The organism is Paenibacillus sp. HW567, assembly GCF_000374185.1.
In the GTDB taxonomy this organism is placed as follows: domain Bacteria; phylum Bacillota; class Bacilli; order Paenibacillales; family Paenibacillaceae; genus Paenibacillus_AQ.
The window spans coordinates 3,122,602-3,237,944 of the sequence record NZ_KB910518.1 but is presented as its reverse complement, the minus strand read 5'-3'; the positions used below and the strand labels follow the sequence as shown (position 1 = coordinate 3,237,944).

Annotated in this window: 112 protein-coding genes and 1 tRNA gene (1 of these 113 running past the window's edge); 82 read left to right on the top strand and 31 right to left on the bottom strand. The window is 50.0% G+C overall.

All coding sequences use genetic code 11. The annotated features are described in order from the left end of the window. The 4 genes from B212_RS0114755 to B212_RS0114740 form a co-directional block, all read left to right on the top strand. Positions 1-476 carry the end of a 2-hydroxycarboxylate transporter family protein gene (locus tag B212_RS0114755; protein ID WP_028530842.1) on the top strand. The gene continues 874 nt to the left of window position 1, outside the view, so 476 of the gene's 1,350 nt are visible here — the last part of the coding sequence; its start codon lies off the left edge, out of view; the stop codon is at positions 474-476. 187 nt (positions 477-663) lie between these two features. Next, positions 664-1,848, top strand: coding sequence for a malic enzyme-like NAD(P)-binding protein (locus B212_RS0114750; protein WP_019911643.1), 1,185 nt, complete (start codon positions 664-666; stop codon positions 1,846-1,848). An 89-nt stretch (positions 1,849-1,937) separates the two neighbouring features. Continuing rightward, a complete protein-coding gene (ppdK, locus tag B212_RS0114745) occupies positions 1,938-4,601 on the top strand; it encodes a pyruvate, phosphate dikinase (RefSeq protein ID WP_019911642.1) in 2,664 nt (887 codons plus the stop codon). After that, the gene (locus B212_RS0114740; RefSeq protein WP_019911641.1) at positions 4,598-5,395 is read left to right on the top strand and encodes a pyruvate, water dikinase regulatory protein; all 798 of its coding nucleotides are present in this window, start codon (positions 4,598-4,600) and stop codon (positions 5,393-5,395) included. Before ppdK ends, B212_RS0114740 begins: the two co-directional genes overlap by 4 nt. Positions 5,396-5,581: 186 nt before the next feature. Here B212_RS0114740 and B212_RS0114735 read toward each other — a convergent pair whose 3' ends face one another. The 4 genes from B212_RS0114735 to B212_RS0114720 all read right to left on the bottom strand — a co-directional run bounded on the left by B212_RS0114735 (position 5,582) and on the right by B212_RS0114720 (position 10,065). Next, the gene (locus tag B212_RS0114735; protein ID WP_156830134.1) at positions 5,582-6,385 is read right to left on the bottom strand and encodes an ABC transporter permease; all 804 of its coding nucleotides are present in this window, start codon (positions 6,383-6,385) and stop codon (positions 5,582-5,584) included. Beyond that, complete coding sequence (locus B212_RS0114730) at positions 6,382-7,212, bottom strand: ABC transporter permease (RefSeq protein ID WP_019911639.1); 831 nt, start codon at positions 7,210-7,212, stop codon at positions 6,382-6,384. Before B212_RS0114730 ends, B212_RS0114735 begins: the two co-directional genes overlap by 4 nt. Positions 7,213-7,249: 37 nt before the next feature. After that, the gene (locus B212_RS31470) at positions 7,250-8,065 is read right to left on the bottom strand and encodes an ABC transporter ATP-binding protein (RefSeq protein ID WP_156830133.1); all 816 of its coding nucleotides are present in this window, start codon (positions 8,063-8,065) and stop codon (positions 7,250-7,252) included. Positions 8,066-8,391: 326 nt separating this feature from the next. Next, positions 8,392-10,065, bottom strand: coding sequence for an ABC transporter substrate-binding protein (locus B212_RS0114720; RefSeq protein WP_019911637.1), 1,674 nt, complete (start codon positions 10,063-10,065; stop codon positions 8,392-8,394). Positions 10,066-10,180: 115 nt separating this feature from the next. Between B212_RS0114720 and B212_RS0114715 the strand changes: the two genes are divergently transcribed. The 16 genes from B212_RS0114715 (at position 10,181) to B212_RS0114640 (ending at position 25,054) form a co-directional block, all read left to right on the top strand. Next, complete coding sequence (locus B212_RS0114715) at positions 10,181-11,710, top strand: DUF4153 domain-containing protein (RefSeq protein WP_019911636.1); 1,530 nt, start codon at positions 10,181-10,183, stop codon at positions 11,708-11,710. A gap of 171 nt (positions 11,711-11,881) precedes the next feature. Then, positions 11,882-13,576, top strand: coding sequence for a methyl-accepting chemotaxis protein (locus B212_RS31465; RefSeq protein ID WP_019911634.1), 1,695 nt, complete (start codon positions 11,882-11,884; stop codon positions 13,574-13,576). Positions 13,577-13,701: 125 nt separating this feature from the next. Continuing rightward, positions 13,702-14,286, top strand: a complete 585-nt coding sequence (locus B212_RS0114705) for a TetR/AcrR family transcriptional regulator (protein ID WP_019911633.1) — start codon at positions 13,702-13,704, stop codon at positions 14,284-14,286. 137 nt (positions 14,287-14,423) lie between these two features. Beyond that, complete coding sequence (locus tag B212_RS31460; RefSeq protein WP_019911632.1) at positions 14,424-14,915, top strand: flavodoxin domain-containing protein; 492 nt, start codon at positions 14,424-14,426, stop codon at positions 14,913-14,915. Positions 14,916-14,925: 10 nt separating this feature from the next. Next, positions 14,926-15,846, top strand: a complete 921-nt coding sequence (gene cysK, locus B212_RS0114695) for a cysteine synthase A (RefSeq protein WP_019911631.1) — start codon at positions 14,926-14,928, stop codon at positions 15,844-15,846. Between the two features lie 21 nt (positions 15,847-15,867). Further along, positions 15,868-16,830, top strand: a complete 963-nt coding sequence (locus tag B212_RS0114690) for a hypothetical protein (RefSeq protein WP_019911630.1) — start codon at positions 15,868-15,870, stop codon at positions 16,828-16,830. A 277-nt stretch (positions 16,831-17,107) separates the two neighbouring features. After that, a complete protein-coding gene (locus B212_RS0114685) occupies positions 17,108-17,542 on the top strand; it encodes a GNAT family N-acetyltransferase (RefSeq protein WP_019911629.1) in 435 nt (144 codons plus the stop codon). Positions 17,543-17,558: 16 nt separating this feature from the next. Continuing rightward, positions 17,559-18,536 carry a glutathione S-transferase family protein gene (locus B212_RS0114680; RefSeq protein WP_019911628.1) on the top strand — a complete coding sequence of 326 codons (978 nt, stop codon included), beginning with the start codon at positions 17,559-17,561 and terminating at the stop codon, positions 18,534-18,536. Between the two features lie 25 nt (positions 18,537-18,561). Further along, a complete protein-coding gene (locus tag B212_RS0114675; protein ID WP_019911627.1) occupies positions 18,562-19,572 on the top strand; it encodes a glutathione S-transferase C-terminal domain-containing protein in 1,011 nt (336 codons plus the stop codon). Between the two features lie 12 nt (positions 19,573-19,584). Continuing rightward, a complete protein-coding gene (locus tag B212_RS0114670; protein WP_019911624.1) occupies positions 19,585-20,442 on the top strand; it encodes a transporter substrate-binding domain-containing protein in 858 nt (285 codons plus the stop codon). A gap of 12 nt (positions 20,443-20,454) precedes the next feature. After that, positions 20,455-21,195, top strand: coding sequence for an amino acid ABC transporter permease (locus tag B212_RS0114665; RefSeq protein WP_019911623.1), 741 nt, complete (start codon positions 20,455-20,457; stop codon positions 21,193-21,195). Beyond that, positions 21,188-21,946, top strand: coding sequence for an amino acid ABC transporter ATP-binding protein (locus B212_RS0114660; protein WP_019911622.1), 759 nt, complete (start codon positions 21,188-21,190; stop codon positions 21,944-21,946). The genes B212_RS0114665 and B212_RS0114660 overlap by 8 nt, the downstream gene beginning before the upstream one ends. A gap of 188 nt (positions 21,947-22,134) precedes the next feature. Continuing rightward, the gene (locus B212_RS0114655) at positions 22,135-22,959 is read left to right on the top strand and encodes a sensor histidine kinase (RefSeq protein WP_019911621.1); all 825 of its coding nucleotides are present in this window, start codon (positions 22,135-22,137) and stop codon (positions 22,957-22,959) included. Next, positions 22,956-23,621: a response regulator gene (locus B212_RS0114650; RefSeq protein WP_019911620.1), complete on the top strand. Its 666-nt coding sequence runs from the start codon at positions 22,956-22,958 to the stop codon at positions 23,619-23,621. Before B212_RS0114655 ends, B212_RS0114650 begins: the two co-directional genes overlap by 4 nt. A gap of 29 nt (positions 23,622-23,650) precedes the next feature. Further along, the gene (locus B212_RS0114645) at positions 23,651-24,289 is read left to right on the top strand and encodes a YcnI family copper-binding membrane protein (RefSeq protein ID WP_019911619.1); all 639 of its coding nucleotides are present in this window, start codon (positions 23,651-23,653) and stop codon (positions 24,287-24,289) included. Between the two features lie 198 nt (positions 24,290-24,487). Beyond that, positions 24,488-25,054, top strand: a complete 567-nt coding sequence (locus B212_RS0114640; RefSeq protein ID WP_019911618.1) for a hypothetical protein — start codon at positions 24,488-24,490, stop codon at positions 25,052-25,054. A 454-nt stretch (positions 25,055-25,508) separates the two neighbouring features. Here B212_RS0114640 and B212_RS0114635 read toward each other — a convergent pair whose 3' ends face one another. The 4 genes from B212_RS0114635 to B212_RS0114620 form a co-directional block, all read right to left on the bottom strand. Next, positions 25,509-25,820, bottom strand: coding sequence for a hypothetical protein (locus B212_RS0114635; RefSeq protein ID WP_019911617.1), 312 nt, complete (start codon positions 25,818-25,820; stop codon positions 25,509-25,511). A 134-nt stretch (positions 25,821-25,954) separates the two neighbouring features. Then, on the bottom strand, positions 25,955-27,607 hold the full coding sequence (locus B212_RS0114630; RefSeq protein WP_028530839.1) for a CotH kinase family protein: 1,653 nt from the start codon (positions 27,605-27,607) through the stop codon (positions 25,955-25,957). A gap of 17 nt (positions 27,608-27,624) precedes the next feature. After that, a complete protein-coding gene (locus B212_RS0114625; protein WP_019911614.1) occupies positions 27,625-28,401 on the bottom strand; it encodes a DUF4956 domain-containing protein in 777 nt (258 codons plus the stop codon). 1 nt (position 28,402) lies between these two features. Beyond that, positions 28,403-29,116, bottom strand: coding sequence for a polyphosphate polymerase domain-containing protein (locus tag B212_RS0114620; protein ID WP_019911613.1), 714 nt, complete (start codon positions 29,114-29,116; stop codon positions 28,403-28,405). Positions 29,117-29,352: 236 nt separating this feature from the next. Here B212_RS0114620 and B212_RS0114615 point away from each other — a divergent pair, with 236 nt between their 5' ends. Next, positions 29,353-30,603 (top strand): purple acid phosphatase family protein, encoded by a 1,251-nt coding sequence (locus tag B212_RS0114615; RefSeq protein WP_019911612.1) that lies wholly within the window; start codon positions 29,353-29,355, stop codon positions 30,601-30,603. 202 nt (positions 30,604-30,805) lie between these two features. Then, positions 30,806-34,474 (top strand): X2-like carbohydrate binding domain-containing protein, encoded by a 3,669-nt coding sequence (locus B212_RS0114610; protein WP_019911611.1) that lies wholly within the window; start codon positions 30,806-30,808, stop codon positions 34,472-34,474. Between the two features lie 111 nt (positions 34,475-34,585). Here B212_RS0114610 and B212_RS0114605 read toward each other — a convergent pair whose 3' ends face one another. Further along, on the bottom strand, positions 34,586-35,326 hold the full coding sequence (locus tag B212_RS0114605; protein ID WP_019911610.1) for an SDR family NAD(P)-dependent oxidoreductase: 741 nt from the start codon (positions 35,324-35,326) through the stop codon (positions 34,586-34,588). Positions 35,327-35,885: 559 nt separating this feature from the next. Between B212_RS0114605 and B212_RS0114600 the strand changes: the two genes are divergently transcribed. The 4 genes from B212_RS0114600 to B212_RS0114585 all read left to right on the top strand — a co-directional run bounded on the left by B212_RS0114600 (position 35,886) and on the right by B212_RS0114585 (position 41,346). Then, complete coding sequence (locus B212_RS0114600) at positions 35,886-36,779, top strand: LysR family transcriptional regulator (RefSeq protein WP_028530837.1); 894 nt, start codon at positions 35,886-35,888, stop codon at positions 36,777-36,779. Positions 36,780-36,909: 130 nt separating this feature from the next. Beyond that, a complete protein-coding gene (locus B212_RS0114595) occupies positions 36,910-37,848 on the top strand; it encodes a bacteriophage abortive infection AbiH family protein (protein WP_019911606.1) in 939 nt (312 codons plus the stop codon). A gap of 566 nt (positions 37,849-38,414) precedes the next feature. Then, entirely contained in the window at positions 38,415-39,038 is a 624-nt protein-coding gene (locus B212_RS0114590; RefSeq protein WP_019911605.1) for a hypothetical protein, read from the top strand. Positions 39,039-39,156: 118 nt separating this feature from the next. Beyond that, entirely contained in the window at positions 39,157-41,346 is a 2,190-nt protein-coding gene (locus B212_RS0114585; protein WP_019911604.1) for an alpha-galactosidase, read from the top strand. A 106-nt stretch (positions 41,347-41,452) separates the two neighbouring features. Here the strand turns inward: B212_RS0114585 and B212_RS0114580 are convergent, their stop codons facing one another. Next, entirely contained in the window at positions 41,453-42,067 is a 615-nt protein-coding gene (locus B212_RS0114580; RefSeq protein WP_019911601.1) for a nitroreductase family protein, read from the bottom strand. 318 nt (positions 42,068-42,385) lie between these two features. Between B212_RS0114580 and B212_RS0114575 the strand changes: the two genes are divergently transcribed. The 13 genes from B212_RS0114575 (at position 42,386) to B212_RS0114515 (ending at position 52,583) form a co-directional block, all read left to right on the top strand. Further along, positions 42,386-42,799, top strand: coding sequence for a DUF1641 domain-containing protein (locus tag B212_RS0114575; RefSeq protein ID WP_019911600.1), 414 nt, complete (start codon positions 42,386-42,388; stop codon positions 42,797-42,799). A gap of 16 nt (positions 42,800-42,815) precedes the next feature. Next, a complete protein-coding gene (locus B212_RS0114570) occupies positions 42,816-43,994 on the top strand; it encodes an NAD(P)/FAD-dependent oxidoreductase (protein ID WP_019911599.1) in 1,179 nt (392 codons plus the stop codon). 185 nt (positions 43,995-44,179) lie between these two features. Continuing rightward, entirely contained in the window at positions 44,180-45,028 is an 849-nt protein-coding gene (locus B212_RS0114565) for a DUF2785 domain-containing protein (RefSeq protein ID WP_019911598.1), read from the top strand. Positions 45,029-45,102: 74 nt separating this feature from the next. Beyond that, a complete protein-coding gene (locus B212_RS0114560) occupies positions 45,103-45,732 on the top strand; it encodes an SGNH/GDSL hydrolase family protein (RefSeq protein ID WP_019911597.1) in 630 nt (209 codons plus the stop codon). 188 nt (positions 45,733-45,920) lie between these two features. Further along, a complete protein-coding gene (map, locus tag B212_RS0114555) occupies positions 45,921-46,667 on the top strand; it encodes a type I methionyl aminopeptidase (protein WP_019911596.1) in 747 nt (248 codons plus the stop codon). Between the two features lie 30 nt (positions 46,668-46,697). Further along, positions 46,698-47,018 carry a carboxymuconolactone decarboxylase family protein gene (locus tag B212_RS0114550; protein WP_019911595.1) on the top strand — a complete coding sequence of 107 codons (321 nt, stop codon included), beginning with the start codon at positions 46,698-46,700 and terminating at the stop codon, positions 47,016-47,018. Between the two features lie 31 nt (positions 47,019-47,049). Further along, positions 47,050-47,634 carry a DJ-1/PfpI family protein gene (locus tag B212_RS0114545; protein ID WP_019911594.1) on the top strand — a complete coding sequence of 195 codons (585 nt, stop codon included), beginning with the start codon at positions 47,050-47,052 and terminating at the stop codon, positions 47,632-47,634. A gap of 26 nt (positions 47,635-47,660) precedes the next feature. Further along, the gene (locus B212_RS0114540) at positions 47,661-48,476 is read left to right on the top strand and encodes a hypothetical protein (RefSeq protein WP_019911593.1); all 816 of its coding nucleotides are present in this window, start codon (positions 47,661-47,663) and stop codon (positions 48,474-48,476) included. Between the two features lie 63 nt (positions 48,477-48,539). Beyond that, positions 48,540-48,962 (top strand): Rrf2 family transcriptional regulator, encoded by a 423-nt coding sequence (locus B212_RS0114535; protein WP_019911592.1) that lies wholly within the window; start codon positions 48,540-48,542, stop codon positions 48,960-48,962. Between the two features lie 357 nt (positions 48,963-49,319). Then, the gene (locus tag B212_RS0114530; protein WP_019911591.1) at positions 49,320-49,757 is read left to right on the top strand and encodes a GNAT family N-acetyltransferase; all 438 of its coding nucleotides are present in this window, start codon (positions 49,320-49,322) and stop codon (positions 49,755-49,757) included. A gap of 92 nt (positions 49,758-49,849) precedes the next feature. Then, positions 49,850-50,581: a metallophosphoesterase family protein gene (locus B212_RS0114525; RefSeq protein ID WP_019911590.1), complete on the top strand. Its 732-nt coding sequence runs from the start codon at positions 49,850-49,852 to the stop codon at positions 50,579-50,581. A 227-nt stretch (positions 50,582-50,808) separates the two neighbouring features. Beyond that, positions 50,809-51,675, top strand: coding sequence for a VOC family protein (locus B212_RS0114520; protein ID WP_019911589.1), 867 nt, complete (start codon positions 50,809-50,811; stop codon positions 51,673-51,675). A gap of 272 nt (positions 51,676-51,947) precedes the next feature. Further along, the gene (locus B212_RS0114515) at positions 51,948-52,583 is read left to right on the top strand and encodes an NAD(P)-dependent oxidoreductase (RefSeq protein WP_019911588.1); all 636 of its coding nucleotides are present in this window, start codon (positions 51,948-51,950) and stop codon (positions 52,581-52,583) included. Between the two features lie 129 nt (positions 52,584-52,712). On the opposite strand, the gene B212_RS0114510 is transcribed toward B212_RS0114515, so the two are convergent. Beyond that, positions 52,713-53,468, bottom strand: a complete 756-nt coding sequence (locus tag B212_RS0114510) for an MBL fold metallo-hydrolase (RefSeq protein ID WP_019911587.1) — start codon at positions 53,466-53,468, stop codon at positions 52,713-52,715. A 233-nt stretch (positions 53,469-53,701) separates the two neighbouring features. Between B212_RS0114510 and B212_RS0114505 the strand changes: the two genes are divergently transcribed. The 3 genes from B212_RS0114505 to B212_RS0114495 all read left to right on the top strand — a co-directional run bounded on the left by B212_RS0114505 (position 53,702) and on the right by B212_RS0114495 (position 56,549). Then, positions 53,702-53,920, top strand: a complete 219-nt coding sequence (locus B212_RS0114505) for a helix-turn-helix transcriptional regulator (RefSeq protein WP_019911586.1) — start codon at positions 53,702-53,704, stop codon at positions 53,918-53,920. Between the two features lie 68 nt (positions 53,921-53,988). Further along, positions 53,989-56,010, top strand: coding sequence for a Na+/H+ antiporter (locus B212_RS0114500; RefSeq protein WP_019911585.1), 2,022 nt, complete (start codon positions 53,989-53,991; stop codon positions 56,008-56,010). Positions 56,011-56,012: 2 nt separating this feature from the next. Then, positions 56,013-56,549, top strand: a complete 537-nt coding sequence (locus B212_RS0114495) for a GNAT family N-acetyltransferase (RefSeq protein WP_019911584.1) — start codon at positions 56,013-56,015, stop codon at positions 56,547-56,549. Between the two features lie 148 nt (positions 56,550-56,697). Here B212_RS0114495 and B212_RS0114490 read toward each other — a convergent pair whose 3' ends face one another. Further along, complete coding sequence (locus B212_RS0114490; RefSeq protein ID WP_019911583.1) at positions 56,698-57,129, bottom strand: threonine/serine exporter family protein; 432 nt, start codon at positions 57,127-57,129, stop codon at positions 56,698-56,700. Positions 57,130-57,157: 28 nt separating this feature from the next. Then, positions 57,158-57,925 (bottom strand): threonine/serine exporter family protein, encoded by a 768-nt coding sequence (locus B212_RS0114485; RefSeq protein ID WP_019911581.1) that lies wholly within the window; start codon positions 57,923-57,925, stop codon positions 57,158-57,160. Between the two features lie 139 nt (positions 57,926-58,064). Between B212_RS0114485 and B212_RS0114480 the strand changes: the two genes are divergently transcribed. Beyond that, a complete protein-coding gene (locus B212_RS0114480; protein ID WP_019911580.1) occupies positions 58,065-59,732 on the top strand; it encodes an RNase J family beta-CASP ribonuclease in 1,668 nt (555 codons plus the stop codon). 80 nt (positions 59,733-59,812) lie between these two features. Here the strand turns inward: B212_RS0114480 and B212_RS0114475 are convergent, their stop codons facing one another. The 4 genes from B212_RS0114475 to B212_RS0114460 form a co-directional block, all read right to left on the bottom strand. Further along, a complete protein-coding gene (locus B212_RS0114475) occupies positions 59,813-61,189 on the bottom strand; it encodes an MATE family efflux transporter (protein WP_019911579.1) in 1,377 nt (458 codons plus the stop codon). 142 nt (positions 61,190-61,331) lie between these two features. Next, a complete protein-coding gene (locus B212_RS0114470) occupies positions 61,332-61,808 on the bottom strand; it encodes a hypothetical protein (RefSeq protein ID WP_019911578.1) in 477 nt (158 codons plus the stop codon). Next, the gene (locus tag B212_RS0114465) at positions 61,805-63,058 is read right to left on the bottom strand and encodes a DNA polymerase IV (RefSeq protein ID WP_028530833.1); all 1,254 of its coding nucleotides are present in this window, start codon (positions 63,056-63,058) and stop codon (positions 61,805-61,807) included. The genes B212_RS0114470 and B212_RS0114465 overlap by 4 nt, the downstream gene beginning before the upstream one ends. Positions 63,059-63,205: 147 nt before the next feature. After that, positions 63,206-63,787, bottom strand: a complete 582-nt coding sequence (locus B212_RS0114460) for a YitT family protein (RefSeq protein ID WP_019911576.1) — start codon at positions 63,785-63,787, stop codon at positions 63,206-63,208. A gap of 134 nt (positions 63,788-63,921) precedes the next feature. Here B212_RS0114460 and B212_RS0114455 point away from each other — a divergent pair, with 134 nt between their 5' ends. Beyond that, positions 63,922-64,134 (top strand): hypothetical protein, encoded by a 213-nt coding sequence (locus B212_RS0114455; protein ID WP_019911575.1) that lies wholly within the window; start codon positions 63,922-63,924, stop codon positions 64,132-64,134. Positions 64,135-64,174: 40 nt separating this feature from the next. Here B212_RS0114455 and B212_RS0114450 read toward each other — a convergent pair whose 3' ends face one another. Next, positions 64,175-65,047, bottom strand: a complete 873-nt coding sequence (locus B212_RS0114450) for a helix-turn-helix transcriptional regulator (RefSeq protein ID WP_019911574.1) — start codon at positions 65,045-65,047, stop codon at positions 64,175-64,177. A 129-nt stretch (positions 65,048-65,176) separates the two neighbouring features. Between B212_RS0114450 and B212_RS0114445 the strand changes: the two genes are divergently transcribed. Continuing rightward, positions 65,177-67,150, top strand: a complete 1,974-nt coding sequence (locus B212_RS0114445; protein ID WP_019911573.1) for a glycoside hydrolase family 127 protein — start codon at positions 65,177-65,179, stop codon at positions 67,148-67,150. Positions 67,151-67,367: 217 nt separating this feature from the next. On the opposite strand, the gene B212_RS0114440 is transcribed toward B212_RS0114445, so the two are convergent. After that, positions 67,368-69,803, bottom strand: a complete 2,436-nt coding sequence (locus tag B212_RS0114440) for a GH36-type glycosyl hydrolase domain-containing protein (protein ID WP_019911569.1) — start codon at positions 69,801-69,803, stop codon at positions 67,368-67,370. A gap of 178 nt (positions 69,804-69,981) precedes the next feature. Next, a complete protein-coding gene (locus tag B212_RS0114435) occupies positions 69,982-71,037 on the bottom strand; it encodes a LacI family DNA-binding transcriptional regulator (protein WP_019911568.1) in 1,056 nt (351 codons plus the stop codon). Between the two features lie 313 nt (positions 71,038-71,350). On the opposite strand from B212_RS0114435, the gene B212_RS31455 reads away from it, so the two are divergent. The 3 genes from B212_RS31455 to B212_RS0114420 all read left to right on the top strand — a co-directional run bounded on the left by B212_RS31455 (position 71,351) and on the right by B212_RS0114420 (position 74,659). Continuing rightward, complete coding sequence (locus tag B212_RS31455; RefSeq protein WP_019911567.1) at positions 71,351-71,584, top strand: DUF6199 family natural product biosynthesis protein; 234 nt, start codon at positions 71,351-71,353, stop codon at positions 71,582-71,584. Positions 71,585-71,923: 339 nt separating this feature from the next. Continuing rightward, complete coding sequence (locus tag B212_RS0114425; RefSeq protein ID WP_019911566.1) at positions 71,924-72,940, top strand: ABC transporter substrate-binding protein; 1,017 nt, start codon at positions 71,924-71,926, stop codon at positions 72,938-72,940. A 120-nt stretch (positions 72,941-73,060) separates the two neighbouring features. Continuing rightward, on the top strand, positions 73,061-74,659 hold the full coding sequence (locus tag B212_RS0114420) for a helix-turn-helix domain-containing protein (RefSeq protein ID WP_019911564.1): 1,599 nt from the start codon (positions 73,061-73,063) through the stop codon (positions 74,657-74,659). A gap of 59 nt (positions 74,660-74,718) precedes the next feature. On the opposite strand, the gene B212_RS0114415 is transcribed toward B212_RS0114420, so the two are convergent. The 4 genes from B212_RS0114415 to B212_RS31450 all read right to left on the bottom strand — a co-directional run bounded on the left by B212_RS0114415 (position 74,719) and on the right by B212_RS31450 (position 77,540). Then, positions 74,719-75,297: a TIGR00730 family Rossman fold protein gene (locus tag B212_RS0114415; protein WP_019911562.1), complete on the bottom strand. Its 579-nt coding sequence runs from the start codon at positions 75,295-75,297 to the stop codon at positions 74,719-74,721. An 8-nt stretch (positions 75,298-75,305) separates the two neighbouring features. Continuing rightward, the gene (locus B212_RS0114410) at positions 75,306-75,632 is read right to left on the bottom strand and encodes a MazG nucleotide pyrophosphohydrolase domain-containing protein (protein WP_019911561.1); all 327 of its coding nucleotides are present in this window, start codon (positions 75,630-75,632) and stop codon (positions 75,306-75,308) included. Positions 75,633-76,170: 538 nt separating this feature from the next. Continuing rightward, on the bottom strand, positions 76,171-76,401 hold the full coding sequence (locus B212_RS0114405; RefSeq protein ID WP_036669405.1) for a DUF2642 domain-containing protein: 231 nt from the start codon (positions 76,399-76,401) through the stop codon (positions 76,171-76,173). An 863-nt stretch (positions 76,402-77,264) separates the two neighbouring features. Next, positions 77,265-77,540: a DUF3888 domain-containing protein gene (locus B212_RS31450; protein WP_269637015.1), complete on the bottom strand. Its 276-nt coding sequence runs from the start codon at positions 77,538-77,540 to the stop codon at positions 77,265-77,267. A gap of 1,058 nt (positions 77,541-78,598) precedes the next feature. On the opposite strand from B212_RS31450, the gene B212_RS0114395 reads away from it, so the two are divergent. Next, the gene (locus tag B212_RS0114395; RefSeq protein WP_198015861.1) at positions 78,599-79,357 is read left to right on the top strand and encodes a hypothetical protein; all 759 of its coding nucleotides are present in this window, start codon (positions 78,599-78,601) and stop codon (positions 79,355-79,357) included. A gap of 67 nt (positions 79,358-79,424) precedes the next feature. Here B212_RS0114395 and B212_RS35800 read toward each other — a convergent pair whose 3' ends face one another. Next, positions 79,425-80,180: a hypothetical protein gene (locus tag B212_RS35800; protein WP_156830129.1), complete on the bottom strand. Its 756-nt coding sequence runs from the start codon at positions 80,178-80,180 to the stop codon at positions 79,425-79,427. A gap of 212 nt (positions 80,181-80,392) precedes the next feature. On the opposite strand from B212_RS35800, the gene B212_RS0114385 reads away from it, so the two are divergent. From B212_RS0114385 to radC, 4 genes are all read left to right on the top strand, one after another. Then, positions 80,393-80,590 (top strand): hypothetical protein, encoded by a 198-nt coding sequence (locus tag B212_RS0114385; RefSeq protein ID WP_019911556.1) that lies wholly within the window; start codon positions 80,393-80,395, stop codon positions 80,588-80,590. A 1,327-nt stretch (positions 80,591-81,917) separates the two neighbouring features. After that, a complete protein-coding gene (locus B212_RS0114375; protein WP_028530831.1) occupies positions 81,918-82,769 on the top strand; it encodes an Rpn family recombination-promoting nuclease/putative transposase in 852 nt (283 codons plus the stop codon). A 758-nt stretch (positions 82,770-83,527) separates the two neighbouring features. Beyond that, complete coding sequence (locus tag B212_RS0114370; protein WP_019911552.1) at positions 83,528-83,746, top strand: hypothetical protein; 219 nt, start codon at positions 83,528-83,530, stop codon at positions 83,744-83,746. Between the two features lie 294 nt (positions 83,747-84,040). Then, positions 84,041-84,649: a RadC family protein gene (gene radC / locus B212_RS0114365; RefSeq protein ID WP_019911551.1), complete on the top strand. Its 609-nt coding sequence runs from the start codon at positions 84,041-84,043 to the stop codon at positions 84,647-84,649. 147 nt (positions 84,650-84,796) lie between these two features. On the opposite strand, the gene B212_RS0114360 is transcribed toward radC, so the two are convergent. Continuing rightward, positions 84,797-85,156 (bottom strand): helix-turn-helix domain-containing protein, encoded by a 360-nt coding sequence (locus B212_RS0114360; RefSeq protein WP_019911550.1) that lies wholly within the window; start codon positions 85,154-85,156, stop codon positions 84,797-84,799. A gap of 238 nt (positions 85,157-85,394) precedes the next feature. On the opposite strand from B212_RS0114360, the gene B212_RS0114355 reads away from it, so the two are divergent. The 4 genes from B212_RS0114355 to B212_RS0114340 are packed head-to-tail and all read left to right on the top strand — an operon-like array spanning position 85,395 to position 87,417. After that, positions 85,395-86,504, top strand: a complete 1,110-nt coding sequence (locus B212_RS0114355; protein ID WP_019911549.1) for an ankyrin repeat domain-containing protein — start codon at positions 85,395-85,397, stop codon at positions 86,502-86,504. 33 nt (positions 86,505-86,537) lie between these two features. After that, entirely contained in the window at positions 86,538-86,858 is a 321-nt protein-coding gene (locus B212_RS0114350; protein WP_019911548.1) for a hypothetical protein, read from the top strand. Then, positions 86,845-87,120, top strand: a complete 276-nt coding sequence (locus tag B212_RS0114345) for a hypothetical protein (protein ID WP_019911546.1) — start codon at positions 86,845-86,847, stop codon at positions 87,118-87,120. Before B212_RS0114350 ends, B212_RS0114345 begins: the two co-directional genes overlap by 14 nt. A gap of 24 nt (positions 87,121-87,144) precedes the next feature. Continuing rightward, positions 87,145-87,417 carry a hypothetical protein gene (locus tag B212_RS0114340; protein WP_019911544.1) on the top strand — a complete coding sequence of 91 codons (273 nt, stop codon included), beginning with the start codon at positions 87,145-87,147 and terminating at the stop codon, positions 87,415-87,417. Positions 87,418-87,564: 147 nt separating this feature from the next. Here B212_RS0114340 and B212_RS0114335 read toward each other — a convergent pair whose 3' ends face one another. Then, positions 87,565-88,590 (bottom strand): hypothetical protein, encoded by a 1,026-nt coding sequence (locus tag B212_RS0114335; protein WP_019911542.1) that lies wholly within the window; start codon positions 88,588-88,590, stop codon positions 87,565-87,567. 460 nt (positions 88,591-89,050) lie between these two features. On the opposite strand from B212_RS0114335, the gene B212_RS33160 reads away from it, so the two are divergent. The 3 genes from B212_RS33160 (at position 89,051) to B212_RS0114320 (ending at position 90,967) form a co-directional block, all read left to right on the top strand. Then, positions 89,051-89,500 (top strand): helix-turn-helix domain-containing protein, encoded by a 450-nt coding sequence (locus tag B212_RS33160; RefSeq protein WP_019911541.1) that lies wholly within the window; start codon positions 89,051-89,053, stop codon positions 89,498-89,500. Positions 89,501-89,502: 2 nt separating this feature from the next. Continuing rightward, positions 89,503-89,694, top strand: a complete 192-nt coding sequence (locus tag B212_RS0114325) for a helix-turn-helix domain-containing protein (RefSeq protein ID WP_019911540.1) — start codon at positions 89,503-89,505, stop codon at positions 89,692-89,694. 121 nt (positions 89,695-89,815) lie between these two features. Further along, positions 89,816-90,967 (top strand): tyrosine-type recombinase/integrase, encoded by a 1,152-nt coding sequence (locus tag B212_RS0114320; RefSeq protein ID WP_019911539.1) that lies wholly within the window; start codon positions 89,816-89,818, stop codon positions 90,965-90,967. Between the two features lie 267 nt (positions 90,968-91,234). Here the strand turns inward: B212_RS0114320 and B212_RS0114315 are convergent. Continuing rightward, a tRNA-Val gene (locus tag B212_RS0114315) sits at positions 91,235-91,306 on the bottom strand. Between the two features lie 155 nt (positions 91,307-91,461). Between B212_RS0114315 and B212_RS0114310 the strand changes: the two genes are divergently transcribed. The 7 genes from B212_RS0114310 (at position 91,462) to B212_RS0114280 (ending at position 95,389) form a co-directional block, all read left to right on the top strand. Beyond that, positions 91,462-91,878 (top strand): NUDIX hydrolase, encoded by a 417-nt coding sequence (locus B212_RS0114310; RefSeq protein ID WP_019911538.1) that lies wholly within the window; start codon positions 91,462-91,464, stop codon positions 91,876-91,878. 102 nt (positions 91,879-91,980) lie between these two features. Beyond that, positions 91,981-93,060, top strand: coding sequence for a site-2 protease family protein (locus tag B212_RS0114305; RefSeq protein ID WP_019911537.1), 1,080 nt, complete (start codon positions 91,981-91,983; stop codon positions 93,058-93,060). A 68-nt stretch (positions 93,061-93,128) separates the two neighbouring features. Beyond that, complete coding sequence (locus B212_RS0114300) at positions 93,129-93,344, top strand: hypothetical protein (RefSeq protein WP_019911536.1); 216 nt, start codon at positions 93,129-93,131, stop codon at positions 93,342-93,344. 117 nt (positions 93,345-93,461) lie between these two features. Beyond that, positions 93,462-93,905: a GNAT family N-acetyltransferase gene (locus tag B212_RS0114295; RefSeq protein ID WP_019911535.1), complete on the top strand. Its 444-nt coding sequence runs from the start codon at positions 93,462-93,464 to the stop codon at positions 93,903-93,905. Between the two features lie 95 nt (positions 93,906-94,000). Then, positions 94,001-94,237 (top strand): DUF3892 domain-containing protein, encoded by a 237-nt coding sequence (locus B212_RS0114290; protein ID WP_019911534.1) that lies wholly within the window; start codon positions 94,001-94,003, stop codon positions 94,235-94,237. A gap of 185 nt (positions 94,238-94,422) precedes the next feature. After that, positions 94,423-94,974: a hypothetical protein gene (locus tag B212_RS0114285; RefSeq protein ID WP_019911533.1), complete on the top strand. Its 552-nt coding sequence runs from the start codon at positions 94,423-94,425 to the stop codon at positions 94,972-94,974. Between the two features lie 91 nt (positions 94,975-95,065). Further along, positions 95,066-95,389, top strand: a complete 324-nt coding sequence (locus tag B212_RS0114280) for a DUF1292 domain-containing protein (protein ID WP_019911532.1) — start codon at positions 95,066-95,068, stop codon at positions 95,387-95,389. Between the two features lie 125 nt (positions 95,390-95,514). Here the strand turns inward: B212_RS0114280 and B212_RS0114275 are convergent, their stop codons facing one another. After that, positions 95,515-96,990, bottom strand: a complete 1,476-nt coding sequence (locus tag B212_RS0114275; RefSeq protein ID WP_019911530.1) for an aminotransferase class I/II-fold pyridoxal phosphate-dependent enzyme — start codon at positions 96,988-96,990, stop codon at positions 95,515-95,517. A 91-nt stretch (positions 96,991-97,081) separates the two neighbouring features. On the opposite strand from B212_RS0114275, the gene B212_RS0114270 reads away from it, so the two are divergent. Then, positions 97,082-98,377: an MFS transporter gene (locus B212_RS0114270; RefSeq protein ID WP_019911529.1), complete on the top strand. Its 1,296-nt coding sequence runs from the start codon at positions 97,082-97,084 to the stop codon at positions 98,375-98,377. Positions 98,378-98,489: 112 nt separating this feature from the next. Here the strand turns inward: B212_RS0114270 and B212_RS0114265 are convergent, their stop codons facing one another. Then, a complete protein-coding gene (locus B212_RS0114265; RefSeq protein ID WP_019911527.1) occupies positions 98,490-99,113 on the bottom strand; it encodes a YktB family protein in 624 nt (207 codons plus the stop codon). A gap of 259 nt (positions 99,114-99,372) precedes the next feature. On the opposite strand from B212_RS0114265, the gene B212_RS0114260 reads away from it, so the two are divergent. From B212_RS0114260 to B212_RS0114250, 3 genes are all read left to right on the top strand, one after another. After that, positions 99,373-99,969 (top strand): hypothetical protein, encoded by a 597-nt coding sequence (locus B212_RS0114260; protein WP_019911526.1) that lies wholly within the window; start codon positions 99,373-99,375, stop codon positions 99,967-99,969. A 265-nt stretch (positions 99,970-100,234) separates the two neighbouring features. Beyond that, positions 100,235-101,647 (top strand): NADP-dependent phosphogluconate dehydrogenase, encoded by a 1,413-nt coding sequence (gene gndA / locus B212_RS0114255; protein WP_019911525.1) that lies wholly within the window; start codon positions 100,235-100,237, stop codon positions 101,645-101,647. 151 nt (positions 101,648-101,798) lie between these two features. Further along, positions 101,799-102,311 (top strand): shikimate kinase, encoded by a 513-nt coding sequence (locus B212_RS0114250; RefSeq protein ID WP_019911524.1) that lies wholly within the window; start codon positions 101,799-101,801, stop codon positions 102,309-102,311. Between the two features lie 25 nt (positions 102,312-102,336). Here the strand turns inward: B212_RS0114250 and B212_RS0114245 are convergent, their stop codons facing one another. Further along, complete coding sequence (locus B212_RS0114245) at positions 102,337-102,651, bottom strand: rhodanese-like domain-containing protein (protein ID WP_019911523.1); 315 nt, start codon at positions 102,649-102,651, stop codon at positions 102,337-102,339. Between the two features lie 114 nt (positions 102,652-102,765). Between B212_RS0114245 and aroA the strand changes: the two genes are divergently transcribed. From aroA to ptsP, 11 genes are all read left to right on the top strand, one after another. Beyond that, positions 102,766-104,058, top strand: a complete 1,293-nt coding sequence (aroA, locus tag B212_RS0114240) for a 3-phosphoshikimate 1-carboxyvinyltransferase (protein WP_019911522.1) — start codon at positions 102,766-102,768, stop codon at positions 104,056-104,058. Positions 104,059-104,181: 123 nt separating this feature from the next. Beyond that, positions 104,182-104,736, top strand: coding sequence for a GNAT family N-acetyltransferase (locus B212_RS0114235; RefSeq protein ID WP_019911520.1), 555 nt, complete (start codon positions 104,182-104,184; stop codon positions 104,734-104,736). 91 nt (positions 104,737-104,827) lie between these two features. Further along, on the top strand, positions 104,828-106,075 hold the full coding sequence (locus tag B212_RS0114230; protein ID WP_198015860.1) for a sensor histidine kinase: 1,248 nt from the start codon (positions 104,828-104,830) through the stop codon (positions 106,073-106,075). Then, positions 106,072-106,815 (top strand): response regulator transcription factor, encoded by a 744-nt coding sequence (locus tag B212_RS0114225; RefSeq protein WP_019911517.1) that lies wholly within the window; start codon positions 106,072-106,074, stop codon positions 106,813-106,815. Before B212_RS0114230 ends, B212_RS0114225 begins: the two co-directional genes overlap by 4 nt. A 401-nt stretch (positions 106,816-107,216) precedes the next feature. Continuing rightward, the gene (locus B212_RS0114220) at positions 107,217-108,131 is read left to right on the top strand and encodes an ABC transporter ATP-binding protein (RefSeq protein WP_019911516.1); all 915 of its coding nucleotides are present in this window, start codon (positions 107,217-107,219) and stop codon (positions 108,129-108,131) included. 1 nt (position 108,132) lies between these two features. Then, on the top strand, positions 108,133-108,837 hold the full coding sequence (locus B212_RS0114215; RefSeq protein WP_019911515.1) for an ABC transporter permease: 705 nt from the start codon (positions 108,133-108,135) through the stop codon (positions 108,835-108,837). A gap of 3 nt (positions 108,838-108,840) precedes the next feature. Beyond that, on the top strand, positions 108,841-109,713 hold the full coding sequence (locus B212_RS0114210; RefSeq protein ID WP_084673289.1) for a DUF4097 family beta strand repeat-containing protein: 873 nt from the start codon (positions 108,841-108,843) through the stop codon (positions 109,711-109,713). A gap of 111 nt (positions 109,714-109,824) precedes the next feature. Then, a complete protein-coding gene (locus tag B212_RS0114205) occupies positions 109,825-110,259 on the top strand; it encodes a CoA-binding protein (RefSeq protein ID WP_019911513.1) in 435 nt (144 codons plus the stop codon). A 291-nt stretch (positions 110,260-110,550) separates the two neighbouring features. Then, entirely contained in the window at positions 110,551-111,219 is a 669-nt protein-coding gene (locus B212_RS0114200; protein WP_019911509.1) for a hypothetical protein, read from the top strand. A 405-nt stretch (positions 111,220-111,624) separates the two neighbouring features. Continuing rightward, positions 111,625-113,511 (top strand): glucose PTS transporter subunit IIA, encoded by a 1,887-nt coding sequence (locus B212_RS0114195; RefSeq protein WP_019911507.1) that lies wholly within the window; start codon positions 111,625-111,627, stop codon positions 113,509-113,511. Beyond that, positions 113,508-115,271 carry a phosphoenolpyruvate--protein phosphotransferase gene (ptsP, locus tag B212_RS0114190; RefSeq protein WP_019911505.1) on the top strand — a complete coding sequence of 588 codons (1,764 nt, stop codon included), beginning with the start codon at positions 113,508-113,510 and terminating at the stop codon, positions 115,269-115,271. The genes B212_RS0114195 and ptsP overlap by 4 nt, the downstream gene beginning before the upstream one ends. Positions 115,272-115,343 lie beyond the last annotated feature (72 nt).

Here is a 115,343-nt window from a genome sequence, read left to right as displayed (position 1 = left end):
TTGGCAGCCTTGCCTCGAAGGTAGTAGGCATTCCCGGACCGATCCTGATGATCTTCACGGCGGCGTTGATCAAATGCTTCAAGGCGATGCCGGAAAAAATTGAACAAGGCGCGTTCCAAATGTACAAATTCGTCTCCACCAGTCTGACCTGGCCGCTTATGGTGGGACTAGGCATGCTGTACGTACCGCTTAACGATGTAGCTGCCATCATCTCCATTCCATATATTCTGACCTGTGCGGCAGTTATTGTGGCGATGATTATCTCCGGCTTCTATGTCGGCAGGCTCATTCGAATGTATCCGGTTGAAGCTGCCATTGTGACAGGCTGCCGGGGTGGACTGGGCGGAACCGGTGATGTAGCGATCCTGTCTGCGGCCGGACGAATGGAATTGATGCCTTTCGCCCAGATCTCCACACGCATTGGAGGCGCAGTTACGGTTATACTCGCAACGCTTCTGCTGTCGGTATGGCATTAACATTACTAGGAGGAAAAATGCTTTTTGCGGAGGATAAGAGGAGATGTTGTGTCGATTAATGATCTGAAGCACATCAGCATCCTGATTAGGATTTTATATCCTTGCTAGAGTACTTTTTTCAGTGATATGATTCATGTTATTGAAACGGATTGAAAGAAACGCATTTCAGCTAGCAGGAGGAAAAATGATGACAATTATGGATGAAGTTATGGGTCTGCATCTCGGAGGCAAACTTTCAACCGGGCTAAAAAACCCGATTCAGTCGATGGAGGATCTCTCCAAAGTGTATACGCCTGGTGTCGCCAGAGTATGCCAAGCCATCGCCGGAAATGAAGATTTGGCCTATCAATATACAATTAAGAAGAACATGGTTGCTGTTGTCAGCGACGGCACTGCCGTGCTTGGTCTCGGCGACATTGGTCCAAAGGCTGCGATGCCGGTTATGGAGGGCAAAGCTGCGCTGTTCAAACAGTTCGCTGGTGTGGATGCTTTTCCAATCTGCCTGGACTCGAAGGACACGGAAGAGATCATTACCATTGTCAAAGCGCTCGCGCCAACCTTCGGCGGCATTAATCTGGAGGATATCTCCTCCCCGCGCTGCTTCGAAATCGAAGCAAGACTGAAGAAGGAGCTGGATATCCCGGTCTTCCATGATGATCAGCACGGGACGGCAATCGTGGTGCTGGCGGGGATTCTGAATGCGCTCAAGGTCTGCAACAAAGACATCAAGACTGCGAAGATCGTAGTGAACGGTATTGGAGCAGCCGGCATTGCCGTATCCAAGATGCTGCTGCATGCCGGGGCCGTGAACCTGATCGGTGTGGACCGTCAGGGGGCGATCAGCCGGACGGTCGAATATGACAAGCCGCATTGGAGTGAATTTGCGCAGATTACGAATCCGAATCTGGAAACGGGCCTGCTGTCTGAAGTTATAAAAGGCGCCGATATCTTTATCGGAGTTTCTGCGCCGGGAATCCTGAAGCTCAGCGATGTGCAAAGTATGGCCGCTGACCCGATTGTGTTCGCGATGGCGAATCCTACACCTGAGATTGATCCTGAAATTGCTGCGCCTTACGTCAAGGTGATGGCGACCGGACGCTCCGATTATCCGAACCAGATTAATAATGTCCTTTGCTTCCCGGGAATATTCCGCGGAGCGCTCGACTGCGGTGCCACGGACATTAATGAAGATATGAAGCTGGCGGCTGCCCAAGCGATCTCTTCAGTAATTCCTGCAAGCGAGCTTAGAACAGACTATATTATGCCTGATGCATTCAACCCTCGGGTAGTGGAGCTTATCCGTGAAGCTGTGATCCGGGCTGCGGTCAAGAGCGGTGTGGCGAGAACAGGTTTGGTAACCGAGAACAGCTAATTGTAAATAGAGATTCCAATTCGGCTTAGATAAATAGAGAGAATACAGAAAATATACAATGATGTCGGTGAATTAATAGGGGGCAAAGGATGAAGTCAGCGAAGGGTGTATACCGTTTTGATGAAGGTTCTTTATCAATGAAGGCTTTGCTCGGAGGCAAGGGGGCCAATTTGGCAGAGATGACCAGACTTGGCCTTCCCATCCCTGCCGGATTTACGGTAACTACGGAAGTATGCGCAAAGTATCAGGCCAGTGGCAGCTTGTCCGATGAGACATTTGAGGAGATTTGCGCAACACTCAGTGATTTGGAGAATAAGCAGTCGGCATGGTTTGGACACTCCGATTGCCCGCTGCTGGTCTCTGTCCGTTCAGGCTCGGTAACGTCGATGCCGGGAATGATGGATACGATTCTGAATTTGGGTTTGAACGACTTCACGGTGCAAGGACTTGCGAAACAGACGGGCAATGAACGATTTGCTTACGATTGCTACCGCAGGTTCATCCAAATGTTCGGGGAAGTGGTACTGGGCATACCAGCCCTTCATTTCGACCATGCCCTGGAGCAAATGAAGAAAGATGAGGACTGTATAAGTGATCAGGAGGTAAACGCGGAGCAATGGAAAAAGCTTGTTCTGCGTTACCACTGGCTGGTTGAAGCACAGACGGGCAAGGCGTTTCCACAGGATGTATATGTGCAGCTCAGAATGGCGGTTGGCGCAGTATTCAAAAGCTGGAACAATGTACGCGCCAAGGTATACCGGAAATTGTACAGCATCCCTAATGAGCAAGGAACGGCTGTCACGGTGCAGACTATGGTGTTCGGTAACCGGGGCGATGACTCTGGGACAGGCGTGCTCTTCACAAGAAACCCCTCCACTGGCGACAAAGAAATATACGGTGAATATCTGATGAATGCCCAGGGAGAGGACGTAGTGGCCGGAGTCCGCACACCGCGCAGTATCATTGAACTGAAGGATGATTTACCGGAGATTTATGCCCAGCTAACTGCTGTTGCAGAACAATTGGAAGCGCATTATCTGGATATGCAGGATATTGAATTTACCGTTGAGAACAGGCAGTTGTATGTGCTGCAGACCCGCAGCGGCAAACGCACAGCGCAAGCTGCGGTTAAAATCGCTGTCGCTTTGGTTGATGAGGGGCTTCTGCCGAAGGAAGAGGCGGTTAGCCGGATTGAAGCGGGACATCTGGATCAACTGCTGCACCGCTCTATTGACCGGCAAGCACAACTACAGGTTATTGCCACAGGTCTGCCGGCTTCGCCTGGAGCGGCCTCCGGTGTCATTGCACTGGATGCGCAAACTGCAGAGGGCTTGGCGCGTGAAGGGAAGAAGGCACTTCTCGTCAGTCTGGAAACCTCACCCGAGGATATTCAAGGCATTCTTGCTGCCCAGGGAATATTGACCGGAAGAGGAGGAATGACCAGCCATGCGGCGGTTGTCGCCAGAGGTATGGGCAAGCCTTGCGTCTGTGGCTGCGATGGTTTGTCCATTGATCTGGAGCAGCGCTCAGTGACTATAGGCGGTAGAACCTTCAATGAAGGAGAGAGCCTTTCCATTGATGGTGCGACGGGTCAGGTTTTCTCAGGGATTGTATCCCTTACGGAGCCGGAGATTACTCCTGAGCTGCTGACGCTGCTGGAGTACGCCGACGAGATCCGCGAGCTGAAAATCTACAGCAATGCAGACACACCCGCAGACGCCGCTAAAGCGCGCGAATGGGGCGCGGAAGGCATCGGGCTGTGCCGGACGGAGCATATGTTTTTCTCGGACAGCCGGCTGCCGGTTGTGCAAGCGATGATCCTTGCGGGCAGCAAGGAGGAAAGAATTCAAGAGCTAAGCAAAATCATGCCTATGCAGCAGGCGGACTTCGAGGCGATCTTCGAAGCGATGGATGGGCTGCCGGTCACGATCCGTTTGCTGGACCCTCCACTGCATGAGTTCCTGCCGAATCAGGAGCATCTGGTGAAGCAGATCCGCGAATTGGAGACTGTAGGAGCAGAGGGAGAAGACGAGCGAGAGCGTCTTAAGGCTACTCTAGCCAAAGTCCGTACCCTTCAGGAGCGCAATCCAATGCTGGGACTTCGCGGCTGCCGCCTTGGTATTCTTTTTCCGGAAATATACGATATGCAGATTGAAGCGATCTTCAAAGCGGCCAAAGCAGTTCTTGGGAGAAGGATTGAGGTACGCCCGGACATTATGATTCCTCTGGTCGGGCATGCCAATGAGCTGCAGACCCTTAGAAAACTGGTGGATGATGTGGCAAGGCAAGTGCTTTTCGGAGAGCATAAGGACCTTCAGTACAAGGTGGGAACCATGATTGAGGTGCCGAGAGCGGCTATCGTTGCCGATAAAATTGCTGAACATGCGGATTTCTTCTCCTTCGGCACTAACGACCTGACCCAAATGACCTTCGGCTACAGCCGGGACGATGCGGAAGAGAAATTCCTGAACAGCTATCTGGAGCAGCAGATTTTGCCGGCCAATCCTTTTCAAAGCCTGGATGAAGAAGGCGTAGGCGAGCTTATACAATGGGCTGTAGCCAAGGGCAAGTCGAAGAAATCTTTTCTCAAAACCGGAATTTGCGGTGAGCACGGCGGGGATATGCAGTCTATCGTCTTTTGCCAGCAGGCCGGGCTGGATTATATCAGTTGCTCCCCGTATAGAGTACCTTATGCCCGGATTGCGGCGGCGCAGGCAGTGCTTGCTTCCCAGATAGCGGAACCGCAACGATGATTGTGCCGGAGATATATATCTGCTCTGATTCTGTTGGGGAAACGGGGGATACGGTTGTTAAAGCGGCTTTGCGGCAGTTTGACATTCGGGCAGCAGGGATTAAGCATTTCCGGCGTATCTCAAGCGAGCGGGAAATCCGGGAAATTGTGGAGCTTGCCGCACAGTCGCAATCCGTCATTGTATACACCCTTGTGGAAATGTCACTGCGGGAGGCCATTCAGAGGCAGAGTACGTATCACCAAGTTCAAGCTGTAGACATTATGGGACCTGTCATTGAAGCGATAAGCGGCGCTTTTCATAATCCTCCGCTTCTCAGACCTGGCCGCCGGCATGAACTGGATGCCGCATATTACAGCAGAATTGAGGCGATAGAGTTCGCTGTGAAATATGATGATGGCCGGGACGCGCGCGGAATAGCACTGGCAGATATCGTGCTTATCGGCGTGTCGAGAACCTCCAAAACACCGCTGAGCATGTATCTGGCATATAAAGGCTACAAGGTGGCTAACTGGCCGTTAACTCTGCATGGGCCGACACCCCCGGAAATAATGAAAATCCCGCGGAATCGCATATTCGGGCTGACGATGGATATGGAAGCACTGATTAGAATCCGTACAGAGCGGCTGCGGGCGCTTGGTCTCGGTACGCATGCCGGCTATGCCTCTGAGCTGCAGGTGCTTGAGGAATCCATCCATGCAGACAGCCTGATGAAGCAGCTCGGCTGCACAATAATTGACGTGACGAACAAATCCATTGAGGAATCGGCCGGATTGATTCTGGAATCCATTCAGTAATACATGCCCTCTATGTGCTAAAAGACAGCATTCGCTCGTATGGAGCAGATGCTGTCTTTTGCTTAGACATATATTGTGTTCGATGGCTATATCCCCGCTCCGTAAGTATCCAAACTTCCCCTCCGTCACTTCTGCCCTTTTATATTTTCTTTAGTTCAAATGATATAACCGATCCGGCAGCGGGAGTCAGCTTCCCGTGCTTTTATAATGTCTGACGCCAATGCGCCAGACCAGAAGCGACAAGCCCAAAAAAGCAGCTCCCGCAGGGAGCGACATAAGCCCCAGCCATTTCGGATATCCCCAATTGCATACGGTGGCTGCGGGGTAGAAGCTGATGAACAGGATAGGCAGCACGAAGCTGAACATGGACTTCAGCGCCCCCGGCATATATGGCTCCGGGCAGCGGGTGATCTGATAGCTGGCATTGGTCAGGATATAGATCCAGTCCAGCCCTTTGATGGTAAAGAAGGCAAGCCCCGAAGTAAGCACGAACACCCCGCAGTACAAGAGGCAGCCGCCTGCCAGTGCCATAAGCAGAATTCCAATCTTTGCGGGGGTAAGGGAAACGCCGAGCTTCGAGAGCGCCCATAAGACTGCGCAGATTCCTGTAATGGGGCGGACCGCACGATGAAGATGAAACCTTGAGGCCGCAACCTGGACGAACAAGGAGCGGGGGCGGAGCAGCAGCCGGTCGAAGTCGCCGGAACGCAGCATTTGCCACGGAAAATAATCAAAGCCGCGGCAGAAGCTCTCCGCCAGTCCGAAGGAGGCTATCGCCAGTGCATAGACCAGAATGATATGTGCCACGGTCCATTCCCCGATGTTGCCGAAGCGGGAGAAGAGAAGCACTGTTGAGATAGGGTCCGAGATGACAACGACAAGCACCTGGATCAGCATCAGCCACCACCCCTTGTATTCCATGCCCGACAGCAGATGCATCCGCAAATATTTGAAATAGATTTTGCCTTCAGCGATCATTGTTCCGCTCAACCTCCCTGCACGATGATGTTTTTCAGCTTATGGTTCATGATGAACCGTCCGGCCACAATGAAGATGGCGCTCCAGATAAGCTGTAGGCCAACTCCAGGGAGGGCCGCTGAGGGAGGAAGGCTGCCCACGTACAACTGCAACGGGATATCGGCGAATCCGCCAAAAGGCTGGAGATACAGAAAGGTCTGCATGAAATCGGGCCAGAGCCTGAGCGGAAGATAGGTGCCGGATAAAATACCGCTGACCAGCAGCAGAATATACGTTGGCCCGTCGCCCCATGTTACATTCAGACGTATGGCGGTCACGAACATGGCAAAAGCGGAGCACAGAACAAAAGCCATCACAACCGATAAAAGGAAATATAAAAAGCCAAGGACAGAAGCAGGTCTGCCCAGCGCGTACCCGGCAGGCATCAATAGTCCGACAGCAATGGTTGCCAGGCTGCGGACCCAGGAGGTTCCAAGCTTGCCTGCCGAGCTTTTGACGAACCAGTGCGTATACAGATTCATCGGGCGGCACAGCTCCACGCCAACGTCGCCGTTGTTGATTTTGCCCATAATCTCACTGTCAATGCTCATCGTCTGCAGCACAAACAGCGCCTGGGCCAGCCATACATAGGATATTGTTTGCGTGAGGCTTAAGCCGTTGTTATTCCACGCCCCGTTGTCGCTGTATGTATAGAACACGGTAAACAGCACGCATTCCAGCAATCCCCAGAACACGCTGACAAACACACCAGATATCGCCGAAACTCGGTACTGCAGTCCTTCGGCCATACGAATGCGGAAAAGCGAGCCGCAGGCCCTGCAGGTATTTCTGAAGTTCATTTCACACCCGCTTTCAAAAAAGTATGGGAGCCTCTGCTTATACCAGCGACAAGTCGTTGTACATAGCGGCAATCATGGCGTCGGTATTCACCTTCATGATCACCTCAGGCGCATACTTATCCTGCAGTCCGGCAAGCCGGCCGTCATACAGGAGCTGTCCGTGCCCAATGACCATTACCCGCTCGCAGAGTGCTTCTATGTCGTCCATATCATGGGTGGTCAGCACCATCGTGACGCCGTATTTGCGGTTCTCTTCTCTAAGAAAATTGCGCAGCGCAAGCTTGGATACCGCATCGAGGCCGATAGTCGGCTCATCCAGGAACAGGATTTTGGGCCGGTGCAGCAGGGCGGCAACAAGCTCGCAGCGCATCCGCTGTCCCAGCGACAGTTGTCTTACAGGTGTTTTTAAAAGCGCTTCCACCCCAAGGGTCTCTGTTAGTTCAGCAAGTCTTGCTCTGTAATCTCCAGAAGTGATGGCGTAAATATCCTTAAGCACATCAAAAGAATCCGCCACCGGCACATCCCACCAGAGCTGTGAACGCTGCCCGAATACAACGCCGATTCTCGACACATGCTCCACCCGGTTCTTCCACGGAACCTTGCCCATGATTGTGCATTCGCCGCTGTCCGGTGTGAGGATGCCGCTCATTACCTTGACGGTAGTAGATTTGCCGGCTCCGTTCGGGCCGATGTAGCCCACAAGCTCGCCTTCGGCAATTTCAAAACCAATCCCGCCCAGCGCCTCCACCTGAGTCACGTTGCGCATAAAAGCGCCCTTCAGCAGCCCCCATTTTCCTTCGGGCCGTTTGTACACCTTAAAGCTTTTTCGGATATCATGTAGCCTGATTTGCATCAACAGCACCTCCTTCGTGCAGAAGATCATAACATTAATCTGCGGAGTGGATAAAATGGCATCAAGCTCGCCCCTCATCCTTGAACGCTGCCCGAGAGGGGATGAACATTTATTTTCTTCATTTTCCATAAAAATGCTTGCTATCTTGACATTTCCGTGCTATATTAATTTTATAGTTAACGCAAGTAAATAGGAGTTTTTTTTACATATGTTCCTCATAATTGACTTTAGGTACCGGTGAATATTCCACCGGTATTTTTGCGTTTACCGGCAGGAGCCTAATGCAGGCCTCCCGCCGGGGGTTGGCGGTTTATCTGCCGGAGCGGCTACATGCCGCGCGGAAACCACAGATGGCGCAGGTCAACCCAGCCTTGGCTATTGAAGGTGACGCCGCGCACGGAAGGCAGGTAAGCCGTTTCGGCCGGCTTTTCGTACAATATATGCAACTGATGCTCCCGCGTCAGCCTGTCCTCAATACGCTTGAAGCCCTCGGCTCTTGCCAGGGGATCAGGCTCCCGCGTGATAAGGTTCAGCATGCCCTCAATATCGGCCCGGGTGCGAGGCTCGATGTGCTGGGACAACGTCAGATACAGGTCGAATAGCCGCAACTGCTCATCCTGATCCCGGAGCAGGGAGAAGACGATCAGATCGGATTCCAGGCGAATGGGGCCTTTGAATTCCTCCGGTGAGATGGACAGCACGTTGCAGACATAACCATGCTGTACCAGCCGCTTCGCAATATAATCGGCATCGGCGGCATACTGCGGAATGGTGGCAATTTGCAAGGTAACGGTGGAATTGGAGGCAGCCCCTGGGTAAGGGCATGCTGCTTCATCCAGACAAGACAGAATATCCGCCCGCAGCAGAGGATCGTTCAGCGGTCCTTTTTTCTTTGTGTTGCAGGTGACAAATTTGCGGACAGAGGATTCGGAATGGATACGGCTCCAGAGCGTTCCGTCCTCAAGAGAAGGGTTGGGAATGACATGAAAGGCCGGGCCGATATCCGGCAGTGTGGAGTCGGCACCGAACGGCATGTGGAGGATTTCTACCCGGTCCAGGTGGGCCCGTCCCTGAAAATAATAAGGGAACACCTCCAGCACACAGAGCTCCTCGCTCATCTCCACCACCTTGAAGGGACCGGTGCCTACCGGCCTGCGTCCAAAGGCAGCTTCACCGATGGACTCCAGATCTCTCGGGACAATGGCCGCCCTGCTGGTGCACAGAAAGGGGAGGAACAGCTCGTTCGGCTTCCGCAGCAGAATGCGGACGGTGGTAGGATTCAGTGCCTCTACCTCCGCGATTTCCTTGAAAATAAAGCTGTACAGCGTCCGCTGCGAGGTCAACATCAGCCGTTCAAATGAATAGACCACATCCTCCCCGGACAGCACCTTTCCATGATGGAATAATACCTCCTTGCGCAGATGAAAGGTCCAGGCCGTGCGGCTGCTGTCCGTTTCCCAGGCGTGGGCTAGGCCAGGAACGATCCGGCCCCGTTCGCCGCTCCGTCCTACCAGTCCATCAAACACATGGCTGGATACAAACGATTCGGCCAGCAGATTCATATACAACGGATCGAAGGTATGAAGCTGCTGGGTAACCGGAAGCCGGAGTGTATCAATCTGCTTGTCGCTGCGGATTTCAGAATGATGCCCGAAATAAGCCAGCAGCCACCCCTGCAGCGTATCCTGGAGCGAGGAGGAGCGGGCATGGCCGCGGATGCCCTCAATGGCACTGCTGATCTCCTTGCTGCTGATAGCCTGCATCATGGATTCGAGGGCAATATCCTCCGCGCTTGCCAGTAAGACCAGTGTGGAGCGTTTTCCCCGCCCCCGGCTGGGCGTCCAGGTGATCCAGCCCTGCGCGGCCATTTTATTGATAATATGCAGGGCATTGCGGTGGGTGCATTCCAGGGTCTGAGCCAGTTCATCCAGGGTAACCGAGATTTCGGGCGTTCCGCCGTAGTGTGAATGGAGCTTGAGAAATTGACTGTGAAGCTTCATGATCCTAAGGCCTCCTCATGCAAAATAGGAAATAATCCGTGTTTTCTTTCTCTTTTTTTTCTTATTTTATCAGCTAAAATCAGGATAAGATAGTAAGAAGATGGAGGTATTTACCATGAGTGATCAAGCGGTACCGAAACCGGAACGGGCTATCCAGGCTTTAGTGGCTGCATTTCTGCTGGCGGTCGTCCACCAGTACCTGTTCTATGGCAAGATGGCGGGAATTTCATTGCCGATCTTCGTGTGTCTGTTCTATGCGTATATGCTCTATTTTGCCAAGGACAAGCTGCGTAAGCCTACAGTGTTCAGCTATATCTGGCTGGGGGCGGTGTTCCTGCTCTCTCTGACGTATGTACTGTTTGCCAACTGGATTTTCTTCGGGCTGAACTCGCTGGTGCTTCCGGTGCTAATCTTATTACATATGACCTACATGCTTAGCTACAAGCAGCCGTCCTGGAGCGGATTCGGGCTGATCGGCGCGGCGCTGGAGCATTTTTTTACCCAAGGCTTGCGGCACTGGGCTACCCTGTTCAAGCTCATCCGCAGACCCGGCAGCAAGATGGAGGACGAACGCAAGCGGGTGCTTTTTAAAGTGCTGATCGGGCTGGGGATCTCGTTTCCGCTGCTGGTCGTTGTCATATCGCTGCTCTCCTCGGCGGACGGTGTGTTCCATCAGATGCTGGCGGAGCTCCCGCAATATTTGGAACGGATTTCTTTTGGCGAAGGTTTTGCACGGGTGCTGTGGATTGTGCTCTTGGGCATGGGAATGTTCGGCTTTGTCTGGGGTTTCGTGGATTACAAGCTGTATGAGTGGAACCCGAAGCCGATGCTGAATATGGAAGGCGGGCCTGCGCCGGAGCCGATCTCTGATCTGTTCCCTGATCCCCTGTCGCTGCGGGTGGACCCGGTAATCATTACAACAATCCTGACGGTCATCAATACGGTATATGTGCTGTTCGTAAGTGTGCAGTTCTCCTACCTGTTCGGTGCCTGGGAGGGGATTCTGCCGGAGGGGAGCACGTATGCTGATTATGCGCGGAGCGGTTTTGTGGAGCTGATTGTGGTGACCTCGATCAATTTCGCCATTCTGCTGCTATCGCTCCACTCGGTAGGGGAGAAGAAAGGTCTGCTGCCCAAAACAGTGAATTTTCTGCTCTATATCCTCGTGCTCTGTTCTATGGTCATGCTGTACTCCGCCTATTCCCGGCTGACGCTGTACGAAGAGGCCTATGGATACACGTATATCCGGTTCCTGGTGCATGCTTTTATGGTTTTCCTTGGGCTGCTGCTCGTGATTGCCGCGGTGCGGATCAGCAAGGTGAGGTTCCCGCTCGCCAAATGCTACATTCTGCTTGGGCTGCTCTCCTATGTACTGATCAACTTTATCGGGATGGATGCCATTATCGCGGAACAAAATATCCAGCGGTATGAGGCCAGCGGCAAGCTGGATACGAGCTATTTGGAGCGGCTGTCGCCGGACGTTGTGCCGAAGCTGATTGCCTTCAGCAAGCAGGAGAACGGCAAGCTGGACACCATTCTGCACGATAAGCGTGAGAATTACGCGCAGGTTACACGAAAGTGGCCTTCCTTCAATCTGGCGAAGTCTCGTGCGGAGCGGGCGCTGGATCAATATTTTGCAAAATAGCTGCCGTCATTAAGTTAAACGAAGACCGTCAATTCCTGCTTTGGCCGGAAGGACGGTCTTTTTTCAGCGAATGCTCAGTTTAACTTCAGATGAATTTAAGCCTTTTGCAGTAGGATGAAAGCACTAGAAACACAAGAGGTACAGAATACATACAGATCTGGAGGAATACATATGTTTACAAAAATCCGCGCCAAAATTCTGCTCGGCTTCACCGCAGTTATTATCGTGTTTATCGCTGCCATTGCCGGAAATACGCTTTTCCAGGGCAAAGCCACTATGCTGAGCGATCAAATTAACCGCAACTACAGCAAGCTGTCGCTGGTGCAGGGGCTGACAGACAAGATCCGCACGGCGGACGGACTGGCTGCAAGGTATGTTATGAGCAATACGGATGAGGAAAGAAAGACGTATCTCACCGGCTATGAGGCTAAGGTTCCCGGGATTACCGAGGCGATTGGGGAGCTTAAGAAGACCGGGCTGAATGACGCAGAGCTGTCCGGGCTTACTACACTGGAGAGCGAATGGAGCAATTATCTGACGGTGCTGGAGAGCGCCTTTGCCAAAGCCAAAGCAGGGGAATTCCCGAATGCGCAAAAAGAGTTCACTAACCTTTCGCTGGATAAAATCATTGCGTCCCAATTGGTTTTTGAGAACGTGCTTGGTGAAGAAATTCAGAAGGAGCAGACCCAGGCGGCCAGTCACCGCAGCTCGGCGATGGTGATCAGCTTTGGCGTGACGGGGTTGTCGGTGCTGCTGGCTGCAGTCGTTGCACTGCTCCTGTCGGCGCGAATTGTGAAGCCGCTCCGCAGTGTAAATGCGCAATTGCAGGAAATTGCCGAAGGGGATGCGGATCTGACCCGCAAGCTTAATGTGCGGACGAAGGATGAGATTGGCGAGTTAGCCCGTAACTTTAACAAAATGACGGACAACCTTGCCTCTTTGATCGGACAGGTGAATGAGTCGGCAAGCGGCCTCGCGGCTTCCTCGATCAAGCTTACCTCCGAGAGCGGCGTCACCGCCGAAGCTACGGAAAAGATTGCCGGCATTATGGGCGAGGTTGCTTCCGGCAATGACCGGCAGATGAATGATTTGCAGACGAATATGACAACAATTGTGGAGATGTCCACCGGCATCCAGCAGATTGCCTCCAGCGTGCAGGATATTTCGGAAGCTTCACTGCGATCAAGCGAGTTCGCCCTTGCCGGTGATGTGTCTCTCCAGGCTGCGGTCAGCCAGATGGACTCGATTAACCGCTCAATTCAGTCTTTGTCCGGGCAGGTGCTTGGCTTCGTGGACCGTTCACGGGAAATCGGCAGCATTGTGGATGTTATCAAAGGCATTGCCTCGCAGACCAACATGCTGGCGCTTAACGCAACCATCGAAGCGGCGCGGGCCGGAGAGCAGGGCCGGGGGTTTGCCGTGGTGGCTGATCAGGTCCGCAAGCTGGCGGAACAATCCGGTGAATCGGCCAATCTTATCGCTGTGATGGCAGCGGGCATTCAATCCGACGCCGATGACGCGGTGAAGGTCATGAAGAAGAGCATGAGCGAGGTGCAGGGCGGTACGGAGATTATTGAAGAGGCCGGACACTCCTTCGGCGAGATTCGTATCTCCATAGATGCGTTAGCCGGACAGGTGCAGGAGGTCTCGGGAGCAGTGGAAGAAATTACAGCGGCAACCGAAGAAATTGTGGAATCCATCCGCACCGTGACACATATCTCTGAAACAACGGCATCGAGCACGCAGCAGGTCGCAGCCGCTTCACAGGAGCAGATGGCCTCGGTGGAACAAATCGCTTCTTCAGCCGGCGCGCTGAGCTCGCTCGCTCAAGGGCTGCAGGGACTGGTAGCCAGATTTAACGTGTAGCCTAATAGACCTTGGCCCTGCCGGAGACGGCGGGGTTTTCTTCTGTAGATTGTAAGGTGGAGACTGCTGTGCTACAATGTGAATGAATAATATTGAATTCATTCAAGAGAATGGAGTTGATAGCTATGGAAGATAAAAAAACTGAACTTTTCAAATGCGGGAAAGAGCTGTTCAGCTCCAAAGGTTTTAAGGATACCAATGTCTCCGACATTACCAGGATGGCAGGGATGGCGGTAGGTACATTTTATAATTATTACGCCTCGAAAGAGAAGCTCTTCATGGAGATTTATTTGAAAGAAAATGAAAAACTGAAGCAGCACATTATGGAGACGGTTAACCCTGACGAGGAGCCCCTGAAATTGCTCAAAGAAGTATTGGCGCTGAATTATAACGGCATGATTTCGAATCCAATATTGAAGGAATGGTATAACAGGGAGCTTTTCAGCAAGCTGGAGAAGGAGTTTTATGAAAAAGGCGGTATTGAGAGCGTCGATGAATTTACGAATAGTGCAGCCTCCGAGCTGATCAAAAAATGGAAATCTGAAGGAAAAATAAGAAGGGATCTGGACGATGATCTTATACTAGCCCTCTTAAATTCCATACCCTATATAGATATACATAAGGAGCAGATTGGCATTCAGCATTTCCCGCAGATCATGGATTATTTAGTGGAGTTTGTGATGAAGGGTCTGACGGATATTCAGCCATAAAATGAAAGCATGTTAAATACACTGAAAAAATGCGGGTGAATATTATTTTTGCTTCACGCGCATTATTTTTTTAATAAATTGAATGAATTTATTTATGTTCATTCATATGATGATTATATATTGAAGAGAGAGGTGTAATGATGAAAACATTGATTATTTACAAATCGGTCCACAAAATGAACACAGCAAAAATCGCAGAGGTTATGGCACTGGTCATGAATGCAGATATCGCCAAGGTAGAAGACGTCCGGCCGGAAGTGTTGGCGAAATATGATCTGATCGGTTTTGGGTCGGGCATTTACGCTTCCAAGCTTCATAAAAAGATTTTCAAATTCATACGGAAAATGCTACGTACGGACAAGAAGGTATTCATTTTTTGCACATCAGGCTCAGGTGAGTTTAAAAAGAAAGAGCTGATTACAGAGATGCTTACGCTGAAAGGCTGTACCATCATCGGCGAATTCTACTGTCCCGGGGAATTCAGCCCGTTTGGATTCAATATGGATAAAAAGGGACATCCTGATGAAAATGATCTGGAACGTGCGCGTGTGTTCGCAAAGATTCTGCTTGAGAATCGACAAGAGCCGCTCCGCAGCGCTACAATGGAGGATAAACAGCACAAGAAATGAGGGGCTTTCGATGTCATCGCTAGTAGTCAACAACATTACCGAACTGATCGGCGATACGCCAGTGGTCCGATTGAACCGTCTGACCGGCCCGCAGGATGCCGAGCTGTATGTGAAGCTGGAGCTGTTCAACCCCAGCGGCAGTGTAAAAGACCGTGCGGCCTATAATCTGATCCATCAAGCGGAGCTTGCTGGACATCTCAAGCCCGCCGGAACCATTATTGAGCCTACGAGCGGAAATACCGGCATTGGGCTGGCTATGAACGCAGCGGCCAAGGGCTATAAGGCCATACTTGTTATGCCGGATAATATGACGAAGGAACGGATCAATATTCTGAAGGCGTACGGCGCTGAAGTGGTGCTGACTCCGGCAGCGGAGCGGATGCCCGGGGCCATTGCCAAGGCGCTGGAGCTTGGCAGGGAAATTGCGGGCAGCTACATTCCCCAGCAGTTCGAGAATCCGGCGAACCCGGACATACACCGGACAACTACGGCGCTGGAGATTCTGGCGCAGATGGAAGGACGGCTGGATGCGTTCGTCGCCACTTCGGGAACCGGCGGAACCATTACGGGAACCGGAGAGGTGCTGCGCCGGGAACTGCCGGACATCCGCATTGTGGTCGTAGAACCCCAAGGCTCTCCGGTGCTCTCCGGGGGCCAGCCCGGACCGCATAAGCTGGTTGGAACCAGCCCGGGCTTTGTGCCCGCGATTCTGAATACAGAGGTCTATGATGAAATTGCCCAGGTCGCAGATGAGGACGCTCTCGAAATGGTCAGATTGCTAGCCAGCACCGAAGGGCTGTTGATTGGACCTTCCGGCGGTGCGGCGGTCTGGACGGCGCTTCAGGAAGCGCGGAGGCTGGGCAGCGGTAAGCGGGTTCTCTGCATTGCTCCCGATACGGGTGAACGTTACCTTAGCATGGGGATTTTTTAACTTGGGAGTGGAGGGAAGTGAATGCTGAAGCGATTAGGGACTTTAATGGCGGTTCTCTTGCTGCTGTCAGGATGCTCTTCACAGCATGGAGAGTCTGATGAAGGGAGCAAATCTACCGCTTCGCCGTCAGCCGAAGTGCAGGTCACACCGTCCCCGGCGGCAACGGCTGATTCCGGTGTCAGCAGTGAACCGGCAGCCTCAGAAGCACCGGTGGCTTATCTGGATACCGCCAAGCTGTCATCCAGCTTTGGGTTTGCCGACAGCACCGGCAAGCACATTCTTGCCACAGCGGAGAATGACGGGGAGCTGGAACGGATGAAGTCGCTCAACACCGCTATCGGCAATAACGGTCAGACCCTTACGGTAACGTTCGAGAAATGGCAGCCCGGCAATGCGAACAGCAACGGCAGAGACATGGCGAATAATTTTGCTAATCTGTCCGGGTATGTTTTTACGGTTCAGGAAGGCAGTGCTTTGACGGATCAGAGCTATTACCTGGCTGACTCCGCTGAATTTAATCTCCAGTCCTTGCTGGCGGTTAAACCGGCAGCCGGGGAGCAGAAGCAGCTTGGGGCGGATGACCCCATGCGGAAAGACATTGCTGCGTTTAAGCAGCGGGACATTCAGTCGATCTGGAAGCTCGCGGATTTGCAGGGAGATCGCCAGCTTTATCTGGTTCAGTTCGTGAGACAGGGTAAGGGTATGCTGTTCAGTCTCGTTTTGCGGGAAGGTAATGAGCTTAGCTTTATGGATTATCCCGCTGAAATCAAAGATGATGCATATTCGGTATGGCGCGTGGATGACGGCGGTGAGGTCACCCCGGACATGTTCACTCTGTTGTTTGCGGCCAAGACGGCAAGCGGGACTGCGCTTGGTCTGGAATGGTGGGGAGCGGAGGGTGTGAATTCCTTCTTCCTGCTCCAGCAAGGAGCGGGTATTAAGGAATTGGATATTCAATACAGCCGGTATACCTCGCCGATATAGCGCATAGAACGGAAGAACCAATACGTAACAATACTGAGATGCGGCGAGAGCCGCATCTGTTTTTATGTAGACCCAATAAGCTTCATTCTACATATTAACCGACAATATTGATTGGAATAATAAATTTAATTGAAAACTTGTGACATTTATCACAGTTCACAGATTGGATTTCTTATAGAATCATTTCAAAACCTAACATGATGTCGACAGAAAGGAGAAACACTTTTATTAATCCGACTTAACTTCTAAGTTTTATGAGGATAAAAGGGGCAGAGATATGACAACCATCTACAGAGTGAATTCGGTTTGGCAGTTGGCTGGTGTCTACGAAGTCAGGACCAAAGCTTTTGTGCAAGGACAAGGCATTCCCAAAGAACTGGAGTTTGATGAAGTCTACGGGGAGCAGTATTACTATCTGTTGCTGGAAGAGGACGGGGTTGCTGTGGCGACTGCCCGGATCAATCTGAAGCACAAAGAATACGCCAAGATTGAGCGTGTGGGCGTTATTCCGGATTTCCAGCACCGGGGATATGGCCGAAGCCTGATTGAGGCAGCAGAGAAATGGATCAGAGAGCTGGAGTTCCGCAAGATTGTGATTACGAGCCAGCAGCAGGCAGTAGGCTTCTATGAAAGCTTGGGTTATACCGCAAAACCCGAGATCGTTATAGCATCCTCGATTCCTGTTGTGCATACGGAAAAAGAATTCCATTGAAAAGGAGAGATCGGTTATGGCAAAAGACAACACGGTCCTTGATACAAACATTGCAAATCATGAAGACGCACATGAAATTACAAAAGAAGGAGCATTCAACCGCCAGAAGAACCGCTTCACGGCTCCTTTTGGCGACAGTCCCGGTGAACTGCCGGTGGAAGCTGGCCGCTACCGTCTGCTGTGGGCAAGGATCTGCCCTTGGGCACATCGCGCTGTAATCGTACGTGAACTGTTGGGACTACAGGACATCATCAGTCTGGGCACGGCAAGTCCTGTCCGCACAGAGAACGGCTGGGAGTTCTCCTTGGATGAAGGCGGCGTTGATCCTGTGCTGGGGATTCGTTATCTGCCCGAAATTTATGCCGAGACAGATCCGGAATACAGCGGTAGGGCAACAGTGCCTACGGTAGTGGATGTAACTACGAGAAAAGTCGTTAATAATGATTACTTCAGACTCACCAATTACTTCGAAACTGCATTCAAGCCTTTTCATAAAGCGGGAGCACCTGATCTGTATCCAGAGGAGTTAAGAGCTGAAATAGACGAATTCAATGATATTCTGTTCCACGAAGTCAATAACGCAGTCTACAAGGCGGGGTTTGCCCAGTCGCAGGCAGCCTACGAACAAGCGTATGATCTATTATTTGCCCGATTGGATCAGCTCGAGGAGAGACTGTCCACCCGAAGATATTTATTCGGCGATACCCTCACCGATTCGGATGTCCGTTTCTATGTGACACTGGCGCGTTTCGACGCAGCTTATTATTCCGTGTTCAGAACCAACCGCAACCGCATTATTGATTTTCCGAATATCTGGAACTATGCGAAGGATCTCTATCAGACCCCCGGCTTTGGCGACACGACAGACTTTGATTCGATCAAAAGAGGGTATCAGCTTGGCAATCATGCGAACAATCCCTATCAGCTTCTAGCCAAAGGACCTGATGTATCCATCTGGAATGAACCTCACGACAGAAACAAATTCAGCAAATAAATGAACAGCCTGGGAGGCGATATCAATGACATCCGCACCAAATGTACGTGTAAGACCCAAGGAAACCGAGCATGAGATCGACGGGAGAGGCTATTTTGTCCGACAAAAAAATCATTTCACAGCTCCCTTTGGCGAGGGAGAAGGCCAGCTTCCGGTTGAAGCGGGACGTTACCGTCTAATCTGGGCGAAAGGCTGCCATTGGTCGAACCGCGCCTCCATTGTAAGGGAATTGCTCGGGCTGGAAGAAGCGATCAGCATTAACCTGGTCGGGCGCGGCAAGCATGAACAGAATCTGGGCTGGGAATTTGTCTACGATGAGAACCAGAGCGACCCGGTGCTGGGCGTACAGTTTCTTAGTGAATTGTATGCGAATGCCGATCCCGAATATAAAGGAAGACCAACGGTACCTGCAGTAGTCGATATCACCACCGGGAAAGTTGTGAATAACGATTACGTCTGGCTGACCAATTATTTGGAGAATGAATTTGCCCCCTTTCATAAGGCAGGCGCCCCGGATCTATATCCGGCAGAGCTAAGAGCAGAAATAGACCAATATAACGACTTCTTATTCGATAACGTCAATAACGGTGTGTATAAGGCCATGTTCGCCCAGTCCATAGAAGCTTACAACGATGCTTTCGAGCATCTGTATGCGGCGTTGGATTCCATAGAGGACAGGCTGGAGACGAACCGGTTTTTGTTCGGGGATTATGTCACTGATTCGGACGTCCGGTTGTTTGTTACGCTGGCGCGTTTTGATACGTATTATTTCCGCAATCTGGGGCCGATCCGCAACCGCATTGTGGATTTTAAGAACATCTGGGGGTATGCGCGCGACCTGTATGCCATTCCGGCTTTTAAGAACAATACGTACCTGCGGGATCTGGCGAAGGCAAACGGTGACAAATCGACTATTTTTATTGATTACAATACCCGTTTTTGGGATCAGATTGATTACGAAGGTCTATGGTCGGCGCCGCATAACAGAGAGGACAAGAGCGCTGATCCACAGCAGAAATTCAAGACCAGACCATAGGGGGACATGATGATGAAGACATGGAAAAAGCTTGGGCTCAGTTTGACGGCGGCGGTGCTGCTGGTGGGAGTAGTGGCTTGCGGGAATAATAACGCTTCTGAAAAAGAAGGCAGCAATAGTGCTGCAAACAACGAGAAAACAACAATCAATATTGCTACAGGCGGCGCGCCGAAGCCCTTCTCTTATGTAAATGACAGCAATGAAATCGACGGGTATGACATACAGATTGTCAAAAAGATTTTTGAAGGCCTGCCGCAATACAAAATTAATATTGAAAAAACTGAGTTTCCTTCGATTTTTGCCGGACTGGATTCCGACCGTTATCAGATCGGGGCCAACAATTTTGCCAGCAATGCGGAAAGAAGAGAGAAATATATCTATTCGGACCCTATCTTTAAAAATCAGTTTGTCATTGCCGTGAAGGAAGACCGCGACGACATCAAATCCTTTGCCGATCTGGAAGGTAAGACGACCGAGGTCAGCCCAAGCGTAAACTACACGGTAGCACTGGAAAAGTACAACAAGGAGAGCGCTAAAACTCCGGTCGTACTTAAATATAGCGATGCCGAGCTGGCGACTATTCTGCAAAATGTAGAGAGCGGCGCTGATGATTTCAACTTGATTGATGCCGCCATGCTGCAGCTCTATATTAAGGAGTATGGCCTGAAGCTGAAAGCTATTCCGTTGTCACAGGAAGACACTGACCGGATCGGCGTTCCTTACAGCTACCTGATTCTCAGCAAAGGCAAGGACAGCGGGCAACTGGAGAAGGATGTAAATCAGCGGATACAGGCATTAATCAAGGATGGCAGCATTTCCAAGATCAGCGAGCAATATTTGAATGGCGATTTTGCACCGGAAGTTAAATAAAGGATACGTCATATGCCTAATATATTTGATATTGAATTAGTGTTTACACTCATTCCCAAGCTGCTCAGGTATTTGCCGGTTACCCTTGAACTGACTGTAATTGCTATGCTGGCCGGACTTCTGCTGGGACTACTGCTGGCGATTATTAAAATGAAAAGAATCCCTGTGCTGTATCAGATAAGCGTCGTATTCATTTCGTTTATCAGGGGAACTCCCATCCTGGTTCAGTTGTATCTGTCTTATGCGGGCATCCCGCTGATTCTGAAATACTATAATTACTACCATGATACAAGCTATAACGTGAATTCCATTCCGGCGTTATTCTATGTGCTGCTGGCGTTGTCGCTAAATGAAGCGGCGTATAACTCCGAAGTTATCCGGGCAGCCCTGCTCTCTGTTGACAAAGGCCAGAGTGAAGCAGCGCATTCACTGGGCATGACCGGGGGGCAAGTATTAAGACGGATCATTCTCCCGGAAGCCTTTGTCGTGGCACTCCCCACGTTAGGCAATGCCTTGATTGGCCTGATGAAAGGAACATCGCTGGCGTTTGTTTGTTCGGTAGTGGAGATTACCGCGCAGTCGAGAATTTTGGCCGGGAATAATCTGCGGTTCTTTGAATCCTATTGCTCCCTGGCTTTGATTTATTGGGCACTGACCATAATCATTGAACAAGCGATTGCCTTTCTGGAGAAACGGCTGGATATTGACTTCAGGAGTATGCGGAAGAGAAAAGGAGAGGTTATCCTTGATTGAGATTCGGGGATTAACAAAATCATTCCATAAACATAAGGTGCTGGATCACATTGACCTGACGATTCAAAAAGGCGATGTAGTCGCGGTAATCGGTTCGTCGGGTGCCGGCAAATCCACGCTGCTAAGATCCATCAACCTGCTTGAGGTGCCGGATGAAGGAACGATCAAGATTGACGAGCTGACGGTGGACATCACCAGAAGAAGCAAAGCGGATGTGCTGGAGCTGCGAAAAAGCACGGCGATGGTATTTCAGCAGTTCAATCTGTTTCGGCAGAAGACGGCGCTGGAGAACGTTATGGAAGGCTTAATTGTGGTTAAGAAAATACCAAAAGAGCAGGCGTGCCAAATTGCCGCCGGGCAGCTTGCAAGGGTCGGTCTGTCAGATAAGGTGCATTATTATCCGAAGCAGCTATCCGGCGGACAGCAGCAGCGGGTTGCGATTGCCAGGGCGCTGGCTATGCAGCCGAAAATTCTTTTGTTCGATGAGCCCACTTCTGCACTTGACCCGGAGCTTGTCGGCGAGGTGCTGGACACGATCAAGAAGGCGGCGGAAGAAGGCAACACAATGCTGCTGGTCTCCCACGAAATGAATTTCGTCCGTAAAGTGGCTACCAGGGTTCTGTTTCTGGATCAGGGGGTTATTGTGGAAGACGGAACGCCGAATGAAGTATTCTCCAAACCGAAATCCGAGCGGACGAAGCAATTTCTGGCTAATTATTATCGGGACCAGGAACCGGAATTTGCAATTTAGAAGAAAAGAGAGGATTATTCCTAAAGAGGGAATAGTCCTTTTTTTTTGCTGTGGAAATTTTAAATACTTAATTTTGTAACATTTGTCCGTTGCCTATAGCCCGAAAGAGTCATGTGGGGTTTGCTGCGGCAGTGCTATTGTAAATATTAGGGTTTTGGGAGGGGACAGCAACGTATACGAGAATCAAAGTGCTTATCCTGCTGCTGCCTACAGTCATGGTGGGGATTTGGGAGGTTGTGCGCCATCAGTTTCTGATGCCTTATATCTCAATGGATCTGGGTAATTTCTTAACGCCTGTGCTTGTGTTCCTGTTCAGCATCGTGCTGCTGGTGCCGCTGTTCACGGTTATGGAGCGGAACGGGCGGGAGCTGGAGCAGGAGCGGGCGCAGAAGACGGCCATGGAAGCGAGAGACACGCTGGCAAAAGAACTGCATGATGGAATGGCGCAATCTTTATTCCTGCTCTCTGTGCGGATCGAGCGTCTGGAGCAGAGCCGTAAGAACGGTGAGATCAGCGCGGACAACATCGACCAGATCAAAAAAACCGTGCATGAGGTCAACCGTTATGTCCGTGAAGCCATATCCAACCTCAAGGTTCCCGTTTCCGGCCCGGAGCCGTTTTCGCTTGAGCAGTCGGTTCAGGAGCAGCTTACGCACATCGCCGGAGAGGTTTCGGTTGATGTGCTGCTTGACTGGAAGCTGCCGGAGGACGCCCTAAATCCCGCAGAACAGGCGGAGCTGCTGGCCTGCATCCGCGAAGCGATGATTAATGTCCGCAAGCACACCCGGGCGGGTAAGGTGGCCATTTCCGGTCAGGGCATAGCAGAGCAGTGGAGGGTTGCTATTACAGACGATGGTGCCGGGATTCGGCATGAGGACCCTTTTGCGGTGAGCGGCAGTTACGGGCTGCGGATTATGAAGGAACGTGCTGAAGGCATGGGCTGGCTCCTGACGGTGAGGTCGGGCAATTCCGGGACCCTTGTGGAGATCACTAAAGGGGGAAGCTCATTATGAACCGCTGCCGGGTGCTTGTAGTCGATGATCATGTCCATGCCCGTGAGGCGATGTGCGAAATTTTGGCGATGGACGAGCGTTTTGAGGTGATTGGCGTTGTGGAGAGCGGTGCCGAGGCAATAATCTGGACCGGGCAGTGGATGCCTGATCTGATTCTAATCGACATCGGAATGCCGGGAATGGACGGCCTGGAGACGACCAAGCGGATCAAACAGGAATACCCCTATGTCAAAATCGTTATCGTGACGGTGTCGGACGAAATCTCCAATTTGTTCGAAGCGCTGAAGCAAGGAGCGCAGGGCTATCTGCTGAAAAATCTGGCGCCCTCCACCTGGATCGAATATTTGCAGGCGATTGTCAGTGAGGAGGTTCCGCTCAGCCGGGAGCTGGCTTTTCAGATTCTGAAGGAATTTGCGGTCACCTCTGTCAAGGAGGAACGGGAGGCATTAACGGTGCGGGAGAAGGAAATACTGGGCTGTGTATCCTCCGGCTCCACCAATAAGGAAATCGCAGCTACCCTGGGCATCTCCGAGCATACGGTCAAAAACCATCTCAAGAACATTCTGCAAAAGCTCCAGCTCCAGAACCGCACTCAGCTTACCCGCTACGCTCTGGAGCAGGGACTCGCTTCGCGGGGACGGGATTTTCCGGGGAAAAGATAAGATAAAAATCTACGTAAAAGAGGGGTAACATGAATCAACTGCTTCGCAAATTATTGACACTCGCTGCGCCTGCAGCAGCGCTTGTGCTGGTGCTCGCCACTATGGCCAGCGCGCATGTAACGGTCAGTCCGGCTGAGTCGGCCACCGGTGCATGGGAGACCTATACACTCAAGGTCCCTTCGGAAAAGGATGCGGCCACCACACAGGTTGACCTGCGTATTCCGCAAGGCGCGGAGTTCAAGCAATACGAGGCGTCGCCAGGCTGGGACGTTACCATAGAAGGCAACAAAGTAAGCTGGATCGCCACCGGGAAGGGCATTCAGGCCGGGCAGTTCCAGCGCTTCTACTTCACTGCCAAAAATCCGGATGCAGCCGGAGCGCTTGCCTGGAACGCCTATCAGCATTATGCCGATGGCAGCGTAGTCGAATGGTCCGGCGAAGAGGGCTCGGAAACACCGCATTCCATCACGGAAATTGTGCAGGCGGCTGGGGGGGACAGCCATTCCGGTATGGCGATGGATCATAGCTCGATGAACATGGGGGAGAGTCAGACAGATAAAGGGCAGGAGAAGCCTGCAACCCCGGCGGCTGTCTATGTGGCGCTGGGAGTATCCATCCTGTCGCTGCTGCTGGCGATTGCCGGTTTGTTCCGCAGTCCGCATGCCTGATACGGGAAAAAGGTGAATCGTTCACAGTATAGGAGGGTGTTCCGGGAGCCATTTATGGCAATTGGACACCCTTTCTTGCGCTTAAGAGTTAATTATGGAGGATTATGTAAAAGAACCGCGAATATAACTCTATTAAGCTAAGCACTTTTTACAAGCATTTTACATGCTTTTTACAAGCCAATAAGGAGGACGAAGATCATGGCGCTTCAAGCGGAAACTCTGGTAGAAGAATGGCTGAACAAGAAGGGGTATTTTACCATCCGGGGCATTAGAGAGAAGCTGAACGAAATTGACTTTCTTGCCGTCCGCAACAATGGCGATGAGGGCTGGGAGTACATTCATTGCGAGGTGCAGGTCAGCGTACGGCCGGTGGCGTATATCAGCAAGCTGACGAAATCGCAGATGGAGAAGCTGGGAGCAAAGTCGAAGACCAGCGCTAAAGTAAGAAACACTGAGAGCATCAAGGACAGTGTGAAGGCCTGGATCGAAATCAAATACACCTCGGATAAAAAGAAGAAATTGCGGGACACGCTGGCCGGCGGCGCAGATTGGCAATATTGGTTCGTGCATGGCAAAGTGAAGGATACGCGTGAGCTGGATTGCATCCGTTCGGAGGGCGTGAAGCTGATAGCGATTAAGGATGTCCTTCAGGAGCTGACGCAGAACAATACAGAGCACGGCTTCTCCGCAGCTTCGGCGGGGGATTTGGTCGAGCTGATAAATCTTCTGAATGCAGAGGAGGCGTTGGAGCTGGAGGAGGCTTAATGCGCCGTACCACACTGCGTAGATACGTGCCAAGTCTATAAAATAGCCCCGGACGTTCTGATCGTCGGGGGCTATTAGTACTGCATTTAGGCTGCTGTGCCGGAGGTGGTTGCATTTGTAGAAGGTAACTATTACAGCATGAGTTCTAAATCTGTGGCTTAGAACGGAGCCTTTGTAGTTTGGGGAAAAAGGGATTCGTCGTATCCATTCTCCTGTTCCATACGGACCGTAAAGCTCTTATTTTCCGAAAGGGATACATTTAGCCGAGCTAGCGGACCGTATAGCGCTTATTGCCCCTTCGACAGGGATATTCGGGTTGAAAGTCCGCCCATAAAGGCGCTGAAGTCCGTTCACCTGTGGAAAAGTGACTTCCAGTAGAAATAAGAGCGGCTCAGTCCGTTGCAATCGGGCAGACTCATCCGCTTTCCGATTAGGAGATGAGTCTTATGATTTGCTAGAGCCGCTTGTCCTCCGGTGAGTTTTTCTTGGAAGCGTCTTTGTCCATCTGAGACGGGTTGAAGGAGACAACAGCCTCGCCCTTTTCATTCCGGGAAACACTGTAGATTCCTGCAGACGGCTGCCGCTGGCCGTTACTGCTTAGATATTCATCGGCTTGACGGGAGGAGGCTAGGGCGCAATCTACCCGGATGCCTTTTTGCTGCGCCAGCCCTAGCTGATCGTAACTGCGGGAATGTTTGGACTTCCGGCCGCTGTTATGATTGAATTTCCTAATGTAAACCACTGATCGCGGTAGAAATTCAATCATAGCCTGATCATGCGGCCAGCTTTCCTACGGAAAGCTCTCCGGCGGGCGCGTTCGCTCCTACAGTTCCAAACTTCCCCTCTGTCACTTCGGCCCTTTTTATGTTTTCTTTAGTTCAACTGATATAGCGTAACGGATTACAGCCGTTTTCGCTTGTAGAAGCTAACAAACATCGCAGCCAGCAGGAGGACAACAACGGCTACGCCAGTAGCAATAGCTTCGGCGGCGCTGCCTTGCTGCTGCGCACCGCCAGCACCGCCGAAGTCGCCGCCCGGCATACCGCCACCGCCAAAGCCGCCTTGCATCCCGCCGCCCGGGCCGTTGCCGCCCTCGGGAATGGCCGGTCCGCCCATGGCGCCTGGCTCTCCGGCGGGCGGTCCGCCCGCCGCCTGTCCTTGAGCCGCGCCGCCTTGCTGCCCGCCGGCCGCCTGGCTTTGCGCTGCCTCGCCTTGCGTCTGCTCGCCCGCTGCCGCGCCGCCGCCGCCCATCCCGCCGCCGCTTCCCGAGCCGTCGCCGGAGGAAGGGATGGTGCCGTCAAGCTGCTGGGAGACATTCGTCGCCATCGTTGACATGAAGGTCTTCACCGCCGTAATCCCGCTCTTGTACTGCTCGAACGTGTAGAAGGCGGAGGGATCGGCCTTCACGTAGCTGGAGATCATCGTATCGACCTGATCCATCCGGGCCTGGAAGGTGTCAGTTTGCAGATAACCGTCCAGCATCTTGCGGATGATCTCATGATATTTCGCTTTGTACTTCTCATTCGCCAGCAGCTTTGCGATCAGCGGCCGCTCGGCGAGCGCACCCTGAGTCGGCTCATCAATCAGCACATCCGAGCTTCCCAAGCCGCCAAATGACATATTATAATCCCACGGCAGGATTGAGAACACCCCGTCGTCCTCATATAAATAATAATTCTGCTTGTTGCTGCCGAGATAGCTGTCCATATTGCCGGCTACGGCATTCAGCGCGATATAGCCCAGAGCCTCATCGACATTGAGGTATTTCTCGTAATCAGTGCCGTTGTTCAGCTCGTTCAGCATGTTGAGGACAATATTATCGTTTGATTTCTCCGACTTCATCTCAAGTCCGGTATAGAGCGAAGCGTCATCGCCAAGCCAGGTCAAATCGCTGCCTTGGCCCGTCATTACGCCTTTATACAGCGCACCATAGGAATTGCCAAAGTGGCGTTCCAGATAGGCATCGCCTATCTGCTCGACCGCGAGATAGAAGCCCTTCAGTTCACCGTTAACGTAGATGTTGACGAAGGAATATTTTGGCGTGGGCAGTCCCATGCTCTCTGCCAGCTCGTAGCTCAGAAACTCCCGCATATACGAGGCGTCGCTGTAATTGTTGTTGAGATTGATTTTGCTGATGCCGAATAAAGTCTGGTTCACATACTCGTCAAAAGAAATCTTGAAGCTGTAGCGGTCGGAATCGCTCATCTGTACAACACTGCGCAGGCTTAAATTGCCTTTGGTCCGCACCGCCACATTATCCATTTTGATGCCGTTATACTCCACGGAGGCCATCTTGTATTCCTCTGCGCTGGCATTGTCCAGCATGTCCTGGAAATCATCCGGGTCAATGGTGATTTTGACATCCACCACCTTGTCCTTCGGAAAAACCTTCGTATCCAGGTTCAACTCGTCACTTGACACCGCTGTATTTTTGGTATCCGTAGCTGCACTATTATTGCTGGTAGACGTATTTGCTTTCTGGCAACCGGCTGCAGCGATCATCAGCAGCAGGCAGATCAGCATCGGCAGGGCCCGGTTACCTCGTGCTTTCATTCCGGCACCGCCCTTCATCATGATACATAATCGCCGCTATAGCTGATCAGCAGGGCATTTTTCACGCCGGTAATATCGGATACAGTGTTGACAAACCCGCCTTCCTTGTCGTTCAGACGCAGCTCCAGCGTAAGCTCGATGTTGCCTGCGGTTACAGTTTTTTGCTTCACATTGTAGCGCTTGACGGATTTGTTCAGATGACCGTGCACCGCACGTTCGCTGTCATCGCCCTCACAGTTGATCACCAGCAGGTACGGCGTTTCAACAGAGGAATTTTTAATGAACAGGAACAGGATCAGCCCGATAATGACGGAGCCGATGATCGCAAGCGTGAAGAAGCCCGCACCGGTCACAATGCCTGCAACCGCAGCCCAGAACAGGAAGATCAGATCGGTGGGATCTTTGATCGGAGTTCTGAAGCGGACGATAGAGAGCGCGCCGACCATCCCCAGCGACAGGACGAGGTTGGAGTTGATCGCGATAATGACTGTAGCGGTAATCATGGTCATGCCCATTAGCGAGACATTGAAGCTTTTGGAATAGAGCACGCCGCTGAAGACCCGTTTGTAGAGCAGATAGATGAAGAAGCCGATTAGAAAAGCGACCCCGAGCGTGATCAGCATTTTGGAAATACTGATGTCGGAGACGAAATTGTTGATCACTGAATTTTTGATAATATCGGAAAAAGTATTCGTAGTCGCGTCCTTAGCCTGTGTGCCCGTAGTGTTGCCCGCCGCTGCCGTGGTCTGTGCCGCTGTAGTCCCCGCCGCCGCCAGTGTTGATAAAATACTCATTTCAATAATCCTCCCAAGTGTTGGTTTTTAGAAATTTCCGGCAAATCACGTATTTTGAAGCGGACTGTCTGTTCAGTCCATTAAGCTGAAGCGCAATCTTGATATACTCCGGTATGTATTCGTCGAATTTGACCTCGAAGATAATAAAGTTCTCATCCAGAGCACGCACCGGCTGCAGCTCCCTGCTGAAAATATCCGTGGAATGCAGACCCGTGCGCAGCTCCTTGTCAAACGTAATCCGCACATTGCCGTTATGGCAGACATAGGGCTCGCGGACATAATCGACGATCACCTTCGGGCGCAGCAGATTGTGGCGCATCTGGTCGTATAGCTCCATGAACAACGGACTGGACGGAACCTTCAGTACCTCGTAATTGCCAGCCATAATCTCATCGTACATCTCTCTTGTCAGCGGCTCTTTGATTTTGGCGATGTAGTCGTCCATTTTAATTTTTTTCTCAAAATGAATCACATTGTCCTGGACGTTGTAGATCCGTATCCGGTATTTGGCGCGCTCCCGCAGACCGCCGAGCTTATCGGACAGCGGCGTATTGTTGATATCGTCAAAATACAGGCTGCGGATATGGTATTCCCCGCTGTCGTCCGCGTTCTGGTCGGCATCAATCAATGTTTTCAGCCGCTGGCGCAGGATCAGGTATTGATGATAGTTAATGAAAAATTTCAGTTCATGGCGGAATTGCAGCTTCTTATTCATCTCACACCTCATTTCTCTCTCTGATTTCTGGTTTAAATCTCCATCTCTGTAACTTGCCAGCTCCCATGTTAAGGGACGTACCTTATTCTTTTCTTAAAATGGCCTGAATGTTAACTGAAAGTTTTTACATTGCGTTAACAAATGACGCGATATGTAAGCTATCTGGCGGAACCGATTTGACTTCTGTCCCGGCAAAAGAGTATCTTATAACGAAAACAGATTATGGAAGGAGCAGCATGAAGGATTTGAAGATCCTCTTTATCATAGGAATTATAGTTATCGTACTTATTGTGCTGGCACTGGGCGTGGATTGGCTCAAACCGGAACGGGCAGAAGTCACGGCTTCTTCGGACAAGCCATACGATTTAGTGACCACGTTCAAAGGAGACACCGGAACGAGCCGAGCCTTCACCTGGTTTACCGCAGATCCCGGCGCTGCCGGATGGCTTGAGGTTGTAAAGGGCGGGGCAGCAGCTTTTACAGGAGGAACTCCGCTAAAGGCCGAGGCTGTAAATAAGGTCATCCGGACGGATGCCGGCTCAAGAGGCGTACATAAGGCGGAGGTTGCCGGGCTTGAGCCGGGAACCCTGTACGGATACAGAGTGGGCAGCGGAGCGGAAGGGGGATGGAGTGCTGCTGCGGAGTTCAGAACGGCGGAGGAGGGGGGCGGGAACGTGACCTTTATTAACGTCACCGATTCGCAGGGAGTTACGTCAGCCGACTTCAAGCTGTGGGGCAAGACGCTGGATAAGGCATTCCAGACCTTCCCGGCTGCGCAGTTTATCGTGCATAATGGGGACCTTACGGAGGAGCCGGAGAAGTCGGCGGGCTGGAACCAGTTCTTCGGAAATGCGCAGCGATGGATCACAAGCGTGCCGCTGCTGCCGGTTACGGGCAATCATGATGAGGTGGATGGAGATGCGGCAAGCTTCATTTCGCATTTCAATCTGCCGGACAACGGGGCGAAAGGCTCCATAGCAGGAACCTCGTATTCTTTTGACTATGGTGCTGTCCATGTGACGGTGCTGAATACAGAGAGCAATCTGAAGCAGCAGGCCGAGTGGCTGAAGAAGGACCTTGCGGGCACGGATAAGAAGTGGAGAATCGTAGCGATGCACCGTCCTGCCTATGGGGGCAACACCTACAAGAAGGTGGAGGATTGGACAGAGATTTTTGACAAATATCAGGTGGATTTGGTGCTGCAGGGGCATAACCATGAATACTCCAGATCCTATCCGCTGTATGGCGGCAAAATCGTTGCCCAGGGAAAGAATCCCATAGATGCCCGAAGAGGTACAGTGTATGTAGTCACCAACGCCTCCGGCGCAAAGTTTAACGAGAAGAAGGAGGATCAGTTCTACCATAAGGTTCATTTCCAGAACAACAAGCAAATGTTCGCCGGAATAACGGTGAGCGGCAGTACATTGACCTATCAGGCCTATGCTGTAGACGGCAGTAAGCTGGATGAGTTTGTGCTCCGTCATTAGCCCTGACTAGACTCTTCTGACAGGACATTCAGAGGAGTCTTTTTTGGGTTGTGAATATACTAAATATGTCATAAATAGTGTGAAAATGGTACGGAAGTAGACGACGGTTTTCTCAAAAAAACAACTATTTTCCCTCACAAATTATAATATTTTCCAATTACAATGTAAGCGTTATCAAATACAAGTATAGGAGGCGTACAACGTGAATCGTAAACGTATCCGCAAAATGGGACTAGCTGTTCTGCTGGCCGCTATGACAAGCTCGTTATTCACCGCTTTTCCAGCGGTAACCCGCGCAGCCGCAAGCGAAGCCTACAACTGGAAAAGCGTCGTCACCGGCGCGGGCGGAGGGTTTGTGCCCGGGATTATTTTTAATCAGACCGAACCTAATCTCATCTATGCACGGACCGACATCGGCGGCGCATACCGCTGGAATCAGGCCACAGGCAGTTGGGTATCCATCAGTGATGCGGTAGGTTGGGTAGACTGGAACAAGAACGGTGTCGATGCGCTGGCTACCGATCCCGTTAACCCGGACAAGGTATACATGGCTACAGGAACCTATACCAATAGCTGGGATGGCAACGGGCAGATCATGCGCTCGAACGACCGGGGGAACACCTGGCAATCCACCGCGCTGCCGTTCAAGGTAGGGGGCAACATGCCCGGCCGGTCGGCGGGTGAACGCCTCGTTATTGATCCGAACAAGAATAGCATCCTATTCTTCGGAGCGCGCAGCGGCAATGGCTTGTGGAAGAGCACAGACTCTGGAGTGACCTGGTCGAAGGTAAGCTCCTTCCCGAATGTGGGCACCTATATTCAGAACCCGACGCTTGATTATGGCAATGATCTGGTTGGATTATCCTGGATTACTTTTGATAAAAAGACCGGGACTGCCGGCAATGCGACTCAAACGATCTATGTCGGTGTTGCAGATACGGCAAGCAGCGTCTATCGCAGCACCGACGGCGGAGCAACGTGGACGGCAATTCCCGGGCAGCCTACCGGCTATCTTCCCCATCATGGCGAGCTCTCCTCCACAGGTGATCTATATATTACCTACAGCAATGGAGTAGGACCGTATGACGGCAGCAAAGGCGAGGTGTGGAAGCTCAACACAGCCAGCGGGGCCTGGACGAACATCAGCCCATCCACCGGTACGGATAACTGGTATGGCTTCGGCGGACTGGCGCTGGATGCCCAGCATCCGAACACACTTATGGTATCGAGCCTGAATGCCTGGTGGCCGGATGAGGTGATCTTCCGCAGCACGAACGGCGGCGCAACCTGGAGCCGGATCTGGGATTGGAACGGTTATCCGGAGCGGACCTATAAATTCGCTATGGACATTACCGCAGCACCTTGGCTCAATCATGGTGTCACCAACTCTACATCGCTTGATCCGTCTCCTAAGCTCGGCTGGATGATGGGCGATCTGGAGATTGACCCGTTCAATTCGAATCGTATGCTGTACGGAACGGGAGCTACAATCTACGGATCGAATAATTTGACCTCATGGGATACCGGCGGCAAGGTTAATATCTCGGTTATGGCCAAAGGGGTGGAGGAAACCGCCGTGCTTGGCCTGATTAGCCCTCCAACGGGAACGGCCCATCTGATCACGGCGCTTGGCGACGTTTCCGGCTTCCGGTATGAGGATTTGACACAGGCGCCGGTCAAGTTCCAGACGAGTCCGTCATGGGCGACTACGACAGGCATTGATTATGCGGAGCTGAGTCCTTCTTACGTGGTGCGGGTAGGCGGAGCCGATAAGGAGAAAACACCGAGCATGAAATCTATCGGCATCTCCAACGACGGCGGTGTGAACTGGTACATGCCGAACGGCGAGCCTTCGAACGGTTCGAAGACCACTGCGGGGCAAGGGCAGGTTGCTGTATCCGCCAGCGGTAATTCCATCCTGTGGAGCACCTCGGATATCGGGGTTTACTACTCCAAAACTACAGGTAATTCCTGGACAGCCAGCACCGGGGTTCCGGCAGGAGCCAAAATAGCTTCTGACCGGGTGAACGCCAATAAATTCTATGCATTCTATGCTGGAACCTTCTATGTCAGCGTTGATGGAGGGGCTACTTTCAATGCTTCAGCGGCGACAGGGTTCCCAACCAATAACGTAGGCGGACTGCAGCCGAATCAGGCTCAGATCAGCATGAAGGCCGTGCCGGGAATTGAAGGGGATATCTGGTTTGCCGGCGGCAATACAGTCGAGAATAAATATGGCTTGTGGCACTCCACCAACTCAGGAGCGAGCTTCACCAAGCTGTCGAACGTTGAAGAAGCCGACCTGATTGGCTATGGAATGGCCGCTCCGGGTCAGACCTATATGGCGCTGTATACAGTAGCCAAGATCGACGGAGTCAGAGGTGTCTTCCGTTCAGATGATGCAGGCGCGTCATGGGTACGGATCAACGATGATGCCCATCAATATGCCAAAATCAACATGGCGATTACAGGAGATCCAAGAGTTTACGGACGGGTCTATCTCGGAACGAACGGCCGGGGGACGCTGTACGCTGATCCGGTAAATACGCCTGTTACCGGCGCTTCGATCACACCAACCACCGCTAGCTTTGACAAGAAGACCGCGAACCAGGCGGATATTGCAGTAACGATGACCTTAAATGGCAATACGCTGAGCTCGATCAAGAACGGAGCAGCAACCTTGACAGCCGGAACGGATTATACCGTCAGCGGAACCGCGGTCACCATTAAGAAGGCTTATCTGGCCGCCCAAGCCGTGGGTACGACCGCGCTGAGCTTCAATTTCAGTGCAGGGGCGGCAAAATCGCTGACCGTTACTGTTGTCGATACCACCGCAGCAGCTAACTCAGCCATCACGCCGGTTACTGCCAGCTTTGACAAGAAAACGGCCAATCAGGCGGATATTCCAGTCACTCTGACCCTGAATGGCAATACCTTAAGCTCGATCAAGAACGGAGCGGCAACCCTGACGGCGGGAACGGATTATACCGTCAGCGGCACGACCGTAACACTGAAGAAAGAATATCTGGCCGCGCAAGCAGTGGGTACGGCTACCTTAAGCTTTAACTTCAGTGCCGGAGCTGCCGCTTCACTTACCGTCACGGTTGTTGATACCACCGCAGCGGCAAATTCGGCCATCACGCCGACCACCGCCAGCTTCGATAAGAAAACGGCCAATCAGGCAGATATTCCAGTCACGTTGACCTTGAACGGCAATACCTTAAGCTCGATCAAGAACGGAACGGCAACGCTGACGGCGGGAACGGATTATACCGTCAGCGGCACGACCGTAACGCTGAAGAAGGAATATCTGGCCGCGCAAGCAGCGGGTACAACTACCTTGAGCTTCAACTTCAGCGCCGGAGCAGCCGCTTCGCTCGCCGTCGCTGTCGTGGATACAACCGCTGCACCGGCTGGCGCGGTTAAAGTGCAGATGTTCAATGGCAATAAGACAGCGTCCGTACAATCCATCAATCCCAAATTCAAGCTGACCAATACAGGGACAAGCAGCATCTCCCTGTCAGACGTGAAGATAAGATACTATTACACGATTGATGGTGAGCAGACACAGAACTTCTTCTGTGACTGGTCCCAGGTGGGCAGTGCGAATGTGACCGGAACTTTTGTTAAAATGCCTGCGGCCAAGACCGGCGCGGATTATTATGTGGAGATTGGATTTACAAGCGCCGCCGGCTCTCTGGCAGCAGGTGCAAGCGTTGATATCCAGATGCAGGCCGTAAAGTCGAACTGGACCACTTACACGCAGACAGACGACTATTCCTTCGACTCTACGGATAACAGCTACGCAGACTGGAGCAAGGCTCCGGCCTACATTTCCGGCAGTCTTGTGTGGGGGAATGAACCTTCCTAAGCTGAAGGGTTAGCGGCAATTCGAACGAGGGGTGTCCCACAAAGCCATCAAGCGGCTTGGGATGCCCTTCGTTTTTTTATATGATATACGTACTTTTTTAAAACAACAACATTACAGCGTTTGCCCGCTGTCTACTGTAATGATCTGCCCCGTCATCGCCTCCTGCTCCAGAGCAGAGCAAATGAACCGGGCAACATCCTCCGGGGTGGCAATGCGCTGCAGCAGCAGATTCGGGGCGAGCCGGTTCATTTGCTCTTCGCGGCCTGCCCACCATCTGGTGGCGACAGCGCCCGGTGCTATGCAGTTGACCTGGATGTCGGGGGCCAGCGCGCGGGCCAGGGATCTGGTCAGCCCATGCACGGCGGCCTTGGATACCGCGTAGGGAAGGGAGGAGCCTGCTCCGGTAGCTCCGGCGATGCTGCCGAGATTAACGATGGCGCCTTGCTTGTTCTTTTTCATATACGGCGCTGCGGCCCGGGCGCAAAAGAACATGCCTTTGACATTCACATCAAACAAATCATCCCATACTTCTTCCGTGACTGCTTCCAAATCACTCATGGCAAGGTGCCTCGTAATACTGGCATTATTCACAAGCAGATCAATGGTTCCGAAGGTTCCGGCGATCTGTTCAGCCATGTTCCGCACTTCGGCATCCTTAGATACGTCCGCGCGTACGGCAATAGCCTGTCCTCCCCGGTCAATGATCATCTGGACCGTTTCCAGTGCTTCCGCCTCCGAACGGGAATAGTTAACGGCGACGATAGCTCCGCGTTCAGCCAGCTCAAGGCTGGTTGCCCTGCCAATGCCCGTTCCTCCACCAGTTACAAGTGCCACTTTGCCTGACAATTCCATGTTCATTCACTCCTCGAATTATTGTGCTTATTTGCAATTAGCTTTGAAGTAACAATCTGTTGAGCGGAACCGGCTTTCTCGCGGCCTCGTTGTAGCACGGCTGCTTTCCCAATTTCTTTTGAGATCATTAGGAAGCATTCAATTGCACTTTCTACAGCAGATCCTCTCTGAATCGGCCGGAAAACAGATTCTATTGCAGTTTGTACAGTCAAATTGAGCCGACAACCTGTTTTTGACCCATAGTATAGAAATCTATTGTACGAAATACAGCAGAATGCCATTCATCACAGAATAATGGATATTCTATTGCAGAAAGTACAATCCCACCCAATCCGCTTATACTCCACGGACAGCTTATCTCCAGATACAGCCTATTGATTGCCTCTATCACCGTTGGGAATTTCATCTTCAGATAGTGCCATGAAGGGAAGCGCGGCCAGCTACATAGAGTATTTTATATAGCTTTTTTAATTTTGTATAATTGAATGTAATGAAGAATGTGTTCAATTATTTTGAATTGCAGAGTTTATTTGAATTGAAGCAGAAAGAAGGGATCTATCTGGAGCTGAAAACATTAAAAACCTTTCACGCCATCGTCCGTACCGGAAGCTTCAACCGTGCAGCGGAGGAGCTGAATTATGCCCAGTCGACGGTCACAATGCAAATTCAGAAGCTGGAAGCGAATCTCGGGGTTGAGCTGCTTGAACGCGGCAAAGGCATCAGCTTAACTGAAGCCGGGCGCTTGTTTTACGAGCAGAGCCTGCGCATTGTGAAGGATATGGAGCGGCTGCATAGCAGCCTGGCCGACTTGCAATCAGGTGAAGCGGGGAGTGTGCGTATAGGTGCAACCGACCCTACGGCCAGCTACCGGCTGCCTGTAATCTTACGCAAATTCATGTCTCAGTTTCCCAAAATGGAGCTGTCCGTAGATATATCCGGTTCGGGCGCTCTGTGTGAGCGGCTGCTTCACGGAGAGCTGGATCTTGTGCTGTGCTCGGCCCCGGAGCTGGGAAAGGAGCTGTATTTTGAGCCGCTGTTCACGGAGCCGTTCGTGCTGTTAATGCCTGAGGAGCATCCTCTGGCCTCAGAGGTGAGGATCACTGCAGACCATCTGCGCGGACACCGCCTGCTGATTACCGCACCCCATTGCCCTTACCGCAAAAAACTCGAAAGCGTGCTGCAGGAATCTGCCGGCCCGCCGCTGGACACGATGGAAATCAACAGTATGTCTGCCTTGAAATTCTACGTGGAGAGCGGGCTCGGAATCGCGCTTGTGCCGGAGGTTACACTTCACCCCGTACCAGCCGGAACTGTATTCCGTAAGCTGGAAGGACAAGCTGTGGATATGACCTGCGGCATCGCCTGCCGAATGGCTGATTACCCCCTGAATCCGGCCAGCCGGAGCCTGTATCAATTTTTGAAGCAGGAGCTGGCTGGGCTGCCCGTTCTCTAAGTTGCTGGCGAAGGTTGACAAAAGTAGAGAACGGGATTATATTGATTTTAACAACTAGATAATAACATAATGATAATAAGTGTGATTGAATCTATGAAAACCCCTTATATTACGGAAAGAAGGAGTTGCAGTGGCCAAGCTGTTTATTGTGGGAAACGGATTTGATTTGGCGCACAGAATGAAGACATCCTATGAGCATTTCCATCAATACCTGAAAGAGGAGTACCCTGAATCGGCCGGTGACAATTTTACAGTACCCGAGAGTAGAACAATGCCCCGTGGAGAGGAGGTATATGATGATGTTGATACGGTATCCTACTTGCTTCGGCTAATATCGGATGTCGAGCCTGATGCGGATAAATGGAGTGATCTTGAGACTTCATTGGGTGTCTTAGACCTTAGCGAATGGATTGATAGTATCGAAGAGCAACTGGATGAAGACGGAGATCCGGAGTACAGCAAGAATGCGTTCAACATTGAAGATTTGGTAAATAGTCTGATCGAGCCCACCCGGAGCATTACTGATTATTTTACCGATTGGGTAGATACGATTGAGGATATTGACGAAATTCCAAGCAAAGATGATTTTGCCGCACTTATCAACAAAGAAGAAGATCATTTTCTGACGTTCAATTACACGAAAACGTTGGAAATCCTGTATCAGGCGAAAAATGTCTGTCATATCCACGGCGAGCAAGGAGGCGACCTGCTGGTTGGACATGGCAATGATGAAGATTATTACGAGTCGAATATGGAGATGTATACGGGTTCAGAAGAAGGACTGCAGGAAATTCAGAAGCTGCTGCGGAAAAATACCGCTGGCGCCATGCTGAAGCACAAGCATTTTTTTGAGGGGCTTACATCGTCCGTTGACAGCATCTATTCATTCGGATTTTCCTTCGCGGAGGTGGATAAAATCTATATTGAAGAGATCTGCAAAAGGGTGGACACAGCGAAGATCACCTGGCATCTAAATGATTTCGAAGGCCCCGACAAGCGGGCAGAGTACCAGGAGATGATTAGAAGCTGTAAGTTCCGCGGGGATTTCAGCACTTATCATATCTCTTAAAAAGAGTCCCAAACACACATAAACCTCCATTATTGATTACTCATCAATAGTAGAGGTTTATGCTGTAACCACTATACCCATGTTCTTCTCAGACTCCTTATCCTATCCTTTGTACTCAGCCGGGTAGAAATCGGTCCGAGGCGGCAGTTGATTTGCCTATCCTGCCCGTTAAATCTTCTCTAATTCATCCCCTGGTAACGATTGGATTGATGATTCAACACTTGAGCTTTAGGAAGCCCGCACCATAGCGTTCCGGGATGGATTGAAAGCTTTACCGACAGGATCAAAGATATAGTCTCAAGCTCAGGGAGTACATCTGCCAAAGTGACCCCGCGAAGCGATTGTAGCTGCCCGCCGTTGCCCCTTTCTGCAGTGTATGGTTCCTTGAGTTGATACCTGAATTATACCCCCGGACAGCAGATTAGTAAAAAGGCGAATACTTTAAATTTGGGCAAATTTCTGATTGTATTCTAATGTAAGCGCTATTATGCGCCTGTTTACTTGGTTTTTTGTTGTATAATTTCCGTATAGCCTAAGGTTAAAGGATGGCAGGAGGAGGAAGAGCTATGAAACTGTTTCAGATCAAGACACAGCCGCTTTATGTTGAGCGGATACAAGAGTTCCTTCAGGATAACTATATCTGTATGGGATGTACAGGCATCGGTGATCTGGATAACGTGGACAGAGAGGAAATCCGCAGAAGGCTGATTCAGAACGGTGCGGATCAGGGGCGGGAGCTGGAAGCAGACCTGGAGAGCCTGGAGCTTTTTGTACATAACATGCAGGATGGGGATTACGTGCTGATGGCGGATGAACAGTGGGCGTATTTGGGCGATCTGGGTGATTATTTCTATGATGAGGCTTCTGATAATCCCGAAGATGGACGCTGCCACCGGCGGGGGGTGACCTGGCTGAAGAGCGTACCCTTTGCTGAGCTTAATCCTTCTGTAAGAGATTGGATGACGGGGGAGGTGCTTGTCTCACAGTACACAGGGCCGCTGCCGGGGGCAAAGCTTGATTTGTGGATTACAGGCTTGTCGGGGGAGGACAATACGAATGGAGATAAGGCAGGAAAAGTAGATGAGGAGACGTTAGCCGAAGCGCTCGCTGTTCTTAAGACTGCTCTGTATAGCGAGGATGCCGAACGCCGGGAACGGGCTGCAATTGCAATCCTGCAATATGCCAAATGAATTGCCCGCATAGATGAAATAAAAGCGATTTCACTATATACTTAGCATATGCTAACAAAACTGAGTTTGTAGAGGGAATTTATGTGGCTTATTGCTAACAAAATCTTAGGAGGAACAGATGGGCATTCAATATTTTTCTGAGGAACGTATCTTTCATATTCAGAGCAGCGCAACCAGCTATGTTATTCAACTGCTGCCGGCCGGCATTCCGGCGCATGTATATTGGGGCAGGAAAATTCGGGCAACCCGGTTGTCCGCCATTCTGCAGCTCACAGAGCGGTGCTCCTTCTCGCCAAGTCCATTTCCGGAGGATATGTCGATCTCGTATGACACCATTGCCCAGGAATACCCGTCATACGGGGTTGGGGATTTCCGCCATCCCGCCTACCAAATCCAGGCTGGTGATGGAACGACGGCTTCCGAGGCAGTGTACGACAAGCACCGCATCTATAAAGGCAAAGCCGCTCTTGAAGGACTTCCGGCTACTTATACAGAGCATGAGGACGAGGCCGAAACGCTGGAGCTGGAGCTGCTTGATGCTGTTGCCGGATTGCGGATTATTCTGAGCTACACTGTATTTGTCGGGCTGAATGCGATTACGCGTTCTGTGCGTTTTGTGAATGAGGGTACAGGTTCGCTGAAGCTGCTGCGCGGACTCAGCATGAGTGTGGACCTGCGCGACTCCAGCTATGACCTGCTGCACTTGTCAGGCTCGTGGGCACGGGAGCGTTATGTGGAGCGCAGAGCGCTGGCTCCCGGCATGCAGGGCATTGAGAGCCGCCGGGGGGCGAGCAGCCATGCCCACAATCCGTTTCTTGCCCTGCTCTCCAAGGGAGCGGATGAGGATCATGGAGAGGTGTACGGGGTCAGTCTCGTCTACAGCGGCAGCTTCACCGCCCAAGCCGAGGTGGAGCCGTATAAGACTACCCGCTTGTCCATTGGCATAAATCCTTTTGACTTCAACTGGCTGCTGGAGCCGGGCCAGTCGTTCCAGACCCCGGAAGCGGTGCTGGTCTTCTCGGCGGAGGGGCTTGGTGCGATGTCCAGAACCTATCACAAGCTGTATCGCACACGTCTGGCCCGTGGAACCTACCGCGACCGTACGCGACCAGTGTTGGTTAATAACTGGGAAGCTACATATTTTGATTTTACCGCTGCCAAGATTGAAGATATTGCCCGAACAGGCAGTGAGCTTGGCATGGAGCTGTTCGTACTGGATGACGGCTGGTTCGGACACCGTGATGATGACCGCAGCTCGCTTGGCGACTGGTTTGTCGATCCAAAGAAGCTGCCTGAGGGTCTTGCGGATTTGGCCGCGCGGGTGAACAAGCTGGATATGCAGTTTGGCCTGTGGTTTGAGCCGGAGATGATCTCCCCGGACAGTGAGCTGTACCGCCAGCATCCCGATTGGTGCCTGCATGTGCCGCAGCGCCGCAGAACGCTGGCCCGGATGCAGCTAGTGCTGGATTTCTCGCGGGAGGATGTCTGCCGGGCAATTGGCGACCGGATTGCAGATGTGCTGCGCAGCGCGCCGATTACCTATGTGAAATGGGATATGAACCGCAATATGACCGAAATCGGGTCCGCACTGCTGCCGCCGGAGAGACAACGGGAAACGGCTCACCGTTACATGCTGGGTCTCTACAGTGTGCTGGAGCGAATTACCTCGGAATTCCCGGAGGTGCTGTTCGAGAGCTGCTCCGGCGGCGGCGGACGGTTTGACCCGGGCATGCTCTATTACATGCCGCAGACCTGGACAAGCGACAACACCGATGCAGTCAGCAGGCTCAAAATCCAATACGGAACAAGCATGGTCTATCCGCTGAGCGCGATGGGCAGCCATGTGTCGGCAGTGCCGAACCATCAGGTTCACCGCAATACTTCACTCGAACTGCGCGGTCATGTGGCAATGTCGGGCAATTTCGGCTATGAGCTGGATCTGACGAAATTTTCGGCAGATGAGAAGGCAACAGTGGAGGCGCAGGTAGCGCTATATAAGGAACTGCGTCCGCTTGTGCAATTTGGAGAGCAGTACAGATTGCTGAGTCCATTTGAAGGCAATGAAACAGCGTGGCTGATCGCTGCCGAGGATAAATCCGAAGCTGTAGCCGTATATGTCCGCACGCTGGCCGAGCCTAATGATGCTCTGCGCCATCTGCGCCTCAAGGGTCTTGATCCAGAGGCTGATTACCAGTGGCTTGAGGGCGGGGGCGTATATGGCGGAGACCATCTCATGTATGCAGGGTTGCCGCTGCCCGCGCTGCACGGAGATTTCCAAAGTGTCCTGTGGCGTTTCCGCAAAGTATAGAGGGGGCAGCTCTTGCAGCTCCCATCGTTATGAACTGTAAAAAGGGTCTTCCGGCGTTATTGCCGGGAGACCCTTTTGCGCTTTTAAGAAATACATCAATCAATTATTAAAAGAACTCCACAAATTCATTTACCGGCTTGCGATAGCCGCGTGGTCTGATTTTGTGCTTGTTGTCTTTGCCAATTGTAATCATCATGACTGGAATAAGATTGTCCGGCAGGCCGAGCAGCTCCTTGACTGCTGCTTCAGGAACGCTCATCGGGCAGGTATCCCAGCCCTTGTCCTTGGCAATCAGCATGAACTGCATGGCCGACAAGGAAGCATTGCGGATCGCTTCTTCACGCTGGAAGGCATCATTGCCACTGTAAGCGCTGTTGATGGATTCGATTGTGCGGTCAAAGTCATCTTCGCTCAGTGCCCCGAGCAGTTTGAGGCCACTATAGATCTCCGGCGCTTTCAGATAAGCGTTTTTGTCTCCGAGCACGATAATGACGACTGAAGCGGTATGGATTTTGTATTGGCCATAGGCGGCTTCCCGGACTTTCTCCTTCAAGTCCTTATCGGCAACAACCTTGTAATGGGCGTGCTGCAAATTATATGTCGATGGGGCCAGACGGGCCAGCGAGAACATTTCCTCCAGCTCATTCTGAGGGATGTTAACGCCCTCGATGAAATTATTGGCCGATCTCCGTGCTTGAACCAGTTCTGAAAAAGTACTCATGTGTATTCCTCCATTGGATATGTAGTGTTTAATTATTAATTGCTGATATTAATTAATGAACTTACTAAATGTTACTTACTCAAGATAGCACAGCTATAGCACCCCGTCAATGATCAAAAATACGACAAGTGTGAATTTTCACATAAAAACAAGGGGTTAATCAAAAAACACAGAAAAGAAGTGATTTTAATCACAAAATAAGGTGAAATAACCAAAAAGATTGTGACGTTCATTACATAAACAGTGTTATAATAATCACATTGATTTAGCAGTCTGTTAATCGTTATGAGACAAAGCTAATACAAAGGAGCGTTCGATATGTCAGAAACAATTACAAAAACACAAGCTCTAACCAAAGAAGATATTCTAGACCAGCTCTTGAAGCCCGAGGTTCAGGAATCATTAACGACACTGGTGGAGCAGTTGCCCCAGATCACGCAGCTTGTCAGTGTCTTGAGCAAATCGGTTGATTTCGTGCAGGCTGTTGCAACGGATGAGGTTTTGAAGAGTGATACTGTAGGCGCTATTAAAGAACTGGCTGAGCCTGTGGTAGATTCCGTAAAAACAATGGCGGCTAATGTGATCGAAGCAAAGGACCGTGCAAATGAGAGCAGTGAAACGATCAGCCTGTTCGGGATGATGCGCATGATCAAGGACCCGCAGGTGCAGAAAATGCTCCGCTTTATGAACGCATACCTGCAAATCAGCGGCGAACGCAATCCACAACAATAAGGACGGAGGAAATATTATGTCAAAACATATCGTTATTCTGGGCGCAGGGTACGGCGGTCTCCTGAGCGCCATTAACGTGCGCAAATATATGAGCAAAGCTGAAGCCAAAATCACAGTTGTCAATCAGTATCCGACCCACCAGATTATTACCGAGCTTCATCGTCTTGCAGCAGGCAGTATTGCGGAGGGGGCCGTTGCGATGCCGCTGACCAAGCTGTTTGCCGGGAAGGATATCGACCTGAAAATTGCCAAGGTGAAATCCTTTTCCGTAGACAGCAAGCAGGTGCAGTTGTCCGATGGCACGTCGCTGTCGTATGATGCGCTTGTTGTGGCGCTTGGCAGCACTACCGCTTATTTCGGCATACCAGGTCTGGAAGAGTATAGCATGGTGCTTAAATCCGCTGCCGACGCGAATAAAATCCATGCGCATATCGAAGACCGTATCCGTGAATATGCCAAAACAAAAAATCCTGCCGACGCAACGATTCTCATTGGCGGAGGCGGCTTGACCGGTGTGGAGCTGGTGGGCGAGATTGCCGATGTCCTGCCGAAGCTGACCAAACGTTATGGTGTTGATGCCAAGGCAATTAAGCTGCTGCTTGTTGAAGCAGGTCCGAAGATTCTTCCGGTGCTGCCGGATCATCTGATTGAGCGTGCGACAGCAAGCTTGACCGCCCGTGGTGTTCAGTTCTTAACGGGTCTTCCTGTTACTAATGTTGCCGGAAATGTGATTGACCTGAAGGACGGCCAGCAAATTGTTGCGAACACCTTCGTATGGACCGGCGGGGTGCAGGGAAATCCGCTGGTCGGCGAATCCGGTCTTGAAGTGAACCGTGGACGGGCAACAGTCAATGACTTCCTGCAATCCACATCTCATCCAGATGTATTCGTAGCGGGCGACAGCGCCGTTGTGTTCGCGCCGGACGGCCGTCCTTATCCGCCTACAGCACAAATTGCCTGGCAGATGGGCGAGCTGATCGGTTATAACCTGTACGCGTATCTGAATAACAGCACCTCGGAAACCTTCAGCCCAATTAACTCGGGCACGCTTGCCAGTCTGGGCCGCAAAGACGGGGTAGCCATTATCGGCGCCAGCTCAACCCCGCTGAAGGGCCTGCCTGCAACGCTCATGAAGGAAGCAAGCAACATCCGTTATTTGTCCCACATCAAAGGCCTCTTCAGCCTGGCGTACTAAAAGATATAATTACCCTCCAAGCAGACACCCGACAACACCTGAAGTTACAAGGTGGAGTGAGCTTGGAGGTTTTTTTGTGATATTCTGCAGACATCTCGTGTGTAAATATTCATAGTAAATGTCTGAAAGCCAAATTAAACTGAATTGAGCTGTAAAGCAACTGCTGGCTAGTTAGGAGTGACATAATGAACGAGATCAGAACCGGGTTAATGGACAATTTGATTAGGATAGAAGCAGAACAGTACAAGCTTCGTGAAGGCGAACAGCATGAGGCTTACCTCCGTCTGATGCTGGAGTATATCGGAGACCCTCAGCCGGAGCTGCGGGACGAGCTGATCTATCCGACCTTTTATGAATGGATTCTGAAGCAGAGGGTCTTCACCACAGATGAGCTGCGAGGCATTCTGACGGTGCTGATGGATAAGCGGCATTTATTCTACGGCATTGGGGGCCTGGGAGATGAAACGGTATTTACCAGAACCTTCACGACACTGGTTATTGGCCTTATTTTACAGCGGCATAGAGAGCAGCCTTTTCTGAATGCCGGCGAGTTTCAGCAGCTAAAGACTGCTCTGCTCCGCTATTATACCGAAGAGCGGGACCTGCGCGGTTTTGTAGAACAAGGCGGCTGGGCCCACTCTGCGGCTCACGGAGCGGATGCGCTCGATGAGCTGGTGCAATGTCCGGAAAGCGATACGCGGGTACAGCTTGAGGTGCTTGAAGCGGTCCGGGGCATGCTGCAGAACGGTGCGCATATCTTCAGTGATGAAGAGGATGAGCGGATGGCGACCATCGTGGATACGATGCTCCGGCACAATCTGCTTGCACGGGAGCAAATAGCTGAATGGCTCTCCAGCCTTGCAGCCTGCGGCAGCCAGCCCAGAAGCCGCAGCCAATACATCAACCGGGTCAACTGCAAAAATTTCGTGCGTTCCCTTTATTTCAGAAGAGGCACGGAGCTGAAAGAAGCTCATCTTGCCGCTGAAGCGGAATTGAACAGGTTCAGAGCTGCGGACATTGATTTCGTTCAATAGGTGCTCTGCGTACATCTATTTGCTATAATGAATTTGTTTATATATGCCAGATATTTCATAGGAGGATGTTCAGCATGGAATTTCAAGAAAACGATATCATTTTGTTCCAGGGCGACAGCATCACAGATTGGGGACGTAATTACGAGGACCCGTCTTCGCTTGGCGTAGGTTATGCACTGATGATTGCCTCGCGGCTTGGATTGCAGTTCCCTGAGAAGAAGCTGACCTTTATCAACCGCGGAATCGGCGGCAACCGGGTGGTTGATCTGCAGCACCGTTGGGATAAGGATTGTCTGGAGCTGAAGCCAACTGTAGTTTCGATTTATATCGGTATTAATGATACTTGGCGCCATTTTGATTCCGGTGAGGAAACTACAGCCGCCCAGTTCGAAGCTTCCTACCGCGACCTGATCGAACGTACTAAGAAAGCCACAAATGCCAAGCTGGTTCTGATTGAGCCGTTTGTGCTGCCTGTTCCAGAAGACCGCAAGGGCTGGCGCCAGGATCTGGACCCCAAAATCCATGTGGTACGTGAGCTGGCACGCGAATACGGTGCTCTGCTGGTTCCGCTCGACGGCCTGTTCGCTGCGGCATCCGTTAAGGCGGAATCTGCACATTGGGCGCCGGATGGCGTGCATCCATCCCCAGCCGGACATGCGCTCATTACCGATGCGTGGCTGAGAGCGGTAGGGGCTATTAGCTAAAACAGCATATCAGGCTGCTCTCCTTACATAGTCTGTCTGCTTCTAAAGGCCAATCTGTTGCTCTACAGCAGGTTGGTTTTTTTTGGAGCTTCCAGGGAAGCCCTGACCCGGCTGCTCATGTTATTTTCTTCACAAGCTTGCTATAATTGGAGTGCGAAATTGATTTGAACCGAGAGGGATGAGAGCTTATGACGAGCAATACTGCACAGGATCTGCAGGGGCTGAGAGCAGCCGGCAAAGTTGTAGGGTATACCATTGCCGAGATGAGGAGACAGGTGAAGCCCGGCATGACTACCGCTGAGCTTGACGGGATCGGGGCGGCGATTCTGGAGCAGTTCGGAGCGAGATCAGCTCCTAAGCTTACCTACAAATTTCCCGGGTACACCTGCATCAGTATTAATGAAGAGGTGGCGCACGGTATTCCGGGCCCCCGGGTGATTCAGGCCGGAGATTTAATTAATATTGATGTTTCGGCTGAACTGAACGGTTATTATGGGGATTCCGGGGTTTCTTTTCAACTGCCTCCTTATAATGAGACAATCGTTCACCTGTGCCGCAGCACCGAAGAGACTATGATGAGTGTCATCAATCATCTCAGAGCGGGCATGAAGGTTAACGAAATCGGCAGAGTGATGGAGCTGGAGGCGCGCAAACGCGGCTATAGGGTGGTGCGCAATCTGTGCAGCCATGGTATCGGCAAATCCCTGCATGAGAAGCCTGAAGAGATTCTTCCATTCTATAACCCGCGTGATACCACTGTTCTAAAAGAAGGCCAGGTCATTACCGTCGAGCCTTTTCTGTCCACCGGAACGGATTTTGTGGAGCAGCAGTCCGACGGATGGACGCTCAGTGTGACGGACAACAGCCGCGTAGCCCAGTACGAGCATACGATTGTAGTGACCAGGGGCAAACCGGTTATTCTGACAAGCGCATAAGCCGAGCTAATAGAACTGGAGGGAAAGCATATGGAGGATTTACCGCAAGTCAGCAATTCATTTATGACCTTTATGAAGGAAGCGCCGGAACACCAGAAGGCTTGGATGGAGACGGTTCACAAGCTGGAGGCCGCCAGCAGGCTTGACCCGAAGACAGAAGAGATTGCGTATATCTCTGTATTGGCAGCGGTGCGGCTGGAGAGCGGCCTGCCCTTTCACGTGAAGCATGCCAAGGCGCTTGGGGCCACGAGAGAAGAGATTATTAGTGCTGTTTTGCTTGCTCTTCCGGCTGTAGGCAATGCGGTTATCCAGGCTTTGCCTGTGGCCTTGCAGGCATACGACAGCGAGTAGCTGTACATATAGCTGTAAGGAGGCGGATGTAATGCGAATGGCCTTTATCCTTTTTGACGGAGTTACTTTTCTGGATTTTGCCGGCTTCTATGACGTTATCCACCGGCTGGGGCAATTCGAATCAGGTCACGGATTAGAGTGGGATATCTGCGGTGTCAGGGAAGAAGTGGCGGATGAGCTTGGGCTAACCGTCAAAATAGGCAAAGTGTTGCCGGACCTGTCGCAATATGACCTGATTTTTGTGCCTGGCGGCATGGGCACGAGAAAGCTCCGCTACGACGAGCCTTTCATAGCATGGCTTCAGGGGGCAAGGGATGTTCCTTACAAAGTATCGGTGTGCACAGGTTCACTGCTGCTCGGTGCGGCCGGATTTTTGCAGGGACATGCTGCCACAACCCATCCCTCCGCTTATGATCTTCTGGAGCCTTATTGCGCTCAGGTGGTGAAGTCGAGGGTTGTGCAGGACGGCCAATTGATAACAGGCGGAGGGGTTTCGACCTCCATTGATCTTGGGCTTTATGTTTTGTCGCTTCTGGCCGGAGAAGCCGCAATGCTTAATGTGAAGAAGCAAATTGACTATCCCTATGAGCTGCAGGGCGTTGTCCGCACACAGTGAAATTGCGATGAATCGGAGGAACCGGGATGAGTGGGAATAAATATGCTTCAGTGCCGCTTCAGCAGTGGATGAGTGACCGGGAACAATGGCCGCTGCTTACGGATTATATGCTGCAAGAGAGCAACCTGCCGGGGCCGAGGAGCAATCTGGAGCTGGCGGGCTGCTTTGCGAAGCTTTTTGGTACATCTGAAGTGACGGACACCGCTTGGGCGCTGCTCTCTGCCTGGGCACAGCTCTCTGAGGCAGACGCCAAGACCAACGATCCCCATGAATTTCTGCCTTTCTGTGCCGTATGTGCTTGCGGTGCCCATTATCCATATGCAGATGCAGGGCGGCGCAGTCAGTCCGAAGAGCTCCTGAAATCGGCGATGAATGATTCCAGGTGGCGGATGCGCGAGGCGGCGGCGATGGGGCTGCAGTACATAGGTGAATTTAACTTTGTACTTCTAAAGCCGTTGCTTGAGGGCTGGCGGCCGGATTCGACATTACTTGAGCAACGAGCATTTGTTGCGGCGCTCGCTCACCCTCCGTTGCTCAAAGCGGAGGCCAATGTTCTGTATTGCCTGGAAATGGCGGACGAGATTATGCAAGGCATTCTCTCCGAGCCTGCGAAGCCAGCCGATCCGGAGCATTATCGTGTGTTATCCAAGGGTCTGGAGTATAGCCTGAGTCTGTTTGTTGCGGGCCAGCCGGAGCCCGGTTTTGCTATGCTGCGCAGATATGCCGGGACGGGTGATGCGCGGATGATCAAGATTGTGAAGAGTAATCTCGGCAAAACACGGCTTAGCAAGAAATACCCTGAGCAGGTCATGGAAATTCTCGCGGGATTGACAACCGGCTGAAATGTAACTATTATTGTTGCATCTACTGTGTTCTTTTGTAAAGGCACCAAAGGAGAGATTTCCATGAACATCAGCACCCGGTTTGCGGTGGCTATTCATATTTTAACGCTGATTGACAGCAACAAGGAAGGGAAAAGCACCTCGGAATGGATTGCCGGCAGTGTCAACACCAACCCGGTAGTGATCCGGCGGCTTACAGGTATGCTGCATAAGGCCGGACTGGTGGATGTCCGTCCCGGTGTAGCCGGGGCCAAGCTTACACGCAGTGCGGCTGACATTACGCTGCTGCAGATTTATAAGGCGGTGAATGCGGTGGAGGAGAACTCCCTGTTCTCCGTTCATGAGCATCCTAACCCAGCATGTTCGGTCGGCAAAAATATTGCCGGGGCGATTGTTCCGGTCTTCTCCAGCGCACAGAAGGCGATGGAGAACGTGCTGCAGGAGGTCACGCTCGATCAGATCGTGAATCAGATTCCGGTGTCCTGAATCCTGCGTATAGAAATTTAAGATTAATTTCAGGAAGAATTTATGTGGCTTTAAGGTTGGAGGAGTATATTAAAGATCTCCACCCCCCAGTGGATAGATTTTTTCCTAGATCCTGTCGTGCCTCGACGGGATCTTTTCTATTGTTAGAGGGGGGATGCGACAATTTCAGCAAACCTTTATGTGCTTTTCATCTGCCTTTAAGCTTCAGGGCTTATAGTAATCCCATGACCCCCCTTATATATAGACCTTGGCCCTGCCGGACGTTGGCGGGGTCACTTTTTTTGTATAGAGGATACCTTTACACAATATTCCAAATACAGTAGACTGACTCCATGCTGTTCATAAAGGGAGGTCCAGATGAGTGTATCTGCAATGATTTTATATCATAATGAAGAACTCTGTGTTAGAAGGCTGGAGCTTGAGGATGCGGGGCTGCTGGTGAAATGGCTGTCTGATCCGGTGGTGCTGGAATACTATGAAGGCCGCGACCGTCCGCATGATCTGGAAATGGTGCTGGAGCATTTTTATGAAGATGTTCCGGAGGGGATGACCCCCGGGATTGTTCAGTACAAATCTCAGGACGTGGGATATATCCAGTTCTATCCGATTGAAGCTGAAGAGCGGCAGGAGTATGGCTATGCGGATAAGATTGTGATGGACCCGCAGAGCTGGAATCGCCGCGCGCTGAGAGTCTATGAGAAGAACGGGTTTGTGCGCAAAAAGCTGCTCCCGGAACATGAATGGCATGAAGGCCAATACAGAGACTGCTGGCTTATTGAATATAACGGCGCTTGACAACAACCCCGGAGAAAAGAGTCTATAATGGTGTTAAAGTGTATAAATGATGCAGCAAGCATTACATACTAGACAGCAACGGAGGTACATAGATGGACACGATTGCAATTATTTCTGACATTCATGGCAATGTAACAGCTCTGCAGGCGGTGTTGGCGGATATTCAGGAGCGTAAGGTGAGCCGGATTCTTTGTCTTGGAGATATCGTCGGCAAAGGGCCGAATTCAGATTTGGCGGTTGATCTGATCCGGGAGCATTGCGAGGAGGTAGTTACGGGGAACTGGGATGAATTCGTCGCTGGAACAAGCGGGCTTGAGGTTGTAAAGTGGCACAGTGCTGTGCTGGGGCAGAATCGTCTCGATTATCTAAAATCACTTCCGTTCTCCATTGAATTCTGGATGAGCGGGAAGTTCGTCCGGTTGTTTCATGCTTCGCCGCGCAGTGTGAATGAACGGGTTCAACCGTGGGATGCGTATGAGCAGCGTCTGTCGCTGTTTCAGTCCTCGGAGCTGTGCCAGGCTGATTTGCCGGCAGATGTAGCCGGATATGGGGATATTCATAACGCATACCTGCAGCATCTGGAGGGGAGGACGCTTTTTAATGTGGGAAGTGTCGGCAATCCGCTCGATCTCACGCAGGCTTCATATGTTTTGCTGGAGGGCAATTACGGGAACCGTTCCTTGGGGCGGCTGAACATACAGTTCGTTAGAGTTCCCTATAACATTGAATTGGCTGTGCAGCAGGCTGTGGAATCGGAAATGCCGGATTTGGAGCTGTATATCAGAGAGCTTAGAACCGCTAAATATAGAGGAATAAAAGACTGAGACGCATGTTATGAGTATCGTTTGTATTGTACGGCCCGACCAATTCCGGTTGGGTTTTATACTTTTCAAGAAAGTAATTGACATACTTATGGAGCGGTACTATACTAAAGTTAGTTAATATGTAACGGTAACAGTTACAATTGTGGATGGCAAGTTTGAATGAGGTTAAGACTAGACAATAATAAACGGGTCGCACTCAGATCCGCTTACATTCAGGAGGGATTGACATGACAGCAACAGCAACTCTGCCACAAGAGCTGGAAATTGGTCTTGTGCAGATTAGAGTGAGCAATTTGGAGCGTTCTCTTGCTTTTTACCAGAATGTTGTAGGACTCACAATTTTGCGCCAAGCAGGACGCGAAGTGGAAATGACGGCTGACGGCCAGCATGTATTGCTGGTATTGCGGGAGATTGACAATGCCCGGGTGCTGCGACGAAATTCGGTTGCCGGACTGTACCATTTTGCTATCCTTGTGCCGGACCGTCCGAGCTTGGGGCTGGTGCTGCGCAACCTGATTGCTTCAGATATTGAGGTTGGTCAAGGGGATCATCTTGTCAGTGAGGCGCTGTATATTCAGGACCCGGATAATAACGGGATTGAGCTGTACCGTGACCGTCCGCGTGATGCCTGGAAGCATGATGCTGAAGGAAATGTAGTAATGAGCACCGATCCGGTGGACGTGGAAGGACTGCTGGCTGCCTCTGAAGGTCTGCCTTGGACCGGACTGCCTGCTGGCACGGTTATCGGGCATGTTCACTTTCATGTAGGCGATCTTGGTGAGGCCAAAAAGTTCTATGTGGATACGCTGGGCTTTGAGGTGACAACACGGTACGGCAATTCGGCCTTGTTCATCTCGGCAGGGGGGTATCATCACCATATGGGGCTGAATGTGTGGGCAGGTCAAGGCGCTCCGGCGGCTCCGTCCGATGTGGCGGGTATTGACTATTTCACTTTGCTTCTGCCGAGTATTCAGGAGCGTGATGCTGTAGCTGAACGGGTGCGCGGGGCCGGGTATAAGGTTGGTGAAGCCGATGGAGTTGTGACGGTTACAGATCCGTGGAACATTGGCATTAAGCTGCTCGTAAAGCCTTGAAGTGAAAGATTTGGTAGTCGTTTGTGGAGCACAGCGGCAGCAATCCGGGGTACGTCAGACTAGTCAGGCACTCCTTCTGCGGCGACGAAATTTTCTTTCATTCGATTATTCCCGAGAACGCTCAGGGCAGAAGATTAGGAACGGATGCGGCAAAAGGGTGCGGAATGCTTTTGGGGCCGGAAGTTTAATTTGGATGTTGACCGGAAGATCGCACAGGGTATCTTGCAGCTTTCGTGAAGTGTATGCTAACAAAACTTTAGGAGGAACTAACTATGAAAATTGCAGTCATCGGAGCAAGCGGCAAGGCGGGAAGCGAGATCACTAAGGAAGCGCTGGACAGAGGCCATGAGGTTACCGTTATCGTGCGGGATGCCGCAAAAGTGGCAGGCAGCAAGGCTGCTGTAGTAGAGAAGGATATCTTCGCTTTGACTGCAGGGGATTTGAAGGGCTTTGACGTTGTGGTTAATGCCTTTGGTGCCCCGTTTGGGCAGGAGCATCTGCATGTGGATGCGGGGAATGTGCTGATTGAAGCGCTGAAGGACGCACCTGGCACGCGTTTGATTGTAGTGGGCGGAGCAGGAAGCTTGTATGTGGATGAAGCCAAAACCGTAAGAGTAGTGGATACGCCGGGATTTCCTGACTTCGTGAAGCCGACGGCCTTGAATCAGGGCAAAAATCTGGAGATTCTGAAAGGCACAAAGGATCTGAAGTGGACCTTCGTCAGCCCGTCAGCCAACTTTGCCGTAGGTGCAAGAACAGGCGCCTACGAGACCGGCAAGGATCATCTGCTGTCCAATTCCAAAGGCGAAAGTTATGTCAGCTATGCTGATTATGCCATTGCAATCGTGGATGAGATCGAGCAGCCGCAGCATATCGGCGAGCGGTTCACGGTAGTATCCGAGTCCTGATTAGACTAACGGCTGTTATAAAAAAGAAGCGAACCGGCTGGACCGGCTTCGCTTCTTTTTTTTGCGCTATAAAGTATCCAAGCGGGCCGTGAAGCCAAAGCTTCACTTATAGGTGTTATGCTAGGCTATTCACACAATTCCCTGGGCAAGCTCAGCGATTCTGCGGTTGGCATCTCCGGTGAACAACCCTCCGTGATAACAGATTACCTGGCGAATTTCGAAATCGGCGAATTTCTTCAGAGAGCTGAGGGCAGTTGCCATATCGGGCGTAGCGGCTGCATCTGGTCCGCATAGCTCACCGCCTCGAACGGTTAAGGCATCAGCGGCAATCAGCGTACGGCTTGGCTGATGATACAAGCTCAGATGGCCCGGACTGTGGCCGGGCGTATGAATGACAGTGATTCCGCCGGCAAGGGGGAGCCGCTCTCCGCCGGTAAGAGTCTCATCTACTTTTCCTTTGGGCGGGTGGGCCAGCACATGGAGGAAGGCGCGCCGCCATTCCTCCGGCACGGTAGGCGGAAGATTGGCCTCGGCTGCCGCCAGTGCTTCCGGGGTAATCTTAAGCAGCATCTTGTCGCCTTCGATATACGGCCGCTCGATTTCATGGGCCAGCACGTTCAGCCCAGGCCCGGCCAGATCCAGCAGGGATGGCAGGCTCCCGATGTGATCAAGGTCCTGATGCGTGATGAGGATGGTCTGGAGCTGCTCCCAAGGCACAGAAGCCTCAGCGAGAGCCTCCTTGAACCGCTGTGCCAATCCCGGAACCCCGGTATCGACCAGTACAGCGGATTTCTCGTCCCAGAGCAGGGTAGGGTAAAAGGTGTCTGTGCCGCCCATGACCTGAACGGAAATCTCAAGCATTTCAATTCCTTTGGCAATATGCATTGTATCCCTCCGTTATAAATGATAAGAGTGATGCCGTGAGGCTAATGCATATCATACTGAGTCTGATCTATTTTTTCAATACCAAAATAATTTATTATATCACAAATAATTATTTTTGTCAACAGTCAAAGTGGTGAATATTTAGATGCTCTATGGAAAGTCTGCTTTACATTTTGTGCTGCAGGTGGTATTCTCGACGTAAAGCTCGCTTTACATTTTTAGGAGGCACGGTGATGAAGAACAGGCTTGAAGTCATCCGTAAGCAGCGCGGCATTAAGCAGGAAGAGCTTGCCGAAGCGTTGGAGGTATCACGGCAGACGATCTGCTCGCTGGAGAAAGGGAGGTACAATCCTTCGATTATTCTGGCCTTTAAGCTTGCGAAGTACTTCAAGATAAGTATTGAAGAGATTTTTGTATATGAGGAGGACGGTGAAGGGGAGAAATCCAGATAACAGCATTTTATTGCTGCTTGGGAGATTTAGGCTATAATAATAAAAAAATATACCGGGGAGTTGAGAGGTTGGAGACTTTTCTTGCTGTGCTCTTATTGCTGGGACTTATCGCGGTATCCAATATTGTGAACCGGTTCATCCCGTTTGTACCGATTCCGCTGATTCAGATTGGACTGGGTGTCATTGCCGCTATGGTTCCTACAGGAATACATATGTCCTTTGAGCCGGAGCTGTTTTTTGTGCTGTTTATTGCTCCGCTGCTGTTCAATGACGGCAGGCGGACACCGCGCGACGAGCTGTGGAATCTGAGGGCGCCCATTCTGCTGCTGGCGCTGGGGCTGGTCTTCGTTACGGTATTTGTGGCAGGGTATGCCATTCACTGGATGATTCCCTCGATACCGCTGGCGGTCTCCTTTGCACTCGCTGCAATCCTGTCTCCTACGGATGCGGTTGCGGTCAGCGCGCTGGCCGGGAAGGTGCATCTGCCGAAGAGCATTCACCGGATTCTTGAGGGCGAGTCGCTGATGAATGATGCCTCTGGTCTGGTTGCTTTCAAGTTTGCCATCGCGGCGGCGGTTACCGGAGTGTTCTCATTGCCTAAGGCGACGGTCAGCTTTGTGCTGATTGCGGCAGGCGGTCTGCTCGCCGGAGCGCTGCTCTCCTTTCTGCTGATCCGCCTCAGTGTATTTATCCGCAGATTCGGGATGGAGGATGTTACGATTCATGTGCTGCTGCAGATCCTCACGCCTTTTATCATTTATCTGATCTGTGAGGAAATCGGCGTGTCCGGCATTCTGGGGGTCGTAGCCGGCGGTGTGATGTATGCCATTGAGAAGGACCGTGCCGTGTCTCCGCAATACAAGCTGCAGCTTGTATCTGCAAGCACGTGGTCCGTGCTGCTGCTTATCCTGAACGGTCTGGTGTTCCTGATTCTCGGCGTGTCGGTTCCAGACGTCGTTAAGGTGATTTACCGCGACAGCTCCTTGAACAATTTCATGGTGGCCGGTTACGTGCTGGCGATTACGGCGCTGCTTATTGTGCTGCGGTTTCTCTGGGTATACGCATACTCCTTATGGGAGACCCGCAGGCGGAAGGTGGAGAAGGCGCCGCTGAGGTCGCAGTTGATTACTTCGATTTCTGGCGTTCGCGGAGCCGTAACTCTGGCGGGGGCATTCTCGATTCCGCTCGTCCTGGGAGATGGTTCACCGTTTCCGCAGCGTGATCTGATCATCGCCCTTGCGGCCGGCGTCATCCTGATGTCACTGGTTATTGCCAGCATCTTTCTTCCGCTGCTTGCGGACAAGGAGGAGACGGTAGTGGTGGAGACCCGTGTTCTCAATTCAGAGCTGACGGCAAGATCGGTTGTGATTGACGCGGGAATGAGCATGCTGCGCAGCCTGATCTCGGAGAATCCCCAGCCTATGAATCAGCCTGCCTTGCTGGAGTTCACCGACAAAATTGACAGGCTATGCGCGCGGAAAACAGGAGATGATCCAGAAGCGGAGCATTTCCGCCAGCTCGGAGTCCAGGCCAAGCGGAACGCTCTTGCGGCTGAACGTTCGGAGCTTCGGCGGATGCTGGATAATGGAACCATTGCTGTTCCGGTAGCCTCGAAGATGGAGGAGCTTATTGACCACAAGGAAGCCTTGATGTGCAAGCGGCTCGATACGCAATTCAAATTTTCGCTGACCGAAATTCAGCGCTTGTTCTCGGGATTGTTCTCCGGCAAGCTGAACGGTGATGAAGGGCGGCAGGCGGCGCTGAATGCCGAGAGCGCCCGCGTCGCGAAGATTTCAATGTGCCAGGCAGCGGTGGCGGCTGTCAGCGCGGGGATGAATGAAGAGAACCGGCTGGCTTCGCAGAAGGTTATCGACAAATACGAGCAGATGGAGACCCGGCTTAGCGAGGGGGACGGCTGGATTAAGGATGGGGTTGTCGATGACCAGAGGCTTGAGCTGAAGCTGCAGGCCATTCAGGAGCAGCGCAATACCGTGCAGATGATGTATCAGAACGGGGCGATTAATCTGAAAATCGCCGGAAAGCTGCGTAAATTTGTCGATCAATTGGAGACGGCGATCTGGGAGGATTAAGAATGGGAGAAATAGCGGCAAGCGGCTTGTCTTATGTGGAGATTGGGGAAGAGCATCTGGCAGAGGTCGTAGATATCTATAATTATTATGTGCTGAATACGACGGTTTCTTTTCATACAGAGCCGCTTGAATTGCCGGCCATGCGCGAGTCGGTGCTAAGCGGTGATCCGCGCTTCAGGTCCTATGCCATATTGCAGGACGGAGAGCTGCAGGGTTATGTCCTGATTGCCAGACACAAGAATAAGCAGGCCTATGATACCTCCGGCGAAATCAGCATCTATCTGAAGCCTGGCAGAGGGGGGCAGGGGCTTGGCGGCAAAGCATTGAGCTTCATTGAGGAGCGTGCGGCAGAGCTTGGTTTCCACGTCCTTGTGGCTACGGTGTGCGCGGACAATGAACCGAGCCGGCGGCTCTTCACGAAGCATGGGTATGAGCAAAGCGCCCTCTTCAAAGAAATCGGCAGCAAATTCGGCAGATGGCTGGATATTGCCAGCTACTCCAAAATTATCAGCCGTGGTGAACCGCGGGCCGATAGCTAAGCTCATGTCTGATCAATAATTGCGGGGGAATATCGTTCTGAACAAGTGCAAAGGCTGCTCACCGGTGATTTTTTATCATCCTGTGGGCAGCCTTTGTATGTGTCTGTAGCGAGCCTGAGCCGGCAGCACTCTTGCTGCATGCGGCTCCTTATGAGCTTCGGCCGTTCTTCCGGCGGAACATCTGCCCGAGCACTTCACTGAGTACAAGGCCGGTAGCGATAGCCCCGGAGAGCATCAGCGCCTGGACGGCAAACTGGATGGCCTGATTGTTGTCATTTTCCACGAATTTGCGCATGGCATCATAAGCAAGTCCCCCCGGAACCAGCGGGATAATGCCTCCTACGCTGAAGATAATGACCGGCATTTTGAAGGAGCGGGCGAAGATCTGGCTGATTACTCCAACCACTACGGTAGCCAGAAAAGTGGCAACCACCGTGTCCCATTGCTCGTCGAGCTGAAGATAGAGTATCCAGCCTACCATTCCGGCAAATCCACACTGCACCAAGGCCCGGGCCGGTGCATTGAACAGAATGCAGAAGGTGGCAGCGGCGATAAAGCTGGTTATCAATTGCAAAATCATGAACAGCTAACCTCTTTCACGTGGGGAATCATAAAATTGACAGCACAAGTCCGATGCCAGTTCCAATTGCGAATGCCGTCAGAAAAGCATCGGCTCCCTTGGAAAGGCCGGAGACGAGATGACCGGCCATCAAATCACGGACTGCATTTGTAATGAGCAGTCCCGGAACCAGCGGCATCACGGAGCCGATGATGATCTTATCCATTTCCTGTCCCACGCCGAGCTTGACAGAGAAGAAGGCGAGCAGGCCGATCAGGAACGAAGCCGTGAACTCCGCGAAGAATCTGATTTGTACGAGCCGGTGCAAATAGGTTGCTGCTGCGAAGCCGATGCCGGATGCAAGGATGGCCGGAAGAGCATCCCACAGGCTGCCTTTGAACATAACGGTGAAGCATGCACCGGTCAGGGCAGCCGCGGCAATCTGTATCCATGCCGGATAAGCATGGGCTGCATCGTCCACCACGCTTAGCCGCTCACGCGCCTCATTTGCCGTGAGCTGGCGCTCGCTCAGCCGCCGCGAGATGTCATTGACCTCCGATACCTTCTGCAGATCGGTGGTCCGCTCGGCAATGCGGAACAGCTTCACCGGCTCAGTCCGGCTGGTGGTGAACATAATGACCGTTGGCGTTACATAGCTGTGCGCTCCGGGAAAACCGAGCGAAGCGGCCATACGGCTCATGGTATCCTCTACGCGGTACGTCTCCGCGCCGCTTTGCAGCATGATTTTACCAGCCAGCAGGCACAGGTCGATAATGTCATGCGCGGAAGTATTGCTATTGTTGCTTGTGCTATCCAACTTCGTTCGATCCTCCCCTGGAATGTTATATATTTGATTGTCGCCGCAATGGTCGAAAAGATCAACCTCTAATCTGCAGACTGGATGATTTTCCGGTAATGAATACATAATAAGGGGGAGATCATAAGGAGGAACCTCTATGAAGATGTCTGGAAAGCAGCTCTGGATTGCGGCATTGGGCGGAGTAAACGAGATTGGAAAAAACATGTATATCGTACAGTATGCCGATGACATTATTGCCATTGACAGCGGCTCTAAATTTCCTGACGAGAGCATGCTGGGCATTGACCTGATTATTCCTGATGTTTCTTATTTATTGAACCATATAGATAAGGTACGGGCGCTCATCGTTACTCACGGGCATGAGGATCACATCGGGGGCATCCCTTATTTGCTGAAGCAGTTGAATATCCCGATTTATGCTTCCCGCCTGACGCTTGGCCTGATCGAGACCAAACTTAAGGAACACGGCCTGCTGCGCCAGACGATCCTGCATTGTATTGATAGAGATTCCAGGCTGGACTTCGGCTCGATCACCACTACCTTTTTTAATACCAACCACAGCATCCCGGATTGCCTGGGCGTTGTATTCGATACTCCTGAGGGAACTATTGTACACACAGGCGATTTCAAATTCGACATGACTCCAGTGAACAAGCAATATCCGGATATTCATAAAATGGCTGAAATCGGCAAAAGAGGCGTAAAGTTTCTGCTCTCCGAGAGCACCAATGCCGAAAGACCCGGCTTCACCCCCTCCGAGAGGCTTGTGGGAGCTCATATGGAAGAAGCTTTTCAGAAGGCGGAGCAGAGAGTATTTGTTTCTACCTTCGCTTCGAATGTGCACCGTCTGCAGCAGATTGTTGATGCAGCCGGGCATACCGGCCGTCACCTCGTCTTGCTTGGCAGAAGTATGGTCAATGTAGTTGGAGTTGCACAAGAATTGGGTTTTTTGCAAGTGCCCGAAGGTATGCTGGTAGAGCCGGCAGAAGCGGCAAAGCTGCCTCCCGAAAAGATAGCTGTACTGTGCACCGGCAGCCAAGGCGAACCGATGGCTGCGTTATCCCGCTTAGCGAATGCAAGCCATAGGCAGCTTGAGATTGCAGCAGGGGATACGGTCCTGATTGCGGCTAACCCGATTCCGGGCAATGAACGCAACGTGTCCCGGATTGTAGACAACCTGTACATTCTGGGTGCAAGGGTCATCTACGGCTCCCGCAGTGAACTGCATGTTTCAGGACATGGCAGCCAGGAGGAATTGAAGCTGATGCTGACGCTGATGAAACCGGAATATTTCATCCCGATTCATGGTGAATACCGTATGCTTCATCATCACCGTATGCTTGCGGAGGCTGTCGGCGTGGACCCTGACCATATCTTTATCCTTAAAAATGGAGAGGTTGTCGAGTCAGCGGGAGGTGTCGTCCGCCGGCAAGGACGTTTGCCGGCCGGTCAGATGCTGGTGGACGGCCTTGGAATCGGCGACATCGGCAATGTTGTGCTGCGGGACCGCAGGCAACTGTCTGCGGACGGTATTCTTATTACCGTGATCACACTTAGCCAAAGTGACGGCAGAATTCTGAATGATCCCGACACGATCTCCAGGGGGTTCGTCTACGTGCGGAACTCTGATACGCTGATGGAAGAGATCAATCAGCTTGTGTCCGCGACTCTGCAGAAGATAAGCCCTGCTGATCTCGGCCAATGGAATATCATGAAGTCCACCATCAAGGACACCTTGGGCAAATTTCTGTATGAGAGAACGAAGCGCCGCCCGATGATTCTTCCGATCATCATTGAGGTGTAGGCGTTACGAATGCTACAAGCGATCACGGTTTGAAGTAAAAGAGGGTGCTGGTCTGCGGACGCCCTCTTGTCAACGCAGAATTAAGCCTTGTGATCAAAAAAAGAGACTTTACTAGGTGAGCTTTGACTTGTTGCCCGCATTTTCCGGTTAAATCTTAGAGTCAAATAAACGGCGCGGATAACCAGATCAATTGCAATGGATATCCATACTCCGGCAATTCCCATTCCCAAATGAAGACATAGCACATACACGCCGACAACGCGGATGAGCCACATCCCAATGGCGGTGCTGTACATGGGGCTTTTCGTATCCCCGGCTCCCTGAAGGGCCCCGGCTAGAACTAACCCGGCGCCTAAAAACGGCTGGGCGAATGCATCAATACGAAGCGCCGTAGTCACCATTCCGATTACACCGTCATCATCTGTAAACCAACCGGCTGTGACAGTAGACGTTACAAACAATATTACTCCCACAACAGCCATAAACAAAACGGCAATCCACATGGTTAACATACCGTATTGGTAAGCATCTTCTTTCCGGTCCGCGCCTAAATTTTGGCCAACAAGAATAGTTGCCGCAACGGCCAGGCCATACCCCGGCATGTAAGAAAAGATTTCTATATTCCCCGCAAGAATATGGGCGGCATACACATCGGTGCCAATTCGGACAATGAGGCTAAAATAAAGCACCTGCCCAAACCGCATAATCAGCCTTTCGGCTGCTGCAGGGGCGGAAAGCTTCAGCAGCGGCATCGTATATCCGTTCGCGCCTCCTGCGCGGATGGAGAAGTTGAGCTTGGATTTCCGGATATACATAAATAGCGCAAGGGACCCGATCACCCGGACTATTGTGGTCGCCCAAGCTGCTCCGGCGATGCCCCAGCCCGTCCAACTGAATAAGCCAAAGATCAGAATGTAATCTAATACAATATGGATCATATTGATCCATATACCGACCTTCATGGGGGTTTTGGTATTGCCGGCAGCGCGCAGGATACTGCCAAAGACCGTCATAAGGGATATGAAAATAGAGGGGACAGCTACAATCCGGAAGTATACTACGCTATCCGCTAATACATGCGGTTCTGCTCCCATAAGCCGCAGTAAGGGCTCTGCAAAAAAGAAGGTTACGATTCCGAAAATAAGTCCTAAAATAGCTGATATGTACGATGATTGCCGCGCAATAGCCTTGGCTTTATCCATTTCCCCAGCGCCCACACTGCGGGCAATCAATGAGGACGTTCCTACCCCCATAGCCATAAAGACAGCAATATAAACGGCCATAATGGCACCTGTTACCCCGACCGCAGCGACTTGATGGAGACCAATTTTGGATACAAAGAGAGTGTCCACAAAGCCTACAATAGTTTGCAAAAAATTCTCAATTATAGACGGTACGGCCAGGGTCAATATAACTTTGATCTTCTGGCTCCGGTCACTGCTAATGGTCTTCGGCATGGCGGACCTCCACTTTATATTATCACGGTGATTATATCCCCCTAGGGGGGATATGTCAAAGTGCAGGAGTTCCTTCGTTAGGGAAGCAATACAATCCCGGCGGGCCAAAACTGATCCTGTCCATTGGTAAAAAAACACTTTGCTAAATGGACTGCCCGCTTTTTAATTGTGAAAGAATACGCGCCGAGTATTGGGTAAATCGCACACTGATCTCAGACCGTAGTACTTCTCTGACAATACCAAACCGGTCCTCATAGCCGCGGCAAACATAACGGTGATAAATAACGCCGTCACTCATTTCATCGCTATAAATTTTGATATTCCGTTGCCGTAGTTCGCGGTTAACCCTGGTTAAATCTTGAGTAATGCAATTCATTATGAATTGAACAATTTGTTCGAAAATTTGCTTAAACAAATGGGATGAGTTCCGAAGGTCCTGTAAACTTTTATCGCACATGGTCAGCATATAGGGGAACATAATGGCGTCCCGAATCAGGGTCAGCTCTTCGGTCATTATTCTCCCGGTCTGCCGGCTTTTATTTCGGTTCTCATATTGCTCCTGATGATCCGTTAAAAGCATCTTTGATTTCCATCGCTCATTCCCGTCGAGTTTGCTCATTTAAAATGTCCCCCAATCTGGCCTGCCCGTTCCCGCGCTACGCCGGCTTCCAGTAAAGAAGAGGCCCGCATAATGGCATCGCTGCCGTACCGTTCCTTAATGTGGTCAGTCGCCCGCTCAAGCGCATAAGCAGCATTTCTGTCCTCAAACAGGGTTAATTGATAAATACTGTCGTCAGAAAGCTGTGTTAACGAAATATACAAACGGCTTACCGGCAACCCTTTCCAGTGGTCAATAAAAAGTTTTCGGGCGGCCCGGGCAACTTCATGCGTTAAGGATGTAGGTTGCTGCAGCGTCATCTGACGGCCGAACGACGAGGTCTTTTCTCCATCCGTTTCCACAGCTCCTACAGCCACCACCCGGCCTTGATAACCGTGCCTGCGTGCCCGCCGGCAGACCTCTACCACTAATTCAAGCAAGACGACTTCAATATCCTCCAACCGTCCATACAAGCTGCTTCTTAAGGCTTTTCCATGACTTATGGATTTGAGAGCGCCCCGAATGGAGGAAACTACGGGACTGGAGTCCTTTCCATTTGCAATCTGCCAGTAGTATTCCGACTGGATATCCGCTTGCTTTCGAAACTCTTTGCGCATTCGTTGCTTAAACTCGCCTAACTCCAGGCGGGCAACGTCACCTATGGTCGTCAGACCCATCCGCAGAAAATGCATCGTCATACGGGAACCAACCATAAACATTTGGTGAACGGGCAACGGCCACAGATCCCTTTCCATATTCTCAAAACCCAGCTTAAATACACCGTCACTCCTTTTTTTTGCAAAATTATCGGTTGCCATTTTGGCTAAAATTTTTGTAGGACCAATTCCGACTCTGGACCATACGCCAGTAGATAATTTCACTTGCGTCTGAATCAAATGGGCAATTTCATCAGTGGATCTAAACAGAGCGGCAGAACCTGTCACATCTAGAAACTGTTCATCAATGCTGTAGGGTTCTACTTGATCTGTAATTGATTCGAAAATCTGCGTAATCAATAGGGAGATCGTGATATACCGTCCCATTCTGGGGCGAATGACCACGAGATCAGGGCAGAGGGCCAAAGCTTCCCCAATGCGTTGCGCGGTTGTGACCCCCTTGGATTTGGCAAGGGGACAGGCGGCCAAAATAATCCCCGATTTACGCGCGGGATCGCCGACGGCTACGGGTTTGTTTTGATATTCTGGATGAGCTGCTTTCTCAATGGAAGCGTAAAAAGATTGTCCGTCCACGAGAAGGATGACTTTTGACATATCCGAATCACCAGCTTGTAGTATTGGATTCCCCGGCACGAAAGCCCCCTTGGTTGAAAATTGTTGATGGGTAAAGGGATGTATTTAATAATATATACAGAACAAGTGTTCTGTATACAGGAATGTTTTGTAATCCGCTGGATTGTTTTATTTTTCAAGGGTGCATAGACCGGTTGCCACACCGCCGGAGAGGATGGTCAGAATGGAATGAAAAAAGGTTTCCTTAGAGATCAGCAGCCCGCCTGCGCCAATAATGAGGGTATCCGTCAGAAAGATAATGACCCCGACATTCAGCGGAATGTAGCGTCCAATGAACTTGGCCAGCAGATCCGTTCCGCCTGTACTGGCTTTGAACCGCAGCATGAGTCCCAGACCGGTTCCCATCAGAAAGCCCCCGATAATCGCGCTGGAGATAGAGCCAAGCTCAACGTAATAGAGAAAGTGGTATTGAAACGGCCCCAGAAACTCGATTAGGAATGAGGAGACGATCAGGCCCAGCACACTGTTGTAAAAGATATCCCGCTCTTTGAGCCAGGCAAGCAGGAAGATTGGAAGACTGCACAGGACAATGGCCAGTCCGATTTTTGCCCCGGATATATAATTAATTATGAGGGCGATGCCGATAATTCCCCCATCAAGTATTTTGTAAGGCACCAGGAAGAAGTTTGTTCCTGCAGCAATCAGCAGGCTTGCCAGTAAAATAACGGCGTACCTTGGATATGAGCGCATATTCAACATCTCCGGAATTGAGGCATGTCTTAATGAATATGCAACCGGATGGAAAAAAATAGCTGAAAAGCAAAAAATCCTGCTTGCGCAGAATGAAACTTGGTATGCTTACGGGATGGGCAGGAGTGATAGAAATGAGCTTTACCTATAAAGTGCTGGAGAGCGACATGGAGCTGCTGGCGGCTGCGCTGTCGGAAGTCAATGTAACAGTGGCTGTAAAAAGCGGAGCGGGAATTGTGGAGCCCGGAGGGCCGATCAGAGCCTATACACCGAATTCCGTCCGTATCCGGGGGTTATCCTACAATAGGGAGCTGCACGAATTCCGGGTTGCCGGGGTACAAGGCTAGTGCAGTACAACCCCCGCAGAGCTTCAGTTCAGAGGTATCTTCACCTGGAGTAACGCTTGCGGAAACGCAGCGGGGAGATGCCAATCTTGAGGGCAAAACGCCGTGAGAAATAGGCGGTACTCTCAAAGCCTGTCCGCTCGGCAACCCTGGCGATAGACATCTCTGTCCTTAGCAGCAGCAGCTTGGCTTGCTCCAGACGGTAATCGGTCAAATATTCCATTGGGGTCAGGCCATAGACGCGTTTCATGCAGCGGGCCAGATAGTTATAGTGAAAATGCAGCTCATCGGCCAGCAGGCTGTTGGTCAGCGGCTCTGCGTAGTGATTGCGGAGATAGGCCTCCGTCTGCTCGGCAATCTCCACGGCATGGCTCCCCGCAGCATCCTGCTGCGCGAGATCCATCATCCGCAGCATCTCCTCAAAAATCCGCTGCTGCTGCCATACCGCACTGGAGCGCCGGCCCCGGCCGAGCTGCAGCAGCAGCTCCGCTTGGCCGCTTCGCTCGAAGGGGTCCGGGAGCGGCCCGAATTGCGGAATGCGGATGGTATAAGGGTGTGTGAGAAATTGCTTGAAATGCTCTTCGCGGTCCGCGTATACCGGATCTCCCTCCGCCTCAATCCATTCCCCGACCGTGTGGAAATGAATCCATATGAAGGAGGTTGTCTCTTCACAGGGCTTGACTGAGTAGTGGTAGCGGTCAGGGAGCAGCAGCAGCGTATGCCCGGCCGGCACCGCCCACTGTTTATGCTCCTCTCCGATAAAGAGACAGCCCTGTTCAACAATAAGCAGATCGAATTTGCCCATGCGGCTGCGGCTCGGATGCTGATCTCCAGGCTGATAGACGGTACGGTCACCTTCCAGGAAATACGGGAAAGGCGGCGCCGCCAGATGAATATAGGACGGGATGAGTGACATAGGCTGCTCCTTTTTGGTAGTGTGAAATAATACAAAAATAGGGTTGCTTATGATTCTGTTTTTTATTTATTTTACCGTCTATAATTGCAAATAGCGAGGGTGAAATAAGTATGAAGGGAGAAATAAAGCATGAATAAAATAAGCGAACTTAAACAAGCGGCAGACGCGCATCCGTCCGTAACCATTCAAGATGAATTCTGGGGGCGCTATATCCGGCTGGTGCAGGATGTGGTTATTCCTTACCAATATGAGGCGCTGCATGACCGGGTGCCTGAAGCGGAGCCAAGCCGCGCAATCGCCAATTTCGAGATCGCCGCAGGCCGGAGAGAAGGGGAGTTTCACGGTTGGGTGTTTCAGGACAGCGATGTGGCCAAATGGCTGGAGGCGGTGGGCTACTCGCTGAGCATCAAGCGTGATCCTGATCTGGAAGCCCAGGCCGACGCGGTGATTGATCTGGTCGGGGAAGCGCAGCAGCCGGACGGGTATTTGAACACTTATTTTACGATCAAGGAGCCGGGCAACCGCTGGACCAATCTGCAGGACTGTCATGAGATGTACTGCGCCGGGCATTTCATTGAAGCTGCAGTCGCCTATTATGAAGCTACCGGCAAGGATAAGCTGCTGCAGATCATGCGGCGGATGGTGGATCATATTGATTCTGTATTTGGACCGGAAGAAGGCAAGCTGAAGGGCTACGACGGACATCAGGAAATTGAGCTTGCACTAGTTAAGCTGTACCGGCTGACAGGCGAAGAGAAGTATTTGAAGCTCAGCAGCTTTTTCATTAACCAGAGAGGCCAGGAGCCTAATTATCTGCTGCAGGAATGGGAGTCGCGCGGCCGGATCACGCATTGGAGCGGAGTTCCGACAAGCAGTGTCGAACTGAAATATCTTCAAGCGCATCTTCCGGTACGGGAGCAGCATGAGGCGGTGGGACATTCCGTCCGTGCGGTCTACATGTACACAGCGATGGCGGATCTTGCGGCGCTTACCGGGGATGAGAGCTTGCGCGAGGCTTGTGCAAGATTGTGGGACAATATGACAGGCAAGCAGATGTACATTACCGGGGGCATCGGTTCCACTCATCAGGGTGAAGCCTTCACCTTCGATTACGATTTGCCTAACGATACGGTATATGCGGAGACCTGCGCTTCGATTGGACTGATCTTTTTTGCCCGGCGGATGCTGGAGCTGGCCCCGGATGCCCGCTACGCGGATGTGATGGAGCGGGCGCTCTATAACAATGTGCTGGGCTCAATGGCACAGGACGGCAAACACTATTTCTATGTGAACCCGCTGGAAGTGTGGCCGCAGGCCTGCACCTGTAATCCGGATAAGCATCACGTGAAGTCCGAGCGCCAGGGCTGGTTCGGCTGCGCCTGCTGTCCGCCGAATGTGGCGCGGCTGCTTACCTCGCTGAATCAGTATATCTATACCGTTCACGGCGACACGCTTTACACTAACCTGTATATCGGCAGTGAATTGAAGACAGCGCTGGGAGGGGCAGAGGTTTCTGTCAGCCAGCAGAGCAGCTATCCCTGGGAAGGTAAGGTCACATTTAGGGTCAATCCGGCTCAGGCAGGGGAGTTCGGCATCGCTCTACGTATTCCTTCCTGGAGCCAGGGCATGGAGATCAGAGTCAATGGTGAAGTGCTGAAGCTTTCTGAAGGGGTGGAGATGGGCTACCGTGTGATCCGCAGAGTATGGAAGGCCGGAGACATGATCGAAGTGTCCATGCCGATGGAAGCGCACCGGGTGTATGCCCATCCGAATCTGCGGGCGGATGCCCAGAAGACGGCTATCCAGCGCGGACCGCTGGTCTACTGCCTGGAGGGTGTGGACAACGGCACGCCGCTGAGCTCGGTTACGTTGAGTGAGGCCGGGGGGTTCACGGAGATTTTTGACAAGTCCATGCTTGGGGGAGCCGTTGTGGTTGAAGGAACGGGCTTCCGTGTGAATCAGGAGGGCTGGAACGGCGAGCAGCTCTACAGCAGGGAGAAGGCGCCGCTGGAAGCTGTCAAGGTGACTGCCGTGCCTTATTATCTGTGGGGCAACCGGGGCAGCGGTGAGATGAAGGTATGGATACCGGAGAACAGAGGATAAGCTGCGGCGACTTTCCGCGGACCCGTGAAGTTGTTCAGCCGTAATATTAAATAGAGCCACCCGGCACCGCTGCAGCAGCGGACGACCGGGTGGCTTTTTTGAAGAGAATGCCAAAGGCTATCAAGTGATAACGGCTACGCCGTCCTTTTACAAAGACGAGACCCGCCGTTTTACTGCTTAATCAGCCATTCTATACACTGTCTTGCGCAGCGGCTGTTTAGCCCAGCTCTACAACGACATGATGCACAGCGCCGTCGCCGGCAGGAGCGATAACGTTGCCTTCAACAGCAGCGCCGTCAACCGTCAGGCGGGCCACACCCTTGGAGACGTGATTCGGGTTCTTGATCTGGATGACATAAGTGTCGCCGCGGAAGACGCGGGTGATCTCGAAGCCGTCCCATGCGGCAGGAATACAAGGGTCAACCTTCAGGCCGCCGAAGTCAGCCTGGATGCCCAGAATGGACTGGGTAATAGCCACGTAGTTCCAAGCGGCTGTACCGGTGAGCCAGGAGTTTTTGGCTTCCCCGTGGCGTACGGCATCTTTACCGGCGATCATCTGCGAGTAGACGTAAGGTTCCATGCGGTGCACTTCGCTGATATCCTCAAGGTAAGCCGGAGCGATCTTGGAGTACACTTCGAAGGCTCTGTCGCCATGTCCCAGCACGGTTTCGGCGATCATAATCCAAGGGTTGTTGTGGCAGAAAATACCGGCGTTTTCCTTGTAGCCCGGAGGGTACGTGGAGATTTCACCGAGGTTCAGATAGTACTTGGAATATGGAGGCTGCTGCAATACGATACCGTATTTGGTATCCAGACGTTCCTGTACGGAGGTCAGCGCTTTGTCCGCCTGTCCGCCTTCTACGCCGATACCGGCCATAACGCAGATGCCCTGCGGCTCGATGAAGATTTGGCCTTCTTCGTTCTCTTTGCTGCCGATCTTGTCGCCGTAGTGGTCGTAAGCGCGCAGGAACCAGTCGCCGTCGAAGCCGTGGGTCAGCGTAATTTCACGCATATTGTCGATCTTCGCAACCGCATCTGCAGCCACATCGTCAAGTCCGCGCATGCGGCAGATTTCCGCATAATCCGGTCCAACGAAGACGAACAGACCCGCGATGAACACGGATTCCGCTACGCCGCCAGCGATATTCTCAGTCGTCTGGAACGATTCGCCCGGCTCGGTGGAGAAGCAGTTAAGGTTGAGGCAGTCGTTCCAGTCGGCCCGGCCGATCAGCGGCAGGCCATGTGGTCCGAGGTTATTGGTAACATGCTCGAAGGAGCGTTTCAAGTGCTCGAACAGGGTAGCGGTGTTGTCCGGGTTGCTGTCGAACGGAACCTGCTCATCGAGGATCGAATAATCGCCAGTTTCTTTAATGTAAGCAGCCGTTCCCGAGATCAGCCAGAGCGGATCATCGTTGAAGCCGGAGCCGACTTCGTTGTTGCCTTTTTTGGTGAGCGGCTGGTACTGGTGATACGCGCTGCCATCTTCGAACTGGGTAGCGGCGATATCCAGAATACGTTCTCTGGCACGCTCTGGAATTTGGTGCACGAAGCCGAGCAAGTCCTGGTTGGAGTCGCGGAAGCCCATACCGCGGCCAATACCGGATTCGAAGTAGGAAGCCGAACGGGACATGTTGAAGGTAACCATACATTGGTACGGATTCCAGATGTTCACCATGCGGTTAAGCTTCTCGTCGCCGCTCTGAATCTGGTATTTGGACAGCAGGTTATCCCAGTGTGCAGCCAGAACAGCCAGGGCAGCATCCACTTGAGCATCTGTAGCAAATTGTTCGATGACAGCAAGCGCCGGTTTTTTGTTAATAACGTTCAGCGCTTCCCATTTCTCATCTTCCGGATTCTCGATATAGCCGAGCACGAAGATGAAGCTTTGCTCTTCGCCCGGTTCCAGCGTGATGTTCAGGGCATGAGAGCCGATCGGAGACCAGCCGCTCGCTACGGAATTGGTGGCTTCTCCGGCAGCAACGGCCTGAGGAGCATCCAGGCCGTTGTACATGCCTACGAAGGATTCACGGTCGGTGTCGAAGCCGTCGATGGCTTTGTTGACAGAGTAGAAAGCGTAGTGGTTTCTGCGCTCGCGGTATTCGGTTTTGTGGTAGATAACAGAATCCTTCACTTCAACTTCGCCGGTGCTGAGGTTGCGCTGGAAGTTGGTCATATCATCCTGGGCATTCCACAGACAGAATTCGGCAAAAGAGAACAGCTTCACGGATTTCTTCGCGTCGCCGGTGTTCTTAACCACCAGCCGATGCACTTCGGCATTGTGGCCCATCGGTACAAAAGCAAGCTGGTTCACGGAAATGCCGTTCCGCTCTCCGGTAATAGAAGTATAGCCGAGACCGTGACGGCACTCGTAGAAATCAAGGTCACGCTTAACCGGCATCCAGCCCGGGGTCCAGAAATCGCCGTCATCATACAGATAGTAGTAGCGTCCGCCGGTATCCAGCGGAATATTGTTATACCGGTAACGGGTAAGTCTTCTCATCCGGGCATCCCGGTAGAAGGTGTAGCCGCCGGCAGTATTGGAGATCAGGCCGAAAAACTGCTCGTTGCCGAGGTAGTTGATCCATGGGTAAGGCGTTTTAGGAGTGTTGATTACATACTCTTTGCGAGTATCGTCAAAAGTTCCGAATTTCATAAGAAAATAGTCTCCTTTCAATTGTGAACGCGCGTTTACAGGACCGAGAAAAAATCCCCCGGGGAAAAGGGAGCTTCTCGGGTATGATACATAATTGCCGCTCCCACAAGAGATGCACACATGCTCCTTCAAGCGCGCAGCGCTGAGGCGAGCATGTGGCAGCTTTTGCAGGCAGCCTTTACTTCTTCGGCGGCTGGCAGGAATCTCTCTCAACCAGTTGAGCCGGGAAGCTAATCGTACTGAAGGTCGGCTGCGACGAATCGCACAGCTCGATCACCTTCTCGACTGCGGCCTTGGACATTTCGTAAATCGGCAGACGTACGGAGGTCAGCTTGGGATGAATGCGTGAAGCAAGCTGCACATCATCGAATCCGGCAATGGAGATATCCTCTGGCACGGAAATTCCATGTTCAGAGAACGCTTCCATTGCAGAGATAGCCATGTCATCGTTGGAAGAGAAGAAGGCAGTCGGCAAAGGTCCGCCGGAAGCAATCAGCTTCTGAACCTCTTCATAGGCGGCATCTTTCAGGAATTCTCCCTTCAGGATGAATCTCTCATCCAGCGCCAGTCCATGCTTCTTCAGCGTGTCCACGTATGCCATATAGCGCTCCCGGCCGGAGTACGTATTCATTCTTCCGCAAATGATGCCGATTGCTTGATGGCCCAGGCCAATCAGATACTCAATGGCTTCCGTTGTGCCCTCATAGTCCTTGGAATTTACAATAGCGAGATGATTGCGGTCCAGATGCTCAGACATAATCTCCGAAATGTCGTAATCAATCAGCACAAGCGGATAATCAAGACTGACCATTTCCCGTACGATATCAATATCCTTCTGGGTGCCGACGATGATGCCGCCGTCAATCCGTTTCTGCAGGAAAGCCTGCTTCACCTTCAGGAAATCGTCGGGAGAGTAGACGGTATGGATCAGCACATAACAGCCGCGGGCATTCGACGTGTCGACAACGGCATCGACGAAAGGCGCGAAATAATTGTTCTGATAGATCCGGGTCGTGTTCTCCTTCTCGTTCATGCTGATAGCGAAAAGCCCGATCGTATCGGTCTTCTTGCCGGCCAGAGCCCGGGCGAAGCTGTTCGGCTCGTACTGATGCTGCTCAATTACCTTCAGCACCTTGGCCCGGGTCTCCTCAGGGACGTTGGAATAATTGTTGATCACGCGGGATACCGTGCTTCGGGACACCCCGGCGAGCTTGGCTATATCTTCGCTGCGCATAATGCCCCCCCTTTTCTCAAAATATAAGGATTCATAGGTGTTGTGCCATCCTCCTTATATTTCTCCCTGAAGCGGCTGCATTCCTTTTAAGGAGAGCGCCGTTTCTATTTGTAAACGCGCGTTTATGAGCCTATTGTAAAATAAAAGTTCGCAGAAATCAATCACCCGGAGCAAAGAAATTTGCTTGCTGAAGCACAGGGCTTGCGTTGCAAATGAGCTCATGTGGAGAATGGAAGAGTGATTACTGATTTACAAATTGTTCCATTTGGATTATATTGAGAATATGCTGCGGGGAACAAGTAGGAGGAGGATTATGCCAAACGTTATTTCATGGATCTTCACAGCATTTTTAGTGCTTTGGACAGCGGCAGCAGCCTATGCTGCAATCCGGCCATACTCCTTTTGGAAGATTACCCAAGGCTGGAAAGCGGTGAAGGAGCCGCCCAGAGCCTACTTTGTAGCTTCTGCAATTGGCGCAGCCATTTTTACCGCGATCGGATTTGCACTCTTACTCATGCCTTTAGTGTCATCCATGCTTGATAAATAGCTCCGATTAGCGAATTCGCCGTATTATCATCGCCTCCGTTTACGAATATCTTTACTGCGCATCAAAATGATGCCGATGTTCATACACTCCCTTAATAATTGTCAGTTATAGTAGAGACAACACCTGTTGTATGCACTTGGCCTTGCCGGATAACGGCAGGGTCCTTTTTAATTTCGGTATTTGGTTCCTCACAGGATTCCAGTGCAAGCGTCCGGCATGTTTGTATAAGATATTTGTAGAGAAAGTGCATTGAAAGCTGAGGGAGACATGCTACTATTGTGATTAAGATTACATGAGAATGATAATCAATCACAATGAAGCGCAGGAGTGAAGAAACTAATGGTACAATGGGGTAGAAAATTCGTCTGGACAGCCGTACTTATTATGGCATTCACTGTACTCGCGGCATGCGGGACCCGTAACAATGCTGCGGACAACGCCGTACAAACAGAAAATGTGGCGGCGCAATCAACCGCAAGCAGCACCCCAGCCGATGCAGGCGGCAGTAAGCCGGCTGAAGCCGGGACGCGCACCGTTGCCGGGGAATTCGGAGATGTTGAGATTCCCGCCAACCCTCAGCGGATCGCAGGAATTTATGTGGAGGATTACCTGAAAGCGCTGGGGGTTACTCCGGTGGTTCAATGGTATCACCCGAGCTGGGGCAAGCAGGATTACTTGAACCTTGATGTGCCTGAATTCGATGTCACCGGAAGTATAGAAGCATTGCTGGAAAAAGACCCGGATCTGATTATCCTCGACGGAGGCGCGGATGCCGCAAAATATGAACAATATTCCAAGATTGCGCCAACCTACCGTTTGCCGGAGCGGGTGCTTCAGGACTCCAGACAGACGCTCACAGCCATAGCAGACGCGCTGGGTATTCCCGAGAAGGCAGAAGCCGTGCTTGCGGAGTACGATCAGAAGGTGGCGGATGGAAAAGCTAAGCTGCAGCAGGCGCTGGGGCAAGAGAAGGTGGCAGTGATCCGGCTGAACGTTGCAGACAAAACCTTCGCTTTATTCGGTGTCAAAAACCGTTATACCGGTATGATTTATGATCAATTCGGACTGACTCCAGTCCCGATGGCTGCGGAGATGACAGATTATCAGGCGGTTATATCGGAAGAGGTTATTCCTAAGCTTGAAGCGGATCATATTATTGTATTTCCTGACAATGGAGGCTGGGATACAGCAAAGAATCAGGAGGCGCTTCAAATTCTCGATGGTCCGCTGTGGAAGAACCTGCCCGCCGTGAAGAACGGAAATATTTATAAAATGGAACGTTCGCACTGGCAGTCCGGCGCCATCACGGCCAATTCGATGAAGCTTGACGATCTGCTGAAGGTTATGGTGAAATAAAACACAAGGCAGTGCCATGAACCGCATAAAGAAGGTCTATCCGCATAGTTGATAGGCCTTCTTTTTTGTTCTACACTTAAATGTAGTGAAAATGATTCTCAATTATGGGGGCGGAGCAGGGTGGAAGAACCGAATGACGGCAATGGTAAAAAGCTGTTCTACAGCTTGCTTGGCATAGAAGCAGTTACCCAATTTCTTAACGAAAGCAAATCCGCTATAGTGTATCAGGATTATACGCTGATCATTATTTCGGAGGGAACGGGCTGGGTTGAAGTGGAGGACAGGCGTTTCCCATTGGAAAAGGGGGTGGGATTCCTCTTTGAAGCCGGGGACATCAACCGGATACAGGCGGGAGAGCGGGGGCTTAGCTTCTATCGAATCACTTTTGAAATTATCGGGGGCGGAAACAGCGGGTATAGCGGAAAGACAAAGCTACCCAAGAACGGAATTCTCCGTCCGGGGCCCGTCCATTGCAGACCTTATTCACAGTGTGCGTTGCTGCTGGGATCAATCTGCCATAGCCGCAGAAGCCCGGATGAGATCGAAGGGTTCGCGGGTGATACCCGCTTTCAGGAGCTGCTGCTGCTGATTATGCGCGCAAATGTCACTGGACTCAAGACAAGGGATGAGAATGAGGCGATGCAGCGTTCCCTCCACTATATGCAGGAGCATTTCAGCGAAGCGGTTACCGTCGAACACCTGGCCGAGATTGCAGGCATTAGTCGTGCCCGATATCCCCGGCTTTTTAAAGAGATGACAGGGCAAATCCCCTTGGAGTATTTGAATGGCCTGCGTATCGAACGGGCGCAGCAGATGCTGCTTCTGACCAGCGACCGTCTGCATGATATTGCGCTTACTGTCGGCTACAGCAATGAATATTATTTTAACCGGCGGTTTAAGGGGTCCGTGGGGGTTACGCCCGGCCAATATAGAAGCCTTCATCAGGAGGGGCTGCGTGTATTCGCTCCTTTTCTGGAGGATTACCTGCTGGCCTTGGGTATTGTTCCGGTGGTGCAGTTGTCCCATGCCCAGTGGGGAAAGCAGGATTATCTCGGTCTTCATCAGGTGCCCGCCTTCGATATTTCGACCGGTGACTGGCAGCAGCTTTCCAGCTATACCCCCGAGCTGATTATGCTGGATGACGGCTTTCAGCGCTGGCATCTGGATGAGTGCCGTCAGATTGCCCCGCTGCTCAGGCTCCCTTTTCATCAGGAGGACTGGCGGGCTACTCTGCGCTCTGCAGCAGCCATCTTTGGCAGGACGGGACGTGTGCGTGAGGTAATAAGCAATTACGAGCAGCAGGCAACGCGGGCCAAACAGCAGCTTAGCCGCAGTGTACGGGACAGCAGCGTAGCCTTCTTACGAATATCCGCCTGTGGAATTACTCTATATGGCTGTGACGGGCTGGGGTATACAGGGGGTGTATTGCATCGTGACCTGGGCCTGCATCCGCATCCGCTCGTCCGGCAGCTTACCCGGGGGCAAAAGCGCGTGAACCTGACCAGTGAGGAGCTGTCACACCTGACTGCGGACCATTTGTTCATTACCTTTGACCGGCAGGAAGGGGAGGGAAGGGAGCTTCTGGATTCGGTGCTATGGAACAGACTGCCCGCTGTGCACAGCGGTTGCGTGTACGAGGTGGATTTTATGGCCTGGATGAATTACGGCGTACTCTCCCATCAGCGGAAGATTGAGGACGTATTGCGCGTACTGGCGTGACGGCGAGGTAAATGCACATACGAAGAGCTGGCCCGCCGCAGTCAGCTCTTCGTATGGTATTAGACTTTTTCGGTAGAGTATGTCTTGACAGAGGGTGGAGAATAGCTGAGAAACTGCTGTAGAATTCCCTTAGGAGCTGTGTCCGTAATGACCATTGAACGATATTTCTCCTGCATGAATTTCTCCCGGGCCATGTGATCAAACATAGAAATGAGCGGATCAAAATAATGGTGGACATTTAGAAGACCGCATGGCTTGTCGTGCAGACCCAGTTGAGCCCATGTGAAGATTTCGAAATACTCTTCCAGCGTTCCGGGACCGCCAGGCAAAGCAATGAATCCGTCCGCCAGCTCTGCCATTTTTGCTTTTCGTTCGTGCATCGAATTCACAATAATTAGTTCAGTTAGTTTTTGATGGGCAATCTCCCGGTCCTGCAAAAAATGTGGAAGGATACCAACGGCATTTCCCCCTGCTTCCAGTACCCCGTCTGCGACCGCACCCATTAAGCCGACTTTTGCCCCTCCATAGATGAGGGTAAGGTTGCGTTCTGCGAGTTCTTTTCCCAGGGCATAAGCACTTTCCTTATATATTGGGGACGCTCCATCACTGGAGCCGCAAAATACTGCTATATTCTTCATAATTCTGATTACTCCTTTGATGACAAATATCTTGCAGCCAGCTTCTTCTGGTGGGTATGGAATATTTCCTCTAGGGAGATATCATATTTGTTAGCGATAACAATGAGATTGCCAAGCACATCTCCTAGTTCTTCTGTTAAGTTATTTTTGTTATCTGCAAAAGACCCCTCAACCTCATCAGGCCGATCTCTGCCGATTTCCAACGCACGAATAGCCCTTGCCACCTCACCCGTTTCTTCAGCCAGGAAACCAATCCGGACAAAGATGTCTAAATCAGACCAGCCCCGTTCCTGATAATACTGCTTAACCCACAACTGAAATTCATTAATATCCATGATAACCCTCCAATAATACTGATCAATAAGAGAACGTGCGTTTGCTTCGTAAGCTTATCATAGAATGATGCAGATGTGAAGTTGAGTCGTTGATTATGTACTCATTAGAGTCGCTAGAAAGTAGAAAATACTAAATAATTCTATAAATAATGATTTATATCATATAACTATAGATATACCTTTGTTGATAGCAATGGGAATTATTGGTCCGGATCGTTGACCTACGTTTCGGCGATTCAATACGGAGGTATGTATGCTGGTATATATTCCGGGTTTGTATATCTGGTGCAGCAAGGTTAGAATAACTAAATTGGGGGCCTACGGCTTCTTTGGCATGCCCATTTTCTGTTCACAAAAGCCAAAAAAGCCTTATAAAATAAGGCTTTTCAGGATAGGACGGATAGGGTAGCGTGCCTGAATTGTGTGCAGGCTCCGGCTGGGCGCTGTCACTGCAGAGATATAGGCCTGCTGCGGGGCAGATGGAGTTCAGCCTATAGAACAAACAAAAGGAGCTGCATCAGCAGCTCACTCCAAAAGCTTATTCTGGCATAATCCAAACGATCTCACTAATGCGCACAAAGAATTTTTTACCTCTAATATCCAATACAACGTGGTCCGGCTTAACCTCCATCACACAGCCGCTAATTCCGCCGCGAGTGGTTTCAAGCAACACATGCTTACCCTTTACAGACATTAAGGTTTCGACCACATAGGGATCAATAGGGTAGACCATGACTGCCTGCGGCAATTGTTGATGCATTGGATACATTTGATTATTCAGCACTTTGTTACCTCCCAATAAGTTATCAATAAGTTATAAAGCATCCTATGCTAATGCCTAATGAATGAGCTGGGCAGTGGCCCATTTGTTGTAGGAGTTTAACGTTTTTGACACATAATCGGCAAACAGATCATTGCAATTCGTTCAAATCTAGCCCCAAGGGAGGGAACGGAGATGAGCCGATTTGAGGCGGTGTACGCAATTAGTGGCATACTCCAGTAATGCGCAGCCTGCCCGCAGCCGGTAGAACTGATGCGGGAGCAAGGAGCGATCTTTTCATTAATCGACGGTTATTGTAACCGGAAGGCTGGCAGCGAGTTTGAGATAGAGGTTATGCTGCGAGCTTCCAGACTTTTTACAGGGCCATGCATGAGCAGCATCACGAGGCACTGACCGGATATTACCGGATTCTCCGGGCAACAAAATACCGAAAGTTGAAAGAGAAGTTTTCATAAAAGGATGAAACTCATACTGAAGGCAAGTGAAAGCGAAGTTAGTAAACAGTATGTCATGGCTGAGTCTCCGTTTTATGCTACGATTGTAACCATCGTTGAGGATTCAACAAATACCACACGTGTTTATCTTCTGAGCTAAGGCTGCCCCCTCCTTTTATTCAACGACAGCTATAATCTTAAGCTGGCTAAAAAGTATCAGAGTACTGGAGAAAATTAGCAGCAGTACCGTACAAGTTTCCTGAGAGTGTTACGGAGTTGGCATTCTCAGAGAACATGGAGTCAACCGGCTTTCTATCCAGTCGGATATCCAAATCTCAGATTTTGAGCGTAATTGGATGTTTAGCCCGGGCCGCCGGTGTCTATACCCTTCGGACAGTTGCCTTTTAATAGATATTTCTATTTCACATCCTGATGTTTAAAGTCAATCACCATCGGGTGTGCGGGATCAACAGCTATAATCATTGTCTCAATACCATATGGAGGATTATGAGGGCCAGTAAAAGTCTTAACCCTGACGGTTACATTAAATAAGAATTCTCCATTTCGTTCACGTTCAATGTTAATCACCTCTGCATCATAGAGGCCATATTGCCGGGGAGAGCCATAATATCCATTTACTGCGTTGCTGATAGTTGGACTCAGCATGGTGAGTAGAGTCTCCTCGCAGAGCAATTCCTTATCATTTGAATTAGCGCTTATGGTAGGAGACAACAGAAAGCTGCTTAACAACAAGATAATAATGGGATTCTTCTTCAGAAGATCAACCTCCTTTTACAACAGTATTTCCGAAATCAATAACTATTATCGGCGGACCATGATTGAAGGAACTGAAAAACGGTCTACAACGTCTACCGCTGGATCAGATGTTTTATGAGGACCGAGGATTCGGAAGGAGATCCGGTGTGGGTGACACTTTGAAGACGATAACGACAACATCCATTACCACTACCAGCTTAACGCCATGACGCGCTATGCGGTAAGGCAACCACGAACAGCCGCGAGTGGGCGTTAGAGGAAAACTCAATCCAGACGGCACGGTTGATGTGCACAACCCGAATGAAACCAATTTAGATACTAAGGAAGCACAGTACCCCACCAAGACTGGCGGGGTACTTTTTTGCGTCCAGGAAAGTTCTCCTTATCGTCATATACATAATGTGGGGTAGGAATTATATTAAAAATATACGGAAGCATCATGCCCTAACGACGAGGAGGAGTTTATCTTAAAAAGTGAGAAAATCAAAAAAGCCTTAAGGGTGTTAGGTGTCCATTTTAGTTCGGCAACAATTCTTCTAGGCATGTCGATGTTAATCAATGACTATGACGGTGGTGATCAGAGACCATCATTGATGATTGTAACGATGGGTGGAACGTTTTTATGTATAGGGGGATATAACTATTTGAAAAACAGAAAAGGCGTTGGGATGTTGATCGCAGGAGTTGCAGCTTTAGGCATAGCGCTGTTTGCGTTCCCTTTTTAGGAGATGATTATTTTGAGCACTACATATAAAGTCCTGCAAAGTGAAGCTGACTTTCTGGCGGCTGCCCACAATCCAAGGTACTCGTCCGGTATAGGGAAGAGCCGGACCCTATCGGCCACCCGATGGATCATGGCGGGATCGTTGAGGGATATACGCCGGAGTCGATCAAGATCAATGGCGCTCGCTTCCTTCGAGAGAGATTTGAATTTAGAATGTATACTGTAATTCCCTAATGACTCAGAAGATGAAATGATGAATATACATGAGATGGATGAAATTGAATTTATTTCACTACTGCAAAAAGTTAGCGAAGAATCGACCCTTCGTTATGGGAGTCTAAAAAAAGCTTTGCACATCTCTGGAATTGCAAGCAGCCCCAATCAAGTTTATTCTAACGATGAAATCTATGCGCAATTGAAGAAGGTGGAGTCAGAAAACGGGTATGTTAGCCAAGCTATCTACGAAAAATCAAAGTGTAGACCAACTATTCGCGGGATTACTTCAAGATTCGGAACACTAGCAGCTGCGTGTGAATTAGCAGGAGTTAAATTCATCCCCAATAAACCAAAGGTAGGTAGTGAGGGGAAGAAGAAAGGCAAATCTTATAAGGATAAACAAATCATTGATGCATTAAAATCAGCCTCTAAAATATATGGTGGATCTCTTACCATTAAACAATATAAAGAGAGTGGACTTAAACCTTCATATATGACCATTTTAAAAAGATATCACTCATTTCAAGTCGCTTGCCAGGAGGCGGGCGTTGAATATATACGATACAATCCAAGAGATATCAAGATAGAGCAAATTGCAACTATCCTGCGAGACATCCTTTTAACTGCCGGAAAATTACTAACAACGACCGAGTATATCGAGGCAGGACACTCACCTCATGTCGCAACCATTTACAAACACGGAATAACGTGGGTAGAAGCAATTGAATTAGCTCGCCAAAGCAAATTATCAGGTGAACTTATTCAGAAATCATCTGAAACATCGGATAATTAGGAGAGCAGAAGATGAAAGTATAAAAAACCCATCAACCTTATAATAAGGCGGACGGGTTTGTTTTTGTTTATTGAGCTGTATACTCACTTACTTCAAAGGTTAGGATCTTATCGAATACAACATAATCTTTACGTTTGCTGAATGGGCCTTTATTATTCGTGTGCTTATCAATTGCATACGATCCGGGGCCTCTGCCTGCATCACGGGCATCATACCAGTTCAAGAAAGCATCAACCTCGGACATTTGGAGATCATATTCTTTTTCTGTTCCGTTCATGAAAGTAATCGTAAGCATCGCTCTATCACCAGTCGGTTGTTCTGGTGTTGCAGTCGGTGTCGCTGATGGTGTCGGTGTTGCCGTAGCTATTGGAGTTGGAGTCGGTGTCGCTGTTGGTACAGGTGATGATGTTGGTGTAGGAATTGGTTCAGTAGTGGGTTTAGGGGAAGGCGTTAATACTGGGATGGCTCCGTTTTTAACTAATGTTAATTTATTACCACTACCGTTGGTAGCATAAGCCATAGTTACAGGACTATTGGTGAAATAGACAACGATGTATCGGACATTAAAGTTACTAACAGTTAAGGCATCATTAAATCCAGGATTAGTAAATGTTTTTAATAGAACATTATTTTTATCAAATACATCAACGCGATTAGCTGCGACACCACTGAAACTATCTGTGAAATAGAAATGAGAGACTGTTTTATTGGAATCAAATCCTAAATCCCCTAAGTAATAGTCTTCCGTGGCCGCAAATACATTGGATAATGGTACAGTAGTGAAGATAAGCAAAAACATCAATAGATATTTGATCTTTTTCATTTGATACACTCCTCATTATGTATTATCGCTATTGACTTTACAAAACTTAACAAGGATTGTCTAAACATATATGTCTATATCTGCAATTATGTGAGTGAAGCTAAGTAATTTCTTTTATATCCATAGTGAGAATAAGTTACTTGTTGTATTTAGAACGTATGTTTGGCTATAATACAAACATACGTTCTTACTTATATTGGAGGCGATTGGTCATGAAGATGTGTGTGGGCCAAACGATTGAAATTATATACCAGGACAAGACGGAGAAGATCACACAACGAAAGATTGAAGTACTCGGGATACGTGACGGCCGCATTCGGGCGACTTGTGTAAGCACCGGTGCGCCACGGGTCTTTTTGGCAGACAATATACTCGCCTGGCAACAAGTACGTAAAGGAGCTACAGCATAATGACTAAGCTTGATGGTAATGAAAGGTGACAATCAAAGATGCTTTTAACGGATCATCAGGAGCAATATGAGAACCGAAATAAAAGTCGGCAGACAGGGAGAATAATGATGGAAGAACTGACCCTGATGCGGGATGCCATCATGTTCCCATATATGTTGACCATGTGCGATAAAAGTTTACAGGACCTTCGGAACTCATCCCATTTGTTTAAGCAAATTTTTGAACAAATCATTCAATTCATAATTGTATTACTAAAGATTTGTCTAAGGTCAACCGCGAATTACGGCAACGGAATATCAAAATGTATAGCGACGAAACTAATGATGGGGTTATTTTTCATAGTTATGTTTGTCGGGGTTATGATGACCGGTTTGGAATTGTTAGGAAAATACTACGCTCGGAGATCAGCATACGATTTTTAAAATATATGGGCCTTTTTCTTGCATCTTTGAAAAGTGTCCCATCAGGAAAATGAATCAAGCGCCTGAAGACGAAGAAGCCCCGTCAGTAAATTATACTGGCGGGGTTTCTTCGTTCTTGTGTTCGATTATTTCATTCACCGGAACGCCCATGTAAGAACAGAACTTATCAATGACTTCTAAATGATACGTAATCTTTTTTCTCCATTTTGGCTATAGTGTTTCTCCCCAGTCCCAACGCAGTCCGAAGATCCTTGATATTCGGAGTTATATTTTGAGAAGAGAAGTGCAACTTGATTAGCACACACGTGATTAAATATGACAATCCTATAGATGAGAAATACTTGGAATACAAAAGTGAGGATGACTCTTCGGGTTATGAAAATATCACTCCCGGTAAAAGTAGTCACGACGAAAAAAAATAGTGGCTGCCTTGAAAATCATGAGTGGCTACTTTTTTTATAAAAAGAACAAAAAAATCGTCCCCAGTTCGTCCCCAACTCAAAATTTTAATGCTTCAACAGCGGTACATCGTCATTGAATCAAAAGGAAAAACCCCTTATAAAATAAGGGGTTAAAGAGGATAATGCAGTATAGGACGGATGGGGTTCGAACCCATGACCCCTACCCTGTCAAGATTGACAGGCTTATAAACTGCTGTATCCCAACATAGCCGGAAGTCCTTGTTTATCAAGGGTTTTCGGCTTTTTTACATTGAAATGTGACCTGTCGTTTCCGCTTATTATTTCGAGTTCGTGACCAGTGTGTGACCACGAAGGTGACCGTTTGCTGGTATGCTGCATAGAGCTTTGGGGACAGAATAGCAATATATGGGGACAAAAGGGCTGGCTTTGTCTACAACACGTAGTTGTGCCATGATATAATAAACACATAAGATTGGAGTGATAATCGTGGAATTACTCGACGCACGCAATGACTTTATCTTCAAGAAAATATTCGGCAGTGAGAATAACAAGGATGTCCTGCTGGCTTTTCTCAACAGTACCTTCATGGAGTCCGGTGAACCGCCGCTGACTGAAATCATATTAATGAATCCGTACACCGACAAAGATGCTCCTGCTGAGAAACAGTCGATTCTGGATATCAAGGCCAAAACAGCTGAGGGCAAGCGGATCAACATCGAAATGCAATTGTTCAACCCGTACAACATGGAGAAGCGTACACTTTTCTACTGGAGCGAGATGTATTACCACCAGATTCAAAAAGGCGACGATTACAGCCAATTGAAAAAGTGTGTAACAATCAATATCTTGAACTACTCCTGTCTGCCGAATGACCGCCATCATAATGTGTTTCGCCTTCGGGAGGATCACACTGGGATTCCGCTGAACAATGATCTGGAGATTCATGTAATGGAATTAACGAAGCTGGAGGAGCAAGCCGTTCCCTTAACAGGTGGTCTTATCAACTGGTTATTATTCCTGAAGGGTGTTGAACAACCAAACTGGGAGGTGCTGACCGTGAATGAACCGATGTTGAAAAAAGCAATGGATACTCTAGAGTTTTTGAGTCAGGATGCCGCTACACGTATGGAGTATGATGCCCGGATGAAGTATTTGCGTGATGAGGCCTCACGAATGAACGGAGCTAAGGCTGAGGGCATTGCTGAGGGCGTGGCTACAGGGGAATATAAAAAAGCGGTAGAAGTAGCCAAGAATATGTTAGGAATTGGGCTTGAAGTTAACGTCATTGCACAAGTTTCAGGACTTTCTGAACAAGAAATTCTGAAGTTGAAATGACTTTGATTGATTTTCATAAATAATAAGCCAATCTTGAGGTTGGCTTATTATTATTTTATTGACTGATGAGATCGATGAAGCCCCCTTCGGCGAGAGTCCCAGCCTTTCCAAACCTTCATATCTATGCCACATTATACCTTTCATAGGTTTCATAATAAAACAAGGACCTTTGAGGGCTCATTCAGGTCCTTGTTTCGTTTGTAGCTACTCTCCGAAGGCGGTGGGTTCGAGGAATGCTACAGAGTATATTACCGCTTAATACTCCATAGTACACAAGAATGTCCATGCGACTGTATACCTGTACCAGTTAATGCTTGCTATTATAGGATTCCAAAAATTAAAATAAAATATTTTATATAAAACCAGCCGTTTTTCCGTTTTGGAGAAATGGCTTTTTTTGTGCTGTTTTTTCTCAATGTACCTGATGAAATTCCTAAAAAATCTATAAAAAATGATCTATTTCGGTGATCATCCTATATAAGTTATAGGGTTGACATCGTAGAATATTTAGCCCCGGCCTACCCATTTACGACTTGCACGGACTCCATAAGGCAGGTCATTTATGTTTCTTTGTTAGCATCAAAGTAGATGGAAAGATTCTGCGATTTTGAAGTTGAAAACCAAGGTGGTGAAGGTGTTTTGTCTTTTCGCCAAAAATGGCGAAAACTTCTTCTGATTTTCTGATCTACAGCTTTTCTACATTTATTGGGAGAACTGCATTCCAAAAATGGAAAGCAGCTTGAAAGGGGGTGATAACAATGAGAGAGAAACAAGGTCTTTCTGAAGACATAACCGTGCTGATGCGACAGCTAGTCATGAACGGCCACATACGTATGGCTGGTACTGTGCTGTACACATACTTTATCAGATGCTGGAAACTGGATGATGAGCATGCTGCTTATTACATGCGGCGTTACTTTGAAAAGTATTTCGCTCCGCAGTTGCAGAAATATCTTCAAAAGCTTAATAAAGCCTGATTTATTCTAAGTGAGAAAGGAGAACATCCATGCATCACTCATCCTTGGGCAAGGATCGGACAGAGAGTCCATCTTATTGTGATTCGCCTGAAAGCCGTCAGTGCATGCGATTACTCGTTCAATCTGTCCTGCATCAAATGAAAATCAATCAAACAAAAAAAGGTGGCCCGCAAAAGGAGCACACCAAGTAATTTAACTTATCATCAGCTTACCAAAAATATAGTTCGCCCACAAGCAGGAGAGGCCGCTACAGTCTCTTCTGTTTGCATTTCAATCATACGGAGGTCAATCAACATGCAATCATATCAAATGAACAATCTGAAAGCCCTGCTGGCTGACACGCTCTGCGAAAAGTCAGAAGGTTATGTAATGGAGCAATTATTCAATCGCTATACGACTTTATCTGAACTCTTAGATGTTACTGAACATGAGCTGCTGACCATCAAAGGGATTGGCAAGTCAAAAGCTCGTCAGATCGTATCTGCTCTGCAATTAGCTCGTATCCTGAATGCACCAGGTCAGCAAGCATACACCATAAGCTCTCCTAAAGATGCAGCAGATCTGATGATGCCAGAGCTCGCCTATTTGCAGCGTGAGCACTTTGTACTGTTATTCCTTAATACGAAGAACAGAGTCATTGGCAAAGAGACAATTGCTATAGGATCACTGGATAGTTGTATTGTATCTCCAATGCAGGTCTATAAAGCTGCTGTTAAAAGAAGCTCTGCTGCGATCATAGCCGTTCATAACCACCCATCTGGTGACCCAACACCTTCACGGGAGGATATCGCTCTTACCGAACGTCTGGTGACCGCAGGAGAGATTATGGGAGTGCAGCTTTTGGATCATTTAATTATCGCTAATGAGAACTACTGCTCAATGAAAGAGCGTGGCCTGATGTAGCTACTTCACTGTTACGTTCGAGCCGCCCTTTACTCGGAGCCTCTGTCGCCATGATACAAGGCGATAAGGCGATGCCATGAACCAGCATCGCCAAGGCATCAGCCTATCATGGCGACCCCTCCGTATAAAGGGCTTTGATGTTCATTCTTATTCGTTGTTGTGCTGCCCCTGTTCGAAGTGTGGCAACATGGCCTTGACTACATCTAAGACCATTTGTTTCTGTGGATCATCCAATCCATTTGTTAGTAATGCGAATTGAAGGGCAAAGACATCTCGTTCTACACTGTCCAGCGTTGCTTTAAGCAAGGTGTCAGTAGAAACATTAAGAGCAATGGACAATCTCACCAGGGTCTCGACAGAGAGAATACGCTCTCCACGTTCAAGCAGCCCCATGTATGAGGCTGATATTCCAACGCTCTCTGCAAGCTTTTCCTGAGTCAAGTTGTATTTTAGTCGCTCTTCACGTACGCAATTTCCAATGAGTTTGTAGTCTATTTTATCATCCATGCTACCATTCCCTTCCTCCCAAAATGTAGTGGAAAGTGAAAGAAACAGTAACGGACCTCAAGAATTAATATATTACAACCATAAGCATTGACGTGTATTGGCACATTTTGTATGCTTATGAAAAAAGCTGCCTAATCTTGCCGCAGCCTAACTCAAGGAGGAGAGAAAGCTAAAAAAACGCTTTTATATTGAAGAAAACATGCTCTTAAACCAATCAAACTAAAAAGAGGTATCAGAAATGCAGAAACGATCAATATTATGTGCAACAATCTTATTAATGGTGGGTGTAATCGCTGGCTGCCAATCCAAAGAATCGGAAAGCCCCTCTTCTCAACCCACTTCGCTATCAGTCGCTGTAGCGGCAGATTCAATGTCACCTAACTCGGTTGCTAATAAAGAAACTGAAACTCCACAAACGAACAAATCTGATATAAACATTGAAAGTTTCTGGGATGCAGTACAAAGCGGCAATATTGATTCGGTGTCTGCTTACATTGATCATGGTGGCGATGTCAACGCACAGGATCAGGATGGTATTGCGGCGATCATTATTGCAGCTATAAACAATGACTATAAGATCATTGATCTACTCCTGGAACACGGTGCAGATGTTGATATCAAAACCAAAGATGGGGCTACAGCACTCAGTTTCGCTGCGATGGAAGGTAGTGAGTTAGCTGCAGAAAAGCTTATTGAACATGGTGCCAATGTCAATGAACAAGAGAACAGCAAGGGCGATACCCCTATAATGCTAGCTATAAAGGAAAGCCACTCCGATATTGTAAAACTCCTTTATAAGCAGGATATTGACCTCCAAATCAGAAACAATGAAGGTAATACAGCTATTGAGATGGCAATTAAATTAAATAATCCAGAAATAAATGAATTTCTTCGATTAGACGAAGTCAATGGTGAACCTACCTACTACACGATGGATTACCTAGAGAGTGGTCCGAGTAGTATATTTAGTTCTGATATTCCTCAAGTGGAATATGATGTGGACTCCGGCGAATTTGTCGCTTCTTCAGATTCAAGTGATTTCAACACCGGACCTGATCAGTATTATGAATGGATGATCGGAAAATGGAAGGGCACAAATAGCGTTGGCGAAGAAATCACTTTTGAGTTCCTTCCCGATAAATCATTCTTATCGCAATCTGTTACTGATAATGTGCAGGTAGTCGGCTACTATTTCTTGAGTGAGTCAGACCCAGGACTTACGGAGATGTACACAGGGGAATATGAAAAAATGTTCTTAGGGGCACGAAAGATAATGATGCCTGATGCTGATACTCTCTGCCTTACAGACCTTTTAGGAAACACCAAACGCTTAATACGAGTAAAGTAGCAATTTTAAATACTACAGACAGGAGTGACTGAAATGAAAAAAGTTATAGGTTGGGTATCATTGCTGCTTGGAGCATGGATTACTATTGCAGGAGTATTAGGAACCAAATCGGATCAATACAAAGAGGAAGCGTACTTTAACGGCATGTATGGCAATGAAACTCATTCAACAGTTATTATGGCGATTGTTGCTGGCATCGTGCTCCTTGTTATTGGAGTGGTACTTATTATGAAAAAAGCAGATGCTTCCAGCAATCACTCTGCTAGGGTTAATACAAGCCAATCTGAAGATGATGCCCGATTTGATGAGTTGTTCTCCAGCGTGAAAGAGAATTTTTCTGATGGCCAGAAGTAAGGTTGTCGTTATAGCAGTCTTCATCGTCCTGGGAGGCATTATTGGGGGGCTTATCAGTACACGGAACAACGAGCAGAAGCAAGAGGCCATTTCTGCAATGTATCAAATTGCCGACAACACCGGATCAATGAAGTTCAGAGTCGGAGCAGATATTGGCCGTCAGGAGGTAAAGAACGATAGAATTGTTGGTTGCGGAATTGGCGGTATCATTGGTGGCGTTGTTGGTTTGATACTCATTGCTGTGACCCGTAAACCTTCATAATGAATAGATAGTGAGGGGAAGCATTTGAACAGTTTTCTAAAAGGATACGTTGTGATTGGTACTGTACTTTATGTTGGCATCTGCATCGCAATGATTGCGTTTGGCGGTCTATACTTCTTCGCTGAGCTAGTAATGATAGGGATTGGGTACATGCTGCATAAGAAGCGTGCTCATCTCAAAGCTTCAGGATTCTGGACAAACTGGATTTGTGGCACCACAGTCGGCCTTATTGCAGGAGCTTTTCTGGGTCCTGGGGTTATTGTTGCCGCACCGCTTGTCCGATTTGGTTTTGTGTAGTGGTTCTAATATCTAAGTTAGGCCCTCAACTGATTATCGGCTGAGGGCTTTTGTATTGAACAGAAGCGTTTGTACGGAGCGTAGCCATCCAATTTGATAGAGTAGTCCTCCTGCTGTCTATATCACTTCTACGAACGTCTCAGTGGCTTACAGAGGGTGAAAATAGTCGAGCAAGCTCTGTCTTGGATTCGGTAATTGATTGATCCCCCAATCTGAAGGTATCGTGACCGGGTTAATTCCAAGGTTCCCCAAAGCTTTAACTCTCCGATTGAATACCTCTTTGCTGGCTGTGAGCATGAACTGCTCTTTGGCCGCATCAACACTTCCTGCATCCTTCACAAGCCGAAGCATACCGATTAGATTATCCTGTGTTCTTTTCTGCCGCACCAACTGCCTCACACGTCTTCTAGCATACGAAAGGCTATAGAAGTCACCAAGACCTACTGAGCGGTCAAAGTAAGTCAGGAGAATGGATTCAGCAAGCTGTGCATTAAGGAAATGCTCTATACGCTTGTCGGGAAGTCCTTCTTTTCTCTTAATGTAGTTGATCTTGTTACCCCTGCATTGTATCTCAATCCGCAGAATATTTCTTGCCTCTTCAAGATGTTCTATTCGTATTGTCGTATGTTCATTCTTCAGCCGCTTTTCCGTCTCATTCTCTTTGTTGTAAATATTCACGATGAGTGACCTGGATGTATAATATGCACTGCCAACAAATTCATTATGAAGCGTAAAATGACGGTTGGGCGTCCTGCTGTGTTGAAAAAGCTGAGTATACTCATCTACATTTTCTATCACTAAATCAGTACAGAGGTCAATTCGCTTACAATTCCAATGATTGAACGTTGGTAAAGCTTCCGACAGGTTGCCAAAGATAGTGCGGAGTCTCCTATCAAAAGCTTCAGGCACTAAGGGTATCTCAGCCATTGTAGTGGATTGGATGAGCATTTCAGGGTTTAACAGTAGCTTAGGATTCAATAGAATCTCAATAGCTCTGTACGTTAATCCTGTATCCAGTGTGTAATGAATCAATCGGATTTCGCGGAAGCCATTTGGACTGTAGTAAGTATTTTCATAAACACCTCTGGATACATCCAGGTTCAGCCACTCTTCTATATCCCAGAAAAGCTCCTCATCTGTTATTGGGAATACAATCTCCATGGTATGCACCATAATACCTGCCTTCTTTCTATAGTAGCTTATATTGCGTCTGGTGACACTTTGAGGAGCCGCCAGCCGATATGTAGCAAGGAGTTTAAGCCTCGCTGGAGGGAGAAAATCGGTCTCGCTCGCAGGGAAGTACTTTATCTTTTTACCGCTTATCTTGTCTTAATAATATTGTGATCGTGACAAATTTGTTACAGTGTTACTAGCGTTATTGTATGGAGTTGTCAAAGGACGATGGTGCTTATCGTGATCTGTGGGAAATAGTATAGTAGCTTTAAGAGTCCCTGTAAATAGAGATTAATCGGCGAAATTAGCTTGAATAAATTCATTATACCGATAAAAATATACCTAAATATACTATTAACTGCTTATTACTTTGTTTTAATCTGATTATAAGCTATTGACTATAGTGATTGGAAAAAGTATACTGTTTCGCACAGGAAACGAAATGGAGAGGATGAGAAAAATGGAGATTGGTGAAATTATCAGATACATCAGAGATATGAAAGATATGGGGGTGAATGAACTTGCCAGAATTTCTGAAGTTCCTGCGAGTTACATCAGCAAGTTGGAACGGGGAAACAGCAACAATCCATCTTTTTCGATTGTCAACAAACTTACCAAGGCCCTTGGACTTACTGATGATGAAATAGCCTTTATTATGCAATCTCTTGATAGGGATATGCTCGTGGATCAGTTGTATGTGGAGTTGAAAAAAAGAGGAAGTATTACTTTTCTGGATGTAGAACAAGGCATTGATTTTCAACATTTATGTCTTGATCCTGTCAAGCGTAATCTATATCGTTATGCAGGCGATTTGACGAAGGAGGACTACATGCTAATCAGCAGCAGCGTAGAGCATCTTGTCCAATACCTTGCAACCAGAAACAAGAGAGAAAACAGAGAGGGTGAATAATCATGGAAGTAACTCATAAAGAAAACGCAACTGTCGTCTTATCTGTAGCTGACATTCAACGGATGATGGGGATTGGCAGGAGACAAGCCTATGAGCTAATGCATTCCGGCCAGTTTCATGTCGTTCGAGTTGGACAACGCATTCTCGTATCCGAAGCGGTGTTTTTGAACTGGCTGAATCAACCTGTAAGTTGATTTCAACGTGAGTATGAGTAACGAAACTGAAGGGGGTGATCGCCTTGAGCGATTAATCAGCGGTGGGCTGTCGCGGCTCACCGTTATTTGTGTTTTCAAAAAACTTGAGAGGATGAAGTATATGGAAGGTTCAGTGAAGAAGGATGAAAAGACAAACAAATGGTTTTATGTTGCCGATGTTGGCAAGAAGCCTAACGGAGACCGCAATCAGAAGAAGAAACGCGGCTTCAAGACCAAAAAGGAAGCAGAGAAAGCGTTAAATGAATTGCTCAATCAAGTCCATTCAGGAAGCTATGTGGAACCCTCCAAAATGCTATATAAGGACTATTTAAAACAATGGCTGGAAGATAAACAGACCAAAGTAAGAGCATCAACCATGCTGACCTATTCATGGCTTGTTGAAGATCACATTATTCCTGCTCTTGGGCATGTAGAGCTTGCGAAGTTAAACCCAATGCTCATTCAGCAGACGTATACAACACTGATGAAGGAAGGCAAGCTGGGCAGCGAGAATATTCAAAAAACGCATACCCTTGTAAACGATTCGCTTAACAGGGCTGAACGGTGGGGGCTGATTTCAAAGAACCCCGCTGCTTTGGTGGAGCGTCCAAGAGCAGAAAAGAAAGAAATACAAATCTGGGACATAAAAGAGTTGAACGCTTTTCTATGGTCAGCACGAGTTAGTCGCTACCATATCGCCTTCTTTATAGCGGCTTGGACGGGTATGCGTCAAAGTGAAATTTTGGGATTGCGGTGGAAAGATATTGATTTTGATAACAAGACGCTCCGTGTGGTCCAGACTTTACGACATAACAGCACGGAATTGGTCTCAACAACTAAAACAAAAGCAAGCAATCGCAATATCGCTCTTTCCGATCAAACGATTGAGGCACTGCAAAAACACCGCAGACGCCAGATCAAAGAGCGGTTGCATGCAGGGGAAGTCTATAACAATCATGATCTTGTTGTCTGTACGGCTGTAGGAACTCCGCTAAACTCCCGCAATTTAAACCGTACGTTCTATGATCTTATTAAGAAAACGAAAATAAGACGAATATCCTTTCACAGTCTTCGTCATACTCATGCTTCATTGATGCTGGCATCAGGTGAAAATGTGAAGATAGTGTCTGAGAGGCTCGGACACGCCAATATACGCATCACACTGGACACGTACAGCCATCTACTGCCAAACATGCAAAGGGACGCTGCTCAGAACTTCGATAAGCTAATGTTGCCAGGTGACGAACTAATGGAGGCTGTAAATCAATACTGAAGATGCCTAAGCTTCATACTTTGATTTTAAGGAGAACACTCACAAATGAGGAATACTAATGATAAGCAACAGTTGATAAACAGCAGATTTAGTCTACGCGATAAATAAGCGATCTTCCGGAAATTATGGGAGGTCGCTTATTTTATTTGTGCAGATTTATATGCTCGTGACCAATCCGTGACCACAAGGGGTCAACGGCTTCTTTGGCATGTCTATTTTCTGTCCATAAAAAGCAAAAAAGCCTTGATTATCAAGGCTTTCTTCGTATAGGACGGATGGGGTTCGAACCCATGACCCCTACCCTGTCAAGATAGTGCTCTCCCGCTGAGCTACCGTCCTGCGACAAAAATGATAATACCATAGGATGTAAGGTGAAAGCAATATTTTTTTCGAACAGGCAAAGAACTCCCGCACGACGCAGAATTAGTTTTGTTATATAATGGTAAGTGCTGTGGTTAAACGTACAAGATAACTCTAGTAGAGGAGAATTTTAGATGAAAGTAATCATGCATGAAGCAGGTGCAAATGAAGAGGCCCTCAAATATGTCGTCATAGTGATGAAGCAGGGGGAGCAGTGGGTAATGGCAAGGCATAAGGAGCGTTCTACATGGGAGTTCGCCGGAGGCCACATTGACAAAGGGGAGAGTGCAGACGAAGCTGCCGCCCGGGAGCTGTACGAGGAGACGGGTGCACTGGAGTACGAATTATATCCCATATGCATCTATTCGGTCGTCCGTGAGGACATGCCGGAAAGCTTCGGGAAGCTCTATCTGGCTACGGTTAACAGGTTCGGTCCCATGCCCCAGTATGAAATGGAGGAAATCAGAGCCTTTACTGAGCTTCCGGAGGCTGTGACCTATCCGTTGTTTTATCCGGCGTTTCTTGAGAGAGTTAATGCTTTTATCAATTAGAATTTGCAGTAGCATTAGATAGGAAGATATAGTTAGATATGGGGTATCCGCTTTGTGTTTCGGGCCTGCCTACGATATTGATAGGAAAAAGGAGTTAAGACTTTGGAGCAAGAAAAGGATCAGAAGAAAAAAAATTCAACCGGGCTGACCTGGCTGGGCGGCGGGGTGGTTATGCTGCTCCTGAAGGGGAAGGCGCTCCTGTCTCTCTTAAAGCTGGGAAAAATAGCGGGTCCGCTGATATCCATGCTGGTCTCCGTATGGGCTTATGCGCTGATCTATCCTTGGCAGTTCGCAATCGGATTTGTGCTGCTGCTGTTTATCCATGAGCTGGGACATGTGCTTGCCGCCAAAAGGATCGGTCTTCCGGTGAGCGCACCGTTGTTTATCCCTTTTCTGGGAGCTTTAATCACGATGAAGAAGCAGCCGCTCGACGCCAAGATGGAAGCTTATGTAGCTTTTGGCGGACCGCTTCTGGGGAGTGCAGGCTCGGCGGTTGTATTTGCGTTTGCCTATTATTATCATAGTCCGCTGCTGTATTCGCTTGCCTACGTTGGGTTTCTGCTCAATCTGTTGAATTTGCTGCCGATTCATCCGCTGGATGGGGGCCGTATTGCGACGGCGGTCACACGCTGGCTGTGGCTGGTGGGGTTAATTGGCGGTTTGGCAGTGATCATTTACCTGAAATCGGTCCTGTTCCTGATTATCTGGCTGCTGTTTGCCTATGATCTGTACAAGAAATATATCAGCCGGCGCAAGAGCAGTCAGATCAGAACAGTGCTGCTTAAATTCCTGATCCCTGTAGAGCATCTGCAAGAACAAGGGTATCTGATTCCGGGACCTGAGCACAAGAGAGAGCTGCCTTATACCACCTACAGTGATTTCGACCGGCAGCAGTATATCGGTATCCATTATGAGAGTCTGGATTATTACGGCACAGCGAGACTTCCTATGCAGAGTATCATCGGGAAGGTGAAGCTGACTCAGCTTGAGCATCTGATGCTGGAAACGGGCCTGCACTTAAACGCGCAATGCGAGGTCCAATTTACCGCTTTTGAGAACGACAAATATTATGATGTACCGGCAAGCTCCCGCTGGAAATACGGTATAGCCTATTTTGCCTTAGCGGGATGCATTGGAATCCTGATGTATCTGGTACATGTAGTGGGAAATGTAAATCTGTAATCCTTCGTTTAAGAGCGCTCCAAACCGTCAAAGCTGTGAAAAGCTGGATAAATAGGAGGAGTGTGCGTATGCGCAGGATATCACTATGGGAAGCGGGAGTTTGTCTGCTACTGCTTCTGGGCACGGCCGGGTGCGCGGCGGAGGATCAGGCTCCGGGGTATATGGAAACCCATCGAATGACGGACCTGGAGGCCCCGCTGGATGTCAATGACAGCCTCATGTCACCGGTAATGCAGGATGTATACGACAGGTCTATTCCTGAAGAGGTCTACTCGGCTGAATAAAGTATTCCCAGATCAGTTGCCGGGTTGCCCCGCAGTCTATATACAAAAAAATCAAAGTTCTGTATAATGGGTCAACTATCGCTTTTTTTGTATAGCAGAGAGAGGGGACGAAGGGGAATGGCGGCTGAAATTGTGCGTGTGACTACAGAGGAGCAGCTCCGGTGGGGACTGGATATCCGCATGAAGGTCTTTGTTGAAGAGCAGAAGGTACCGGCGGAAGAGGAGATTGATGAATATGATGTTATCGGTGATAATGTGCATCATATTCTGCTTCTGGATGAAGGCATTCCGGTTGCTGCCGGACGACTGATTTATTATAAAGCCGGAACGGCCAAAATGCAGCGGATTGCCGTGCACAAAGACTACCGCAGCAAGGGGTACGGACGAATCCTGCTGCTGGCGCTGGAGGAGCTTGCCCGTGAGCTTGGCCTTGAGGCGTCCATTCTTGATGCGCAATGCCAGGCTGAGAATTTTTACAGCAAGCTGGGTTATAAAGTGATTTCAGCAGAGCCATTCTATGACGCGGGGATTTTACATGTGCGGATGGAGAAGTCGCTGTAATATCATATTCAGCAGTACATACTCTACCGTCTCTGAGGACAAGCTAGGAGTGAGCCAATCATGGCGAATCCAAGGCGCGAAGGAGTAGATCCTAAGTGATAAACAGTGCACGTGAACGGTTTATAGCAGTCCAAAAAGACGGTGACGGCGATTTGACAGGCTTCCAGACCTCATCGGGCCGGGTGCTCGATTACCAGCAGGCGCTGAAGGAGGTCCAGGCTGGCGCAATTGCCGGCGTTAATGTATTCAAAGGCAAGGATGGCGAAATGCACATTCGCGGTGATGCCGATGGTGATCCAACCAACAATCTGGATCAGCTCCCGCTATTCTGATATTGGCATAGCTAAGACCGGACGACACGTCAGATTGACGTTGTTGTCCGGTCTTTTTGCAAATATAAGTAAGTCTAAGTTTCACACTATACATAAGTAATGAAATAATTGCCTGCACCTGCGCAACTTGTCACAGACTTGGTAGTATATATTAACAGCATGAATTATTTGGAGGGTCTCAAGCTATGAGATGGAAAAAGATTGCTCTGTGCGTGGCTGTGTTTTCCTTAATGGGAGGCTCATTGCTATTCGCCGATGCTGTAAATCAGAAAATTAGAGTGTGGAGCAACGGAAAGGAAATAGCCGATGGCGGCTATTTGATTGACGGCAAAGCCTATATCCCGGCAAGAGAGGCGGGGGGAGTTGTCAGTTGGGACGGTTCAGGCAGAGTGAACATCCTTAAGCCGAATGTGCATATCGTGCTGTTCAAGGGCGACAATGTCTTTGGAAATGTGAACGTAGGCAAGCTTAAGATTAAGGTCTTGACCCAGGTGGACAGCTTAACGGATGAGGTTGCGGCGGTGAAGGTCGCCATTACGGACCCTTCGGGCAATGTGAAGGATATCCAGTCCCAAGAGCTTGGCAACTCAAAGAAAGAGGATTTCTGGTTCCCTACTTCTGAATTCACCTACGATTTCAAAGAATCGGGTAAATACCGGGTGGGTTTCTATATCAAAGCAACTAAGGGCTCCGATTACGTACTTGTGTCAGAGAAAGTAATCACTGCGCTGGAATAGCCAATTCTGCCTGCCCTCAAATTGACCTGAACTTATCTTACGTGGTACGATACCAAATGTAGGATAATTCAATTTAAAGTGAGGTATTACAATGAGCGATCACAAACATGAGCATGGCCATGAACATGGTGAAGCATGCGGTTGCGGACATGATCACGACCATGAGCACGAGGAGTTTGTGCTGACCTTGACGAACGAGCAGGGCGAAGATGTGGAAATGGTATTGGTGGAAACGTTCGACGTAGGTGAGAAACTGTACGCCCTGCTGCTGGAACGCGAAAACCCTGAAGCGGATGGCATCATTCTTCGTATGGAAGAAGAGGACGAAGAAATGGTACTGTACAACATTGAAGATGAGGCTGAATGGAAGGCTGTTGAAGAAGCTTATAATGAGCTGCTGGCCCAGCAAGAATAGATTTCAGTGAAGCAAGTGATGTCGGCGCTGTTTTGGACAAGGCAGTGAGGCTCATATGCAAAAACCCGATACTATAGCAGTATCGGGTTTTTGCATGATTGCCTGTGTTAAGGAAGGGTTGCCGATCAAGAGATCGGCTCCGCTTCCACAATAACCTTTATGTTCGTAACGCTGCGGTCCTCGGGGCCTTTGACTGGCAGGCCGATTTCCACATGATCAATGATATAGTCGATGTTATCCTGGGTAATAACCTCGCCAGGCAGCAGAATCGGAATGCCCGGAGGATAAACATAAATAAATTCTGCGATAATATAGCCTGCAGACTCGCGGAAGGGCACTAGCTGAGTATCGGCATAGAACGCATCGCGCGGAATCAGTGCGAGCTGCGGAATTTCCGGAACCTGCACCTTGAGCTCATAAATCTCACCCTTGCTGTAATGAATGGCGGAGAGGACTCTGAGCGCAGCGATTAGCTTATCTACAGATTCCTGCGTATCTCCAGGCGTAATCAGGCAAAGAATGTTATACATGTCACTAAGCTCAACTTCGATGTTGTACTTCTGGCGCAGCCAGTTCTCCGTTTCGTAGCCGGTGATACCCAGGTGGCGCACATGAATGCTAAGCTTGGTCGGGTCAAAATTAAAGGTGGCTTCAGTGCCGAGAATGTCTTTGCCGAAGCTGTACAGGCCTTCAATGCCGTTGACTGCATCGCGGGCATAATTGGACAGGGCAATTGTTCTTGCTGCCATCTCATGGCCGTTCAGGGCCAGATTGCGTCTGGAGGTATCCAGAGAGGCCAGCAGAATGTATGATGTAGAAGTTGTGGTCAGCATACTGAGAATCGTCTGAACCCGCTGCGGATTGACGAGGCCGGTCTTGGCGTTCAGATTGAGCACCGAGCTCTGCGTCATGGAGCCGCCCAGCTTGTGTACGCTGGTTGCCGCCATATCTGCACCGGCCTGCATGGCCGATACCGGGAGATCCTCATGAAAATGAATCAATACTCCATGTGCCTCGTCCACCAGTACGGGAACCCCGTAGCTGTGGGCCAGGTCGACAATCGAACGCAGGTCGGCACAAACACCGAAATACGTAGGATTGATAACAAGTACACCCTTGGCATCGGGATGGCGCCTTAAGGCCTTCTCGAGTGCGCTGGTGGTTATACCGTGGTCTATCCCAAGATTCTCATCCTGAACAGGAGAGACGAAAATAGGCTTGGCTCCGGAGAAAATTATGGCCGACATCACGGATTTGTGAATGTTGCGCGGCACAATGATTTTGTCTCCTTCCGAGCAGACAGAGAGGATCATGGTCATGATGGCATTGCTCGTGCCCTGTACGCTAAAATACGTATAGTCGGCGCCGAAAGCCTCCGCAGCCAGCTTCTGAGCCTCCATTATCACGCCCGTAGGCTGATGAAGGTCATCAAGCGGTGCGATGTTGATCAAATCTATGGATAGAGCGTTATTGCCGATAAACTCACGGAATTCGGCATCGGTTCCTAGCCCCTTCTTATGCCCGGGAATATGAAATTGAACTGGATTTCCGGCGGCATGCTCTTTGAGAGCGGTGAAGAGGGGAGTTACGTGTTGATCCATTTAATGCTGTCACAACCTTTCGTGAAGAGTAATTTTTTCAAGCAAGCATCAGTATAACAAATCAATCACCATAATACTAGGATGTGATGGAATGTCTGGCAAAGTAGCGCAGCGTATGCATATCAATTTGGCTTCACCGTTCATATTGGAAATGTGGGCAATCATCTTTCTGGTGGAGTTCGTCAAAGGATCGCTGCTGGTAGCCCTGCTGCCGGTATACATGGAGAGTAACCTGGGCCTGTCTGTGACGGTGGTTGGCTTCTCTTTTGCAATGCAGTATTTGGGGGACAACCTCTTCCGCAGTCCATCGGGCTGGGTGATGGAACGTATCGGATACCGCTGGACAATGACAGGGTCCCTGCTGCTCATTCTGGTTGCTGTTGGCATAATAATCTATGCGCAGGATGCGGTTTGGTTATCCATAGCCTGCCTCATTCTTGGCATTGGGACGTCGCCGCTGTGGCCGTGCACAATGACCGGGATTACTGAGCTTGCCGGCTCTACCAAGAGCGGGAGCAGCGGGGCGGCGATGGGGGCGGTGGAGATGGCCTCGCTGGCAGGAACCGGTATCGGCCCGATTACGGTCAACTTCCTGATGGATCACGGCGGACAGAGCTACCGCGCCGTGTTCCTGGTGCTTATGGGCTGTGCCGCAGTTGTCGCCGCAGTTGCGCTGCTGCTGCCTTCAAGGATTGGCAATCATGCGCCGCATGCGATTGTGCGGGGCGAGGAAGCAGGTGAAGCGGGCCAAGTGAGCCTGCGGAGACGGATGAAGCCGCTTGAGAGCTTTCAGCAAACACTGCATCAGGTTAGAACCTCCCTGAAGGTCAGCCGCTGGCTGTTTCCGGCGTTGTTCCTGCAAGCCTTTGCCATTGGCCTCATGACTCCGGTAGTGACCTTGTTTGCCCGTACAGAGCTGCATGTGACGCCCAATCAATTCAGCCTGCTGCTGATTGCCGGGGGAGGCATTACCGTGCTGGCGCTGATTCCGGCCGGCCGGTTAGTGGACCGTATCGGCACAACAGTCTTCCTGAATATCGGCTTTCTGCTCGCCGCCGCCTCGCTGACCTTTTTCTCACAGGTGCGCTGGCTGCCTTTGGCCTTCTGTGCAGTAGCGCTGGTGGGCATCAGCTATGCGCTTATTCTACCGGCATGGAACGCTTTTCTGGCTAAGCAGGTGCCCAAAGGAGAGCGGGGCACGGTGTGGGGATTGTTCCTGACCCTGCAAGGCTCGGGTATGGTAGCAGGACCGGTACTATCCGGGAAGCTGTGGGATTCGGTAGGGCACAGCACGCCTTTTCTGCTTAGCGCATTTGTAATGGTGCTGCTCTTCGGCCTGCATTTGCTGATTGTCCACAGAACCAAACGGAAGACGGGGACAAGCTGAGCGGGGGATGGGGATTCATCCGCAGATTAAAGAAGCCGCCGGCAGCCGGGAATGTACCGGAAGCCAGCGGCTTTTATTGAAACTAACGGTTAATTTGTTCCACGCCAGGAGCTTAGAAGGACATGCGGTAGAGCGGAAGCAAGGTCCCGAAGGTCTGCCGGATAACCTCAAGGAGCCTGCCGCCATCCAGCACAAGCGGATCATCCCTATCAATGCGCAGTCCGCAGGTAACCTCGGCTTTCTTGACCTCCTTGAGTCTGCGCGACAGCTCAGTGAACGCCCGCTTATCCATGTCCGCATGCGGCGTTCCCCGCGGGTCCAGATGGTCTGTGGACCAGAAGAAATCACCTGGCAGCCCCGCTTGAATGTCCGGCATATTTCTGTCCAGCGCCTCGGCGAAAATCACTTTATTCGCGCTCTCGTAAATGATGGCAAAGACAATAAACAGATGGCTGTGGAACATGCCGACCTGAAAGTGCGGCAGCGCCTTATACCCTCTTTTGTTCGGTCCCCAGGCGACCCATGTATCGCCCGGTGCATGAACGGTGCGCCGGGCGTGCTTAGCTACATGGGCAAACATCTCTTCTCCTGTGAGTGCGGAAAGGATGGGAGCAACCTCATTGCCTAGCTCATGCAGCTTCGGGCGGACTCTTGCGATCAGGGCATCCATCCGCGGCTCCAGACCTTCAATTTGAAATACATCAAAATCCTCTGTGGCAAATCCTTGAATTGGCATTGCAGTATCTCCTCATGTAAAATATATTACTCCGAAACCATAAAATTGAAGTAAAGCTGCATAGAGCGTTTGGAAGTGGCGGGAAACGGGTAAAAATAGTCAATAAACCAAGTTACCGCTACATAAAATGAAGTATAAAATAAGTGTAAGACGAACGCAAAATAAAATATGGCAGGTGGAGGTCCGGCAGTCGGTTTTGCTTCTTGAGTTACGCTAATGAAGCTTGCTTGCGTAAGCAAAGCAGATAGGGGGGAGTGCCGTGAACAAAAACGACGAGGTCGAGTATTGCAATCTGGAGCTGCGCTTTGACAGACAACATATTCAGGATCTGATAAAGGACTTGATTAAGGAAGGTTATTCCCTTTATTGGAGCGAGAATGAGACGGTTTTTCTTATTTCGGTGCGCACCGGCCGCAAGCTTGTGAAGCTGCGCTTTCAGCGGATTAAGGAAGGCTACAAGCTGGTGGGAGATTATATGATCCGCGATGCCCGCCTGTCCGAATGGATGGAGAAGCTGATCGGTGATCTGCGGGGACACGCGGTTGTGAAGCGGTTCCGTGACCGCCAGATTATTATTGAGAATATTTTATTCGGCGAAGTGATCCGTCTGGTGGAGATATCCGGGTATCAGCAGCGTGTACTGTATCAGAAGGGCCCCCTGCTGACCGATCAAGAGCTGACAAAGCTGTTCTACTCCATAGAAGGCGAAGAGCGGATTCGTGACCGCAAAATAGAGGTGGATGAGCAGCTTGACCGTTTGAATGAAGCTATCAAGGCTAAGGACACGGAACAGATCGAGCAGTGCACAGCCAAGCTCCTTTCACTCACCAAGGAACTGAATATGCTTGAATGGTGAAGATAAGGTTAATGAATTCCAGGGCATCCCGCAGGGCGGGGTGCCCTGAACTTTGCTTCTCAACTTGCGCACGGGGGTTCACTTCTGGCGGTAAAAACGTTAAAATAATCGTTGTGAGCAATTCCATGCTACCGCAGGGATTTGTCAATGAATTTGATCTCTTTTTCCCAGGCACAACTTTGCTGTCTCTGACAAAGGATGGTATTCTAATACTGCGAGAAATGGATTTCACAAAAATATAAGATGCAAAAGGTGGAGGACTAGGGTGGCAAAACAACAAATCGGCGTTATTGGCTTGGCAGTAATGGGTAAGAATTTGGCTCTTAACATCGAGAGCAGAGGCTTCACAGTATCGGTGTACAACCGTTCTCCAGAGAAGACAAATGATCTCATCAGCGAAGCGGCAGGCAAGAACCTGGTAGGTACGTTTTCCGTTGAGGAATTTGTAGCCTCGCTGGAGGTGCCGCGCAGAATTCTGATCATGGTTCAGGCAGGCTCGGCAACCGACGCTACAATCGAGCAGTTGCTGCCGCATCTGGATCAGGGCGACATCATTATCGACGGGGGCAACGCGTATTTCCCTGACACGGTCCGCCGCAGCAAGGATCTGGAGGCAAAAGGCTTCCGCTTCATCGGAACCGGCGTTTCCGGGGGCGAAGAGGGCGCACTGAAGGGGCCTTCCATTATGCCTGGCGGTCAAGAAAGCGCGTATAAGCTTGTGGAGCCCATTCTTACGGCAATTTCGGCCAAAGTGGACGGAGAGCCTTGCTGTACATATATCGGACCGGACGGTGCGGGACATTATGTAAAAATGGTGCATAACGGCATTGAATACGGCGACATGCAGCTTATCGGCGAAGCTTACCATTTGCTCAAGGATGTGCTTGGCCTGGATGCCAAAGAGCTGCACAGCATCTTTAAGGAGTGGAACAGCGGAGAGCTTGACAGCTATCTGATTGAGATCACTACAGATATTTTTGCCCAGTACGATGAGGAAACCGGCAAACCGATGGTAGACGTCATCCTGGATGCCGCCGGCCAGAAGGGTACAGGCAAATGGACAAGCCAAAGCTCGCTTGATCTTGGTGTGCCGCTGTCGATGATTACGGAATCCGTATTCTCCCGCTTCCTGTCCGCGATGAAGGAAGAACGTGTGGCAGCCAGCAAAGTGCTGAGCGGTCCGGTGACCGAGCCGTTCCAGGGCGACAAAGCCGAGTTCATCGAAAATGTGCGCAAAGCGCTGTTCGCCAGCAAAATTGTATCGTATGCCCAAGGCTTTGCACAGCTTCGTGTAGCTTCGGACGAATACAATTGGGATCTGAAATACGGCAATCTGGCCAAAATCTGGCGCGGCGGCTGCATCATCCGTTCCCGTTTCCTGCAAAACATCACCGATGCTTACGAGAACAATCCGGAGCTGAAGAATCTGCTGCTCGATCCGTTCTTCAAGAACATCATGGATACGTATCAAGCCGCATGGCGTAAAGTCATTTCCGCAGCAGTGGCGCAAGGGGTTCCGGTTCCTGGCTTCTCCAGCGCTCTGGCTTACTATGACAGCTACCGTACGGAACGCCTGCCTGCAAATCTGCTTCAGGCGCAGCGTGACTACTTCGGCGCACATACCTTCAAACGTGTGGACAAGGAAGGCATCTTCCACCATAACTGGTTGTCTGAATAAGCTCAGGCGGCAAGCTGCACATCATAGCCCGCAAGGCTCTTCCGCTTCTGGAGGGGCTTTCGGGCTTTTTTCCTGTCCTATGTGGGACGGCGTAGCCGTTTCTACTTGTCTGTGTTATGATATGACAAATGTCGCGGCTTGGAGGGTCGTTATGAATTACGCCAATAAAAACATCATTCTGGTCGGGATGATGGCAACAGGGAAGTCAACGGTCGGCGCTCTGCTGGCGGAAGAACTGGGCTATGAGCTGATTGATCTGGACCATGTGATTATTCAGAAGGAAGGCCGGAGTATTGCAGAGATATTCGCCGGGGGCGGAGAAGACTATTTCCGGAAGATCGAATCGGCAGTGCTGAAGGAAATGCTGGAAGGCGAAGGGCGGATTATTTCCACAGGAGGCGGAGCGGTGCTGGCACCGGGGAATGCAGAGGTCATGCTGGAAAAAGGGCTTGTAGTGGCGCTTACCGCCACTGAGGAAGCCATTGTCGCCCGTGTCAGCGGAGATCAGAACCGGCCGCTGCTCACCGGCAATGCGCAGGAACGGGTTCGCGCCATTTTGGAGCAGCGCCGGAATGCTTACCATTTTGCACATTGCACGGTCGATACAACGGAGCTGAGCGTGGCAGAAGTGTCGGAGTGGATTTTAATGCGCTACCGCGTTTGAGCTTTTAAGCGTATGTGTGGTAGACTTAAGCGTCTGCAGCTTCATTCCAGTCAATCATCCCGCCGCTGAGGTTGGATGTTGTGTAGCCGAACTGCTGCAGATATTCACAGACACGCTGGCTGCGGGCACCCGAACGGCAAATGAAGATGATCTCCGTATCCTTCGGAAGTTGCTCGTCTTCGGCATGCTGCGGAATTTCACCCATTGGAATATGCTGTGCCCCTGGAATCATCCCGAAGGCGACTTCCTCGTCTTCACGGACGTCTATCAGTACAAGGTCTTCACCTGACTCCAGACGCTGCCGTAATTGCTGTGCTGTGATTTGGGGAATCTCATTCATGGTTGTGACCTCTTTTCATCAGAAGAATGCTTTCATGATAACACAATTGCCGATTACCCTGTCAAACGAAGCAATGTATAATACATATCCCATATCATAAGGAGAGCTTATATCATGGACGTTATTGTTAGGCCTACACCCACACTGCAAGGAGAATTCGGAGCCCTGTCCTCTAAAAATTACACAACGCGCTACCTGCTGGTCGCCGCCTTGTCCGAAGGTGTCAGCACGATCTATCATCCTGCGCACAGCGAAGACAGTGATGCGATCCGCAGATGTATTGCCGATCTTGGAGCAGAGCTTACAGAGGATGAGGAGAAGATTGTCATCAAGGGCTTTGGCCGCCATCCCCGCGATGTGAAGGAGCTGAATGTGGGAAATGCCGGAGCGGTCTTGCGTTTTCTGATGGCGGTGGCTGCACTCAGCCCAGAGGTCACCTTTGTCAATACGTACCCGGACTCCCTCGGCAAACGGCCCCATGACGACCTGATTACGGCGCTTGGCCAGCTTGGGGTAGAGGTGGAGCACAACAGCGGCCGATTGCCGATTACAATTCGCGGCGGCCAACCGGCCGGCGGACGGATTACCGTGTCTGGGGCGGTCAGCTCCCAGTATCTCAGTGCGTTGCTGTTCCTGACCCCGCTGCTTGCGGAGGACAGTGAAATCATTGTGCTGGATGACTTGAAATCGAAGGTGGTTGTCGGCCAGACGCTGGAGGTGCTGGAACAGGCAGGCATCGTTATCCACGCGGCGGATGATTATATGTCGTTCAAGGTGCCGGGCGGACAGGCGTATGCAGCCAAGTCCTATACGGTACAGGGCGATTACCCCGGGTCGGCAGCAGTACTCGCGGCTGCGGCTGTCACCAGGTCAGATGTCAAGATTCACCGGCTTGCCGAACAGAGCAAGCAAGGGGAAAAAGCGATTGTCGATGTGCTGCGGATGATGGAAGTGCCGCTAACGCATGAAGAGGGGACGGTACATGTACAGGGCAATGGCGTTCTGAAGGCAGTGGAGTTTGACGGCGACGCGGCGACCGATGCCGTGCTGGCAATGGTGGCGGCGGCTGTATTTGCCGAAGGCACCTCACGTTTCTACAATGTTGAGAACCTGAGATACAAGGAATGTGACCGCATTACGGATTATTTGGCCGAGCTGACCCGCGCCGGAGCGGATGTGGAGGAGAAGCGCGATGAGATCATCGTCCACGGCAAACCTGAAGGTGTTGAAGGCGGCGTGACCATCAACGCACACTACGATCACCGGGTGATTATGGCGCTGACGGTAGTGGGCCTTCGCGCCCGCCAGCCGCTGCGGATCAAGGATGCCCACCATGTCGCCAAGTCGTACCCGCAGTACTTTGACCATCTGCGCGTGCTTGGCGCGAATGTGGAGTGGGTAGAGTAGAAGCTGGACATTATACAGAGCTAATATTGGAAGCAATGAAAGGGCATGGTACTTGTGCCCTTTTTTCTTTTGGGTATTTTTTGTAACATAGAAGTGTTAATTTAATAGAGAGGTGTTCAAACCATGACAGCAACGAATCAGTTAACCGTACATACGCTCACTCAAGGCGACAGACAAGCTGTAAATCAGCTTTTTCATGCTTCCATCACAGACGCCTTCGAAAAGGAAGGGCTGGGGCATTTGCAGGAGGACATTCAGCATGAGGTTGACCATAAAAATCAAATGGTTGATGCTTTTCTGCACCCGGCGAAATCGGATACACACTTCCTGGTTGCTGAAATCAAAGGGACGGTTGTCGGCACGATTTCATTTGGACCCTGTGACAAGGACATTTCTGCATGCACCGCAAATCAGCTTGATGCTGTGGGTGAGCTAGGAAGCTTATACGTTCTGCCAGGCTATCAGGGGCACGGTGTAGGCTCGGCATTGATTAAGGAATTGATGGCTTACTTAAGGAAGCAAGGCATTGAGCAGTTTTGCCTGGACAGCGGCTACCGGCGTGCGCAGACAAGATGGCTGCGGAAATTTGGCGAGCCTTATGCAGCGGTTAAGGATTATTGGGGACCGGATTCCGTTCACATGGTTTGGCTGTGCAAGGTGAGTGATCATATCGTTTGAGAAAGGCCAAACAATGATTAATTTAGTTATGATTATTCAAATATTAAGCTTCTTTTTTATATTTCAATCCATTTCACGGTATCAATTTACAATGAAAGAAATAACAGCTTGGCTGGCGGTATTTTTAATGATCGGGTTTGTCTCTACCTATTTGATTGGAGTATGGGGCGCGTTTACGCTGTTCTTCTGTTTCGTGGGCATCTCCTACTTTAAAAATCAGAGAACGTTTACCGCTTTAGGGGTTTTTTACGGAGCTTATGCCCTGGTTATGAACTCCTTTATCGGTTATCTCGCTGCCGATCCGATTACACGTTTGGTTGAATTTATCTTTAAACAATCATCAGCGCATATTGAATATCTTCCGTATCTTTTTACGGCTATGGCGCCGCCCGTTATCAATGAAATCGGCCTTAGACTGGTGCGCCGTTATGTTCCGCAGCTCAACAAAAATATCCTGCAGGAATCCAGCAAAGTCATTCTTTTTCCGGTAATTGTTCTTTTAATTATCATCATCATCTCGGTGTATCCCATTCTGACCATTGGCAATAAAACTGGTGATTTCAGTGCCTTCCATAGAACCTTGCTTGTAGGGATGTGGCTGCTATTTGTGATTGCTTTGCTGTATATGCAGCTTCAGTATAATCATATTCAAAAAAGAGAAATTGAAAAATCTAAAAATGAGCAATTGGTACAGCTTAAGGATTATGCGGCACAGCTCGAAAGAATATATGATGAATTCAGAGGTTTTCGTCATGACTATGCCAATATCCTGTTGACGCTGGAGGAAGGGATTTATCGGGAGAATTGGGAGCAAGTCAAACGGGTGTATGAACAAACGGTCAAGCCAACCGGGCAGTTAATGCGCAAGAATGAGTACAGCTTTGTCAAGCTGCGGAACCTGCATGTATCAGAGGTCAAAAGCATCCTCGCCGCCAAAATTATCATGGCCCAGCAAATGAAAATTGACGTGGCGCTAGAGATTGAAGAGCCTATTCATAGGATTCAGATGGAATTGATCTCTTTTACCCGGATTCTCTCCATCCTACTGGATAATGCGATTGAAGCAGCGGCTAAGACGGAAGAAGCGAAGATTTGGATTGTGTTACTAGAGGACCCTGCCGTTCAACGAATCAAAATTGAAAATAGCAGCGGTGAGGAAATCAGCTTACGGCGATTGGGAGAACGCGGATATTCGTCCAAAGGCAAAGGGCGCGGCTTGGGGCTATACAACGTACAGCAAATGTTAAAAGAAGATAACTTCGCGTCATTAGAAACGGAGGCCCAATCTGGCTTCTTTTCCCAAACGCTCATTTTAAGAAAGACTGGGGAACGGGAATGAACATTTATATATTAGAGGATAACCTGATCCAGCAGCAGCGGTTGGAACGAATCATCAAAGCACTGGCGCAAAAGCATCAGATTCGTTACCGGAGTTTATTTTCAAGTGCAAAGCCTGATCATGTATTGTCGCAAATTGAAAATGTGGCCGACCATCAATTGTATTTTCTTGATTTGGAGATCAAGCATGAGGAGCACAAAGGACTGGCTGTCGCCAAGGAGATTAGAAAAAAAGATCCATACGGCACGATTGTTTTTGTGACCACCCATTCCGAGCTTGCGCCAAAAACATTTGAATATCGTGTGGCTGCTTTGGATTTTATTGAAAAAGAGCTGCCGGAGGAAGAGTTTATTCAAAAGGTTGAAGAGTGTCTGCTGATTGCCGATTCGCGCCGGAGTATTCCGGTAAGTCCCGATAACTTTTCTTTTGAGAATAAATACACCAGCTTTCAAATTCCTTTCTCGGATATTCTTTATTTTGAAACGATGGAAATTGCCCATAAAATAAGATTAATTACGAAGTCCAAGGTTCTTGATTTCTATGCTGAATTAAATGAAATTGCAGAATATGATGAACGCCTGTTCCGTTGCCACCGCGCGTTTGTAGTAAATTTGGCCAACATCCGATCCGTTGATAAGAAGAACAAATTGGTCTTGTTTGATCATAATGAAAGCTGTCCGGTCTCAAGACGCCTGCAGAAGGAAACCATTGAGAAGATGGAAGCTTTGAGACAGCAATGATATTTTGTTTAAATATGATTTTTTAAATATATATGTTGAACTTAAAAAAATCATAAAAAAGGTAGGAGTGCGGAGGGGAAGTTTGGATACTTACGGAGCGGTAGCGTCTGCCTTTATGTTTGGATTTCAACCGCGGCCAGCGGGCTAAAATCAGGAAATCCAAACATAACAGCGGCCGGAAGTCCAAACATTCCCCGCAGTTACGACCAATACCCTAATATGAAAAAGTGCTGGAAGCTATTTTCTTAAATGGCTGCCGGCACTTTTTTTGCTTTAAAGAGAGTACCGTTTATGAAGGTTAAAGGACAGTTGGCGATGTTGCTATCTTGAACGGAGGACAAAAGCCTTATGCTGAAAACGTAGCAGACAGATCAAACACATCGTCATAAGGAGCGACAGTCATGGAAACTGTGATCCAGATCAATCACTTGTCAAAAGCTTATAAAGGAATCGAAATCGTCTCAGATGTAACCATGCATATTGAAAAAGGTGAAATCTACGGGTTCCTGGGACCCAATGGTGCGGGAAAAACAACAATTATGAAAATGATTCTGAATTTGGTGAAGCCGACCTCAGGCGAGATTGTTGTGCTGAATCAGCCTGTAACGCAAACGTCTTTTCAATACTTGCAGCATATCGGCAGCATCATCGAATATCCCGTGTTTTATGACCGGATAACAGCCCTTGAGAACTTAAAATATCATTGTGAGTACACTCAGTATCACGGTGAAGACCGCATTCTTGAAGTGCTGGAGACGGTTGGCTTACAAGGAGTGGGCAACAAAAAAGTGCATGAGTTCTCTCTCGGGATGAAGCAGCGTCTGGGAATTGCCAGAGCCATTCTCACCAAGCCGCAAATTTTGATTTTGGATGAGCCGATTAACGGTTTGGACCCTGTGGGGATTAAAGATATCCGCATGCTGTTGCTGGAGCTGAAGAATGACTACGGGATGACCATTCTGGTCTCCAGTCATATTGTGTCAGAGATTGAGTCCATCGCGGATACGATCGGAATTATTAATCACGGACAATTAATAAAGGAAGTTAAGATGAGTGAGATCAGAAGCGAAAATGCCCAATACCTGGAGATAAAAGTGACTGACAGTAAGAAGGCTTCCCTAGTGCTGGAGAGAAAATTGAATATTCATGATTATGAAGCAATTGATCCGGAGACCATTCGCGTCTATCAGCAGGATGTATCTCAATCGGTCATTAATAAAGAACTGGTGCTGAATGATATCCTTGTAAACCGTATCGAAACCCGGCAAAGCAATTTGGAAGAATATTTCCTGAAGCTTATTCATGGAGGCGAATAATATGTTCAGATTAATGAAGATCGAATGGAAGAGAAATAATCTGGCGGGGTATGGCATAAGGGCTGTAATTTGTATGGTGGTTATATTCGGATTGGTTGCCGGGATGGCTGTAATGTCAAATGCGCAGGATGAGCCGATGTTTACAGATTTTACAGCCTTCATGTCACTGGCTAACATTTTTGTCCGCATTACCTTTGTTGTTTTTTCAGCTATCCTTATTTCCAGACTGGTGATTGATGAATATAAGAATAAAACCATTCAATTGTTATTTACGTATCCTCTTCAGCGCACAAAAGTAATGCAAGCAAAGCTAATCATTGTGTTTGGCTTCTGTTTCTTCAGTGTAGCGGTCTCCACATTCATCATTGAAGTATTGACCGTGTTATTAAATCCGGCAGCGCAGTTCTTCGAAACAGCAGCAGCGAAGGAAGATGTGCTGGCAACCATTCCATCTATCCTTATTGCTTCAGTAATGACTGCGGGCTTGAGTCTGATTCCTTTGTCTTTCGGTATGCGGAAACAATCTACTGCCACAACAATTACCAGCTCAGTAATCTTAGGGCTTCTGCTGAATTCTATGGTTTCCGATGGAAGCAGCTCGGTATCTATGTTTCAATTTATCGGCGTGCCTATCGTTTTCTGCTTGCTTGGTTTGTTCGTAGCCTATCTGTCGTATCGAAAAATTGACAGAAAGGACGTTGCATAAACTATGAAAACAAATAAGTGGATTTGGATATCAATGGCGGTTGTTCTGGTGGGAATCCTTGTTTTTGTCCTGCAGGACGGATCACAGGATTTCGAGCTGACCAAAAACTTCCCGGCGCAAGAAATACAGAGCATTGAAATCAACAATGATTCATGGGATCTCGTAGTGAAGGAGTCAACAGACAATCAAGTCCATGTAGACATTGAGGGGAATCAGACGGATCAAAAGAAGGCTCCTGTTGAAGTGACACATACATCTAATAACTTGGTGATTCAGCAAGATAAGCAAATTGGCGGAGCCTTCTCCGCATTTTCTTTTCACAAACAGGGAACCATTACAGTCTTTATTCCCAAAAATACAGCAGATCAGGTCAGAATGGTCAACAATGAAGGTGACATCAATATCCGGGCGCTGGACACCCATAATTTAATCATTGAAAATAAAGCAGGCAATATGAAATTAAATCAGGTTAAAGCGGATTCGGGGGACTTCAATCTAATAGAAGGGGACCTGAATATAAAGGACAGCTCATTTGACCGGATCGACGTAGCTGCCAGGGGCAATGACCTTTATTTTAAGAATGTAACCAGTCCAGTCATGAACCTGTATTCTAAAAGCGGCGAAATTGTGCTTAACGGGGTAGATGAAAAAGGTGAAATGAGAGTGGAAACGAAATCCGGGGATATCCAGATTGATTATCAAACAGCCCCAGCCAGCTTGAAGGTGGCAGTGGAAAATGCCAAAGGCGATACAACGGTCCACCTGGCGAATCTCAGGGCCACGGACAATACGGACGAGCATGTAAATGGAACCATTGGGGCCGGTGAGAATTCTGTATATGTGAAAACTAATTCGGGAAGCATCGGCGTTAAGTAAAGAATCGTGTTCCATTGGGGGGAGACTCGCGAATTTGGAACTTCCTGCGCTCCGCTGTATGATGTAGTAGTAAATAATTATATGCACTATACACGGAAAGGGGAAATACACATGAGCTTTGAGAACCCAAGCCGGGAGCAGATTGGAGACATTCTAGCTGCTGCGGGCAATATAGCGGTGGTCGGACTCTCCGACAAAACAGACCGCACTTCTTATATGGTAGCAGGTGCCATGCAGAGCCGGGGCTACCGGATTATTCCGGTCAACCCTTCGGTGGACGGTGAGATTCTGGGTGAAAAATGCTACCACAGTCTCGCGGAAATTCCTGAGCCGGTGGATATTGTGAATGTGTTCCGCCGCAGTGAATTCTGCGAAGCGGTTGCCCAGGAAGCGGCCGATATCGGTGCGCGTGTCCTGTGGCTCCAGCAGGGCATCGTCAGCCAGGAGGCTGCCGATATCGCCGCCGAGCACGGCATGATCGCGATCATGGACCGCTGCATCAAGGTCGAGGAAGCGATCACGATGAAGGACCGCCGCCGGGGGTAAGGGACTGGCGGCCGGCGTTCCGGCCCTTTTGGAACGCTGGAAGACTGAACACATGGAACCCCGGAACCCCGGAACCCCGGAACCCCGGAACCCCGGAACCCCGGAACCCTACTGCTTGTTCCCCCGTGTAGCGGCGCGGAACTTCCGGCTGTAGGCGCGGCTGGGCGATTTTCGCCGAGCAGTAGATTTTACCGGACCGCGTTGCTATACTTAACGCAGACGAAGAACGTCCTGTACTCCAGTTTGATCTGGAGCAGGGCGTTCTTTTTATTTTACCGGGAGGGAACAAATATGGGATTTGAGGAAGCACACAGCATTTTCATCGAACATCATACGGGCGAACGGACAGGTGAACGCAGAGGAAGGCTGCTGAGGGAGCACAATTACGCCGAGAAGCTATTTTTGCAGAATGTATGGTGGCCGCTGTTTGAGTCGCTGGAGCATTTGCACCCGGAATACGAAGTGCTGGATTGGAACCGGAAGTCGCAATTCTTGGATTTTGCGTTTCTGCCTGCAAGCGGCGGCCGTTTCGGGATCGAATGCGATGGCTTCCAGAGCCATATTAAGGACATGGACCGTGAGAAATTCAGCTATGCCCTGAACCGCGATACCTTTCTGACCGGAATGGGGTGGAGGATGCTACATTTTTCCTTTGATGATATTCAGCAGCGCCCGGAGGTATGCCGGATGCTGCTGCAGCTTGCACTCGCGCCATATTTAGCCAGAAAGACAGCCGTAAAGGACATATTGTCAGAGGAAAAGGAAGTGCTCCGTCTTGCCTGGCGTCAAGGCAGGCCGCTCCGCCCCAAGGATGTGTGCGACCATTTCCAAATTAACTTTCGGACGGCACGGAGGCTGCTGCAATCGCTTAGTGATAAGGGGTTTCTTCACCCTATTGCTGGTGGGAGGGGCGTCAGGTACTATGAGGTGAAGCCTATGCATGCTGATCAGGTATGGTAATGTATCGCTTTAAAAGTGGCTGCAGCGCTACTTGATTGCATTCTGTGCAACAGAATTTATTGAATATGTGCTTAAAAAGGTTTCTGTTGCACTTTGCGCAGTAGAATATCGGAATAGTCTCCATTTTAGGCTGATTACCAAAAATCTACTGTATGAAGTGCAGCAGATTGTTATTTTGAGCTGTTAAGCAGACAATCTGATGCACAAAATACACTAGAGTGGTCTGAGTGAAGCGGGAATATTGGCGTAAAAGTCAAAGTGGGTTGTGCATAGGAAGATCGCTGAATTAGCGACGGCTTTTCAACTAATATTTCTGACTTAGCGGGTTAATTTGTAACCAGAATCTTTTGACAAAAAGCACCGCAGCGCTTACCATTCAATATAGAATGAAAGGAGAGGGTCACCTTGAATTGGCTCGGATCTTTGCAGCAGTTGGGCAGAGCCATTATGCTTCCTACCATGGTGCTTCCGGCGGCGGCTATTTTGCTGAGTCTCGGCAGCTTGCCGTGGTCTGCATGGGGACTTTCTTCGGTATCCGAAGTGACTACTTACGCGGGGCAGGGGATTTTTTATTTCATGCCTTATTTGTTTGCTGTCGGTGTGGCGTGGGGGCTGTCCAATCAGGCCGGACCGGCGGGTATGGCGGCGCTCGCAGGAATGTTCACTTATGACCGGATTGTTTCCAATATGGGAGACGGGGCGGTACAGCCTGCAACACTAATCGGAATTATACTGGGGATCGTCGCCGGTGTGGCGCATAACCGGTTCAAAAATATCAAGCTTCCGGAGGCGATCCAGTTTTTTGGAGGGTCGCGTTTTGTTTTGCTGTTTATGGGGCTGTTCTCGGCCCTGTTCGCCTGGGTAATGCTCGGGCTGTCGCCTGTGCTTCAGCATGGCCTCGACATTCTGTTCCGCGATATACAGGCTACCGGCGGCTACGGGGTTTTTATATATGGGGTCCTGTACAGGGTGCTTACGGCGTTCGGCCTGCATCATATTCTTAATAATGTGTTCTGGTTCCAATTGGGAACCTTTACGACACCTGACGGCAGCGCGGTTGTGCAGGGGGATTTGCCGCGTTTTTTTGCCGGAGATCCTACAGCGGGCATATTTATGGCGGGACTGTTCCCGATTATGATGTTCGCCCTGCCAGCAATTGCATTTGCTATCATTCAGGAAGCGCGCGAGGATTTGAAGCCTAAGATCAAGAAAACGTTTGTACGCGCCGCATTGGTCTGCTTCCTGACCGGTGTCTCGGAGCAGATTGAGTTCGCTTTTCTGTTCGCTTCGCCTTATTTGTTCGCGCTGCATGTGGTCATGTCCGGCCTGGCGATGGTGCTGACCTATGCGCTCGGCATTCATCACGGCTTTTCCTATTCGGCGGGGGCGATTGACTTTTTCCTCAATATGCATCTGTCCCAGCGGGCCTGGCTGCTGATCCCGATCGGCATTGGCTATGGCATTATTTATTACAATATATTCCGCTGGGCGATCCGCCGCTTTCAGATTCCTACCCCCGGACGTGAGGAGGGCTCGGAGCTGGGCGATTGGGCGGGCAACATTCCTTATCAGGCTCCGCTGATTCTTGAAGCGCTGGGCGGCAAGGAAAATATTGTGCAGGTGCAGGCCTGCATCACCCGATTGAGATTAACGGTTCACAATGACCGGGAGATAGATACAGGGGCGCTCAAAGGCCTCGGTTCGGCAGGCATTATTAAGCTCGGCGGCGGGAATGTGCAGGTGGTATTCGGCACGTATTCGGAGCTGATCCGGGAGGAGATTAACAAGCTGCTGCTCCGCGATCTGCCTCAGGTGCTGTTCAGTTCACCGATGCAGGGCCGGATGCTGCCGATTGAAGAGGTGCCGGACCATATTTTTGCGGCGAAGCTGGTGGGCGACGGGGTGGCTTTTTTCCCGGAAAAGGGAGAGCTCGTCTCCCCGGTATTCGGTAAGGTCATGCACGTATACCCTACAATGCACGCGGTGGGCATTTCCACACCCGAGGGGCTGGAGGTGCTTATGCATATAGGGATTGACACTTCGCAGCTCAAAGGGCCGTTTGAGGCGCTTGTGAAGGAAGGGGACAGTGTGGAGCCGGGGCAATTGCTCGTGCGGTTCGACTTGAACTTTTTGCGTGATCATGCAGCTTCACTCGCTACGCCGATGGTCATTACGAACCCGGACCGTGTGAAATCCTGGAGCTATGGTCCATTTAAAAATGTGAAAAAAGGACAGTCTTCGGTGATGTCCGTAGTGTTACATGAAAGCAATGTTGGAGGGATTGAAGCATGATACAAGGCATAGGCGCCGCAACAGGTGTAGCCATCGGGAAGGCCTTTGTCTTGCCGAACTGGGAATGGAGCCTCCCGGATACGCAGGTGAATCCAGTAGATCTGGCCAAGGAGTTTGAACGTTTGTACGAAGGTATTCGCACCTCGAAAGATGAGATCGAGTTCATCAAAAAAGAATTCAGGGAGGTCGTCGGGCCGGAGGAATCCAGCATTTTCGACGCTCATCTGGCGATTCTGGATGATCCGGTGTTCATGAGCGAAATCCGCGGCATTATCGAACGTCAATACAAAGCGGCTGAGGTGGCGGTCAAAGAGGCCATTGATCATTTTGTAGCGATGTTTGATCTGCTGGACGATGAATATATGAAAGAGCGGGCGGTCGATATCAAGGATGTCGGCAACCGTCTGCTGAAGCATCTGCTGGGTGCGCCGGAGGTTACTCTGCCATCCGATACGCAGCCTTATATTCTTGTAGCCAAGGAGCTGTCTCCATCCCAGTTAGCCCATTTGAATCCAACCTACGTGCTTGGCATTGTTACCATGATGGGCGGCAAAACTTCACATTCATCCATAATGGCCCGTGCCCTGGGCATTCCGCTCGTAGCTGGCCTGGAGAATAAGTTGTCGACCCCGATTCAGACCGGAGACCTCCTGGTTATAGATGGCGATGCCGGACTGGTGCTGCTGACCCCGGACGAGCTGACGCTGAAGGATTACACCTCCAGACGTGCAAAGCAGCAGCGCAAAAAAGAACAGTTGGAGCTGCTGGCCACTGTGGAAGCCATTACGAAGGATGGCGTGCCGCTGCGGCTGGCCGGCAATATCAGCTCCGTGAAGGAGCTGGATATGGCGCTGAAATACGGGGCGCAGGGTGTCGGGCTGTTCCGCACGGAATTTTTGTACATGGACCGCAGCTCCTTCCCTACAGAAGAAGAGCAGTTCGAAGTCTACAAGCTTGTAGCCGAAAAAGTAGGGAATGAGACGGTGGTCATCCGCACGCTCGATATCGGGGGGGATAAGCATCTGGATTATTTCCAGTTGCCTGAAGAGCAGAATCCGTTCCTCGGCTACCGGGCGATCCGCATCAGCCTGGACCGTAAGGACATGTTCAAAACCCAGATTACCGCCATTCTGCGGGCCAGCCATTACGGAAATATGAAACTGATGTTCCCGATGATTTCGTCCGTTGAGGAAGTGCAGTCAGCCAAGGCTGTGCTGAACGAGGTCAAGGAGGAACTGGATCAGCGGGGAATCCCATACAACCGCAATATGCCGGTGGGCATTATGATTGAGGTTCCGGCTGCCGTTATGATCGCTGATCTGCTGGCAGAGGAAGTGGACTTTTTCAGCATTGGCACTAACGACCTTGTTCAGTATGTGCTGGCGGTTGACCGGATGAACGAACAGATCGCCCATATGTACCATCCTTATCATCCGGCGGTGCTGCGGATGATCCGCATGACGGTGGAGGCGGCGCGGAGCGTGGGCATTGATATCAGCGTATGCGGGGAAATGGCCGGGGATGAGCGTTCCCTGCCGCTGTGGCTGGAGCTGGGAATCAGCGATCTCAGCATGTCGCCGCAGGCGCTGCTGAAGGTGAAGCACCGTGCGCTCAACACACTGGCTTCCACCGCCAAAGAGACTGCCAAGTTATGCTTCCGTAACCGGACAAGCCTGGAGACGGAGGAGCAGCTTAGTGCCTTTGCCAAACGCAGCGGAATTTCGCTCGGAACCGGAGAGTCCAAGGAAAAAACCTCTTAAAGCTGCAAGAGAGCATATTTGAATTGATCAGCAGAGGGCCCGGCGATTTCGCCGGGTTTTTTAAATTGTAAA

Bases quoted from the DNA above. Each gene is read 5' to 3' on its own strand.
- B212_RS0114750 (WP_019911643.1), top strand. From the start codon at position 664: ATGACAATTATGGATGAAGTTATGGGTCTGCATCTCGGAGGCAAACTT.
- ppdK (WP_019911642.1), top strand. From the start codon at position 1,938: ATGAAGTCAGCGAAGGGTGTATACCGTTTTGATGAAGGTTCTTTATCA.
- B212_RS0114740 (WP_019911641.1), top strand. From the start codon at position 4,598: ATGATTGTGCCGGAGATATATATCTGCTCTGATTCTGTTGGGGAAACG.
- B212_RS0114730 (WP_019911639.1), bottom strand. From the start codon at position 7,212: ATGAACTTCAGAAATACCTGCAGGGCCTGCGGCTCGCTTTTCCGCATT.
- B212_RS31470 (WP_156830133.1), bottom strand. From the start codon at position 8,065: ATGCAAATCAGGCTACATGATATCCGAAAAAGCTTTAAGGTGTACAAA.
- B212_RS0114720 (WP_019911637.1), bottom strand. From the start codon at position 10,065: ATGAAGCTTCACAGTCAATTTCTCAAGCTCCATTCACACTACGGCGGA.
- B212_RS0114715 (WP_019911636.1), top strand. From the start codon at position 10,181: ATGAGTGATCAAGCGGTACCGAAACCGGAACGGGCTATCCAGGCTTTA.
- B212_RS31465 (WP_019911634.1), top strand. From the start codon at position 11,882: ATGTTTACAAAAATCCGCGCCAAAATTCTGCTCGGCTTCACCGCAGTT.
- B212_RS0114705 (WP_019911633.1), top strand. From the start codon at position 13,702: ATGGAAGATAAAAAAACTGAACTTTTCAAATGCGGGAAAGAGCTGTTC.
- B212_RS31460 (WP_019911632.1), top strand. From the start codon at position 14,424: ATGATGAAAACATTGATTATTTACAAATCGGTCCACAAAATGAACACA.
- cysK (WP_019911631.1), top strand. From the start codon at position 14,926: ATGTCATCGCTAGTAGTCAACAACATTACCGAACTGATCGGCGATACG.
- B212_RS0114690 (WP_019911630.1), top strand. From the start codon at position 15,868: ATGCTGAAGCGATTAGGGACTTTAATGGCGGTTCTCTTGCTGCTGTCA.
- B212_RS0114685 (WP_019911629.1), top strand. From the start codon at position 17,108: ATGACAACCATCTACAGAGTGAATTCGGTTTGGCAGTTGGCTGGTGTC.
- B212_RS0114680 (WP_019911628.1), top strand. From the start codon at position 17,559: ATGGCAAAAGACAACACGGTCCTTGATACAAACATTGCAAATCATGAA.
- B212_RS0114675 (WP_019911627.1), top strand. From the start codon at position 18,562: ATGACATCCGCACCAAATGTACGTGTAAGACCCAAGGAAACCGAGCAT.
- B212_RS0114670 (WP_019911624.1), top strand. From the start codon at position 19,585: ATGAAGACATGGAAAAAGCTTGGGCTCAGTTTGACGGCGGCGGTGCTG.
- B212_RS0114665 (WP_019911623.1), top strand. From the start codon at position 20,455: ATGCCTAATATATTTGATATTGAATTAGTGTTTACACTCATTCCCAAG.
- B212_RS0114650 (WP_019911620.1), top strand. From the start codon at position 22,956: ATGAACCGCTGCCGGGTGCTTGTAGTCGATGATCATGTCCATGCCCGT.
- B212_RS0114645 (WP_019911619.1), top strand. From the start codon at position 23,651: ATGAATCAACTGCTTCGCAAATTATTGACACTCGCTGCGCCTGCAGCA.
- B212_RS0114640 (WP_019911618.1), top strand. From the start codon at position 24,488: ATGGCGCTTCAAGCGGAAACTCTGGTAGAAGAATGGCTGAACAAGAAG.
- B212_RS0114635 (WP_019911617.1), bottom strand. From the start codon at position 25,820: ATGATTGAATTTCTACCGCGATCAGTGGTTTACATTAGGAAATTCAAT.
- B212_RS0114630 (WP_028530839.1), bottom strand. From the start codon at position 27,607: ATGAAAGCACGAGGTAACCGGGCCCTGCCGATGCTGATCTGCCTGCTG.
- B212_RS0114625 (WP_019911614.1), bottom strand. From the start codon at position 28,401: ATGAGTATTTTATCAACACTGGCGGCGGCGGGGACTACAGCGGCACAG.
- B212_RS0114620 (WP_019911613.1), bottom strand. From the start codon at position 29,116: ATGAATAAGAAGCTGCAATTCCGCCATGAACTGAAATTTTTCATTAAC.
- B212_RS0114615 (WP_019911612.1), top strand. From the start codon at position 29,353: ATGAAGGATTTGAAGATCCTCTTTATCATAGGAATTATAGTTATCGTA.
- B212_RS0114605 (WP_019911610.1), bottom strand. From the start codon at position 35,326: ATGGAATTGTCAGGCAAAGTGGCACTTGTAACTGGTGGAGGAACGGGC.
- B212_RS0114590 (WP_019911605.1), top strand. From the start codon at position 38,415: ATGAAACTGTTTCAGATCAAGACACAGCCGCTTTATGTTGAGCGGATA.
- B212_RS0114585 (WP_019911604.1), top strand. From the start codon at position 39,157: ATGGGCATTCAATATTTTTCTGAGGAACGTATCTTTCATATTCAGAGC.
- B212_RS0114580 (WP_019911601.1), bottom strand. From the start codon at position 42,067: ATGAGTACTTTTTCAGAACTGGTTCAAGCACGGAGATCGGCCAATAAT.
- B212_RS0114575 (WP_019911600.1), top strand. From the start codon at position 42,386: ATGTCAGAAACAATTACAAAAACACAAGCTCTAACCAAAGAAGATATT.
- B212_RS0114570 (WP_019911599.1), top strand. From the start codon at position 42,816: ATGTCAAAACATATCGTTATTCTGGGCGCAGGGTACGGCGGTCTCCTG.
- B212_RS0114565 (WP_019911598.1), top strand. From the start codon at position 44,180: ATGAACGAGATCAGAACCGGGTTAATGGACAATTTGATTAGGATAGAA.
- B212_RS0114560 (WP_019911597.1), top strand. From the start codon at position 45,103: ATGGAATTTCAAGAAAACGATATCATTTTGTTCCAGGGCGACAGCATC.
- map (WP_019911596.1), top strand. From the start codon at position 45,921: ATGACGAGCAATACTGCACAGGATCTGCAGGGGCTGAGAGCAGCCGGC.
- B212_RS0114550 (WP_019911595.1), top strand. From the start codon at position 46,698: ATGGAGGATTTACCGCAAGTCAGCAATTCATTTATGACCTTTATGAAG.
- B212_RS0114545 (WP_019911594.1), top strand. From the start codon at position 47,050: ATGCGAATGGCCTTTATCCTTTTTGACGGAGTTACTTTTCTGGATTTT.
- B212_RS0114540 (WP_019911593.1), top strand. From the start codon at position 47,661: ATGAGTGGGAATAAATATGCTTCAGTGCCGCTTCAGCAGTGGATGAGT.
- B212_RS0114535 (WP_019911592.1), top strand. From the start codon at position 48,540: ATGAACATCAGCACCCGGTTTGCGGTGGCTATTCATATTTTAACGCTG.
- B212_RS0114530 (WP_019911591.1), top strand. From the start codon at position 49,320: ATGAGTGTATCTGCAATGATTTTATATCATAATGAAGAACTCTGTGTT.
- B212_RS0114525 (WP_019911590.1), top strand. From the start codon at position 49,850: ATGGACACGATTGCAATTATTTCTGACATTCATGGCAATGTAACAGCT.
- B212_RS0114520 (WP_019911589.1), top strand. From the start codon at position 50,809: ATGACAGCAACAGCAACTCTGCCACAAGAGCTGGAAATTGGTCTTGTG.
- B212_RS0114515 (WP_019911588.1), top strand. From the start codon at position 51,948: ATGAAAATTGCAGTCATCGGAGCAAGCGGCAAGGCGGGAAGCGAGATC.
- B212_RS0114510 (WP_019911587.1), bottom strand. From the start codon at position 53,468: ATGCATATTGCCAAAGGAATTGAAATGCTTGAGATTTCCGTTCAGGTC.
- B212_RS0114505 (WP_019911586.1), top strand. From the start codon at position 53,702: ATGAAGAACAGGCTTGAAGTCATCCGTAAGCAGCGCGGCATTAAGCAG.
- B212_RS0114495 (WP_019911584.1), top strand. From the start codon at position 56,013: ATGGGAGAAATAGCGGCAAGCGGCTTGTCTTATGTGGAGATTGGGGAA.
- B212_RS0114490 (WP_019911583.1), bottom strand. From the start codon at position 57,129: ATGATTTTGCAATTGATAACCAGCTTTATCGCCGCTGCCACCTTCTGC.
- B212_RS0114480 (WP_019911580.1), top strand. From the start codon at position 58,065: ATGAAGATGTCTGGAAAGCAGCTCTGGATTGCGGCATTGGGCGGAGTA.
- B212_RS0114475 (WP_019911579.1), bottom strand. From the start codon at position 61,189: ATGCCGAAGACCATTAGCAGTGACCGGAGCCAGAAGATCAAAGTTATA.
- B212_RS0114470 (WP_019911578.1), bottom strand. From the start codon at position 61,808: ATGAGCAAACTCGACGGGAATGAGCGATGGAAATCAAAGATGCTTTTA.
- B212_RS0114465 (WP_028530833.1), bottom strand. From the start codon at position 63,058: ATGTCAAAAGTCATCCTTCTCGTGGACGGACAATCTTTTTACGCTTCC.
- B212_RS0114460 (WP_019911576.1), bottom strand. From the start codon at position 63,787: ATGCGCTCATATCCAAGGTACGCCGTTATTTTACTGGCAAGCCTGCTG.
- B212_RS0114455 (WP_019911575.1), top strand. From the start codon at position 63,922: ATGAGCTTTACCTATAAAGTGCTGGAGAGCGACATGGAGCTGCTGGCG.
- B212_RS0114450 (WP_019911574.1), bottom strand. From the start codon at position 65,047: ATGTCACTCATCCCGTCCTATATTCATCTGGCGGCGCCGCCTTTCCCG.
- B212_RS0114445 (WP_019911573.1), top strand. From the start codon at position 65,177: ATGAATAAAATAAGCGAACTTAAACAAGCGGCAGACGCGCATCCGTCC.
- B212_RS0114440 (WP_019911569.1), bottom strand. From the start codon at position 69,803: ATGAAATTCGGAACTTTTGACGATACTCGCAAAGAGTATGTAATCAAC.
- B212_RS0114435 (WP_019911568.1), bottom strand. From the start codon at position 71,037: ATGCGCAGCGAAGATATAGCCAAGCTCGCCGGGGTGTCCCGAAGCACG.
- B212_RS31455 (WP_019911567.1), top strand. From the start codon at position 71,351: ATGCCAAACGTTATTTCATGGATCTTCACAGCATTTTTAGTGCTTTGG.
- B212_RS0114425 (WP_019911566.1), top strand. From the start codon at position 71,924: ATGGTACAATGGGGTAGAAAATTCGTCTGGACAGCCGTACTTATTATG.
- B212_RS0114415 (WP_019911562.1), bottom strand. From the start codon at position 75,297: ATGAAGAATATAGCAGTATTTTGCGGCTCCAGTGATGGAGCGTCCCCA.
- B212_RS0114410 (WP_019911561.1), bottom strand. From the start codon at position 75,632: ATGGATATTAATGAATTTCAGTTGTGGGTTAAGCAGTATTATCAGGAA.
- B212_RS0114405 (WP_036669405.1), bottom strand. From the start codon at position 76,401: ATGTATCCAATGCATCAACAATTGCCGCAGGCAGTCATGGTCTACCCT.
- B212_RS0114395 (WP_198015861.1), top strand. From the start codon at position 78,599: ATGATGAATATACATGAGATGGATGAAATTGAATTTATTTCACTACTG.
- B212_RS35800 (WP_156830129.1), bottom strand. From the start codon at position 80,180: ATGAAAAAGATCAAATATCTATTGATGTTTTTGCTTATCTTCACTACT.
- B212_RS0114385 (WP_019911556.1), top strand. From the start codon at position 80,393: ATGAAGATGTGTGTGGGCCAAACGATTGAAATTATATACCAGGACAAG.
- B212_RS0114370 (WP_019911552.1), top strand. From the start codon at position 83,528: ATGAGAGAGAAACAAGGTCTTTCTGAAGACATAACCGTGCTGATGCGA.
- radC (WP_019911551.1), top strand. From the start codon at position 84,041: ATGCAATCATATCAAATGAACAATCTGAAAGCCCTGCTGGCTGACACG.
- B212_RS0114360 (WP_019911550.1), bottom strand. From the start codon at position 85,156: ATGGATGATAAAATAGACTACAAACTCATTGGAAATTGCGTACGTGAA.
- B212_RS0114355 (WP_019911549.1), top strand. From the start codon at position 85,395: ATGCAGAAACGATCAATATTATGTGCAACAATCTTATTAATGGTGGGT.
- B212_RS0114350 (WP_019911548.1), top strand. From the start codon at position 86,538: ATGAAAAAAGTTATAGGTTGGGTATCATTGCTGCTTGGAGCATGGATT.
- B212_RS0114345 (WP_019911546.1), top strand. From the start codon at position 86,845: ATGGCCAGAAGTAAGGTTGTCGTTATAGCAGTCTTCATCGTCCTGGGA.
- B212_RS0114335 (WP_019911542.1), bottom strand. From the start codon at position 88,590: ATGGTGCATACCATGGAGATTGTATTCCCAATAACAGATGAGGAGCTT.
- B212_RS33160 (WP_019911541.1), top strand. From the start codon at position 89,051: ATGGAGATTGGTGAAATTATCAGATACATCAGAGATATGAAAGATATG.
- B212_RS0114325 (WP_019911540.1), top strand. From the start codon at position 89,503: ATGGAAGTAACTCATAAAGAAAACGCAACTGTCGTCTTATCTGTAGCT.
- B212_RS0114320 (WP_019911539.1), top strand. From the start codon at position 89,816: ATGGAAGGTTCAGTGAAGAAGGATGAAAAGACAAACAAATGGTTTTAT.
- B212_RS0114310 (WP_019911538.1), top strand. From the start codon at position 91,462: ATGAAAGTAATCATGCATGAAGCAGGTGCAAATGAAGAGGCCCTCAAA.
- B212_RS0114300 (WP_019911536.1), top strand. From the start codon at position 93,129: ATGCGCAGGATATCACTATGGGAAGCGGGAGTTTGTCTGCTACTGCTT.
- B212_RS0114295 (WP_019911535.1), top strand. From the start codon at position 93,462: ATGGCGGCTGAAATTGTGCGTGTGACTACAGAGGAGCAGCTCCGGTGG.
- B212_RS0114285 (WP_019911533.1), top strand. From the start codon at position 94,423: ATGAGATGGAAAAAGATTGCTCTGTGCGTGGCTGTGTTTTCCTTAATG.
- B212_RS0114280 (WP_019911532.1), top strand. From the start codon at position 95,066: ATGAGCGATCACAAACATGAGCATGGCCATGAACATGGTGAAGCATGC.
- B212_RS0114275 (WP_019911530.1), bottom strand. From the start codon at position 96,990: ATGGATCAACACGTAACTCCCCTCTTCACCGCTCTCAAAGAGCATGCC.
- B212_RS0114270 (WP_019911529.1), top strand. From the start codon at position 97,082: ATGTCTGGCAAAGTAGCGCAGCGTATGCATATCAATTTGGCTTCACCG.
- B212_RS0114265 (WP_019911527.1), bottom strand. From the start codon at position 99,113: ATGCCAATTCAAGGATTTGCCACAGAGGATTTTGATGTATTTCAAATT.
- B212_RS0114250 (WP_019911524.1), top strand. From the start codon at position 101,799: ATGAATTACGCCAATAAAAACATCATTCTGGTCGGGATGATGGCAACA.
- B212_RS0114245 (WP_019911523.1), bottom strand. From the start codon at position 102,651: ATGAATGAGATTCCCCAAATCACAGCACAGCAATTACGGCAGCGTCTG.
- aroA (WP_019911522.1), top strand. From the start codon at position 102,766: ATGGACGTTATTGTTAGGCCTACACCCACACTGCAAGGAGAATTCGGA.
- B212_RS0114235 (WP_019911520.1), top strand. From the start codon at position 104,182: ATGACAGCAACGAATCAGTTAACCGTACATACGCTCACTCAAGGCGAC.
- B212_RS0114230 (WP_198015860.1), top strand. From the start codon at position 104,828: ATGAAAGAAATAACAGCTTGGCTGGCGGTATTTTTAATGATCGGGTTT.
- B212_RS0114225 (WP_019911517.1), top strand. From the start codon at position 106,072: ATGAACATTTATATATTAGAGGATAACCTGATCCAGCAGCAGCGGTTG.
- B212_RS0114220 (WP_019911516.1), top strand. From the start codon at position 107,217: ATGGAAACTGTGATCCAGATCAATCACTTGTCAAAAGCTTATAAAGGA.
- B212_RS0114215 (WP_019911515.1), top strand. From the start codon at position 108,133: ATGTTCAGATTAATGAAGATCGAATGGAAGAGAAATAATCTGGCGGGG.
- B212_RS0114210 (WP_084673289.1), top strand. From the start codon at position 108,841: ATGAAAACAAATAAGTGGATTTGGATATCAATGGCGGTTGTTCTGGTG.
- B212_RS0114205 (WP_019911513.1), top strand. From the start codon at position 109,825: ATGAGCTTTGAGAACCCAAGCCGGGAGCAGATTGGAGACATTCTAGCT.
- B212_RS0114200 (WP_019911509.1), top strand. From the start codon at position 110,551: ATGGGATTTGAGGAAGCACACAGCATTTTCATCGAACATCATACGGGC.
- ptsP (WP_019911505.1), top strand. From the start codon at position 113,508: ATGATACAAGGCATAGGCGCCGCAACAGGTGTAGCCATCGGGAAGGCC.